This is a genomic window from Janthinobacterium agaricidamnosum (assembly GCF_003667705.1).
In the GTDB taxonomy this organism is placed as follows: Bacteria; Pseudomonadota; Gammaproteobacteria; order Burkholderiales; family Burkholderiaceae_D; genus Janthinobacterium.
On record NZ_CP033019.1, the window covers coordinates 4,180,041 to 4,295,383 of the forward strand.

A 115,343-nucleotide genomic window follows, 5' to 3' on the forward strand; every position below is an offset into this window, starting at 1 on the left:
CTGCTCGATCGGGTAACCACGGTACAGCAGCTCGCCCTTGTCGCCGTCGATGTAGGTGATCGACGAGTTGCAGGCGGCCGTCGACATAAAGCCTGGGTCGTAGGTGAACTTGCCGCTACCGGCGTACAGTTTGCGGATGTCGATGACATCCGGGCCAACCGTGCCTTTGTAGATTGGAAATTCAAGCGATGGGCTGCCATCGGAGAACGACAGGGTAGCTTTTGTGTCAGAGATATTCATGGGCTCTTCCTTCTCGGGAGTGAGTCGAAATTAAAATCAAAAATTCTGGCTGCAATTCGCACCGCATTCGGCAGTGCTACAGCGCGCCACTCGCACCGTTTGCAATATATCGCCCAGGCGTCTAGGCAATGCGCAGTCGTTGCAGCAGTGCGCGCACATGCGGCAGATCGACTTCGCCTTCCGGCTCTTTACGGGCCAGTACCAGATCCATTAACGCATTGTCCGATAAATCCAGCAAACGCGTCAGCGCGTCAACTTCTTCATCGGTCAATTCGGTTTCATACGCATCGAGAAAACGGGTCAGGATAATGTCGTTTTCCAGCAGGCCACGGCGTGAACGCCAGCGCAGGCGGGCGCGGTTGGCCGGGTCGGCCTGATGCGAGGACAAAATTGATTCTGTCATTTGGTTTACCACTTTACGTGTGCCTTGCGGCACGGTGCTGCTTTGCAGGCGCCGCCTGCAGGCAAGAGAGGATACCCTCTTCCGGCAAACGGCGCCCGGCGGACGCGATCAGGAGGATCAGATCGCGCGGCGGACCATCAATTCCTTGATCTTGCCGATCGCCTTGTTCGGGTTCAACCCTTTCGGGCAGACGTCGACGCAGTTCATGATCGAATGGCAGCGGAACAGGCGGTACGGGTCTTCCAGGTTGTCCAGACGCGCACCCGTGGCTTCGTCGCGCGAATCGGCGATGAAGCGGTAGGCTTGCAGCAGGCCGGCAGGACCGACGAACTTGTCCGGATTCCACCAGAACGACGGGCACGACGTGGAGCAGCATGCGCACAGGATGCACTCGTACAGGCCATCGAGTTCTTCGCGCTGTTCCGGCGATTGCAGGCGCTCTTTTTCAGGCGGGATCGAATCGTTGATCAGGAAAGGCTTGATCGAATCGTACTGCTTGAAAAATTGCGTCATGTCGACGATCAGGTCGCGGATGACCGGCAAGCCTGGCAACGGACGCAGCACGATAGGCTCCGACAGTTCGTTCAGGTTGGTGGTGCATGCCAGGCCGTTCTTGCCGTTGATGTTCATCGCGTCCGAACCGCACACGCCCTCGCGGCACGAGCGGCGCAGGGCCAGCGAGTCATCGACGTCCGCCTTGATGCGCTGCAGTGCGTCGAGCAGCATCTTGTCGGTGTCTTTCAGTTCGACCGTCAGGTCTTGCATGTACGGCTTGGCATCCTGGTCAGGATCGTAGCGGTAGATTTTGAATTTAAGAGTGCGTGCCATGGTATAGCCTTAGAAAGTACGTGGTTTCGGTTTGAAGGTATCAACCGTCAGCGGCTTGGTCACGACCGGCTTGTATTCCAGTCGGTTGCCTTCCGAATACCACAGAGTGTGCTTCATCCAGTTCTCGTCGTCGCGTTGCGGATGGTCGTCCTGGGCGTGCGCGCCGCGCGATTCCTTGCGGGCCGCTGCCGAAACGATGGTCGCTTTCGCCGTTTCGATCAGGTTGTCCAGCTCCAGCGCTTCCACGCGGGCCGTGTTGAAGACCATCGATTTATCCTTGAAGGAGACGTGCTTGCGGCGCTCGTCGAGCTTCATGATTTCTTCGACGCCCTTGCTCAGCATCTCGTCGGTACGGAACACGCCGCAGTACTTCTGCATCGTTGCGCGGATGTCGTTGGCCACGCCCTGCACGGTTTCCGTGCCGGTCGAGTTTTCCAGGCGCGCCAGGCGGCCCATGGCGAAATCGGCAGCGTCGGCTGGCAAAGGCTTGTTTTCCTTGGCTTTCAGGCCGCTGTTGACGATGTGGTTGCCGGCCGCGCGACCGAAGACCACCAGGTCGAGCAGCGAGTTCGTGCCCAGGCGGTTGGCGCCGTGCACGGAAACGCAGGCGCATTCGCCGATCGCGTACAGACCGTTGACGACCTTGGCCGAATTATCCGGACCGGTCGGGGTGACGACCTGGCCGTGGATGTTCGTCGGGATGCCGCCCATCTGGTAGTGAATCGTCGGCACGACAGGAATCGGTTCCTTGGTGGCGTCGACGTTGGCGAACTTGTGGCCGATTTCCAGGATCGACGGCAGGCGCTTGGCGATGGTGTCGGCGCCGATATGGCGCAGGTCCAGCATCACGTGGTCCTTGTTCGGACCGCAGCCGCGGCCTTCCTTGATTTCCTGGTCCATCGAACGCGAGACGAAGTCGCGCGGCGCCAGATCTTTCAGGGTCGGTGCATAGCGCTCCATGAAGCGTTCGCCTTCGCTATTGATCAGGATGCCGCCTTCGCCGCGCACGCCTTCGGTGATCAATACGCCCGCACCGGCCACGCCGGTCGGGTGGAACTGCCAGAATTCCATGTCCTGCAGCGGCAGGCCGGCGCGTGCCGCCATGCCCATGCCGTCGCCGGTATTAATGAACGCATTCGTCGACGCGGCGAAGATGCGGCCTGCGCCGCCCGTTGCCATGACCGTCGTCTTTGCTTCCAGGATCATGCATTCGCCGGTTTCCATTTCCAGCGCGACAACACCGATCACGTCGCCTTCGGCGTCACGGATCAGGTCAAGTGCCATCCATTCGACGAAGAAGTGCGTACGGGCACGCACGTTGCGCTGGTACAGCGTGTGCAACAGGGCGTGGCCGGTACGGTCGGCTGCCGCGCAAGCGCGCTGCACCGGCTTTTCGCCGAAGTGGGCCGTGTGGCCGCCGAACGGACGCTGATAGATGGTGCCGTCAGGGTTGCGGTCGAATGGCATGCCGAAGTGTTCCAGTTCGTACACGACCTTCGGTGCTTCGCGGCACATGAATTCGATGGCATCCTGGTCGCCCAGATAGTCGCCGCCCTTGACGGTGTCGAACATGTGCCAGAACCAGTTGTCTTCGGCCATGTTGCCGAGCGACGCGCCGATACCGCCCTGCGCTGCCACGGTGTGCGAGCGGGTCGGGAAGACTTTCGACAGAACTGCGACGTTCAGGCCGGCTTCAGCCAGCTGCAACGACGCGCGCATGCCGGAACCGCCGGCGCCAACGATGACCGCATCAAAGCGGCGGGTAGGGATTGCAGATTTATATGCTGCCACGATTACACACTCCAGAGTATCTGTACCGTCCAGCCGGCACAAGCGATCAACCACAGCATGGTGGCAATTTGCAGGGTCAGACGGAGGCCAGCGCTTTTCACGTAGTCCATCCAGATGTCGCGTACGCCGACCCATGCGTGGTAGAACAGGGCGACGAAGGTCACCAGGCTGAACAATTTAAACCACTGCTGTGCGAACAGACCAGCCCAGCCTTCATAGCTGAAGTTGCTGCCAGTCAAGAAAGAAATAAGCAGGATGGCAACATACGCCACCATGACGATGGCGGTGACGCGCTGCGCCAGCCAGTCGCGCAAGCCGTAATGGGCACCGACGACGAGGCGTTTCGGTCCGATATTATTGTCTGCCATGTTTAAAATACTCCAAACAGTTTCAAAGCGACCAAAGCCGTCAACACCAGGCTCACGACCAGCACGGACGACGCGGTCTTGCGGGCCGAATCTTTTTCGATGGCAACGTGCACATCCATGAACAGGTGACGGATACCGGCGCAGAAGTGGTGCAGGAAGGCCCAGACCAGACCCAGGGTGATCAGCTTGACGAACCAGTGCGAGGCGATGCCCTGGAAGTAGGCATAGGACATTTCGGAACGCAGGCTCAGTTCCAGCATGTACAGTATGCATGGCAGCAAGGCGAAAATGATGAAACCGCTGATGCGATGCAGGATCGAGACGATGGCGCCGACAGCCATGCGGTAGTTCGACAATTCGGTAACATGAATGTTACGGAATTGCGGCCGTTCTTTTTTTGGTACTTCTCTTACGGCTTCAGACATAACAAAAACCTCCCCTTTGAATTTCAACTAAATATTGAAGCCGCGATTTTCGCCGATTTTCGCAACCCATACCAATATCTATTGTTACATATAACCAAAATGGTTTTTTACTACAAAATACCGCGCTACTTTCCGTAGTTCACGTAATTTAATTACAGAATCGCTGGCAAAACACGGCCCGCCGGGGGCGGGCCATGTTGTCGCTGCGCTTTCCGTTGTCTCCGTAGCCCGCCTTGCGACAGGCATCTTGCAAGCGATGCACTTCAGCCTTGCCGCTTGTGCGGACACCCGCAGGCGCCCCGCAGCTTCAGCTGAGTTCATTCTGATAATGGTGGCGACTGGTCAGGTACAAGCCCCGGCGCAGTTCGACCGGCTTGTCGCCGTAGGTAAACGACACGCGCTCGGAACTGAGCAAGGGCGTGCCGAGGTCGATATTCAACAGTTGCGCGGCGCCCGCGTCGGCGCACACGGCGCGGATCTGCTCGGACGCGCGTATCATGCGCGTGCCGAATTCCGTTTCGAACAGGCCGTACATGGGCCCCTTGTATTCCACCAGGCGCTCGGCCGTCAGACCCTTGAAGATCAGGCCGGGCAGCCACAGCTCTTCGACGATGGTCGGCACGCCGTCGAAATACTGGACGCGCTTGATGAAGATGACGGCGTCGCCGGACTTCAGGTCCATCAGGCGCGCCACGTCGGCCGGCGCGCGCACGCGCTTGACTTCGATGAATTTGCTTTCGGGATAATGCGGCACGCCTTCGTCCGGCACCAGGCGCAGGAAGCGGAAATGCGCGCGCGCCTCATGGTGGGTGGAAACGAAAGTGCCCTTGCCCTGGCGGCGCATGACGAGATTCTCGGCGGCCAGCTCATCGATGGCCTTGCGCACCGTGCCCTGGCTGACCTTGAAGCGGCCGGCCAGCTCGACCTCGCTGGGAATGAGCTCGCCCGGTTTCCATTCGCCCGATTGCAGGCTTTGCGTGATGAGCGCCTTGATCTGCTGGTACAGGGGACTGAAGGTGGGCGAAGCAGTGACTGCAGGCACGGCGGACGCAGTGGTATTGCTGGCGGCCGTCACGGTGACTGGCGTACTGGCCGCCGCGGGGACGGGCGTGGCCGGGGTGCCCGCGGTCGGACTGACCGCCCCGCTTGCAGCAGTGGCATTGTTGGTCAGATTGGACGAGGCGGAATTCATAGTCCGACATTTCAACACAAATCACTGCCCGCGTCCAGTAAAACACACGCGGTTATCTGTCTTATATAAGACATAAGATATGATTGACAGATAGGGATCGGAGGCCTAAACTGCCCTCGATAAAACATGTGAGCCCGCGTTTTATGTTGTCGGCCAGCCACTCTGGCTTCGTGCAGCACGAGCGTGACGGCAGCGTACACCAGCAATTCGGTGGCGCGGGCCGGTTTTGGTATCATTATAGTTTTTCCGGATAAGCGTAAGCCCAGCTTCAAGCCCGTTTTCTTTCCCATTTTTGGAGATTCATCATGGCTAAAACCCCAATGCGTGTTGCAGTGACCGGCGCCGCCGGCCAGATCGGCTACGCCCTGTTGTTCCGCATCGCCAATGGCGACATGCTCGGCAAAGACCAGCCTGTCATCTTGCAACTGCTTGAAATCCCGGACGAAAAAGCCCAGAAGGCGCTCAAGGGCGTGATGATGGAAATCGACGACTGCGCCTTCCCGCTGCTGGCCGAGATGACCGCCCACTCCGATCCGCTGACCGCCTTCAAGGATGTCGACGTGGCCGTACTGGTTGGCGCGCGTCCACGCGGCCCAGGCATGGAACGCAAGGACCTGCTGGAAGCGAACGCGCAGATCTTCACGGTGCAAGGCAAGGCGCTCGACGCCGTCGCTTCGCGCAACGTCAAAGTGCTGGTGGTCGGCAACCCTGCCAACACCAACGCCTACATCGCCATGAAATCGGCGCCATCGCTGCCGGCGAAAAACTTCACCGCCATGCTGCGCCTGGACCACAACCGCGCGCTGTCGCAAGTCGCTGCCAAGACCGGCACCGCCGTGAAAGACATCGAAAAGCTGACCGTGTGGGGCAACCACTCGCCAACGATGTACGCCGACTACCGCTTCGCCACCGTCAACGGCAAGGCTGTGAAAGACCTGATCAACGACCAGGAATGGAACGCCAACGTGTTCCTGCCAACCGTCGGCAAGCGCGGCGCTGCCATCATCGAAGCGCGCGGCCTGTCGTCGGCAGCGTCGGCAGCGAACGCCGCCATCGACCACATCCATGACTGGATGCTGGGCACGAACGGCAAGTGGACCACCATGGGCGTTCCTTCGGATGGCTCGTATGGCATCCCGGAAGGCACCGTGTTCGGCTTCCCGGTCACCACCGACAACGGTGAGTACACGATCGTTCAAGGTCTGGAAATCGATGCATTCTCGCAAGAGCGCATCAACCTGACCCTGAAAGAACTGACCGAAGAGCGCGAAGGCGTGAAACACCTGCTGGCCTAAGTCCAGTTCTGGCGGCGCGGCGCAAACGTGCCGCCCGCCACGAAGGCCGCCCCGCGAGATTCGCGGCGCGGCTGTTTTATCAAGTAGTCTTTACCTGCAGAAATGCCTTAAGCATGCACCCTTCCGAGGTTTTATTCCAAGGCAAACGCCAGCCGCTGTTGCTCGCCGCTTGCGACCACTACGCCGGCTCTGAAAAGCTGATGCGTAAATCGATTGCTTTGCAACAAGAGCTTGGTCCCCTGTTCGACATCACGTTCGACTGCGAAGACGGCGCCAGCGCCGGCAATGAAGAATCCCACGCCCTGATGATCGCCGGCCTGCTGGCCAGCGACGACAACCAGTTCAACCGCATCGGCGTGCGCGTGCACGACGTCGACAGCGCGTTTTTCGCGCGCGACGTGGAAATCATCTGCACGGCCGCATCCCGCCTGGCCTACATCGCCGTGCCCAAGGTGGCCGGCGTGCAGGACGCCATGCTGGCCATCGACCTGATCAACCTGCACGCGCGCCGCGCCGGCCGCGACAACCTGCCCGTGCACATCCTGATCGAAACGCACGGCGCGCTGCGCGACGCCTATGCGATCGCCGCCCTGCCCCAGGTCGAATGCCTGTCCTTCGGCATCATGGATTTCGTCTCGGCCCATTACGGCGCCATTCCCGCCGCCGCCATGCGCACGCCGGGCCAGTTCACGCACCCGCTGGTGGTGCGCGCCAAGCTCGAAGTGGCGGCCGCCTGCCACGCGCACGGCAAGGTGGCGTCGCATAACGTGACGACGGACGTGCGCGATTCGGCCGTGGTGGCCAACGATGCCCAGCGCGCGACAGCCGAGTTCGGCTACACGCGCATGTGGAGCATCCACCCGGACCAGATCAAGCCCATCATCAAGGCCTTTACGCCGCGCCTGTCCGAAGTCAACGAGGCCAGCAACATCCTCAACGAAGCGCTGCGCGCCAACTGGGGGCCGATTGCGCAAAATGGCCGCTTGCACGACCGCGCCAGCTACCGATATTATTGGACCGTTTTGCAACGCGCCAAACTGGCGGGCCTCGGCCTGCCCGAGGCGGCTGCTGCATTACTCAACACCCCCTCTTCCAGCACCACTGAAAACTGACAGGAATTACACGATGTCCCTCTCCAAATTAGCAATTGCCTGCAGCGTCGCGCTGGGCGCCATGACCCTCACGCTGGCGCCAGCCAGCTTCGCCGCCACGGCAGAGGCAAATCCCAAGGCCGTCAAGGCCAAGCCAAAGGCCAAGGCCGCCAAGGCAAAAGCTGCCGCCAAGGAAGCCCATCCGCTGGCCATGTCGGTCGCCGACAAGGAAGAAGCCGATGAACCGAACACGGCAGGCTCGGCCTCCACCGATTTCAATTGTGAACTTGGTAATAAAATTACCATCTACACCAATGCTACTGACGACAAACACATCGCCCTGCGCTGGAAGAAGCGCCTGCACCGCCTGAGCCGCGTTGGCACCACCACCGGCGCCAACCGCTTCGAGAACCGTCTGTATGGTCTCGTGTGGATCGGCATCCCGGCCAAAGGCATGCTGCTCGACTCCAAGCAGGGCCGCCAGCTGGCCAATGAATGCAAGGATGCGGAGCAAGCCAAGCCGGCGGCAGTGGTGGAAGCCGCGCCATCGCTGGGCGTGCTGCCGGCGACCGGCGGCTGATGTGCGTAGCAAGGGCCTCTTCGGGGGCTCAGTCATGTTTTGTAATTTGAATAATCAATAAGACGATACCCAACAAGGAGAGGTCATGTCCCGCAACACTCTGAACACGCTCAAGGACTTTAATATTTCGGACAGCAAGAAGGGCAAGCTGTATTCCCTGCCTGCGCTGGAAAAAAGCCTGGGCATCAATGTCTCCCGCCTGCCAGTGTCGATTCGTATCGTGCTCGAATCGGTATTGCGCAACTGCGACGGCAAAAAAGTCACCGAAGAACACGTCAAGCAATTGGCGAGCTGGGGCCCGACCGCCGAGCGCACCGACGAGATCCCGTTCGTAGTGGCGCGCGTCGTGCTGCAAGACTTCACCGGCGTACCGCTGCTGGCCGACCTGGCAGCGATGCGCAACGTGGCCGCCAAGATGGGCATCAACGCCAAGAAGATCGAACCGCTGGTACCGGTCGATCTGGTGGTCGACCACTCGGTGACCATCGATCACTACCGCGAAAAGAAAGCGCTGGACCTGAACATGAAACTGGAATTCTCGCGTAACAACGAGCGTTACCAGTTCATGAAATGGGGCATGCAGGCATTCGACACCTTCGGCGTCGTGCCGCCGGGCTTCGGCATCGTCCACCAGGTCAACCTGGAATACCTGGCGCGCGGCGTGCACCACGCAGGCAAGAAAGCCGGCGACGTGTACTACCCTGACACCCTGGTCGGCACCGACTCGCACACCACCATGATCAACGGCATCGGCGTGGTCGGCTGGGGCGTGGGCGGCATCGAGGCGGAAGCCGGCATGCTGGGCCAGCCGGTCTACTTCCTGACGCCGGACGTCATCGGCGTCAACCTGTCGGGCGCATTGCGCGAAGGCTGCACCGCCACCGATCTGGTACTGACGATTACCGAATTGCTGCGCAAAGAGAAAGTCGTCGGCAAGTTCGTCGAATTCTTCGGCGAAGGCACTGAGTCCTTGACCCTGACGGACCGCGCGACGATCGCCAACATGGCACCGGAATACGGCGCGACCATGGGCTTCTTCCCGGTCGACGAAGCGACCATCGACTACTTCAAGGGCACCGGCCGCAGCAAGGCTGAAATCGCCGCGTTCGAAGGCTACTTCAAGGCGCAGAACCTGTTCGGCGTGCCAAAAGCCGGCGACATCGACTACACCCGCGTGGTGGAACTGGACCTGGCATCGGTCGCTCCGTCGCTGGCCGGCCCGAAACGCCCGCAAGACCGTATCGAAATCGGCAACGTCAAGGCCAACTTCGCCGAGCTGTTCGCCAAGCCGACGACCGAAAACGGCTTCAACAAGAATCCGGCCGACCTGGCTGCCGTGTACGAAACGACGAACGGCGTGAAAGTGTCGAACGGCGACGTGCTGATCGCCGCGATCACCTCGTGCACCAACACCTCGAACCCGAGCGTGATGCTGGCTGCCGGCCTGCTGGCCAAGAAAGCCGTGGAAGCCGGCCTGAAGGTCGCTCCGCACATCAAGACCTCGCTGGCTCCCGGCTCGCGCGTCGTGACCGAATACCTGACCGCCGCCGGCCTGCTGCCCTACCTGGAAAAACTGGGCTTCGGCGTGACCGCCTACGGCTGCACCACCTGTATCGGCAATGCGGGCGACCTGACGCCCGAGCTGAATGCAGCGATTGCCACGCACGACATCGTCGCGTCGGCCGTGCTGTCGGGCAACCGCAACTTCGAAGCGCGTATCCACCCGAACATCCGCTCGAACTTCCTCGCTTCGCCACCGCTGGTCGTCGCCTACGCCATCGCCGGCAACATGACGCGCGACCTGATGACGGAACCTGTCGGCAAGGGCAAGGGCGGCAAGGACGTCTACCTGGGCGACATCTGGCCGACCTCGGCTGAAGTCTCGGCCATGATGAAGTTCGCCATGAACGCCAAGGTATTCAAGGACAACTACGCCGACGTCAAGGGCGCGCCAGGCAAGCTGTGGGAAAAAGTCACGACCGTGTCCGGTCAAGTCTACAACTGGCCGAAATCGACCTACATCGCGGAACCGCCGTTCTTCGACAACTTCTCGATGACGCCAGCGGCAGTGGCCACCGGCATCGAAGGCGCGCGCGCACTGGGCGTGTTCGGCGATTCCATCACCACCGACCACATCTCGCCAGCCGGCTCGATCCAGGAAAACGGTCCTGCAGGCAAATGGCTGAAGGAAAACGGCGTCCTGAAAGCGGACTTCAACTCCTACGGCTCGCGTCGCGGCAACCATGAAATCATGATGCGCGGCACGTTCGCCAACGTGCGTATCAAAAACCGCATGATCCCTGCGAAAGCGGACGGTTCGGCGGTCGAAGGCGGCATCACGATCCACCAGCCTTCCGGCGAGCAAATGTCGATCTACGACGCAGCGATGAAATATGTTGCTGAAGGCACGCCAACCATGGTCTTCGGCGGCGAAGAGTACGGTACGGGTTCGTCGCGCGACTGGGCAGCCAAGGGCACCCAGCTGCTGGGCGTGAAAGCCGTGATCACCCGTTCGTTCGAGCGCATCCACCGCTCGAACCTGGTGGGCATGGGCGTGCTGCCGCTGCAATTCATCGGCGACGACAGCGTGCAGACGCTGGGCATCACCGGTAATGAAACCTTCGACCTGAAAGGCCTCGAAGGCGAAATCAAGCCACAGCAACTGGCTACCCTGGTGATCCACCGCGCCGACGGCAGCAGCCAGGAAGTCAAAGTCCTGCTGCGCATCGATACGCCGATCGAAGTCGATTACTACAAGCATGGCGGTATCCTGCCATTCGTGCTGCGTCAACTGCTGGCCGAGTAATCAGCCCAGCTGTGAGGTAAGATCAAAGCGCCGGTTCCGACCGGCGCTTTTTTTCGTCCCTGCGCCCCGTTCCGACTTGAAATTTCGACTATTGGCATGATCTAAGGACAGCTTACGTATTGCGTGCGGCTGAATCCTCTACAATACGGTTATAAGGGTTTATCATTGTTTGACTGATCCATTTTTTTCACTTTCCGAGACTCTTATCCCGCTATGCGTCGTCCTTCCAAAGATTCATCCCATAAACTGACTGCCGACAGCCAGCGCCTGGTCACCTTTGCCCAGGCGATCGTACAGGCAGCCAGCCGTCTCGAAGAGCGGTCCTGGGAACACAGCCTGGATACGCAGCTCCAGAAATTACTCAAAACCGGCCACCAGGACACCATCGACAACACCCTGGGCAGCCTGTTCAAGGAAGACTTGAACGCCTACGACGTGCTGATGGACTGCGTTGAAGCCATCAGCGAATCGACCGTCGTCACACATGAAGACGTGCGCTACGACGCCCTGCTCGTCGCCGTGCCCATCCTCGCGTGGACGCGCTTTTCCATCGCCTCCGGCCCCATGGCCGGCGACGCGCACGGCGTGCTGTCCGCGCATTTCGCCGCCCACCTGCTGGCCGACGGCACGAAGATGGCCATGGCGCCCACCCTGTATTCGATCGACCAGCTGCCGCGCAGCCACGTCGAGACCTATGCCAAGACGCAAAAGCTGGCCCTGGCCGCCCTGAAGGGCACGGCCGTCAAGCCCTCCAGCAAAGAAGCGGAAACGGCACCCTTCCTGGCCGATACGCGCTACCTGCTGGTGGCCGTGGTGGCGCCTGCCGGCGCACCGCTGTTCCGCTGGCAGACGCCTTCGAGCCAGCTCGACTTCATCGCCGAGCGCAGCGCCGCCCTGGAACAATGGCGCACGCAGGCGACGCCGACCATCGCCCGCCTGCTGCCCGGCTGCGGCCTGGAATTGCTGCTGCCGGAAGCGTACTACGTGGCCTGCCGCGAAGCGGACAAGCTGATACGTCCCGTGTCCGTGCGCGCCGCCGTGCACTACCTGACGCACACGCTGGCCATCGAACCGTCGGAACTGCGCGCCGTGATCGCCGGCTTCGGCGAAGAGGCGGCCGACGGCCAGGTCGACGAGTACCGCATCGCCTTCACCCTGCGCCAGGCGCCGGACGTCATCTACGGCATCGTCTGGCCCCTGTACGGCCAGGAAGACGAGGATGGCACGCCGATCGAAGGCCTGATCCAGGTCGGCATCGCCGCGCTGGACAAGCAAAAGACGCCCGTCGATGAAATCATCGAACACCTGAACGCCGCCGGCGTGACGCAGATCAAGCGCCACGCGGAACGTTTTGTCGGAGAGTATTGCGACGACTGCGGCGCCCCCCTGTTTGCCGACCCGGTCGGCGAACTCGCGCATGCGGAAATGCCGGAAGATACGCCGCAGGGCACCGAGCATTTCCATTGATGCGGGCTTGTCGGAGTACGCGCGCAGCGCTAATCCGACCTACGATGCCGGCATAGGCCGTAGGCCATATTAGCCGGAACGGCGTAATCCGACTACGGTTTGAAGAGGTGTCGATGCAATAGGTGTCGATATAATGGTTGAAAGGCAGGCCGTAGGTCGGATTAGCCGGAACGGCGTAATCCGACAACAGCGTTGGCGCATAAAAAAGGCGGAACCCCGGTTCCGCCTTTTTTATTTCAACGTCATTTAAAACACTATCACCACTGCGAGAACGGGTGGCGGATCAGGTTGGCATTGTAGTAGCGCGCATCGCCCGACACTTCCGCGCCTATCCATTCCGGCTTCTCGAAGGGCTGGTCTTCCGAGGCCAGTTCGATCTCGGCCACGAGCAAGCCCGCATTGACGCCCAGGAACTCATCGACTTCCCATACCATGCCCGCGTGTTCGATGCGGTGGCGGTACTTTTCGATCAGCGGCTGTTCGCACAGGCCGTCGAGCAGTTCGACGGCGTCGGCCAGCGGGATCGGATACTCCCACTCGCCACGCGTCGCCCCCACATTGGCGCCCTTGATGGTCAGCATCGCCTGTTCGCCCTCGATGCGCACCCGCACCACGCGCTCGCGCGCGGACGACAGGTAGCCCTGGCGCAGCAGTACTGTCTGCCCCAGGCCGCGCCAGGCATCGCCTTGCAGCAGGAATTTACGCTCGATCTCGACGCCCATGATCAACGCCGCTCAATCCAGCGACAGCAGGATAGGCTGCAGCATGGCCGCACCCAGGGCCGCGCTGCGCGCGCCGTTCCAGCCCACGGCCGGATCCGGCAAGTCGGCATTTTCCTTGAACGGCATTTCCAGCGTCAGCGCCAGGCAGCCGAAGTGGTGGCCGATGTATTTCGACGCCAGGGTCAGCATGTCCGACTTGTACTTGCTGGCCGCATAGCCGAACTTGTCCTGGAAGTCGGGGCTGGCCTGCTTGTAGCGCTCGATGAAGGCTTTCTGGTGCGCCGCTTGCGCCGGTGTGAAGTTTTCCAGCATTTCGTTGCCGGCCACAAAGTTGTACGGCAGCGCCTCATCGCCGTGGATATCGAAGAACATGTCGACGCCCGTTTCGTGGATCTTGTTTTTCACGCACAGCACTTCCGGGCTGGATTCCAGCGATGGCGTCATCCATTCGCGGTTCAGGTTGGCGCCAGCCGCATTCGTGCGCAGGTTGCCGCGAATCGAGCCGTCCGGGTTCATGTTCGGCACGATGTGGAACACGGCGCGCTGCAAGAGTTTGCGTGCGATCGGGTTGGCGTCGTCGAGCAGCGAGTCGATCAAGCCTTCGACGAACCATTCGGCCATCGATTCGCCCGGATGCTGGCGCGCGATGACCCAGATTTTCTTTTGCGCCTGCGGATTGCCGATGGTAACCATGTTCATGTCGCGGCCATCGACCGTGCTGCCCAGGTCCGATACGCGCGCCAGCGGATGCTCGGCCACTTCGCCCAGCAGGCGCAAATGGCGTTCCCACGAGTACGGTTCGAAGTAGGCGTAGTACACGCTGTCAAGTTCCGGCGTGTGCGAGATCGTCATGACCTGGCCGTCGAACGTCGTCGGCACGCGGAACCAGTTTTCGCTGTCGTAGCTGGCCACGGCCTGGTAGTCTTCATAGCCGGCCGGATAGGTGGCCTGGCCCGCGTTCAGGAAGCGCATCGTGCATGCCTGGCCGCGCGCGCCCTGCAGGCGGAAGTGGAACCACTGGTGGATGTCGGCGTGGCTATCCTTGCGCAAGTTCAGGTCGATAGCGCCGGCGCTGGTGGCGCTCACCACGTCGATGGCGCCCGAGTCGAAGTTCTGGCTGATTTTAATGGTCATGTAATGATCCCGTCCGAATGTAAGTGTGCCGGCGTCGCCTCGCGGGCGGCCGCCGTTGCGCTAAACGCAGTGTAAGCTATCCCTCTATTTTCCGCCCTTTGTCCCCGTTCGCAAAGCCTGGCCGGCCGATTCGTGCACCATTCCGGGGCATCGATGGAAAAGCGGGGGTCAAAAGCGCGAAAAATCGGTCTACTGTCGCATCCACCGGACAAAAAACTGAATTGTAACAATGCCAGACACATTAGCGGGCCATCGCGCCCCTATAATTCCTGCTTTCATAGAGTCGCCAGGAAAGAGTCGTGGACAAGAAGTTGACCAATATTCAGGAAAGAAAGTTGCGCGAGGCGCAGGCGCGGCGCGAACACATCATCGACGTCGTCAAAGACCTCATCAAAAAGGGTGGCGCGCGCGCCGTCTCCATCCGCAAGGTGGCCGAGGCGGCAGGATTTTCCACCACCGTCGTGTACGCCCTGTTCCGCGACAAGGCCACCCTGATCGCCCAGGCCATGGACAAGGATTTGCTGGAACTGGTACGCGCCATGCGCACCGCCTGCGCCAACAGCATGGACCCATGGGAACGCATCAGCCTGGTCGGCCGCGCCTACATCGAGTACGGCTTCCAGCATCCGGACGAGTATTCGCTGATCTTCATGGAGCTGCGTCCGCACGCGGAAGTCGACGCCGTCGAAGTGGAACACGGCAATATCGAGCAAGACCCGTATGCCTACGCGCTGCACCTGTTCGGCGAACTGGCGCAAACGGGTCAGGTACGCCAGGACGAGCCGGCGCTGCACACGATGACGCAAATCTTTTGGCAGTCTCTGCACGGCCTCGTTTCCCTGCGCATCGTCATGGATGCGGGCGACCCATGGACGCCGCACCTGGAAATGAACGCACATATCGACGACCTGCTCGCTGTCGTCACGGCAGGCATCCGCCTGCGCTTTGCACCGTCCTCGTGACGTTTGACCCAGCGCAAACCGCCCGGACGGAAAAGGCGGACAGTGGGGTGACGCCGCCTGCGCTGGTGCAGCGCGGCTCGCGCGAAGGAGTGCGAGATGAACGAAGCCTATGCCACGGACCGGCTTGACAAACAGCAAAGCGCGAACAATGCTGTACGCATGGAAGCGCGCCTGACAAAACTGGAAACGGACCGGGAACATGACCGGCTATGGTTCAAGACCCTGGAACAGCGTCTTGGCGAAGGCCTGGACAACGTGCGTGCGGAATTGCGCGACGAGTCGCAGCTGCTGCGGGCCGACCTGACGCAATTTCGCGGCGACCTGCGCGGCGACTGCCACGCCTTGCGCACGGAACTGGGCGACATCCGCAAACACATGCACACTCACTTCCTGTGGTTCATGGGCATCCAGGCCACCACCACGTTTGCCCTGCTGGGCCTGGGCGCCAAGGCGCTGCATATGTATTGAATTGTGAAAAAGGCAGGCGCGGTGCCGCACCGCCCTGCCCTGTGTTTACGCTGACGCAAACTACTGCGCTGCCAGCATGCTCTGCGTTTCCTGATAGCGCGTATGCCACGACAGCGCCTGTTCCAGGATGTGCGGCGTATGGCCACCGCGCTGGCATGCCGCGTCGTAATACGCGCGCAATTGATCGCGGTAAGCGGGATGCGTGCAGCGCTCGATGATCAAGGGCGCCCGTTCGCGCGGCGCCAGGCCGCGCAAGTCCGCATAGCCCCACTCCGTCACCAGCACGTCGACGTCATGCTCCGTATGGTCGACATGCGAGACCATCGGCACGACGCTGGAAATGCGCCCGCCCTTGGCCGCCGATTTCGACACAAACATCGACACTTGCCCGTTGCGCGCGAAGTCGCCCGAGCCGCCGATGCCGTTCATCATGTGCGTGCCGCACACGTGCGTGGAATTGACGTTGCCATAGATATCGAACTCCAGCGCCGTATTCAGGGCGATGATGCCCAGGCGGCGCACGATTTCCGGATGGTTGCTGATCTCTTGCGGGCGCAGCACGATTTTCGAGCGGTAATGGTCGATATTGTCCATCAACTTCTGGTGCACGGCGGCCGACAGGGTGATCGACGAAGCCGAGGCGAACGCCAGCTGGCCCGAATCGAGCAGTTCGATGGCGCTGTCCTGCAGCACTTCCGAATACATCGTCATGTTCTGGAAGGGCGAACCGATCAGGCCGTGCAGCACGGCGTTGGCGATGGTGCCGATACCCGCCTGCAGCGGCAGCAATTCCGGCCCCATGCGCCCGGCCGCCACTTCGCCTTCGAGGAAGGCAATCACATGGCCGGCGATCGCCTGCGTTTCCGCGTCGGGCGGCAAGGCGTTCGACGGGCTGTCGGGGCTGTCCGTGATGACGATGGCGGCGATGCGGGCCGGGTCGATGGCGATGGCTGTGCTGCCCAGGCGCTGGTCGACACGCGTGAGGGGAATCGGTTCCCGGCCCGGCAAGGTATGCGGAATATAGATGTCGTGCAAGCCTTCCAGCGCCAGCGGCGTGGACAGGTTGATTTCGATGATGACTTGCTTCGCCTGCTGGGCGAAGGCGGCGGAGTTGCCCACCGACATGGTCGGGATGATGGCGCCGGCCGCCGTGATGGCCGTCGCTTCGATGACGGCGATGTCGACGGCAGCCAGGTTGCCCGAGCGCAGCTGCTCAGCCGTTTCCGACAGATGCTGGTCGATGAACATGACTTCGCCCTTGTTGATCTTGCCGCGCAAGACCGGGTCGACCTGGAACGGCATGCGGCGCGCCAGCACGCCCGCTTCGGCCATCAGGCCGTCGCTGCCATTGCCCAGCGAAGCGCCCGTGATCAGGGTCAGGCTCAAGGGGTCTTGCAGGGCACGCTCGGCCAGGGCGCGCGGCAAGGCCTTGGCGTCGCCGGCACGGGTAAAGCCGCTCATGCCTACACGCATGCCGCTGTGGAACAATTTGGCTGCCTCATCGGCGCTCATGATTTTGCTGAGCAAGCCTGGGTGGCGGATACGGTCCTCGTACATCGTGATGCTCCTGATATTCTTAATATTCTCAAACTGGATGGCTGTCATACACCAACCCCATAAGTGGTTTCAGTATAAAATCCCGCTTACATGCATGGCATGAATTAATTTCGCCACATCCAGTCGATATTTTCATGTCGCGCCACTGCCGAGCACCCTCTTGGATATCCGTTCCCTGCGCTATTTCGTCGAAACCGTGCGCCTGTCGAGCTTTACGCAGGCGGCCGAATCGCTGCACCTGACCCAGTCGACCATCAGCAAGATGGTGCGCCAGCTGGAAGATGAAGTGGGCGCGCAGCTGCTGGTGCGCGACGGGCGCAAGCTGACCCTGACGGACACGGGCCGCATCGTCTACCAGCACGGCCAGGAAATGCTGGCAAACATGCGCCAGCTGACCCTGGAAGTGCGCGACACGCAGGCCTTGCAGCGCGGCAGCCTGACGGTGGGCATCCCGCCCATGATCAATGTGCTGTTTACCCCTGTATTAAAAGCCTTCCGCGCGCGCCATCCGCACATCAGCCTGACCCTGCAGGAAGACACGGGCCAGCAGATCGAGCGCAAGGTGGCGGCCGGCGAGCTGGAAATCGGCATGACGGTGCTGCCGGCCGACCCGGAGCTCGACCTCGTGGCCGTGGAAGTGGCCAGCTACCCGATCTGGGCCCTGGCCGAGCCGGGCACGTTCCAGAAAAACCGCACGACGCTGCCCTTCAAGGCGCTGGCAGACTTACCGCTGGTGTTATTGAAAGATGATTTCGCCCTGACGCGCAGCCTGCGCCAGCATTTCGCGCAGGCGGGCTTCGCGCCGACCATCGCCGCGCAGAGCGGCCAGTGGGACTGGCTGGTGGCGATGGCGTCGGCCGGCCTGGGCGTGGCCCTGCTGCCCGAGCCGTTCATCCACCGCCTGGCCGGCGAACCGTTGGAGGCGGTGCGCCTCGTCGAGCCGGAAGTGGCGTGGCAGGTGGCGCACGTCTGGAGCGGGCGCTATCTGTCGCACGCGGCGCGCGCCTGGCTCGAGGTGTGCCAGGACGTGCTGGGCACGCAATTCGCGCACTGACGTAAAAAAGGGTGGCCGAGGCCACCCTTTATATTGATAACGCTACCTTGTTTACTTGGCGTCGTCGCTGTACATGCTCGCGTACTTCCAGCCGAAGTACAAAATAAACGTGTAGCACAGGGCCGGCACGAGGAACGACAGTTGCAGGTTGATGTGGTCGGCCAGGAAGCCCTGGATGAACGGCACGATGGCGCCGCCGACGATGGCCATGCACAGGATGCCCGAACCTTGCCCCGTTTGCGCGCCCAGCTTGTTCAAGGCCATGCTGAAGATCGTCGGGAACATGATGGAGTTGAACAGGCCGACGGCGATCAATGCCCACATGGCCGTGTGACCGCTGGAGAACACGGCGACGAGGATCAGCGCGATGACGACGGCGGCGTTGAAGGCCAGGGTCTTGCCCGGGCTGACATAGCGCATCACGGCAAAGCCGACGAAGCGGCCCAGCATGGCGCCGCCCCAGTAATAGCTGACGAAATAGGCGGCGTCGGCGTGGCTGAGGCCCGCGATGTGGCTCTCGCCCAGGAAGTTGATCAGGAAGCTGCCGATGCTCACTTCACCGCCCACGTACAGGAAGATGGCCAGCGCGCCCAGCACCAGGTGGCGGTGCGACCAGATCGAGACCTTGTTGCCGTCCTGCGCCAGGGCGGCCGCATCGTCGGCATGCGAAATCTTCGGCAGTTTGGCCAGCGCGAACAGCACGGCCAGGATCACCAAGGTGGCGGCCAGTACCAGGTACGGGCCTTGCACGGAAGCGGCTTCCTTGGCGCGGTAGGCCAGTTGCTCGGCCGCCGGCAGCAGGTCGAACTGCTGCACCGTCAGCACGGTGCCGGACAAAATCAGCATGCCGCCCAGCGCAGGCGCCACGGTGGTGCCCAGCGCATTGAACGCCTGCGTCAGGGTCAATCGGCTCGACGCCGTCTGCGGGTCGCCCAGTTCCGTCACGTACGGGTTGGCGGCCACCTGCAGCACGGTGATGCCGGCCGCCAGGATGAAGAAGGACAACAGGAACAGCGCATAGCTGCCGGTCGAGGCCGGGTAGAACATGGCGCAGCCGGCGGCGGCGATCAGCAGGCCGGCGACGACGCCGCGCTGGTAGCCGATTTTCTTGATCAGCATGCCGGCGGGCAGCGAAACGATGGCGTAGGCGCCAAAGAAGCAGAACTGCACCAGCATCGCCTGGACATAGGTCAAGGTGTAGATCGAGCGCAGATGGGGAATCAGCACATCATTAAGCGAGGTCAGCAGTCCCCACATGAAAAACAGGACCGTGACAATGATCAGGGCGCCTGTATTGTTTTGCGTGCCGGCCTGCGCGGACTGGACGCCCTGGCCTTGCTTTACGTATTCCATACCTTCTCCATTTTTCAATTCCAAGTTGATCTTGCCAGGCATGGAAGCGTTTCCACCCGGGCAGCACCAGGACGCGCAAGCGCCACGCAGATATCAGCGTGGGCCATGACTGCCATCAACGAAATGGGGCAGGCTTGGCGCTTCTTGCGCGCGGCAGGCGCACGGCCGACCGTTTCTCGCCAGAATGATGTCTTGTGGGCGCGGCACGCCTGCGGGCTGCGTCTGAAAACAACATTCGGGGCAAAACAGTCTTGTAGTAAAACTACGATACTGCGCCCGCATTATGCCTTAAAGCCCCGTATTGCGCAGCTTTCCCGCCTGTTATTTCAAAATTGAATAGCTGACATTTGAAATCAAAAGTAGCCTTATAACTTGGAATCGCTATACTTATATTGCAGTGCAGCACAACGCGGCACGCCACATAAGGAGTCTGCCATGTCTACCGCATTTACCTACCACACCACGCAAAACAGCAATATCGTCGCCACCCTGGTCCACGCCGCAAAACGCGTCGGTGCCTGGCTGAACCAAAGCAGCGACCGCCGCGAGCGCGCTTACGAAGAAGCCTACCTGGCCGAATCGACCGACCGTTACGATCTGGAATACCGCATGCGCGAACTGGCCCGTGCCAACCCGCAGCCAAGCTGGATGAGCGGCCTGAGCCGTTAAGAGTGCAGTAGTACCCAGCCACTCATCACAGCCCGTCATCGGCTGTTGCAACATCGATAGCGCCATCCTGCTCGCCTTGCGCTTGAGCACAGGATGGGCTATACAGGCGGGATGCAAACGTCCATTACCATCCTCGCCATCGCCGGCAGCCTGCGCGCCGCCTCGCTGAACACCGCCCTGCTGCGCGCCATTGCCCGGCTTGCTCCGCCGTCATTCGACGTCCGCATCCATCCGGGACTCGGTGAACTGCCGCTGTTCAATCCCGACCTCGACGCCGACAGCCTGCCCGCCGTGACGGGTCTGCGCGACGCCATCCTGGCGGCCGACGTGCTGATGCTGGCCAGCCCCGAGTATGCGCACGGCGTGAGCGGGCCCATGAAGAATGCGCTGGACTGGATGGTGGGAAATGAATCGTTCATCGACAAGCCGCTGGTGCTGCTGAACGCCTCGCCGCGCGCCACGCACGCGCAGGCGGCACTGCGCGAAACGGTGCGCACCATGTCGGCGCGCGTGATCGACGAGGCCTGCATCAGCCTGCCCCTGCTGGGGTCGGGACTCGATGCGGACGGCATCGCCGCAGACCCGGCATTGCGCCGGACCATCCTCGACATGTTGCAGCGCATCAGGTCATTTTCATGACCGTCTGCACGTTTTACTATCAATTCATCTAGTTTTACTACGTACTTCTACGGACCGCTCAATGCGGGATCATGCCGGTGAACACGTACGCTTGCAGCATGGTGATGATGCCGATGATCACGGCAAACAACAGGCTGTGCTTCAAGGTAAAGCGGAACAGGTCCGATTCCTTGCCCACCAGGCCCGTTGCCGCGCAGGCGACGGCGATCGACTGGGGCGAGATCATCTTCGCCGTCACGCCGCCCGTCGTATTGGCCGCCACCATCAAGGTGTCGGACACGCCGATCTGGTGCGCCGTCGTGTTTTGCAGTGAGCAGAACAAGGCGTTCGACGACGTGTCGGAGCCCGTCAGGAAGACGCCCAGCCAGCCCAGGAACGGCGAAAAGAACGGGAAGGCGGCGCCGCTGCCGGCCAGCAGCAGGGCCAGCGTGGACGACATGCCTGAGTAATTGGCAACGAAGGCAAACGCCAGCACCAGGCCGATCGACAGCACGGGACGGCGCAATTCCACCACGGTTTCCACGAACGCCTTGACGCCATCGCGCGGCTTCATGCGCAGCATCAGCATCGACAATACGGCCGTCAGCAAGATCGCCGTGCCCACGGCCGACAGCAGATCGAGCTTAAACACGGCGTCATACGCTTTCGGTTCCGCCACGATGGGCATGGTCTTCATCACCAGTTTATCGAGATAGGGCACGTGGATCTTGATGACCAGGCCAGACAGCGCGCCGCCGGCGGCAAACAGGGCCTTGAAGCCGGGCAGGCTCCACACGGTGACGATGGCCGTCAACAGGCCGAACGGCGCCCAGGCACGCATGGTCTGCGCCGTCGTGTAAGGGGAAGCGGCGCGGTTGCCGCCGCCGCGCAGGTCCGCAGCACCGCCCGCGCCGCCAAAACCGGACAGCGCAGCCGTGCCGCCGCCGACGGCATGCGCCACTTTCGCGTTCTTCGGCTGCCACACCTTCAGGAACAGGGTCAGCGAGACCAGGCTGACGAGGGCCGAGGTGATGTCCGGCAGTTCAGGGCCGATATGGTTCGACGTGAAATACTGGGTCACGGCAAAGCTCAAACCCGTCACCAGGGCGGCCGGCCACACTTCGCGCACGCCGCGCAAACCATCCATCATGAAGACCAGCCAGAACGGCACCAGCAGCGACAGCAGCGGCAACTGGCGGCCCGCCATGGCGCCGATGAGGAAGGGGTCGATGCCCGTCACCTGGCCCGCCACGATGATGGGAATGCCCATGGCGCCGAAGGCCACAGGCGCCGTATTGGCGATCAGGCACAGGCCCGCCGCGTACAGCGGGTTGAAGCCCAGGCCCACCAGCAAGGCCGAAGTGATGGCCACGGGCGCGCCGAAACCGGCCGCCCCTTCCAGGAAGGCGCCGAAGGCAAAGCCGATCAAGAGCACCTGCAGGCGCTGGTCGTCCGTCACCGACAGCACGGAGGCGCGGATGATCTCGATCTGCCCCGTCTTCACGACGATTTTATACAGGAAGACAGCCGTGACGATGATCCAGGCGATGGGCCACAAGCCATACGCAAAACCGTAACCGGCCGCAGCCAGCGCCTGCGGCACGGGCATGCCGTACGCGAAGATGGCCACCGCCAGCGCCAGCGCCAGGGTGACGGCGGCCGCCACGTGGCCCTTGATGCGCAGCGCCGCCAGGGCGATGAAGAAGAAAATAATGGGCACGGCTGCCGCCAGCGACGACAGCCACAAGCTGCCGAGCGGTGTATAAAGTTGGGTCCAGGTTTGCATGTCGGGTCTCCTCCGGTGGATGCGGGTTGAATGAAAAAACGGCTTTTGATGTAATTGTGTGCAGCGTGTTTTTTGCGGTATGGCGGGGCGTCGCTATTCTTCCTGCCCCCGTGCGTTGAGCAGGTCGGCCAGGCTGCGCGGCGCCGGTTGTAAAGGCTTGCGGTGCTGCGTCCAGCCCAGCTGCGCGCGCGGCGTCAGCATCCGCAGCCGAGTGGCGGCCCAGCGGAACAGGCGGTAGCTGGCGGGACGCGCGAAGGCGCCGCTCCAGAAGCGCCAGATCAGGCTTTCGCCGCGGCTGAACTTGGCCCCCTGCCCGCGCAGCGGATGGCTGACTTCCTCGTTCGGATTGCGGTTCGCCTCCGTGCGCAGGCGCACCAGCAGCTGCGGAATCGGGATGCGCACGGGGCACACTTCACCGCAGGCGCCGCACAGGCTCGACGCGGTGGCCAGGTCCGCCGTCGCGGCGAGTCCCAGCAAGTGGGGCGAGATGATCTTGCCGATCGGCCCCGGATACGTGGTGCCGTAGGCGTGACCGCCGATGCGCGTGTAAACGGGACAGTGGTTCATGCAGGCGCCGCAGCGTATGCATTGCAGGGTGGCGCGCAGCTGCTCGTCGGCATAGGCCTGGCTGCGACCGTTATCGAGCAGCACCAGGTGCACTTCGCGCGGACCATCCTGCTCACCAGCGCGGCGCGGGCCGGAAATCAGGTTGAAATACGTGGTGATGGCCTGCCCCGTGGCCGAGCGCGTCAAAAGGCTCGCCAGCGGCACGATGTGTTCGAGCTTGGCGACCACCTTTTCCATGCCCATGATGGCGATGTGGATCTCCGGCACGGACGTCGTCAGCCGGCCATTGCCCTCGTTTTCCACCAGCCACAGGGTGCCCGTGTCGGCCGCCGCGAAGTTCACGCCCGACAGGCCGATGTCCGCCTCGACGAAAGCCTGGCGCAGGGCGCGCCGCCCCGTCTGAATCAGGCTGTCGACGTCTTCCGTGTAGGGCGCATCGGGAATGTGCTCGGCGAACAGGCCGGCGATGTCGGCCTTGGTCTTGTGGATGGCCGGCATGACGATGTGCGACGGCTTTTCGCCTGCCAGCTGGACGATGTACTCGCCCATGTCCGACTCCAGGCAGCGCATGCCGCGCGCTTCCAGGTAGTGATTGAGCTCGATTTCCTCGCTGGCCATCGACTTGCCCTTGATGAAGCGCGTCGCCTGATTGCGCTGTGCGATGGCGTGGATGATGGCGTTGGCCTGCTCGCCATCCTCGGCCCAGTGCACCTGCACGCCGGCCGCTGTCAGCCGCTCCTCCAGCTGCACCAGCAAATCGGGCAGGCGCGCCAGCGCGTGCCGGCGCACGGCTTCGCCGATGTCGCGCAGGCGTTCCAGCTCGTCGCCGTCGGGAAATTGGGCGCTGCGCTTGTCCTGTAAAAAATCCATGGCGCCGCGAAAGCTCTGGCGCAGTTTCGGGTCGTCCAGCGCGGCGCGGGCGCGCGCATGAAAGTCCGCCGGCTTGACGAATTGCAGGGGCTTGGCGTTCATGGCTGGCCTCCTTCGTGGGTGGACAAATCATCGATGATCAATACCCACAGCCAGCGCGGGCCATGCGCGCCATACGCGAGGGTTTGCTGGATATCCGACGTTTTCGAGGGCCCCGACACCAGCACCAGGTTGGCCGGCATGCCGTCCGCCCAGCGTTCGGCGCGCGCCGCCGCGTGCAAGTCCACGTGCAGGCTGCTCGCATACACGAGGCAGATGTGCAAGGGCGGCGCCAAGGACACCGTGCGCGGCGTGGCCGCATCGGGCGCGATGACCAGGGTGCCCGTGGCGGCGATGCCGGAGCGCGCGACGGTCAACCCCGCGTCGACGGTGTCGAACAGCTCTCCCTTCCACTGCGCCAGCGGACGGTCAAAAGACAGCGCTGCCACGCCCTGCGGCAAGGCGGCGTGCAAGGCCTGCCCTTCGGCGCTGCCGGTATCGAGCAGCAAACGGCGCACGCCGTGTTCACCGAGGCGCTGCGCCAGCAGGGCCGGCCAGGCATCCGCGCTCACGCAGTCGACGTCCGCGTGCGCAGCGCGCAAGGCTGCCTGCATGGCGGCTATCCTGTGCCGTGCCGGCAGCGGCGCGGCAGCGCGACGGGCCTGGTAGTGATTGTCGATGGCCGTATCGATGGTATCCACCGCTTCGGGCGCCGAGGGCGCGGCGGCGCGCAAACGCCCCAGCATGCGTTCGCGGGCGGTCAATGCCGTACTCATGGCGCGCCTCCCGTGCGGCGCCACAAAAAGCTGGCCAGGTGCTCGACGGGCAGCGGCGCGCCCTGGTGCTGGGCGGCGTGGCCGATATTGAGCAGGCAGCCGCAGTCGGCCGAGACGAGCCGGTCGCAGCCCGTGGCGCAGGCCGAGGCGATCTTGTCGCTGACCATGGCGCCGGAAATGTCCGGATGTTTTAGTGAAAACGTGCCGCCGAAACCGCAGCATTCCGATTCGCGCTGGTGCTCGGTGCGCGTCACGCCGGGCAAGGCGTCGAGCAGCGCCACGCCGTGGGTGCGCGTACCCATTTCGCGGCGCGCCCCGCACGAGGTATGCAGCACCACGTTTTCATCGGCCTGCGCGGCGCCGGCCAGGGCCAGGCCCGCCAGGTCAAGCTGCAGCACGCAGACGAGAAACTCGCTCAGTTCGTACACGCGCTCGGCCAGTTCCAGCGCCTTGGGACCGGCCACCGGGTCGTCCTGGAACAGCTGCGGCCAGTGGTGACGCATCATGCCGGCACAGGAACCGGACGGCACGATCACGGGCCAGGGCTGCGCAAACAGGTCGAGCTGGGCGCGCGCCACGGCACGCGCCTGTTCCGGATTGCCGCTGCTGTAGGCGGGCTGGCCGCAACAGCTCTGGCCGCGCGGATAGTGCACCAGCAAGCCTTCCCGTTCCAGCAGGCGCACCGCGTCGAGCCCCGCCTGCGGCACGAACAGGTCGACCAGGCAGGTGACGAACAGGTACACCTCGTGTGGTGATGGCGGATAGTGGCGCGGCTGGCGCGGGTCTGGCTGCATGAGTGTGTCTCCCCGGCGCTCTGTGTGTTGCTGCGGCGCCGCTGTGTGTTGTTAAGAATGACCGGTTCACGCATAATTCCAGCTTCCGCAAGCCACTTCAAATTGCTCGGACCACTTTAAAACAACACCGGAAGACATCGATGGCGACAGGCATGCAAACGCGGGGCAGGGTCGAGATGGTGATGCGCAGGCTGGAGACAGCCCTGCTGGACGGCAGCTTGTCGGCGGGCGCGCAATTGCCGGCCGAGCGCCTGCTGGCGCTGCAATATGGGGTCTCGCGCAACACCGTGCGCGAAGCGGTGCAGCGGCTGGCGGCGCGCGGCCTCGTGCGCAGCCGGCGCGGGGCCGGCGTGTTCGTGACGGATCAATTGCGCAACGGCATGGCGTCACCGTGGAGCCAGCTGGTGGCCGACCACCCCGCCCTGCGCGACGACATCCTGGAATTTCGCCGCGTGCTGGAAGGGGCGACGGCCTACTTTGCGGCGCAGCGGGCCAACGGCGACGAGCGCGCGCAGATCATGGCGCTGCTGGCCGAACTGGAGCAGGCACGCGCCAGCGACGACAAGCACGGCGAGGCGCAGGCCGACGCGCGCCTGCATGAAGTCATCGCGCAGGCGTCGCACAACACCATGTTCCTGCACTTGCACACCAGCATCATCGGCATGCTGCGCGAACACATCACCATCAATGGCACGGGCTTGCGCCAGCAGGACGACGCGACCTCGCTGCAGCTGCTGTCACAGCACCGCACGCTGTGCGAGGCCATCTGCGCCAGCCAGCCCGAGGAAGCGCGCACGGCCATGCAAAGCCACATCGATTTCGTGCGCACGCGCGTCACCAGCGATGACGATTGAACCTACTGGTAGGACCAGTGCATGCGCACAGCGGCGGCGAAAGCTGCTAACATCGCGCGCCGCCATTGACTTCCTCCTGCCATGACCGTCCTCGTCCACACCCACCCGCTGGTGCTCCAGCTGGAAAACGACTTGCTGCCCCTGTTCCGCGCCGCCCTGCCCGCACTCGCGGCGGCGGCCCCACAGGCGCTCGCCTCCGTATTCGCCTTTTCCAGCGGCACGGCCAGCGCCTTCCAGGATTATCATTTCGGCATTTCCTGCCTGCTCGAGGACGTGCCCGACAATGCCCCGGAAGAAGTCGCCCTGCTGGTCAGCGTCACGGGACTCGAGTCGGGCGCCCGGCTCAGCGCACAGGTCGTCTGGGGCCAGCCTTCGGGCCGGGTGGAAACGCAGGCCGACCTGTCGGCGGGCGACCTGTCTGCCTTGCACGCGGCCCTGCCCGGCTTGCTGGCCAGCCTGCAGGAGGCAGCCAGCCGTGGCGGGCCGCGAATGTAACAAGCGCATGTGACAGGCACATGAAAAAGTGCCGGGAAACAACAACTTACGTTTTCCGTAGCGCAACTTTGTTGACTTCCACTAGTCCCACCCCCTATCCTTTCAGTTAAGTTTGGCGAGAATATCTGCCCGTTCATGCGAGCCTGCAGGCAGGGTCCGCCTTGCCTCCACAAAAGTCCATTCCGCATTTTTATTGCAACCATCAGGGCAACGTGCCTGGACGGCCGCTGCCAGCAAATACGGAGCTGACTGCCATGCCATCGCACCACTATTTTCCTGGAACATCCTTGCTCGGCTGCCTCTTCCTGCTGGCCGCCCTGCCCGTGCAGGCGCAAAGCACGGACAGCCCTGCCGCCACCTTCAGCGCCAATGCCAGCCTCACGTCCCAGTACATTTCGCGCGGCTTTCGCCAGACCTGGGGCAAGCCGGCGCTGCAGGCGGGGGCCGACTACGCGCACCCGAGCGGCTGGTCGCTCGGCACCTGGGCTTCCACCGTCAGCGACCGCTACATTCAGGATGCGACCGTCGAATGGGATCTGTACGGCGGCTACAGCGGCACGGTGGGTGAACTGGGCTACAGCGTGCTCGCGTATTACTACAAGTATCCGGGCGCCGTTTACCGCGCCACAGGCGTCAAGTATGACTATGGCGAACTGTCGCTGGGCCTCAGCTACAAGATGCTGTACGCCAAGTACAACCATACGGTCACGCCGGACTTCTTCGGCATCACGCATGCGCGCGGCACGGGCTACCTGGACGTGGGCGCGAATGTCGACCTGGGCAATGCCTGGACCTTGAACCTGCACGCCGGCAATGGGCGGGTGGCGGGCACGGGCAATGCCATCTGGAACTGGCGCGACGCCAAGGTGGGCGTCACCCGGGCCTTCGACGGCGGCTGGAGCGCCAGCGCGGCCGTGACGCGCGCCTGGGGCGCCACCGACGCCTACGACCATTACACCTTGGGCATTCCGAATGCGGCCGGCCAGTTCGACACGTCGAACCCGGCCGCGGCCACGCTGGTCGTGGCCATCAGCAAGACATTCTAGGCGCGCCACCCGCGACGCCCATGGCACCGATACCCCTTCCCATCAAGGAACAGCATCATGCAACTCTCACTAAACAGTAAAATCTGCGTCGCCGCCACCGCGCTCGCCGTCCTCAGCCTCGGCGTCACGGCGGCGGTGATCGGCTACAAGAGCAGCGCCAGCGCGGAAGCGGCCGCGCTGGACCTGGCGCGCACGTCGGCGCGCGAAGTGGCCGGCGCGCTGCAGGCGCGCATCGCCAGCAACCTGTCCAGCGTTTCCAGCCTGGCCGGCGCCATGCGCGGCACCAAGAGCGCCAGCCTGCCCCTGCAGCGCGAGCAGATCAATGAACTGACCAAGGCCACCCTGACCAGCTCGGAAGACTTGCTGGGCGCGGCCGTGACGTGGGAGCCGAACGCGCTCGACGGCAAGGATGCGGATTTCGCCAACCAGAAGCCGTACTACGACGCCAGCGGCCGCTTCATGCCCTACTGGACGCGGGGCGCCGGCGGCAAGCTGCAAGTCGAACCCATCGTCTTCGACCCGAAACCGGGCGCCAACGACTGGTATGACGTGCCCAAGCGCACGGGCAAGACTTACTTTACGGAACCGTACATCTACCCCGTCGACGGCAAGAATGTGCTGATGGCCTCGCTGGTGGCCCCCATCATGATCGACGGCGGCTTCAAGGGCGTGGCCAGCGCCGACTTCATGCTCACGCGCCTGGCGAAAATCCTGGCCGACCTGAAAGTGATCGAGGGCGGCAAGCTGGCCCTGATCTCGAACGGCGGCCTGTACGCGAGCCATCCCGTGCCTGAGCGGCTGGGCAAGAAGGCCGACGACGTGCCTGCGGCCGGCCTGGAAAAAGTGCGCCAGGGCCAGCCGTACGAATATGAAGACGGCCAGGGCTATATCCATTTGCTGCAGCCGCTGCAGATCCACCCCGATATCGCGCCCTGGAGCGTGGAACTGAACTTCCCGAAAAGCGTGGCCATCGCCTCGGCGCGCGACCTGATGATCTACACCCTGATCGTCGCCCTGCTGTGCGCGGCGGCCACGGCCGGTATTTTGATCCTCGTCGTCAACCAGCTGACGCGCCCCCTGCGCACCCTGGGCCGCACCATGACGGACCTGTCGAGCGGCGACGCCGACCTGCGCGTCAAGCTGGAAGTCAAGGGGACCGACGAGCTGGCCGTCATCGGCAAGGGTTTCAACGCCTTCGTGGAAAAGATCCACGCCGTGCTGCTGCAAGTGCAAGCCAGCGCCGACAACGTGGCCCGCGCCAGCGCGGAAATTGCGCAAGGCAATAACGACCTGTCGGCCCGCACGGAGCAGCAAGCCAGTTCGCTCGAAGAAACGGCCGCTTCGGTGGAAGAACTGACGGGCACCGTCAAGGAAAACGCCGACCATGCGCGCCAGGCGAATCAACTGGCCGCTTCCGCATCGAGCGTGGCGCAGAAGAGCGGTGAGGTGGTCGGCAAGGTCATCGAAACGATGACCTCGATCAACGACTCGTCGAACAAGATCGTCGATATCATCAGCGTGATCGACGGCATCGCCTTCCAGACGAATATCCTGGCCCTGAATGCGGCCGTGGAAGCGGCGCGCGCGGGCGAACAGGGCCGCGGTTTCGCCGTCGTCGCCACGGAAGTGCGCAACCTGGCGCAACGCTCGGCGGCGGCGGCCAAGGAAATCAAGCTGCTGATCGACGATTCGGTGGGCAAGGTCGCGGCCGGCAGCAAGCTCGTCGATGAGGCGGGCGCCACCATGGAACAGGTGGTCGACAGCGTGCGCAAGGTGACCGCCATCATGGCCGACATCAGCGTCGCCACCAACGAACAAAGCGACGGCATCGCCCAGGTCAACCAGGCGCTGGCGCAGATGGATGGCGTGACGCAGCAGAACGCGGCCCTGGTCGAGGAAGCGGCGGCGGCAGCCGAAAGCCTGCAAGACCAGGCCAGCCATCTGGCCGAGGTGGTCAGCGTGTTCAAGCTGGGCGAGCAGGTGCGCCAGACGGCGCCGGCAGCAACACCGGCGGCAGCCGTGGCAACACCGCGCGCCGCGCCGCCAAAGACAGCATCACCGGCCAAGCGCCTGGCCGTTGCCAAGCCGCCAGCGGCACAGCACGCGCCGGCCAAGGCACCGGCAGGAGATGACTGGGAAGAGTTTTAAGCCTGCCTTGCCTGGTCATTGCACGCTATCCTTGATGTAAATCAAGTGGCAAATACATTCGGTGAGAATTGCCCCTGAGCCATCCTTTTATACTGTTGCCGCGTCTACGGCACGCATGTTTGCCGGCATAAAAGGATGGGCATGAAAAAAATCGTAGCAGTATTATTGACATCAAGTACCGCACTGCTGGCTGGCTGCGGCGGTGGCGGCGGCGGCAGCAGTGATGCAGGCAATGTCAATGCCGGCTCGACGCTGGCGCCCTACGTCGGCACCTGGCAAGCGCCATGCGACGAGCATGAACGCCAGACCATGGTCGTCGCAGCCAAAGCCGACGGCAGCGGCGCGATGGAACTGACCTCCACCACCGAAACCTATCTCAAGACCGGCTGCAGCGGTACCTTGCTGGGCACGGAAACCATGACCGCGAAAATCACGGCGACACCGGATGGCGTGGCTGACGTTCTCGTCAAACTGACGGAGAATGGGGCCGCGAGCAACGTGCGCATCGACAAACTGAACCTGTCCATCCCCGCCTATAGCTTCAACGTCACGGGGCCCGGCGTGCAATACGTGAAGAAAGATGGCAAACAGCAATGGTGCATCGAATATGAAGGCGGCTCCACTTGCCTGCTCGACGAAGGCACGCTCCCCGCGCAAACCATCAAAGGCGGCATCGTCTTGCGTGACAACACCCTCTACACCTTCTCGCACAACGGCAGCAGTTACGTGCCCGACATGCTGTATGTAAAAAAATAGGCTCAGTCATCGGCAAGTAGGGGAAATGACGGAATCTTCCCTTGGCGGTGCTGTCTGACTCTGCATATTCACCATGCGACTGGCTGCGGCCGTTTCACGGCGTGGCCACGCGCTACCTGCCGAACTACCTGGGCTGGCGCTGGATACCCGACGCCAGGCGCATCCGCTCACCGGCAACGTTATTGAAGGCGGCGCTGGGAGCATTCCCACACTTGACGGTGACATAGCCAAAAATAAACGCACGAGTAGCCGTGGGGCCGCCCGGCCCCGCAGCTTGGCGCGACGGCGCCATCTCGCCCACCGCCTCGTAGACTCGAGTCCGTTAGCGAGCGTATGTGTAGAATCGAACATACTTTGCGTAAATAGAAAGCTATTCTGTTGAAAAACAGGAGCTTGCCATGTCGTCCCACGCTTTCCCCCTGCCGTCCCACGCTGCACTGAGCGCCCTGCTGCAGCAGCAGGACAGCGCCTTTCTCCCCATCGAAGGCTTGCGGCGCCTGCGCGATGCGGGCTTGGACCAGCTGCCCCTGCCCGGCCACGGCGCCACCCTGCTGCGCTGGCAAATGCTGGCCGCCATCGCCGCCATCGACCTGTCCCTGCTCAAGCTGTATGAGGGCCATACCGATGCGCTGGCCATCCTGGCTGAAATCGACGGCCCCGGCGTGCCGGCCGGCAGCAGCTGGGGCGTATGGTGCGCGGAAATGCCGGGCGCGCGCGTGCAATTACAGCAGGCGGCCGATGGCCGCTATGTGCTCGATGGACGCAAGGCCTGGTGCTCCGGTGCGCATGGCCTCAGCCATGCCTTGGTCAGCTGCTGGAATGAGGACGGCCAGGCTTGCCTGGCCTCGATAGCCCTGTCGCAGCCGGGCGTGCACGTCACGGACCAGGGCTGGCAAGCCGTCGGCATGGCCGCCTGCGCCAGCGTCGAGGTGACCTTTTCCGCCGCGCGCGCCTTTCCCGTGGGCGCGCCGGGCGCATATCTGGCCCGTCCCGGCTTCTGGCATGGCGGCGCCGGCATCGCGGCCGCCTGGTACGGCGCCGCCTGCGCCATCGCCAGCCACCTGCACGCACGCGCGCAGCACGCCGCCCCCGATGCCGTGCGCCTGGCGCAGCTGGGCCAGATCGACTGTGCGCTGCGCGCCGCTGGCGCCCTGCTGCGCGAAGGCGCGGCGGAAATCGACGCCCATCCGCAGCGCGACGCCATGGGAATGGCCCTGCGCCTGCGACTGGCCGTGGAAGATGCCGCCACGCTGGCCCTGCTGCTGACCACGCGCGCGCTGGGCGCCGGGCCCCTGTGCCGCGACGCCCGTTTCGCGCGATTGGCGGCCGACCTGCCCGTGTTCCTGCGCCAGAGCCATGCCGAGCGCGATCAGGCCGTGCTCGGCGGTATCGTCGCCGGCGCCGAAGACCATCCGTGGGCGCTATGACATGCTGACCCTTGCCGATACGCATACGCGCCGCATCGAAGGTTGCGGCACGCCGGACCAGGTGTGGCAATCCTGGCCGGGGCTCAACGAGCTACCCGCAATCAGCGCCCACGCCCTGGTGCCGCCGGGGGCGCGTGCCGTCATCGTCGCGCCCCATCCCGACGATGAAGTCCTCGCCTGTGGCGGCTTGCTGCAACTGCTGGCGGCGCAGGGCAGCGAACTGCTGTTCGTCGCCGTCACCGACGGCGACGCCAGCCACCCGGGCTCGCCACTCTGGCCGCAGGAACGCCTGCGCCAGGTGCGTCCGCAGGAATCGGCGCTAGCGCTGCAGGCACTGGGACTGGCGCTGCCCGCGTGGCTGCGCCTGCACCTGCCCGATGGCGGCGTGGCCGGCAGGACGCCGCAGCTGAGCGCCACATTGGCAGCGCAGCTGCGGCCCGGCGACATCGTCTTCACCACCTGGCGCCTGGATGGCCACCCGGACCATGAAGCGTGCGGCTGGGCCTGCGCTTCGGCCTGCTCGGCCAGCGGCGCCACCCTGGTGGAAATGCCCGTCTGGGGCTGGCACTGGGCCGTGCCGGGCGACGCGCGCGTACCCTGGCACCGCGCGCGCCGGCTGCCATTGCCGGCCCCCCTCCTGCAGCGCAAACGCGCCGCCCTGCGTTGCTTCGCCAGCCAGATGCAGGATGACCCGTCGACGGGCAGCCCCGCCATCGTGGCAGGCGACGCCTTGCAGCGCCTGTTGCACGCGTGGGAGGTGTATTTTCTATGAGCGCCATTTCCACGCCCGACGACCAGCGCCGCAGCTATTTCGAACAACTGTATCGCCAGGATGCCGACCCGTGGCTGGTGCGCCAGCGCTGGTACGAGGAGCGCAAGCGCGCCCTGTTGCTGGCCAGCCTGCCGCAGCAACGCTACCGCCACGCATATGAACCGGGATGCGGCAATGGCGAGCTGACACTGGCGCTGGCACGGCGCTGCGAGCGCCTGCTGGCGGCCGACCTTTCGGCCGAAGCGCTGGGGCTCACGCAGCAGCGGCTGCTCGACGCCGGAGACGGCGGCAACGTCAGCCTCGCGCAGCACCGGCTGCCGCAGGACTGGCCGCGCATCGTGCCCGGCGCCGACAAGTTTGACTTGATCGTCCTCAGCGAGATCGCCTATTACCTGTCGCCGGAAGAGCTGGCGCGCGTGGTCGAACACTGCATCGCCAGCCTGGCGCCGGGCGGCAGCATCGCCCTGTGCCACTGGCGCGCGCCATTCGCGCAACGCATCATCTCGACCGTGCGCGTGCATGCGGCGTTCGAGGATGCGCCCGGCCTGCACCGCGTGCTGCGCCACGAAGAGACCGACTTCCTGCTGGGGATCTGGTCGAACGATGCGCGCTCGGTGGCGCAGCGCGAGGGCTTTGCATGATCGGCGTCGTGGTGCCCGTACATGACGAGGAAGCGTGCCTGGATGCCTGCCTGGAGGCATTGCGCCTTGCCGTCACCTGCCCCCGACTGTCCGGAGAAGCGGTGTGCATCGTCATCGTGCTCGACGCCTGCAGCGACCAGTCGCAACGCATCGTGCTGACGCACGCCATGCAGACGGACCTGCGCTGGCGCCTCGACTGTATCGCCGTCAATGTGCGTAACGTGGGCAGCGCGCGCGCCGCGGGCGCGCAGGAACTGCTGCAACGCGGTGCCCGCTGGCTGGCCTTCACGGATGCGGATACGCGCGTCTCGCCATCGTGGCTGAGTACACAGCTGGGCCTGAATGCCGATGCCGTCTGCGGCACGGTGGCCGTGGACGACTGGTCGCCGCACGGCGACAACGCCGGGGCGCTGCTTGCCCACTTCAGCCGCACCTATACCGATGCCGACGGCCACCGCCACATCCATGGCGCCAACTTCGGCGTGTGCGCCAGCGCCTACCTGCGCGCCGGCGGCTTCGCGCCACTGGCTTGCAGCGAAGACGTGGCCATGGTGGCCGCGCTGCAAGCGTGCGGCGCGCACATCGCCTGGAGCGCCGCGCCGCGCGTCACCACCAGCGCCCGCCGCCATGCCAGGGCACGGGGCGGCTTTGGCGATACCTTGCAGCAGGTGGTGGCGGAGATGGAAGCGTCACCACACCTGACTTAGAACCTGTCCCAGCGGATGCATACATCCCCTGGGACAGGCTCTTAGCGCATCGCCTCCTGCAAGCCCGGCGCAAACTCGGCGCCATGCTTGACCTGCGCGGTGGATGCCTTCAGGGTGGCCCCGATCGGCTCGGCGCGGCCCGCCAGGCATTGCCCCAGGAAGTTTTCCGTCACGGCATTGAAGGCGATGTTGTTGACGGGCCGGGCAAAGCCATGGCCCTCATCGGGGAACAGCACATAGGTGACGGGAATATTCTTCGCCGCCATGGCCGCCACGATCTGGTCCGATTCAGCCACGTTGACTCTCGGGTCGTTCGCTCCCTGGCCGATCAGCAGCGGGCGCTGGATATTCTGCGCAAAGTTCAGCGGCGAGCGTTCCTTGAGCAGCGCCTTGCCCTCTTCCGTGGTCGGGTCGCCCATGCGTTTGTAGAACTGCTGCTTGCCCGCTTCCCAGTACGGCGGGATGGTTTGCAGCAAGGTAAACAGGTTCGACGGGCCGACGATGTCGACGCCGCAGGCAAACGTCGTCGGCGTGAACGCCATGCCGGCCAGGGTGGCGTAGCCGCCGTAGGAGCCGCCCATGATGGCCACCTTGTCGGCGCTGGTCACGCCGCTTTTCACCGCCCATTGCACCGCATCGAGCAAATCGTCATGCATCTTGCGGCCCCACTGCAAGTCGCCGGCCGAGATGAATTGCTTGCCGAAGCCCGTCGAGCCGCGGAAGTTCACCGACAGCACGGCATAGCCGCGGTTGGCCAGCCACTGATGGTAACCGTTATAGCCATAGGTGTCGCGCGCCCACGGTCCGCCGTGCACCAGCAGCACCATCGGCACCGCCTGCGTGGCCTTGCCGCCGGCGCCCGCCTTCGACGCCTGCGGCAGGGTCAGGTAAGACACGAGGTTCAGGCCGTCGCGCGCCTTGATTTGCTGCGGATACATGGGCACCAGCGGCGCGCCTTCCAGTTCCGGACGCGTCACGTACAGCCGCGTGAGCTTTTTGGTCTTGCGCTCGTATAGCCAGCTCGATGGGGGCGCCGTGACGGCATCGACATTCACCAGCCATTTATCGTCGGCATCCGTGCGCGAGGTCACCGTGAACTGGCCCTGGGTATTTTTCTTCAGGAAGTCCAGGTCGGCTTTCAGGTCGTCCGCCAACGGCAGATATTCCTGCTGCAGATAATTGACCGCATAGGCCTGCACCCGGCCCGTGCGCGTGTCGTACAGCGCATCGGCGATGTCGGCGCGCGGGTCTTGCGCCATGACCGTGGTCTTGCCGCTGGCCACGTCCTGCGCCAGCAGCGCCGAGGTATTGCGGCCGCGCGAATCGGTCCAGTACAAGGTCTTGCCGTCGACCGTAAACGCCAGCGGCGCCGTCGTCTGCGAGTCTTCCAGACCGACTTCGGTCAGCGGCGTGCTCTCGACCTTGCCGTCCGTCAGGCGAAAATACTGCATGCCGCCATCGGCGCGCGCCTTGCTGGCCATACGCAGATTGAGCAATTCATCGGCCAGGTAGCCGCCATAGCCATCGTTCTGCTGCACCAGGGTCAGCTTGCCGCTGGCCAGGTCCAGGCTGTACACGTCGTGCCAGCGCGCATCGCGGTTATTGATGCCGACGAGAATCCGGTCCTTGACCTTGCTGCTGATCTGGACGATGCGCACGCGCGTCTTCTCGAACGGCGTGTAATTGACCTGCTTGCCGGTCGCCACGTTCACGCCGTACAGCAGGAAATTCTCGTCGCCGCCCTTGTCCTGGATGAACAGCAGGGTTGTCGAATCGGGCGACCAGAAGCTGCCGCGGATGGGACGCACCTTTTCTTCCGTCAACGGCCGCGCCTGCGCCAGGTCGCCGGCCGGCGCCACCCACACATTGAGCACGCCATCGCGCGGCGCGATCCACGACAGCCAACGTCCATCGGGGCTGAGCTTGCCGCCGGACTTGCTGGGATTGCCGAACAGCTTGGTGCGCTCGATCAGCGGCGTTTCCTTGACAGGGGCTTGGGCATGCGCCGGCAGGGCGCTGGCGAACAACAGGGCAGGCAGGACATAGCGAATCATGGACACCTCATGGTTGTGGGATGAAGGAAAACATAATCATGGTGCATGTGCCAGCAAATCATAGGTCAAAGCCGTGCTGCCAGGTTGATGACAGCGACAGGGGACGAAAATCGGGGCACAGGAAGGTGGAAAGGAGGGATGAACTGCATAGCAGATGATGCATGCCCGCATGGCGACGGCGGACAGTTCGGATGTGGCTTGCGTTCAACCGTGCAGCACCGGGGCAGCGGTCGCACCGTGCTGCGGCAGTTCCACGCGAACTTTTAAAGCGATAACGAGAGCGGCGAACAGCATCACAACGCCAGCAATAATGAAAACGCCTGTCACTCCACCAAAGCCGAACATAATGCCACCCAATGCAGCGCCGGCAGCTATTGAAGATTGCACCGCAGCGACGACCATGCCGCCTGCTGTCTCCGCTTGATCCGGGACAGCACGGGCTACCCAGTTGGACCAGGCGACAGGTACGCCGCCGAACGCCAGGCCCCACAGAGCGACCAAAAACATCAGGCCTGTTCCCTGGACTGGCAGCAGGATCATGCCGAATGCCGCCAAGCCCACCAGCGCAGGCATGAGCACTAAAGTGGCACGCAGGCTACGCTCCATTAGCCAGCCGGCCAGCAGCGTGCCAACGAAGTTGGCGACACCAAAACCCAGGAGCATCAGAGACAAACCATTTACATCTATATGGACAACGCTTTCAAGAGCGGGGCGAATATAGGTGAACAATGCATATTGCCCGGTATGGGCCAGTACGCAGCCCAACATCCCGATCCCGATCCCCGGGCGACGGAGCAATCGCAGCACCGATGTGGTACGCGTCATCGTGCGCGGCGCCATACGGGGCAGCGTGAACAATTGAAACAAAAGTGTCAGCCCTCCGACAGCCGCGGCTGCTATAAATGCACTGCGCCAGCCATATATGCCCCCTAAGTAGCTGCCCAACGGTACGGAAACGACCGTCCCGATGGCGATGCCGCTGAATATGATGGATAGCGCTCGCGGCACCAGCTTTGCCGGCACCAGTCGCATGGCCACGGCTGCCGTCATGCTCCAGAAGCCTCCTAACGCGACGCCCAGAAGAATGCGCATCACCAATAATACTGTCAAGCTTGAGGACAACGCCACCAGCAAGTTGGAGGCGATCATCAGCACCGTGAAAGCCAACAAGACGACACGCCGGTCAAAATTACGCGTTAGAACTGGCACCGACAGCCCGGCGAACATGGCCACTACGGCCGTCACCGTCACTGCCTGACCAGCTAGTGCCTCCGATACGCCAAGATCGAAGGCCATCGGGGTCAGCAGACTGGCTGGCAGGTACTCCGCCGTCAGTAAACCGAAAACCCCCATGGCCAGTGAAAACACTGCCATCCATGCCGCTGTCGCTGGCTCTGGAACAGACACATCGTTCGCGTTGGGCGTTTGCTCGGTAGCAAAAACATCGTTGTTCATCTCTAAAATCCCTAAAACAATCGGAGTCGAAAGTCTAGAGGTAAAATGCAGGATGATCTATGATGGCAAGTCCGGATGTTTTGATCGAAACACCTAAAATGAGCAAGCAAAATCAAATTTTTCCATTATCTAATCTCGTCAATGAACTATTGACAGGCATGCGCCTGCGTGGAGTCCAGTACCGGCGTATTCAGACCGGTCCAGCTTTCGGCATAGGCTTTGAAGACAGGCCAGGCCACGCCTACTTCCACTTCCTCGCTGTTGGCACTGCCTTCCTGTGTACCGATGATGGTGAGTTGCATAAGCTGTCCGCCGGTAGCGCGGTGTTCATGCCTCACGGCAGGAGACATCAGCTTCTATCGGATGCGGGTATTGCATTTCAGGACATCGAAAAGTTCGATGTCGCGCCCCTGGGTGAATCCGTTAGCGGAGTAGACACATGTCCCAGTACGCACCCCGTGCCCAGTGCCGTTATTTTTTACGGCTGCATGGAATTCGATCTCGGCGGGATGCAAGGGATCGGCAAGCTGATGCCAACTGTCATGGTGGCCGACACGCAAGCGCAAGGCTATCCCGGGTTGCTGCCTGTTCTTGATTCAATGAAGCGTGAAATCTGTGCCGGCCGTATTGGCTTTGCAGGCATTCTGGCTCGCCTGGCGGAGGTCGCGGCAGCAATGATCGTGCGCGGCTGGATTGAATGCGGTTGTGAAAACGCTTCCGGTCTCCTCGCCGCCTTGCGTGATCCGCGCCTTGCTCGCGCCATATTGGCGCTGCACCGCCAGCCTGGTCGTGAATGGACAGTTGCGCAGTTGGCTGCGGAGTGCCATATCTCTCGCTCTGTTTTCGCCCAACGCTTTGAAACCACCATCGGAGTGCCGCCCTTGCGCTATGCCACGGAATTGAGAATGCGCCTTGCGAGACAATTGCTCACTCACGAAAGCGTGTCCATCGACGTCGTCGCCCGACGCCTTGGCTATACATCGCAAGCCGCGTTCAGTCGTGCTTTTAAGCGCGTCATCGGCACGCCGCCGGGTGCCTGTCGGCAAATGCTTTGAGGAGAATAGCGGAGGGAAGCGCTGATCAATCCATTTTTCAGCGACATAACCGCACGGTGCGTTACGACTGGTTGGCCCATTATTTGTTTGAAACGCTCGAGGATATCGAGGATTTGGCAACCCGCTGGCTGTGGACTGGCAATCACGACCGGCCGAACACGGCACTTGACGCCATCACGCCAAAACAAAAGCTTGCCATGGCCGCTCAAGCGCTACTTTTAACGCGCTCTAAGAGGGATTACCATCCATGCCTGCGAAGGGAAATGGCCGAATAGACGGCACACCTCTTCGGGAATGAGGTCGTCGCCAAATAATCGTAGCGACGCTTCACATCTGTTGATGAAGCCCATCTGTCTCCCTGTTCACGACTGACCGCTTGTGGCCGGAGGCTGCTTAAAAGGCGTCACCTAAGCATAGCGGACGCGCAGCGTCTCACTTTACAAGCGCTCGTCGTTAGAACCATGGATCGAAGTACTCGGAAGCAGAAGCCTTGCCTCCCTCATTGGCGCACCAAACCGTAACACGGCGCCTGACGTTGACAGCACCAACACCAAGCCGCCCTTGATTGTTATTTGATCAAATGGATTGGATTGATCAGAAACAAACGTCCAAACAGGTTCATGATTTTGCAGCGATTCCAAAACGACTACGCCGATTGAGCCGTGTTCCGCAGCCTCTCCGCACTTAACCATGTACTGTCCACCATACAACTCTTCTTGCGCCAGAATCGCGACATTGAGCCAACCGCCAAGTTCCTGTTTTTCACGTACCCTGGCCATTCTGGTTGCGTGCACGTCGTAGAGATCACCATTGCTGCACAGAAGGCCATTGCAGCTTCGCACCTCCTGGTTCTTCCACTTTGTTGCCATCACCGTCATTGATTCCATACTTAGAAATGGGCAACTGCATGCCCGGAATTAAACAAGCTCTATTCTATCGGGCGGCTGCTCTTGCAGTCGTTAGCGTCGCTGAAAGTAGCCGGGGAAAATTCGACGCAGAATCGACTTGCGTTCAGAATCGTTGAAGACGCTTGTGTTCTTGCGCGTAAAGGCAGGCAAGCAGCAGCGCATGCCTGTTCAACGTCCGCTCCCGGCCCAACAGCAGCTTTCCAATATCTTTTTCTGCGCACTTAATCAATGCCCATTTCATCCAGCCAAGATTCAAGTCCGAGCTCTTTTGCGGTTTGGATAAGGCATTTCTTTTCCTCGACGGAAGTTTTTTTCAACTCCGCTGAAATCTCTTCGAGTACCGCGACATCGTCGTCCAAGGCGTCGCCGGCTCGACTATTTATATATTGTGTGGCGAAAATTATGGCGCGTGCAAGTGTTTTGATATGACTCTCCGTGAATCGAAAAATATGCTCATCGGCGTCCGTCTTTGGCCGCTAGCGGCCCATGAGCATAACGACTTAGCAAGCGAGAAAAGTCACGTATTGTCACGTCAACGCGAATGACTGTTCCTGGCCGATGTCAGCCCTACGGCGTACGGCAACTGTCGCCCCAGAGCAGAGGCAGAGCGCCACATGTTTAATCGTGCAAAACAATCTGAACTTCGATGCTTCGCGTTGTCGCCAGCGCGCGGAGAAAGGTGCGGAGCATTCGAATCTCATCGCCAATCGCGCCGCTAGCACTTGGCAGGCCACAGACTAACACCCGCGCAGGTAATGCACACTCGCTGGCATTACAGAGCATATCTTGAAGGAAGACCCAAGTTATTTCCCTATCGATTGGCACGCCAAAAGCGACCGCAACGGATTGACGAACGAACAAAGCATTCTTGGCGTAGGTAAGATCTATCGTTACTTGCTTGGTGCACATATTTGTCGAGTCAATCATGGCCTGGCGCAGCTCTAACGCAGCGTCCGCTTCTGTAAACGGAAAAACCCAGTACCGATATTATACAAACGTATAATAAACAGTACTGGGTTTCTATACAGCTTGCGCTGTAACTCCTTGAATCTAATGGTCGGGGCGAGAAGATTCGAACTTCCGACCCCATGCACCCCATGCATGTACGCTACCAGGCTGCGCTACGCCCCGACGAGGTGGGAATTATAGCAGACGCTTTTAGGTTTTTGCCATGCTTTTGCGCGCGATTCATGTCGATCTGCGCAAACTTTTTTGCATGTCCCGCTCAAGCGCCCTATTCGCTCAGCAGCAGCGCCGTCAGGACGATGCGAAAGCCCGCGATCAGCGGTTCGACCTTCACGTCCGGATGGTGAATGAAGCGCACGGGCAAGCCCTGATACAGCGCCACCAGGGCATCGAGGCGCCCCTGCAGCATTTCCTCGTCGGCCGGCAAGCCGCGCTTGATGCGCGCATCCCGGATGATGGAGAGAAATAACTGGCGCGAACGCCGGTCCGAGCATTGCAGCATTTCCGCGATCGCCGGATTGCGCGACGCTTCGGCAAAGATTTCCAGCGGCATCATCCACGTGGTCGGGTCCAGCGCTTCGAGCACATGCTCGCCCGCATTGTCGATCACGGCCTGCAGCGGGTCTTCGCGCTGCGCCAGGTCCTGCATCAAATTGGAGACGCGCTCCGTATTCTGCATGACGAAGGCGGCGATGATCGCATCCTTGCTGTCAAAATAATTATAGATGTGGCCCGCGCTCATGCCGGCCGCCTTCGATATCTCGGCCATGCTGGCGCCGTGGAAACCGCGGCGGCTGAAGCAGCTTTCGGCCGCATCGAGCACCTGCTTGCGCCGCGTGTTGGCGCGCTCGGGATCCGGATGCTTCTTTTCAACTTGGTTCATGACTTTTCCAGTAGCGCGCCGGCCCTGCCCTTGCGGGCAAGGCCGGCGTCGGCGTCCCCGTGATTATTGGGCGCCGCCAGCCGCCGCGACGGCTGCCTGCTCAGGCTGCCAACCGCCGCCCAGCACCTTGTACAAGGTGACCAGGTTGGTCGATTTGGCCAGGCGCGCCGTGATCAGGCTTTGCTGCGCCGTGTACAGCGCGCGCTGGGCCACCAGGGCGTTCAGGTAGGACTCGGCGCCCTGCTTGTAGCGCGCATCGTGGATGGTGTAGCTCTTCGTCGACGCCTCGACCAGCGAGACCTGCGACTGCAGGCGCTCGTCGATGGTGCCGCGCTGGGCCAGCGCATCGGACACTTCGCGGAAGGCGACCTGGATCGCCTTTTCGTATTGCGCCACGGAGATTTCACGCTGCACCTTGGCGATATCGAGGTTGGCGCGGTTCACGCCGCCATCGAAGATCGGCAAGCTGATCTGCGGCAGGAAACTCCACGTGCCGCTGCCCGCCTTGAACAGGCCCGACAGGTTGTCGCTGACCGAACCGGCCGTGGCCGTCAGCGAAATGCGCGGGAAGAAAGCCGCGCGCGCCGCGCCGATGTTGGCATTGGCGGCGCGCAAGGTGCGCTCCGCCGCCAGCACGTCGGGACGGCGTTGCAGCACGTCCGACGGCACGCCGGACGGAATGTCCGTCAGCGCCGTCACGGTGCCGAACTCGGCTGGCGGCAGCAGGTCGGCCGGCACGGGGCCGCCCACCAGCAAGACCAGCGCGTTCTGGTCCAGCGCCACCTGGCTCGTGTAGACAGCCACGTCGGAACGGGCCGACTCGACGCTGGTCTGGGCATCGTACTTGTCCAGGCCCGAGGTGGCGCCCGCGCTGAAGCGGCGCACGGCCAGGTCGTACGACGACTGCTGGCTCTTCAAGGTGTCCTGCGCCACGCGCAGACGCTGCTGGTCGGCCACCAGGTTCAGATAGGTGCTGGCCACTTCGGCCACCAGGCTGATCTGCTGCGCACGGCGTGCTTCTTCCGTGCCCAGGTATTGTTCCAGCGCACTGTCTGACAGGCTGCGCACGCGGCCGAAGAAGTCCAGCTCGTAGGCCGATACGCCCAGGTTCGCCGTGTACTGGCGGTTGATGGACGCTTCGCCCGTCGGGCTGGCGTTTTTCGAAATGCGCGTGGCCGATTGGCCGCCCGACGCCGACAGGGTCGGGATCAGGGCGGCGCGTTCGATGCCGTACGTGGCGCGCGCCTTCTCGATGTTCAGGATCGAGACGCGCAGGTCGCGGTTGTTGGCCAGCGCCAGTTCCAGTACCTGGCGCAGGCGCGCATCGGCAAAGAACTCGCGCCAGGCGATGTCCGCCACCGGCTTGGCGTCGGCGGCGGCCGTGTCGGCCTTGTAGGAAGGGCCCGTCGGCCACGCCGTGGGCGCCGGCGCTGCCGGACGCTCGTACGTGGGAGCCAGGCTGCAACCGGCCAGCAAGGCCAGCGCCGCCATGGAGAGTAGTGATTTTTTCATATTAATGTGCATCCTTGGAAAGCGTGACGGCTGGCGAACCAGGCGTCGCCGGCGTGGCGGGCGCGTCCGGCTTCGAGAAGAAGCCGCGCACCAGCACGAAGAACACCGGCACGAAGAAGATACCGAGGAACGTGGCCGTCAACATACCGCCCAGCACGCCGATACCGATGGCGTTCTGGCTGCCGGAACCGGCGCCGCTGGAAATGGCCAGCGGCAACACGCCCAGGCCGAAGGCAATCGAGGTCATCAGAATCGGACGCAGACGCAGACGCACCGCGTGCAAGGTCGCGTCCAGCAGCGACATGCCCGATTCCTGCATTTCCTTGGCAAATTCCACGATCAGAATGGCGTTCTTCGCCGACAGACCCACCACCGTGAGCAAGCCCACCTGGAAGTACACGTCGTTCGACAGGCCGAACAGCCACGTGCCGAGCACGGCGCCGATCACGCCCAGCGGCACGACCAGCAGCACCGAGAATGGAATCGACCAGCTTTCATACAGCGCAGCCAGGCACAGGAAGACGATCAGCAGCGACAGCGCGTACAGCTGCGGCGTCTGCGAACCGGATTCGCGCTCTTCCAGCGACACGCCGGTCCAGCTGAAGCCGATGCCAGGCGGCAGCTTGGCCACCATCTCTTCCATCGCGTTCATGGCGGCGCCCGTGCTCTGGCCCGGTGCCGGCGTACCGAGGATCTCTACCGACGGCAAGCCGTTGTAGCGTTCCAGGCGTGGCGACGCGTAAATCCACTTGCCGGTGGCAAAGGCGGAGAACGGCACCATCTGGCCAGCCGTGTTGCGCACGAACCACTTGTTCAAGTCTTCCGGCAGCATGCGCGATTCGGCATTGCCTTGCATGAACACTTTCTTCACGCGGCCACGGTCGAGGAAGTCGTTCACATACGAGCTACCCCAGCCCACGCTCAGCACGCGGTTGATTTCCGATATCTGCAAGCCCAGCGCGGTGGCTTTCTGCTGGTCGATGTCGATCTTGTACTGCGGCGTATCTTCCTGGCCGTTCGGGCGCACGCCCACCATGGCCGGGTTTTGCGACGCCATGCCCAGCAACTGGTTACGCGCCGCCATCAGGGCGTCATGGCCGACACCGCCGATATCCTGCAGCTGCATGTCGAAACCGGTGGCGTTACCCAGTTCCAGCACGGCAGGCGGGGCGAACGTAAATACCATCGCATCCTTGATCTGCAACAACTTGCCCATGGCGCGGCCGGCCACGGCCGGCGCTTTCTGCGCCACGTCCTTGCGCAGCGACCAGTCTTTCAGGCGCACGAAGGCGATACCCGTATTCTGGCCGTTACCGCCGAAGCTGAAACCGGCGACGGCAAACACGGAAGCGACGTTGTCCTTCTCGCTGTTCATGAAGTGGTCTTCAACCTGTTCGATCACCTTCAGGGTGCGCTCTTGCGTGGCGCCCGTCGGCAATTGAATCTGCGTAAACAGGATGCCCTGGTCTTCTTCCGGCAGGAAGGAGGTCGGCAGGCGCATGAAGATGAACACCAGGCCAGCCAGCAGCAGCACGTACAGCAGCATCGAGCGGAAACGGTGCGTGATCATGGCGCCGACCCAGCCCTGGTATTTATTGCTGCTGCGGTCGAAGCTGCGGTTGAACCAGCCGAAGAAACCCTTGTTCGTCGCGTGATGGCCCTTCTCTACCGGTTTCAACAGGGTGGCGCACAAGGCTGGCGTAAACACCAGCGCGACGACGACGGACAGCACCATCGACGAGACGATCGTGATCGAGAACTGACGGTAAATCACGCCCGTCGAACCGCCGAAGAAGGCCATCGGCACGAACACGGCCGACAGCACCATGGCGATACCGACCAGCGCGCCCGTGATCTGCGTCATGGACTTGCGCGTCGCTTCCAGCGGCGACAAGCCCTCTTCGCTCATCACGCGCTCGACGTTTTCCACCACCACGATCGCATCATCGACCAAGAGACCAATGGCCAGCACCATGGCGAACATGGTGAGCGTATTGATCGAATAGCCGAAGGCATTCAGGATGCCGAAGGTACCGAGCAGCACGACCGGCACGGCCATGGTCGGAATCAGGGTGGCGCGGAAGTTTTGCAGGAACAGGTACATCACGAGGAATACCAGGATGACGGCTTCGACCAGGGTCTTGACCACTTCCTCGATCGACAGTTTCACGAACGGGGTGGTGTCGAACGCCACCTGGTAGCTCATGCCTTCAGGGAATTGCTTGCTCAAGTTGCCCAGCATGGCTTTCGCCGCATTGGCCGTATCGAGCGCGTTGGCGCCCGTCGCCAGCTTGATCGCCACGCCGGTGGCCGCATGGCCGTTGTAGCGGGCCACGGTGTTGTAGTTCTCGCGGCCCAGTTCCATGCTGGCCACGTCCTTCAGGTACACCATGGCACCGTTGGTCGTGGTTTTCAGCAAGATGGCGCCGAACTGCTCCACCGTTTGCAAACGGCTTTGCGCCGACACGGTGGCGTTCAGCTGCTGACCCTTGACGGACGGCGTGCCGCCCAGTTCACCGGCCGACACTTCCGCATTCTGCGCCTGCACGGCCGTGATCACGTCCGCCGGGGTCAGGTTAAAACTTTGCAGCTTGGCCGGGTCGAGCCAGATACGCATGGCGTACTGCGAACCGAACAGGGTCACGTCGCCCACGCCGGCAACACGGCTCAGCGGATCGACGACGTTGGCGGCCACATAGTCGCTCAAGTCGGTCTGGTCCATCTTGCCGTTTTCGGAAATGAAGCCGAACACCATCAGGAAGTTCTTCGTGGCTTTCGACACGACAAGACCCTGTTGCGTGACAGCCGTCGGCAGCAGCGGCGTGGCCAGCTGCAGCTTGTTCTGTACCTGCACCTGGGCGATGTCGGGATTGGTGCCGCTGGTAAACGTCAAGGTGATGCTGATGCCGCCAGTCGCATCGCTCGACGAGGACATGTAGCGCAAGCCGTCGATACCCTTCATCTTTTGTTCGATGACCTGGGTGACCGCATCTTCCACGGTCTTGGCGGAGGCGCCAGGGTAGGAGCCGCTGATCGAAATCGACGGCGGAGCGATGCTCGGGTACTGCGCGATCGGCAGGCTGAGGATCGAAATCACGCCGGCAAGCATGATGACGATCGCGACCACCCAGGCAAAAATCGGGCGGTCAATGAAAAAACGGGCCATTAATATTCTCCTGAATTAGTGGGCGCTGGCAGCCGATGCGGCGGCAGAAGCGGCAGCGGCGGGCGCTGGCGCAGGAGCAGCTTCGGCCTTGGCCGGCACGGCAACGGCTGGCGCGCCTGGCTTGACTTTTTGCAAGCCTTCCACGATCACGCGGTCGCCTGCGGCCAGGCCGGACGTCACCAGCCAGTTGGTGCCGATGGTGCCGCTGGTGGTCAGCACGCGCTGCTCGACCTTGTTTTCCTTGTTCAGGATCAGGGCCGTGGCCTGGCCCTTCTGGTTGCGCGTCACGCCCACTTGCGGCACGGTAATGGCTTTCTCATCGACGCCCGTTTCCAGCTGCGCACGCACGTACATACCTGGCAGCAATTCGCCTTTCGGGTTCGGGAACAGCGCGCGCAAGATCACGTTGCCGGTGGTCGGATCGACCGTCACGCCGGCAAACTGCAGCTTGCCCGATGCGCCGTACTTGCTGCCGTCCGGCAGGATCAGGTCGACCTTGGCCTGGCCTTCGCCCACTTTCTTCAGTGAGCCGTCGGCCATCTGGCGTTTCAGGCGCAGCAGGTCGGTGCTCGACTGGGTCACGTCGACATAGATCGGATCGAGTTGCTGCACGGTGGTCAGCGCTTCGGCCTGGCCTGCCGTCACCAGCGCGCCGGCCGTCACGGTCGAGCGGCTGGTGCGGCCGCTGATCGGCGCCGTCACGGTGCTGTAGCGCAGGTTGATGTTCGCCGATTCCAGCGCCGCAGTGGCGGACTCGACGTCTGCCTTCGCTTGCTCGAACGCGGCGACGGCATCATCGTACTCCTGGCGGCTGACGCCTTCGATGGCCACCAGCTCCTTGTAGCGCGACGCTTTCGGACCGGCCGTCAGCAGGTTGGCCTTGGCTTTCGACAGGGCAGCCTTGGCCGAATTGGCGGCGGCTTGGTAAGTAGCGGAATCGATCTGATACAGGGCCGTGCCCGCTTTCACATCGCTACCCTCGACGAACAGGCGCTTCTGGATCAAGCCGCCCACTTGCGGGCGCACATCGGCGACCTGGTAGGCATTCGTGCGGCCGGGCAATTCGGCGCTCATCGGCAACGCGGCCGGATTAACAGTAAACACGACCACCTGCGGCGCTTGCTGCGCGTGAGGTGCTTCCTGTTTTTTACTGCAGCCGGCCATGATTACAGTGGCGCACAGAACGGCAATAGCGCCGCTCGTACGCGGCGACGTCAGGGAAAAGGTTGGTTGCATCTTGGACTTTCTGAAAAAGAAGCTGGCTAGTGTCGTTAGAAATGACTAAATTTATTAACGCAGATCAAAGAATGAACGATCATTCTAAAATCGTCAAGCAGCGTTACAATTGAAACAAAGTAACCTTTAAGCGTTTTTTGTTGCTAATGATGCAATTAAATGGCGACAACAACAGCAGGTGCGCACCAGCAGGATCCATCGGAAATTCAGGCCGGCGGCGGCAAAACGGCAAAGCGGGAGAGTTGGATTGAATCAATACTTTAGCAGGGTCAAGATTTCTTTGCTGAGCCTGACGACAAGTGTGCAACACTGCCGGCCCCGGCTTGCATGGCGCCCGTGATTATTTACCAATGGTATCGAAAAGACATGCCGCAGCGGACGCGCTAATATATTGACCACAGCGTGGCGAAGCGAGGACGCGATGACGACAGCACAGGCGCAAGGAACGGCGCAAGACGATGGCGCGGGCGGCCTGGACGCGCCGCCACTGCTGTCGACGGGCATTCCCGGTCTCGACACCATACTGACGGGCGGCCTGCTGCCCGAGCGCCTGTACCTGCTCGAAGGCGTGCCAGGCACAGGCAAGACCACGCTGGCGCTGCAGTTTCTGGCCGAAGGGGCGCGCAAGGGCACGCCCGTGCTGTATATCGCCCTGGCCGAATCGGAAATCGAGCTGCGCGCCGCGGCCCTGTCGCACGGCTGGGACCTGGCCGGCATCGCCATCGAAGAAGTGGCGCCCAGCGACGATATACTCGACCCCGAGCGCCAGTACACGATCTTCCACCCGTCGGAAATCGAACTGGCCTCGACCAACCAGCGCATCCTGGCCGCCATCGAAAAGCACCGTCCGGCCCGCCTCGTGCTCGATTCGCTGTCCGAACTGCAGCTGCTGGCGGAAAACCCCTTGCGCTACCGGCGCCAGGTCGTGGCGTTGAAACAATACCTGGCCAGCCGGCACTGCACCACCGTGCTGATCGACGACCGTTCCGCGCTGGACGACGGCTTGCAAGTGCGTAGCGTGGCCCATTGCGTGATCTCGCTGGAGCTGCAAAACCAGGACTATGGCAATGACCGGCGCCGCGTGCGGGTAGTGAAATACCGGGGCGTGGCGTTTCGCAGCGGCACGCACGACTACAAGATCGCCCGTGACGGCCTGGTCGTCTATCCCCGTCTGGTGGCGGCCGACACGCGCCGCGATGGCGGCCATCGGCGCCTGTCGAGCGGCGTGCCTGAACTCGACGCCATGATAGGCGGCGGCCTGGAAGAAGGCATGAGCACGCTCCTTTCCGGCCCCGCCGGCAGCGGCAAGTCCACCCTGGCGGCGCAATTCGTGCACGCGGCCACCGCGCGCGGCGAACCGTGCGCCATGTTCCTGTTCGAGGAAGCGCGCAGCAAGCTCGTAACCCGGGCCGACAGCGTGGGCATGCGCCTGCAGGAGGCGCTCGACACGGGTTTGCTGAGCGCACAGCAGATCGATCCGGCCGAGATGACACCGGGCGAATTCGCCCAGGCCGTGGTCGACGCGGCGCAGCGGGGCGCCAGGGTGATCGTCATCGATAGCCTGAACGGCTACATGCATGCGGTGCCCGATGAACGCTTCCAGAGCACCTACCTGCATGAACTGCTCAATTACCTGAGCCAGCACGGCGTGGCCACCCTGCTCGTCGGCGTGCAGCAAAACATGCTGGGCACCTCGATGACGACGGCGGCCGACGCCAGCTACCTGGCCGACAGCGTCATCATGCTGCGCTACTACGAAACGGAAGGCGAGGTGCGGCAAGCCATTTCCGTCTTCAAGAAACGCGACAGCGCGCACGAGCGCACCATCCGCCGTTTCGAGATCAGCCCGCAGGGCATCCGCATCGGCCCGGCCCTGGCCGGCTTTCACGGCATCTTGTCGGGCTTGCCCACCATCGGCGGCACGCCTTTCCCTTAGGAATAGCCATGGAGCAGCGCATCCTGATCTACGCGCCTGCCGGCCAGGATGCCGCCCTGGCCGGCACGGTATTGGCGGGCAGCGCCATCGCCAGCCACGCCTGCCGCTCGCCCGGCGAACTGGCCGAGCAGCTGGCGCTGGGCGCCGGCGGCGTGCTGACGGTGGAAGAGGCGCTGCATGCTGGCGTCTACACCGTGCTCGACGCTTATGCCCGGCAGCAGCCGGACTGGTCCGACTTGCCCATCATCCTGCTGACGCACGCGGGACTCGATTCCCTGCCCGTGCGGCAAGCTATTTCCACCCTGGGCAACCTGACCCTGCTGGAACGCCCCGTGCACATCCTGACCCTGATCACCTCGGCGCACGCCATGCTGCGCGCGCGCCAGCGCCAGTACCAGTTGCGCGAGACGCAGCGGCGCAAGGACGAATTCATTGCCAGCCTCGGCCATGAACTGCGCAATCCGCTGGCGCCCATCAAGTCGTCGGTAACCCTGCTCAAGCACCTGTTTCCGGCATCGGCGCAGGTCGGCAAGGTGAGCGACGTGATCGAACGCCAGGTGACGCACCTGACGCGGCTGGTGGACGACTTGCTCGACGTGGCGCGCATCAGCAGCGGCAAGGTCCTGCTGCAGCGCAAGGAGTTTGAGTTACAGCAAGTGCTCGAGCATGTCATCGAACTATGCCTGCCTGCGGCCAGCAGCCGGCACATCCGCATCACCGTCGATCTACCGCCGCATGCCGTGACATTGCACGCCGACTATGCCCGGGTGGTGCAGGTCTTTGCCAATATCGTCTCGAATGCCGTGAAATTCACGCCGGACGGCGGGCTCATCCACATTACGGCACGCCTGGCGCAGGGCCAGTTGCAGGTGATGATCGAAGACAATGGCATCGGCATCGACCCGGACGCCATCGCGCGCATCTTTTCCATGTTTGAACAGGGACGCACGGTGGCGGGCCAGATGACCAGCGGCCTGGGCATCGGCCTGAGCCTGGCGCGCCAATTTGCCGAAATGCATGGCGGCAGCATCGAGGCCTACAGCGACGGCCCCGGACGTGGCAGCCGCTTCATCGTCACCCTGCCGGCCAGCGCCGGCGGTCCCGCACCCGCCACGCCGTCCGCCGCCAGAAGCGGCACGCCCGCCGGCGCGGGCCAGCCCGTGCCAGTGCTGGTGGTGGACGACAACCGCGACGCGGCCGATTCCCTGCAAAGCCTGTTCCAGCTCGAGGGCTATGCGGCCCAGGTCGCGTATGGCGGCGCGCAGGCGCTGGCAGCCGTGGAGATGGCGTGGCCGCAACTGGTGGTGATGGATCTGGGCATGCCGGACATGGATGGCTACGAGGCGGCGCGCCAGATCCGCCAGCGCGCGCACGGGCGCGACGTGCTGATGATCGCCTTGACTGGCTGGGGCCAGGGCGAGGCGCGCGCGCGCACCGAGCAAGCCGGTTTCGACCATCACCTGACGAAACCCGTGGATTTCGACGCCATCACCGCCCTGCTGCGCGCCCACCTGGCGCGGCAGGAAGGGACGGCTACGCAAACGCCATAGCGCTTATTTCCACTTGCCGCGCAGTTCCTGCACCTTTTGCTGCAACAGTTCCGGCGTGGCGGCCTCGGGCGCCACGGGCATGCCCACGGCCAGCGACAGACGCGAGCGCAAGCCCGCCTTGAAGGCGCGCTCGAACAAATGGCCGTTGCGATGGCTCAACAGATGGCCCCACAAGCCGCGCAGCGCCAGCGGAATCACGGGTACCTTGCTGCGCTCGACGATCTTGGCGATGCCGCCCTTGAATTCGCTGATCTGGCCCGTGCGCGTCAACTTCCCTTCGGGGAAAATGCAGACGAGTTCGCCTTGATGCAGCGCTTGCGCGATATCGATGAAGGCCTTTTCCATCAGGAAAGGATCTTCCTTGGCCGGCGCGATGGGAATCGCCTTGGCCGTGCGGAAAATCCAGCCCATCAGCGGCATCTTGAAGATACGGTGGTCCATGACGAAGCGGATAGGACGGGGGCTGGCCGCCATGATGACGATGGCGTCCACGTAGCTGACGTGGTTGCAAACCAGCACGGCCGCGCCTTCCGCAGGGATGCGCTCGCCATCGACGACTTTGACCCGGTGCACGGTCTGGATGAGTATCCACGCCAGGAAGCGCATGAGGAATTCCGGCACCAGCGAGAAGATGTAGGCAGCCACCAGCGCATTCAGAATCGCCGTGACGAGGAACAGCTGGGGTATGGTGAAGCCTCGTCCCAGCAGCACGATGGCCACGCCGGCGGCCGCCACCATGAACAGGGCGTTCAGGATATTCATGCCGGCAATCGTGCGCGAAATGTGTTTGGGGTCGCAGCGCGTCTGTATCAGGGCGAACAGGGGCACGATGAAGAAGCCGCCGAACACGCCGATCATGACGATGTCGATCAGGATGCGCGGCACGCCCGCCTGGCCCACAAACGCCAGCGCGTCGACGATGTGCGTATTCGCATACGCATTGCTGGCGAAATACAGGTCGATGCCGAACAGCGACAGGCCGATGGAGCCGAACGGCACCAGGCCGATCTCGATCTTGTGGCCCGACAGCCGCTCGCACAGCAGGGAACCCGTGCCGATGCCGACGGAAAACACCGTCAGCAGCAGCACGAACACGCTGTGGTCGCCATGCAGGAAATCCTTCGAATACACGGGAAACTGGGCCAGGATCAGGGCGCCGTAAAACCAGAACCAGGAGTTGCCCAACATGGCCAGGAAGACGGGACGGTTCTTGCGCGAAAAATTCAGGTTGCGCAACGATTCGGCGACAAAATTCAGACTCACCTTCAAGTCCGGCTCGGGCGCGGGCGTGCGCGGCACGCGGTAGCTGGCGATCAGACCGAAGACAGCCACGGCGATGGTCGCGCCGGCCACCAGTTCCACGCCCAGCGGCTTGTGCACGATCAGCACGGCGCCGAGGATTTCACCCAACAAGATGCCGACAAAGGTGCCCATCTCGATCAGGCCATTGCCACCGACCAATTCCTCGGGTTTGAGCTGCTGCGGCAGATACGCATACTTGACGGGACCGAACAGGGTCGAATGCACGCCCATGCCCACGACGGCCGCCACCAGCAGCCACAGCGTGTGCGTCATCCAGCCGGCGGCGGCCACGGCCATGATGGCCAGTTCCATCCATTTCACGAAACGGGCCAGGCCCGCCTTTTCAAACTTGTCGGCCAGCTGGCCGGCCGTGGCCGAAAACACGACGTAGGGCAGGATGAACAGGCCGGGAATCAGATTCGTGATGGTGGACGGGTCGAGCGTGGTCCAGCTCAGCGCATCGTAGGCGAGGATCACCATCAGGGCCGTCTTGAACAGATTGTCGTTGAAGGCGCCAAAGAACTGGGTCCAGAAGAAGGGCCCGAAACGGCGCTGCGACAATAAGGAAAACTGGCTGCTTTGACTCATGGCATGGGGAACCGGCAATTAAGGAATTGCTAAAATACAGCACTATCTTGCGCGCGACAATCTGAATGTCGTCATATTGCTTGGCGTCAATACGAGAAACAGCCAGCCACGCCATGCTGGCATGTCTTCCTGATGCCGCCCCTGGTACTTGCCCTGACGCAACAGAAATCGCCAGTCTCTTGATAATAAGGTAATGTGCGCATACTTCGGGCGCCTTCGCCCTGCCCTTCCAGGAAAGCTACTCCATGTTTGGATTGATCACGCTGTTCATCCTAGGCTTGCTGATTACCGTCTTCGTGCTGGCATTGCAATACCGCAGAAAGGTGGCCGATCTGGAGCTGCTGACGGCGCGCCTGCGCAAGGAAGTCAACGGCATCCAGCAGCGCCTGCAAGCGCTGGAAAGCCAGGCCGACGCGCCAGTTGTCCCGCCCGCCGTAGAGAGTGTTGTGCCTGTGCCTGTGCCGGTGCCGGTGCCTGAGCCTGTGCCTGTTTCCGCGCCGACGCCGGTGCCGCAAGCGGCCATGACCGAGCCGGTCGAACTGGCAAAGGCGGCGCCGGCAGTGCCGGCGCCAGCCCCGCCCAAGCCTGCGCCGCCCGCCGCGCCGGCTCCCGCCAAACCTGTCCCCGCCGCCCCGAATACCCCGTCCTGGATCGCGCGCCCGGATGGCCAGTTTGCCAAGGCGAAGAACTGGCTGTTGACCGGCAACCTGGTCGCCAAGCTGGGCTTGCTGATCCTCTTCCTCGGCGTCAGCTTCCTGCTCAAATACGTGTCGGCGCAGGTCACGCTGCCCATCGAACTGCGCCTGGCCGGCATCGCGCTGGCCGACATCGCCCTGCTGGCCTGGGCCTGGCGCATCCGCGTCAAGCGTCCCGGCATCAGCTTGCCGCTGCAGGGCACGGCGCTGGCGATATTGATGCTGGTGACGTTTGGCGCCTTCCGCCTGTATGAACTGATCCCGGCCGGCCTGGCGTTTGCCGTGCTGTTCGTGCTGACGGCGTTCACGTGTTTGCTGGCCGTGCTGCAAAACGCCGTCTGGCTGGCCGTCTTCGGCATCGTCGGCGGCTTTGCCGTGCCCTTGCTCGTGTCGACGGGCAGCGGCAACCATATCGGCCTGTTCAGCTATTACGCGCTGCTCAATGCGGGCGTCTTCGCCATCGCCCTGAAACGCGCCTGGCGCGTGCTGAATGTGCTGAGCTTTGGATTTACCTTCGTCGTCGCCACCACCTGGGGCCTGCTGCGCTACACCCCGGACAACTACCTGTCGACGCAACTGTTTTTGATCCTGTTCGTGCTGTTCTATATCGGCATCGCGATCGCCTACTGCGCGCGCCAGGCGCCGCGCCTCAAGCATTACGTGGATGGCACGCTCGTGTTCGGCACGCCGCTGGCCGCCATGGGCCTGCAATACAGCCTGGTCTGGAATTTTAAATTTGGCCTGGCGTTTTCCGCCCTGGCCGCCGGTTTGACCTACACGGGGCTGGCCGTGGCCCTGTGGCGCAGGAACGGCTTCAAACTGCTGGCCGAAGCCTTCCTCGCGCTGGGCATCGTCTTCGGCACGCTGGCCATCCCGTTCGCCCTCGATGGCCGCTGGACGTCGGCCGCCTGGGCGCTGGAAGGCGCGGGCATCGTCTGGGTCGGCTTGCGCCAGCGCCAAACGCTGGCCTGGGCCTTCGGCCTGCTGGTGCAGGGGGCCGCGTGGATTGCCTTCCTCATCGCCATGCAGCAACTCAATACGGCATTGGCCCTGCAGGCCAACATCTGGCTCGGCTGCGCGCTGCTGGCCGCCGCCGCGCTGGTGATGGCCTACAATTTCCGCCGCCATGGCAGCCCCTTGCATCCTGAGTTCATGGCCAGCATGTCCGTGCTGTTCCTGACAGCCGCCACGGCCTGGCTGCTGGGCGGCATCTGGAGCGAAATCCTGCTGCGCACGGACGCCGCCACGCAACTGAACCTGCTGACGATCAGCGCGCTGGCAGTGGCGGCCCTGCTGGCGGCACTGGCGCGGCGCGAACAATGGCATGCGCCGCGCGCGCTGCTGCTGGCCGTGCAGGTACTGGCCGGCATGGTCATGCTCAGCCACGCCAGCTGGGCCTGGGACCAGCATCCGGCCAGCCTGTTCGGCGGTTCCTTCCTCAGCGCCCTGCTGCTGGGCGCCGCCGCCTTTGCCAGCGCCCGTTTCCTTGCGCTGCGCGCGCGCGGCGGCGACGAACTGCTGGCCCTGGTAGCGCGCCCCCTGCTGGTCTGGAGCGGCTTGCTGTGGTTTGCCGCCATCCTCGTGCCGCTCGTCAGCTGGCTGCTGCGCCTGATCGACGGCGACCTGACCATGCAGCCGCACGCGGGCGAACACTGGCTGGCGCTGTACCTGATCGCCGTATCCGTCACGACGCCCGTGTTCGCCATCCTGGCCCGGCGCCTGGACTGGCCGCAACTGCGCTGGTTGACCGTGGCCGCCTGGCTCGGCCTAGGCCTGTGGAGCGCCAACCTGCTGCTGGCGCTGTACCTGCGCGACTACCTGCCGACAGGCTTGAGCTGGCTGGCGCTGGCCTGCGCGCTGGCGGCCGGCGAATACCTGCTGCGGGCCTGGCCGCAAGCGGGCTGGCCACTCGACGTGCGGGCGCTGCGCCTGCTGCACACGCTGCGCACGGCCGCGCCATGGCTGATGCTGTGGCCCGTGGGCGCCATGCATGTCAGCACCTGGCTGGCACAGCATGAAGACAGCGTCAGCCCTGCCTGGGCCCGCTACTTGCCGGCCTGGGCCATGATGCTGGTACTGGCCTGGCTGATCCGCCGCTGCCGAGCAAACGCCTGGCCGGTGGCGCCGATTGCCGCGTGGTACCAGCGCACTCTGATACCGCTGGGCGCGCTGTGGTCGCTGCTGCTGATCGCCGCATGGAACGTCTTTGACGACGGCGCCATGGCACCGCTGCCCTACTTGCCGCTGCTCAATCCGCTGGACCTGAGCACGGGCTTTGCCGTGCTGCTGGCCATTGCCAGCTACCGTTTATTCCCGGCCGGACAGATCCCGCTGCCGCCCCTGTGGCAGGCGCGCTTGCCCGTCGTGGCCGCGTGCTTGCTGTATGGCTGGTTCAACCTGATGCTGCTGCGCACGGTCTCGCACTACCTCGGCGTGCCCTACACCTTTGACGCCATGCTGGCCTCGCAGTTCGTGCAAGCGATGCTGTCGCTCGTGTGGAGTGTCACGGCCCTGCTGCTGATGCGCCATGCGGCCCGCCAGCAGCGGCGCCAGCAATGGAGCATGGGCGCCGTGCTGCTGGGATTGGTTGTCTTGAAACTGTTCCTGATCGACCTGTCGAACGTGGGCGGCATCGAACGCATCATCTCTTTCGTGGGTGTCGGCTTGCTGATGGTCTTGATCGGCTACCTGGCACCTTTTCCCAAGGCTGCCGCGACAGCGCCGGCCGAACCGCATCCGGGAGCCGCATGAAACCCATATTGATCTGTTGCAGCCTGCTGCTGGCGGGCGCCGCGCTGGCCGCGCCTGGCCAGGACCGGCCGCATGACTATCGCTGGAGCATGCCCATCCAGTCGCCTGCCGGCGCGGGCATCGTGCAGCTATCGTTGCCCAGGGAAGTCTACCTGCACGCCAGCTCGGCCAGCCTGGCCGACCTGCGCCTGTTCGACGCCGACGGCAAGCGCCTGGCCTATGCCATCGGCGCGCCGCCCGCGCAATCGGCCACGCAGCGCACGAACATTCCAGCCCGTATCTTCCCCGTGACGGGCACGCCGGCAACTGGCGATGGCTTGCAAGGCATCGATATCCGCACGGCCGACGATGGCCGGCTGCTGTCGGTCAGCACGCGCGCCGGCACGGCAGCGGCGACGACGGCGCTGCAGGCGCTGATCCTCGACCTGGGCAAGCAAGCGCAAGACAAGCGCATCGCCGCCTTGCGCTTCACGCCGCCGGCCCGCACGGACAATTACAGCGCGCAAGTGCTGCTGGAAGTGAGTGATGACCTGAAGCAATGGGACGCCATCGGCACCACCACCCTGAATTGGCTCAGCAACAGCGATACGCAAACCCTGGCCAACGACAGCATCGCCTTTGCGCCGCGCGCGTTTCGCTATGCACGCCTGAGCTGGCAAGCGGGCGAACCGCTGGCCTTTGCCGCGATCACGGCGCAAGCCGTCAGCGAAACGGACATCGCCGCGCCGCGCGCCAGCGTCGTGCTGCAAGGCTTGCCCGGCAAGCAGGCGAATGAATGGCGCTATGCCACACCCCTCGCCATTCCCGCCGACAGCATCGCCCTGCAATTGACGCAGACCAATACGGTGCTGCCCGTGACCCTGGGCGTGTATCGTCAGAACAGCTATGTTCCCCGACACCGGCTGCACTTGCGCCAGCAGGCGCGTCCCGCGCAAGGCGCGTATTTCGATCCCCTGCTGAGCACGACGTTTTACCGCATCGGCCTCGATGGCAAGGAACGGATCTCGGGCGATCTGGCCATGCCCGTGACGCAGACTGGCGAATGGGTATTGCAGACCTCCACGGAACACCCGCTCGCTGACGGCAATGCACCCGCCTTGCGCCTGGGCTGGACACCAGCCACTGTCGTCTTCCTGGCCAGCGGCAAGCCGCCCTACCAGCTGGCATTCGGCAACAGCAACGCCGCCGCCGTCGCGCAGCCGCTGTCGCAGGTGGCGCCCGGCTTCAAGGCGGAAGAATTGCTGGCGCTCAAGACGGCCAGCACCGGCCCGCTCCAGACCAACGCCGGCGCTGAGGCCCCCCGCGCGTCAGCAAGGACGGGGCGCCGTGGCGCCTGGCCGCACTGTGGGCGGCACTGCTGCTGGGCGTGGCCGTACTGGGCTTTTTTGCGTGGCGCCTGCTGACGCAAATGAAAGAGGAACAAGGCAGTACGGACAAGCAGGAACATTAGCCGCTGAGCGCGGTACTCGCCGGCTCACTGCCGCAGCAGCGCCTTGAACGTCTGCGGCATCCAGGGACGTGCCGCCAGCATGAAGCTGATGGCCAGGCGCTCCTCGCCAGGCAGACGCGCGTCTTCCTGGTGCTGCTGCGAAAATTCCACCGCCACTTGCTTCAAGCGCTCCAGCAAGGCCGCCGTGGATTTCTTCGACAGCATCACGTTCACCAGGCGCAGCAGTTCCGTTTCGCCATCGAATTGCGAATTCAAATAGTCGCCATAGGCTTCCTTTTTGAAGTAGGTATGAATCGGGCCGTTCGGTATCCACGCAAACGTGCGCGCCACCAGCAGTTTGACCCGGTTATTCGGCAGCAGTTCCAGAAAACCGATCTTGTCGAGACGCAGCAGGTATTTCACGGCTTGCGCTTCGCTGATGTCGTAGATGGCGACGATCTGCTCCAGCGGCAGCAGGTTCAGGGCGGAGACGGCCACCACGAACAGCCGGGTGTCTTCGATGATTTCCTTTTCCTGCGCATACGTCAGGCCCGTGATCAGGGTGGGCGCGGCCTGGGCTGACTGCACGGCCAGCGCCAACTGCTGGAAATCGCTGCCGATGGCCACCAGGATCTGGTCCAGCCGCTGCAGGGTAAATTGCTTCTGCGAAAACATCCGCTTGACGCTGGCTTCGGACACGCCGATGCGCTGGGCCAGCTCGGCATACGTGACGGAACGCGCTTTCAACAAGCGTTTCAAGGCCTCGATCAGGGCGTGGGTTTGCGGCATGCACTTCCTTTATAAAAATAGCATTGATTCAGACGGCAAAAAAGTAGCGCAATACGCTACCTGCGGTATGCCTGCCCGCTACGAGTAGCGTTTTCATTGACCAATTGCCCACAGTCTACAATGATGGCGTTGCCACTTGGCACACTTGAAGGAGAAATACATGAAACGCCTGCTGCCCCTCTGCCTGTCCCTGTCGCTGCTGACGCTTTCCGTGGCCGCCCCCGGCCTGGTCCACGCCGCCGCCTCGGAGAACCTGTCGAATAGCTCGCAAAACCTCAGCCAGGGTTCCGCCATCGTCGTCGCCGGATCCATGTCGATGCTGGTCGCCTCCGGCCAGGTCGTCGTTGCCAGCGTGGAAACAGTGGGCGAAGGCATCGTCATCGTGCTGAAAGGCGCTTCCGAAGCAGGCGGCGCGTCCATCCAGATGAGCACGCAAGCGGCCAAGGGCCTGTCGCTGGCGGCCGGCACCGTGGTCAATGTGGTGGCGCTGTCCACCGGCCACATGCTGGTTCTTTCCGGCAAGGCCATCGCCTTCATCCCGAACGAATTGGGCAAGGCGCTGCTGCACCATTCCAAAGCGTAATACCGACAACAGGACCTCCATGAAACACATACTCGCCATGACCCTGCTGTGCGCCGCCACCATGGCGCCGCTGGCCCAGGCCAACTCCGATACCACCAACGCCTCCGACAACGCCAGCATGGCCTCGGCCATCGTGCTGGTCGGCTCCATGTCGGTGCTGGCCGCCGCCGGTGAAATCGTCATCGACAAGGTGGAAGACACGGCCGACGGCAGCGTGCTCGTGCTCAAAAGCGCGGCCACGGGCGCATCGTCCGCCGCCACGGCTTCCGTCAAGCTGAGCCAGAAAGCCATGCAAGGCCTGTCGCTGTCAGCCGGCACGGTGGTCAACATAGTGGCCGTCTCGACGGGCCATATGCTGATGCTGTCGGGCAAGGCCATCGCCTATGTGCCGAACGCGGCCGGCAACGCCATCCTCCACCATTCGAAAGCGTGAACCCCATGAAACGCCTGACCGTCATTGTTCTCAGCCTGGCCCTGGCCGGCACCGCCCATGCGGGGCGCTCGTGCGAGGAAAAGCAAACGGATGCGACCACCCTCGTGAAATCGATGGACCTGGCGCAAAAGACCCTGCAGGCGCTCGACGCCTCGGGCGCGCAGGTGGCGCTGGTGGCGCGTGCCGGCCAGGACCTGTCGAAGTACCATTTGCGCTATTCCCACATGGCGCTGGCCTGGCGCGACCACCCGAAAGGCCGCTGGCTGGTGGTACATGAACTCAATGAATGCGGCACGGCGCAGTCGTCGCTGTACAACGAAGGCTTGGGCAATTTCTTCATGGATGATGTGTTCATGTACGAAACGCTGATCCTGATTCCCGGCCAGGATACGCAGCAGCAACTGGTGCGCCTGCTGACCAGCAACACGCCCAAGCGCCTGCATGAGCCGCACTACAATATGCTGGCCTACCCGTTTTCCACCAAGTACCAGAACTCGAACCAGTGGGTGCTGGAAACCTTGGCCGCCGCCAGCAACGAGCCTGGCAAGATCGAAACGCGCGCCGAAGCGCAAGGCTGGCTGCGCAGCGCCAGCTACGCGCCGCAAACGCTGAGCATCCCCGCCGCCACGCGCCTGGGCGCGCGCATGTTCCGCGCGAATATCGCCTTCGACGATCACCCGTTCGAGCGCCGCATGATGCGCCAGATCGATGTCGTCACCGTCGACTCCATCGTGCGCTTCATGCGCCAGCGCGAACCGCAGGTGCAGGAAATCGTCGTGCGGAACTAAGGACGCTGCAGCAGGCGGAACAGCGGCCCCGTCAGCAATACCAGCACCACCATGCGCGCCACGTGAAACGCCGTGACGATGGGCACGCCCAACTGCAGGGTCTTGGCCGTCAGCGACATTTCCGCGATACCGCCGGGCGAAGTGGCCAGGATGGCCGTGCCCGGGTGGATGCCCAGCCAGTGCGCCAAGCCCAGCCCGAAAGCGGCCGCCAGCAGCAGCATCAGGACACTGCACAGGGCAACGCCGGCCAGGTAGCGGGGAGCGGCATGCAGGAAGGCGGGACTCAAGCGCGTGCCCAGGGCGATGCCGATGAACAGCTGGCCCGCGCGTATCATCCATTCTGGCAGGCGCGACAGATGGATGCCGCACGCCGTCAGCAGCAGCGCGGCCAGCAGCGGGCCGATGACCCAGGCATTGGGCAACTGGCCCCGTTTGAAGGCAAGGGCCGCCAGCACCGTGATGCCGACCAGCAGCGTCAGCCCGCCATAGTCGACCAGTGCGGCGCCCGGCACGAAGCTTTCATGCCCCGCGGCCAAACCATGGCTGCCCCAGTAGCGCACGCCGAAGGGAATGGTCGCCACCACCAGCATCATGCGCAAGCTGTGCGCGGCGGCGACCTTGCCCACATCGGCACCATGGCGCTCGCTCTGCACCGCCATCTCGGACGCGCCGCCGACAGCCATGGCAAAAAAGGCGGTGGCCTGGTCGACGCCGGAAAGGCGCCGCAGCAGCATGGCGCCAGACGCCCCCAGCGCCAGCGCGAACAGCACGGCGCCGGCGATCCACGGCATATAGAGAATGAGGACGGCCAGCACGGGCGCCGTGAAATACAGGCCCAGGGCCGTGCCGATGGCCCACTGGCCCGCCTCGCGCACGCGCACGGGGCAGGCCAGTTCGCGCCCTGCCAGGCGCAGTGCGGCCGTGGCAAACAGGGGGCCGATCATCCACGGCAGCGGCGTGTGCAGCCACAGGCAGATGGCGGCGCCCGCCAGCCCGGCGGCCAGCGCGGCAGCAAAGGCGCGCCAGCGCGGCCACCACGGCACCGTTAAAACACCCAGAGCTTATCGGCCGGCATGTGCAGCCAGTACTTGCCCGCGTCGAGCTTGTGGCGCGAATACGCGCGCAGGCTGATGTTCTCGGCGCCGCCGCGCTCGAACAGGCATTCCCAGCGGTCGCCCAGGTACATGCAGGTCAGGAGCGGCAGCTCGATGGCGTTGTCCACCTGCGTGGCGCTGATCTTCACCTCTTCGACGCGTATCATCGTCGTCACTTCCGTGCCCACGTTGGCGCCGCGCGCCACGCCCTGCATGGAGGCGCCGTCGACCAGCAGGCGCACGGCGCTGCCCTCGCGCTGCACCACCTTGCCGGGCAGGCGGTTGTTGCTGCCCATGAATTCGGCCGTAAACAGGGTGTCCGGCGTTTCATACATGCTTTGCGGCGTGCCCTGCTGCTCGATTTTGCCGTTATTGAGCAGCAGGATGCGGTCGGAAATGGCCATCGCTTCGCCCTGGTCATGCGTCACCATCAGCGCGGACAGGCCCAGGCGCACGATCAGTTCGCGCAGGAAGGCGCGCGCTTCTTCGCGCAGCTTGGCGTCCAGGTTCGACAGCGGTTCGTCGAGCAGGATCACGGGCGGGTTGTACACCAGCGCGCGGGCGATCGCCACGCGCTGCTGCTGGCCGCCGGACAGCTGATGCGGATAGCGTTCGCCCAAGTGCCCCAGGCCCAGCTGCGTCAGCACTTCCTTGATGCGCGCGGCGATCTCCGTGCTGCCCATCTTGCGCAATTTGAGGCCATAGGCGACGTTGTCGAACACGGTCTTGTGCGGCCACAGCGCGTACGACTGGAACACCAGGCCCAGGTTGCGGTGCTCGGCCGGCATCTCGAAATGCTGCGCGCCGTCGAAGACATTGCGCTCGCCGATCTGGATCGTGCCCGCCTTCGGGCTTTCCAGCCCCGCCACGGCGCGCAGCAAGGTGGTCTTGCCGCTGCCCGAAGGCCCCAGCAGGGCGACCACTTCGCCTTTTTGCAGGTGCATCGAGACACCCTTCAGTATCTGGTTGGCGGCAGCGCCCGTGCCATAGTCCAGGTGCAGTTCATTGACGGTCAATTCATTCATGATGTGGTCTCATTTTCTAATTAGTTATGCAACTTCACGCCGAAGCGCAGCGCGATGCCCAGGCCGATGGCCACCAGGGTGATATTGATGAAGGACAGCGCCGCCACCAGGTCGGTCGAGCCGCCTGCCCACAGCGATACCAGCATGGCGCCGATCACTTCCGTGCCCGGCGAGAGCAGGTACACGCCCGTCGAGTATTCGCGCTCGAAGATCAGGAACACCATCAGCCAGGCGCCCAGCAAGCCGTATTTGATCAGCGGCAGGGTCACGTCGCGCGTCACCTGGCCGCGGCTGGCGCCGACGGCGCGCGCCGCCTCTTCCAGCTCCGGCCCCACCTGCAGCAGCGCCGTGGAAATGAGGCGCATGCCGTAGGCCATCCACACCACCGAATACGCGAGCCACAGGGCGAAAATCGTCGAGCGCACTTCGCGCAGTACGGGGATCACATGGCCGCTCAGCCACAGGGCCACGCCGTTGTCCATGCCTTTCAAGATGCCGTCGAGCCAGGCCGGCACGAACAGGAAGACCCACAGGAACGACAGGCCGGCCAGCAGGCCCGGCACGGCGCGCGGCACCAGCACGCTGTAATCGAGCAGGCGCGTGATGCCGTCCTGCTTGCGGTGCATGGCCAGCGCGATGAAACTGTAGCAGCCGACGGCCAGCGCGCCGCCGACGACGCCGATCAGGATGGTGTTGACGATGCCGCGCACCAGCGACGGCTGGTCGAAAATGTCGCGGAAATGCTGCAAGGTCAAGACGTCGGCCAGGTGCACGCCCTCGCCCCAGTACTGCACGAAGGAGCGCAGCACGATACCCGTCAATGGCAGGATGATGGTGAAGATCAGCCAGCCGGCCAGCAAAGCGAACGCCAGCCACTTCCAGCGGCCCAGCGGCATGGCCTTGCTGCGCGCGCCCTTGCCCTTGATCGACACATACTTGTTGGCCGATTTCAGCAGCCAGCGCTGTATCATCACCAGCGGCATGGTCACCATCACCAGGCAGACGGCGACGGCGGCCATCAGGTGATACGACGGCGTACCGAGCTTGTTCGTCAGTTTGTACAGATAGGTCGGCAGCACCAGGTGGCCTTCCGGATCGCCGAGCACCAGCACCAGGCCGAACACCTCGAAGCCGAGGAAAAATACCAGCACGCCCGCATACGCCAGCGCCGGCATGATCATCGGCAGCGACACGTTGAGCATCACCTGGATCGGCGAGGCGCCGGCCACGCGGGCCGCTTCCTCGACGTCCGAACCCAGGCTTTTCAGGGCCGACGAAGCGTACAGGTAGACGTGCGGCACGTGCGTCAGGCCGGCGATGATGACGATGCTGGTGAAGGAATAAATATTCCACGGCACGAAGCCGAGCAGCTCCTTGGCCCAGATCGAATAGAAGCCCACGGGCCCCATCGAGACGACGTAGCCGAAGCCCATCACCATCGGCGACACAAAGATCGGCACCAGCAGCATCGGGGCCACCCAGCCGCGGCCAGGCAGGTCCGTGCGCACCATCAAAAAGGCCAGCATGCCGCCCAGCGGCACGGCGATCACGGTCAGACCGAAGGCCAGCATCAGGCCATTCTTGAAGGCCATGGCGAAATCGGGATCATCGAAGATGAAACGGTAGGAATCAAAGCCAAATTCGCGCACGGGCATGAAAAACGGCGCGTTCAAAAAGCTCTGGTAAAAAATCAGGAACAGCGGCAGGAAGATGGCGACCAGTGTGATCGCCACGACCACGCCGCGCGGCCAGTTCAGGCGCGACAAGGGAGAGCGCGACCGTGCAGGCAGCGGCAAGATAGCAGTTTGCATGATGAATCCAATGAATGAAGGGTGCGGCGTGCGCCCGCAAGCCAGGCTCGCGGGCGGCCAAGACGGCATTGGCTATTTTTACTTCTTGCCGGCGGTCTCTTTCCACTGCTTCAGGAACGCCATGCGCTTGGCAGGTCCCAGAAATTGCAGGATGATCGGGTGCACGGGAATCGGCTTGACGTTGGCCGCGCCGATTTCCTTGATCAGTTCCGCCGATGTCGTTTCGCCCGTGACGTCGGCGCGGATGGCGAACAGCTTGGCGCCGTTGGCGATGATGGTCTGGCCGCGGTGCGACAGGATGTAATCGAGCCACAGCTTGCTGGCGTTGACGTTCTTCGCATTCTTGTTGATGAACTGCACGCGCGACAGGATCAAGGTGTAATCCTTGGGCAGCACCACGCCGATCGACGGATCGGTCTTGGCGCGCACCAGGGCGTAGGAGCCGAGCACGTTGTAGCCGATCAGGTTTTCACCGGACGAGATGCGCTCCATCATGGTGCCCGTCGACGACTGCACGCGCACCTTGGCCGTGCCGAACGCGTTTTGCAGCGCCAGGAACTGCGGATATTCCTTCGCATCCTGCGCCATGAACATGAAGCCGACACCCGACTTTTCGATATCGTAGGTGGTGACCTTGTCCTTGAATTTCGGCGTGGCGATCAGCTTGACGAAGTCGTCGTGATTCTTCGGCACTTCCTTCGGATCGAGCAGGCGCTTGTTGTAGACGATGGCGGCCGGCTCGAACGTGGTGCCGTAGGCCTGGTCGTCCCACATGGCCCAGCCGGGGATCTTCGCCGCTTCGACCGACTTGTATTTCAGGGCGTAGCCGTCGGAGGCCAGGCGCATCTGCAAGTCCATCGCCGACGACCACATCACGTCGGCCGTATTGCCGCCGGCGGCCACTTCGGAAATGAAGCGGTTGTACACTTCCGTCGAATTCATGTCGTTGTATTCGACCGAGATGCCCGGATACAGCGCGCTGAAATCCTTGATCAGGGGCGCGGCGGCCTTGCTGTCGGTGGCGCTGTAGATCACCACCTTGCCTTCCTTCTTGGCCGCGTCGATGATCTTCTGGTAGTCGGCCGGATAACCTGCCGGCACCTGGGCGAAGGCGGCGCCGGTGGTACCCGCGAAAGCGGCTGCCAGGGCGATGGCGAGTATGGTCTTGGTTTGCATGGTTTGTCTCCGTCTGTGATTGTTGTATGGTTTGCTATTGGCTTCAGCGCATCAGGCCCAGTTCGGCGGCCTGCCTGGAATAGCGTTCGACCGCCTGGTTCACGTACTGCGTCAATTTGTCTCCCGTCAGCGCGAACGGATACATGCCCGCCTGCGTGCGCCACTGGGCAAACTGCGGCGTGGCCATGGCGCGTTCAAAACTGGCCACCCAGCGCTGGTAATCCGCTTCCGGCACCTGTGGCCCCATCCACACGCCGCGGATGATGGGCCACACCACATCGATGCCCTGCTCGCGCGCCGTCGGTACGCCGGCCAGCACGCCGGGCAGGCGCTTTTCCGACAGCACCGCCAGCACGCGCGCATGGCTGTCGCCCGCATTCAGGGTCGCTTCCGAGGTGTCGCCCGACATCACCTGCACGTAATCGGCCTGCATCGCCGTGAATATCTCGCCGCCGCCTTCCAGTGCCACGAAGCGCAGCACTTTCGGGTCGATGCCGGCCTTGCGCGCCACCAGCGCCATCTTCAGCCAGTCCTGGCTGCCGATGGTGCCGGACACGCCGATCAACACCTTGTCGGGGTGGCGCTTGAGCGCGGCGATCAGGTCGGCCAGGGTCTTGTAGGGCGAGTCGCTACGCACGGCGATCATGCCGTAGTCGGCGCCCAGCGCCGCCACCCAGCGCACGTCGCCCGTCTTGGCGTTGCCAAACTTGCCTTGCGCCAGGTTCAGCAGCGAGCCGCCCGAAAACACCACCAGGGTGTTGGCTTCGGCACGCCGGCGCTGCGAGCCCATCGAACGCCACGCCACCGCGCCGATGCCGCCGGGCAGATAGCTGATGCGCACCGAGGACGCGAACGGCGCTGCCGCCGCCGGATCGGGCTGCAGCAGCCCTTTCTGCGCCAGCTTGCAGGTCAGGTCCATGGCGCCGCCCGGTTTGGACGGCACCACGCAATCGACTTCAGGCGCGGCGGCTGTTGCCGGCGCGGGCAGCAGCGCCGACAACAGCAGCAGCGACAGGAACGCGGTGCGCGGCATCGTCATGCCTTAGAAGCGGTGCTGGATGCCGGCGATCAGGCCGCGCTGCGTGTCGCCGAAACCGGCATCGTCACGCGACAGGCTGACCAGCTGGTTGTGCTTGGCCTTGGCATAGGCGCCGGCCACGTACAGGTCCGTGCGCTTGGACAGGGCATAACGCACGCGCGCCACGTACATGATCGGATCGGCATTGAGGCTCGCCGCCACGTTTTTCACGTCCTGGTAGTAGACCACGCCCGTCAGGGTGATGACCGGCGTGGTCTTGTAGCTGACGCCGCCCCAGTACAGAGTGCCGCGCACGTCGGCCTTGCCGGCTGCTGCCGGATCGAGCTTGTAGTCGCGCGCCGCCGCCTGCACTTTCCACGGGCCGTCGTCGTACATAGCGCCCAGGTGGTACACGGTGGTCTTGTCGCGCGCGCCGCCGGCGATGGCATTGCCGTTCACCTGTTCATACGTGGCCAGCAGGCTGACGGGACCCGTCTTGTAGGTAACGGCCGTCGACAGCTTGGCGCTGTCCGAGCTGCCCGTCGACTGTTCGCCGAAGCCGTACGATGCGCCGTAGCTGAAGTCGCCCGTCTTGCCCGAGTACTTGACCATGTTGTCGAAGGCCGTCGTCATGCCATACTTGCTCGGACCCGTCGCGTTGGCCGAGGTGGCCCACGAATAGAACGGCGCATAGGCCATCGGATCGAATGGCAGCACGAAGTCGTACACGGTGGTGAACGAGCGTCCCAGCACGACGCGGCCAAATGCGCCTTCCAGGCCCACGTTGGCCTGGCGCTTGAACAGCGCGCCGTCGGCCGCGCCCGTGTCGACCAGGATGCCGCCTTCCAGATTGAAGACGGCTTTCAGGCCGCCGCCCAGATCTTCGCTGCCCAGGATGCCCCAGCGCGAGGTGTTCATGCCACCCGAACTGACTTGCGTCATCGAGCTTTTGTTCGGACCGGCGTTGCTGGTGTTGCTGATGCCGGCGTCCAGGCGGCCGTACAGGGTGACGTTCGACTGGGCGTGGGCGCTGCCAGCGGCGGCGAGTACCGCCATGGCGGCCAGCGAGAATGCAGTTTTCTTCATGTAGAGTGTCTCCCTTAGATATAGTTATTAGTGATATGCCTGATCAATTTCATGAATCAGGATCACACTATATGATCGTGATCCTTTCAATTCGCTTTCAGACTGACAGGTGTCGCCGGCCAGCCACAGGCAATACCAACAAATTCATTGCGGCCCCTGTCGGCGGCGTGCCGAGAGGCTTACACTGCACCAATTCAAACGAATGGCGGAGACCATGCGCATATTATTAGTGGAAGACCATCTGGAGCTGTCGCACTGGCTGGCAAAGGCCCTGCGCGACGCGCACCTGACGGTGGAGACCGCCCACAACGGCGCCGATGCCGACGCCCTGCTGCATACGCAGGAATATTCCCTGGTGCTGCTCGACCTTTCCCTGCCGAAGATGGATGGCCTGGACGTGCTGCGCCGCCTGCGCGCACGCGGCGGCACGCGCGGCAAGACTCCCGTCATGATACTCACGGCGCGCGGCGGCCTCGATGACAAGGTGCAGGGCCTGAACCTGGGCGCGGACGACTACATGGCCAAGCCGTTCGAACTGGCCGAACTGGAAGCGCGCGTGAAAGCCCTGCTGCGCCGCAGCCAGGGCAACGAAGCGCTCGTGCACACCTGCGGCGCCCTAAGTTTCGACACCGTCACGCGCATGTTCAGCTATGCCGGCGCCCCTTTTCCCCTGACGCCGCGCGAACACGCCGTGCTCGAAGCGCTGATCACGCGCTCGGGACGCGCCGTCTCGAAGGAAAAGCTGTTCGACGAAGTCTTCGCGCTGGCCGACGACGCCAACCTGGACGCCATCGAACTGTATATCCACCGCGTGCGCAAGAAACTGGAAAACGGCGTGGAAAGCGGTTCGCCCGACGGCGCCGTCATCACCACCCTGCGCGGCATCGGCTACCTGCTGCAGCCGCGCAGCGCGATGGCGCCCGCCGCCTCAAAATGACCGTGCGCGCCCCCAGCCGGCCCCTGTTCGAGCGCCTGCGCCGGCGCTGGGCGCAGGGCCGGCCGCTGGGCAGCCTGCGCAGCCAGCTGCTGCGCTGGCTGCTCATCCCGCTGGTCATGCTGGTGCTGCTCGATGCCGTTTTTGTCTACCGCAACGCGCTCGACGCGGCCGACATGGCCTACGACCGTTCCTTGCTGGCGTCGACGCGGGCGCTGGCCGAGCGCGTCTCCATCGTCAACGGCAAGGTCGTGGCCGAAGTGCCCTATGTGGCGCTCGACAGCTTCGAGACCGATACCCTGGGCCGCATCTACTACAAGGTCACGGGCATCAACGGCGAACTGGTGTCGGGCTACGGCGACTTGCCGCCCGTGCCGAAAAACGTGCCCCGTTCGCAGAATTATCCGGCACTGGTGCGCTTCTACCACGCCGACTACCACGGCAAGCCGATCCGCATCGCCGCCCTGCTGCAGCCCGTGTACGACGACTCGATGCGCGGCATCGCCCTGATCCAGGTGGCCGAAACGCTAGATGCGCGGCGCGGCCTGTCGAACCAGATCCTGTTCGACACCCTGATCTGGCAGGCGGCGATGGTGCTGGTGATGGGCGCCCTCGTGTGGTTTGCCGTGCGCCTGGTGCTGCGCCCGCTGATGCGCTTGAAAATGGAAGTCGAGACGCGCACCCTGTCCGACCTGTCCGACGTCGATCCCGCGCTGGTGCACAAGGAAATGCGTCCGCTGGTGAGCGCCATGAACGGTTCCATGTCGCGCCTGCAGCAGCTGATCGCCAGCCAGCGCCGCTTCATCGCCGACGCCTCGCACCAGCTGCGCACGCCGTTGACGGTGCTGAAAACCCAGGCCGAACTGGCCATGCGCGAGTGCGACCGCCAGGCGGGTGCGCCGCCGGACATCGCCGCCCTGCGCGACATCGTGCGCTCGATCGCCGTCACCACCGATTCGACCGTGCTGCTGGCCAACCGCCTCCTGACCCTGGCGCGCATCGAGCATGGCGGCGAAAACCTGGCGATGGACACCGTCGCGCTGCGCGATGTGGCGCAGCAGGTGGGACTGGAAATGGCCATGGCCGCCGTCGCCAAAAATATCGACCTGTCGCTGGAAGCGCCCGACGAAGCGCCCGTGCATGGCCAGGCGCTGCTGCTGCACGAACTGGTCGCCAACCTGGTCGACAACGCCCTGCGCTACACGCCACAGGGCGGCAGCGTGATCCTGCGCGTGCGCGCGGGCGGTCATGGAAACGAAACGGTGCTGGAAGTGGAAGACAGCGGCGCCGGCATCCCGCCGGCCGAGCGCGAACGCGTGTTCACGCCGTTTTACCGCGTCGGCGCGGCGCTCGAGAGCAACCCCGGCGGCGCGGGACTGGGCCTGGCCATCGTGCGCGACATCGCCGCCCTGCATGGCGCCAGGCTGGAACTGGCGACGGCGACCAATGGGCACGGCTTGAAAGTCAGCGTGCATTTCAGCGGCGCCGCATGAGGCGCCAGACAGATATGTCTTCGATATTGAATGTTGCATCAAAACAACAAGTACATTATTTGTAATATTTTTTAAATAATTGCCTTACATAAACATATTCATCCCTATACAATTCGGTTCCCATTAAGCGGCGAGACAGTCTCTCCGCATTAATTATCTAGGATTAATATGAAAAAGCAATTGTTTGCAGTAGTTGTTGGCGCCGCCCTGGCATTCCCATTGTTCGCCCAAGCTGAAGGCGCTTACGTCGGCGTTAACGTCGGCCGTTCCGAATTGAAAGCATCGGACGAATTTGATTCGATCAAAAAAAGCGACACCGGCTACAAAGCTTACGCTGGCTATGACTTTACGCAAAACTTCGGCGCGGAAGCTGGCTATGTCGACTTCGGCAAACTGACAGAGAAATTTGACGGCGGAAAAATGGAAGTGAAAAGCCATGCATTCTACGTCGCCGCCACCGGCACCCTGCCACTGAACGAACAGTTCTCGCTGTTCGCCAAGGCTGGCGTATCGCAGAACCGCACCAAAGCCACCGTCAGCGAACTCAATTTCAGCGAGAGCGTGTCGAAAAACAAAACTTCCGCCCTGTTTGGTATCGGTGCTGCTTACAACATCAATAAAAACCTGTCGGCTGTTGCGGAATACGAAAACTTCGGCAAAGTAGCAAACGAAGATGGCTCCAAAGTGAAAGCTGACCTGCTGTCGATCGGCCTGCGTTACAAGTTCTAATTCACGCTTGCGCGAATGAATCTCCTGCCGATGTAATGGCGGATAAGAAACCGGCTGCACAGCCGGTTTTTTTATGGGCGAATGGCGTGCAGGCGGCATGGATGCTAAGATCGCGCCCTGAGATTTTAAGAAGGCACCTTGCCATGATGACCAAAGACGACGTAACCGAACTGTTTGCCAATATCGCCGAGAACGCGCCGTGGGATTTGTCCCAGCCGCTGCTGTGGGGCTATTACTTCACCAACCCGACGTCCGAGCCGCTGGAACAGGCCGCCACCTTGCTGGCGCTGCAGGGCTACCGCCCCGTGGAACTGTACCAGCCGGAACTCGACGATCCGGCGGCACCGCCCGTGTGGGTGCTGCACGTGGAAAAGGCCGAAGTGCACGGCGTCGACAGCCTGCATGCGCGCAATGGCGAACTGATGGCATTTGCGCAGGACAACCAGCTGGCCAGCTATGACGGCATGGACGTGGGCCCCGTCGGTGCGGCGGCGTAATCCGACGACATTACGCATAAAAAAACGGCGCCCGCGGGCGCCGTTTTGCATGGATCGCTGAAAACGTTTAGCTGAGGTTTTCCAGGCGGATCTTGGTGACCGTGCCCACCACGCTGTTCAACGCTTCCATCTTCTCGATGGCGGCCGTGACGTTCTTTTCCTGCGTCTGGTGCGTCAGCATGATGATGTCCGTATGCGTCTCGCCCTCGGCCGGCTCTTTTTGCAGCATGGCGTCGATCGAGATGCCGCGTTCGGCCAGGATGCGCGTCAGGTCGGCCAGCACTCCCGGCTGGTCGGCCACATGCATGCGCAGGTAGTAGCTGGTGGTGATTTCCGACATCGGCAGGATTTCGATGTTGGTCATCGCGTTCGGCTGGAACGCCAGGTGCGGCACGCGGTGTTCCGGGTCGGCCGTGGCCAGGCGCGTGATGTCGACCAGGTCGGCGATCACCGACGAGGCGGTCGGCTCGGCACCGGCGCCGCGGCCCGAATACAGGCTGGCGCCGACGGCGTCGCCATGCACCAGCACCGCGTTCATCGCGCCTTCCACGTTGGCGATCAGGCGCTTGGCCGGAATCAGGGTCGGATGCACGCGCAGCTCGATGCCTTCCACGCCATTGACGGTGGCGCGCTTGGTGATGCCCAGCAGCTTGATGCGGTAGCCCAGCTGCTCGGCGTAGCGGATGTCGACGGCATTGAGGTTGCTGATGCCTTCCACGTAGGCCTTGTCGAACTGCACCGGAATGCCGAAAGCGATGGCCGACATGATGGTGGCCTTGTGCGCGGCGTCGACGCCTTCGATGTCGAAGGTGGGGTCGGCTTCCGCGTAACCGAGTTCCTGCGCCTGTTTCAGCACGGTGGCGAAATCGAGGCCCTTGTCGCGCATCTCGGACAGGATGAAATTGGTGGTGCCGTTGATGATGCCGGCGATCCATTCGATGCGGTTGGCCGTCAAGCCTTCGCGCAGCGCCTTGATGATGGGGATGCCGCCGGCGACGGCCGCCTCGAAGGCCACCATCACGCCCTTGTCCTGGGCGGCGGCGAAGATTTCGTTGCCGTGCACGGCCAGCAGCGCCTTGTTGGCCGTCACCACGTGCTTGCCGTTGGCGATGGCCTGCATCACCAGGGTTTTCGACAGGTCGTAGCCGCCGATCAGTTCGACGACGATGTCGATCTCGGGATCGTTGACGATCAGGTAAGGGTCATTGACGACCTTGCAGCCGCCGGCGACGAGCGCTTCGGCGCGCGCCACGTCGCGCACGGCGACGGCGACGACGTCAATGCCGCGGCCCGCGCGGCGCTTGATTTCTTCCTGGTTGCGTTTCAGGACGCTGAACGTGCCGTAACCGACGTTGCCCAGGCCCAGCAGGCCGATCTTGATGGATTTCATAGTTGTGCTTGACTGCTCATAAGTGGCGCCCCCTTGGGCGGCGCCAGGTTGATCGAGATTGCTGCTGCTGGCTTTCAGCCCCGGCCGTGACGCTTGCGATAGCCTTCGAGGAAGCGCGCAATGCGCCCCATGGCCTCGGTCAGGTCATCGGAGTTGGGCAGGAAGACGACGCGGAAATGGTCGGGCGCGATCCAGTTGAAGCCCGTGCCCTGCACGATCAGGACCTTGGCTTCGGCCAGTAATTCATAGGCAAACTGCTGGTCGTCGGCGATCGGGTAGATCTCCGGGTCCAGGCGCGGGAACATGTACAGCGCGGCCTTCGGCTTGACACAGGTGACGCCCGGAATATCGGTCAGCAGCTTGTGCGCCAGGTCGCGCTGTTTCAACAGGCGCCCGCCGGGCCCCACCAGGTCTTGTATGCTCTGGTAGCCGCCTAGCGCCGTCTGGATGGCAAACTGCCCCGGCGCATTGGCGCATAGCCGCATCGAGGCCAGCATGTTGAGGCCCTCGATGTAATCTTTGGCGTGGCGCTTTTCGCCCGAGACCACCATCCAGCCGGAACGGTAGCCGCAGGAGCGGTAATTCTTCGACAGGCCGTTCATGGTAATGAACAGCACGTCGTCGGCCAGCGAGGCGATCGACACGTGCTCGGCTTCGTCGTACAGCACCTTGTCGTAGATCTCGTCGGCGAAAATGATCAGTTGGTGCTGGCGCGCCAGTTCGACGATCTGCAGCAGCACGGAAACCGGGTACAGCGCGCCGGTGGGATTGTTCGGGTTGATGACGACGATCGCCTTGGTCTGCGGCGTGATCTTGCGGCGCATGTCCTCGATGTCGGGATACCACTCGTTCTGCTCGTCGCACACATAATGCACGGGATTGCCGCCCGACAGGCTGACGGCGGCCGTCCACAGCGGATAATCGGGCGCCGGCACCAGCACTTCGTCGCCACTGTTGAGCAGGGCGTTCATCGACATGACGATCAGTTCGGAAGCTCCATTGCCCAGGTAAATGTCATCGATGGTCACGCCGGCGATATTCTTGCCCTGCGTGTAGTGCATGACGGCCTTGCGCGGCGCGAACATGCCTTTCGAATCCGTATAGCCGGCCGCGTTCTGCAGATTGAGCATCATGTCGCGCACGATCTCGTCGGGCGGATCGAAGCCGAATACGGCCAGATTGCCGATATTGAGCTTGGTGATCTTGTGGCCTTCTTCTTCCATTTGCCTGGATTTTTCCAGGACCGGGCCGCGGATGTCGTAGCAGACGTCCGCCAATTTATTCGATTTCTGAATCGGTCGCAAAATAAATCCCTGTCGTGATGCGGCGCGGAGACTTGAGCTTGCAGCGTGGCCGCCGCGCCAGAACTATGAACCCGTGAAACTGCGATGCGAAAGACTGCAAGGCGAAAACAACCATTCTCGCCGAAAACAGGCCATTTTATCAAATTAAACATGGCGAACTGCAGCATTTGACGCCGATTCTGCCACGCCGGCGCAGCCGGACGACTATCGGGCGGGCGCCATCTTCATCTTCCCTTAATCTTGCAGCATTACCATGGCGCCAGCATGCAGCGCCACTGTGGCGCCGAACATTGCAAATTGGAAAGGATGTTGCTTTTCAGTCGCTCTTTTCTGTCATTTATGGCATGCTTACGCCCTTGGCCGCGGCACCCAGTTTGGCCGCGCGCGTACCGATCAACCGACACGACCAGCCCCGATATCGCCATGAAACTCCACGCCAGCAGCACCCAACAATACCAGACTGTCACCGGCTATGACGAAAACGGCGTCGAGATCAATGCCCAGCCGTACAACTACAGCCTGATCGTCATGCCGGAAACGCCGCCGCGCGCGTGGGAAGTGGACAGTTTCGAACAATTGAACGAGGCGCATTTCGCGCAAATCCTGGCCGATGCGCCCGACGTGGTCATCCTCGGCACGGGCGAGCGCCAGCGCTTCGTGCACCCGAAGCTGACGGCCGCGCTGACCATGCGCCGCATCGGCGTCGAATGCATGGATAGCCAGGCTGCCTGCCGCACCTACAACATCCTCATGGGCGAGGGCCGCAAAGTCACCCTGGCACTGATCCTGGCCCCGGCCGCAGGCAAGGCTGCATGAAAATCAATGTCAACGAACTGCACTCGTCGCGGGTGCTGATGTGGTCCCTGCTGGGCATCTTCATCGTCGTCACCCTGTATGCGCTGGGCGTGCGCACCCTGGTGCCGCCCGACGAGGGCCGCTACGCCGAGATGGCGCGCGAGATGTTCGTCACGGGCGACTGGATCACCACACGCCTGAACGGCATCAAGTACTTTGAAAAACCGCCGCTGCAAACGTGGATGAATGCGCTGACCTTCGCCGCCTTCGGCCTGGGCGAGTGGCAGGCGCGCCTGTGGACTGGCCTGTGCGGCATCATCGGCGTGTGCATGACGGCGTACGCGGGCAAGAAGGTCTTCGGCCCGCGCGTGGGCCTGTATGCGGGCCTGGTGCTGGCGTCGAGCCTGTTCTGGCTCGCTTCCGGCCAGATCAATTCGCTGGACATGGGCCTGTCGGGCATGATGACCCTGACCCTGGGCAGCCTGCTGATCGCCCAGCGCGACGACGCCACGGCGACGGAGCGGCGCAACTGGATGCTGGCCTGCTGGGCCGCCATGGCGCTGGCCGTGCTGGCCAAGGGCCTGATCGGCATCGTCCTGCCGGGCGCCGTGCTGGTGCTGTATTCGCTGTGTGCGCGCGACTGGCGCATCTGGACGCGTCTGCACCTGGTCAAGGGCTTGCTGGTGTTCTTTGCCATCGCCACGCCGTGGTTCGTGCTGGTCGCCCTGCGCAATCCGGAGCAGCCGCATTTCTTCTTCATCCACGAGCATTTCCAGCGCTTCCTGATGAAGGGCCACAAGCGCGAAGGCGCCTGGTATTACTTCCTCGTGCTGCTCATTCCCGGCATCCTGCCATGGATAGGCCTGCTGCCGCAAAGCCTGGCCGCCGCCTTCCAGCGTCAGGAAGGCGCCTTCCAGCCCCGTTTGATGCTGCTGGTCTGGGCCGTCTTCATTTTCTTCTTCTTCAGCTATTCGACCTCGAAGCTGCCCGGCTATATCGTGCCCATCTTCCCGGCGCTGGCCTTGCTGGTGGCGCTGTACCTGGAATCGGCGTCGCGCCGCCAGCGCCTGTTCGCCGCCGGCCTGCTGTGCGTGCTGGGCGCTGCCATCCTGATCGGCGGACCGATCGCCTTCGGCAAGGCCAGCGCGCGCGATCCGGCAGCATTGATTGCATTGAAAGGCTACCAGCCATGGCTGATGGCGGCCGGCTTCTTCGCCCTGGCCGGCGGCGCCCTGGCCTTGCTGCATGCGCGCCAGCTGCGCCGCGACATGACGGTGCTGACGATCGCCGGCGCCGGCTTCCTGGCCACGCACTGCATCCTGGCCGGCTCCGAACTGTATGGCCAGAACCGCGCAGGCACCGACATGCTGCCGCAGATCCAGGCCGAACTGACGGCCGATACCAAGCTCTATTCGGTCGGCATCTACGAACAGTCGTTGACCTATTATCTGCAGCGGCCCGTGATCCTCGTCGATTACTGGGATGAATTCACGTTTGGCCTGAAACAGCAGCCGGAACTGTCGATCCCGAACATCGAGCCTTTCATCACGCAATGGACGAACGATGCCAACGCCGGCGTGCGCGACATGGCCATTATCAGCCTGGACCGCTACAAGGAATTGCAACAACGTGGCGTGCCCATGCGTGTCATTGCCGAGGACGCGCGCCGCATGGTCATTGCCAACAAATAATGTTTAACTGGGGCGCGAGGCAGCACGGATCGCGCCCCCGGCCAGCTTGCCCCGCCCCCGCATCGGCATGATTTTTTCACCGCTGAACCGGCTGCGCCGCCATACTGACGATATAAAATAGCCATGCCTGCCGGCCGCTTTTCACCATACGGCAGCCTCGGCAACACAGATACCCTGACACCATACCGACTCAAGAACCGCGCCCCATGACCTCTACCCTGCCCTTTTTGCCTTTTTCCAAACCCACCATCGATGAGGCGACCATCGCCGCCGTCGGCGAGGTGCTGCGCTCGGGCTGGATCACCAGCGGCCCGAAAGTGCAGGCATTCGAAGCCCAGCTGTCCGAGTATTTCGGCGGGCGTCCCGTGCGCACCTTCAATTCGGGCACGTGCACCATGGAAATCGCGCTGCGCATCGCCGGTATTGGCCCCGGCGACGAAGTCATCACCACGCCCGTGTCGTGGGTCGCGACGGCCAACGTCATCATCGAAGTGGGCGCCACGCCCGTGTTCGCCGATATCGATCCCGTCACCCGGAATATCGACCTCGACAAGCTGGAAGCGGCCATCACTCCGCGTACGAAAGCCATCATCCCCGTCTACCTGTCCGGCCTGCCCGTTGACATGGACCGCCTGTACGCGATTGCTGAAAAATACAATTTAAGGGTCGTGGAAGACGCGGCGCAGGCGTTCGGCTCCACCTGGAAAGGCAAGCGCATCGGCGCGTTTGGCGACTTCGTCTCGTTCAGCTTCCAGGCCAACAAGAACATCACCACGGGCGAAGGCGGCTGCCTCGTCCTGAACAACCTGGAAGAAGCGAAGCTGGCCGAGAAATATCGGCTGCAGGGTGTCACCCGCAGCGGCGTGGACGGCATCGACGTCGACGTGCTGGGCGGCAAATACAACATGAGCGACATCATGGCCGCCATCGGCCTGGGCCAGTTCGCCAATATCGACGCCATCACGGCCCACCGCCGCGCGCTGGCGCGCCACTATTTCGCGCAGTTCGGCAGCGACTTTGAAGCGGCCAGCGGCGCCCGGCTGCCCGTGCAGGACTTTGAAAACAGCAACTGGCATCTGTTCCAGATCATCCTGCCCGACAACGGCCCCGGCACGCGCGCCGCGTTCATGCACGCCATGGCGCAGCAAAACGTGGGAACGGGCTATCATTACGCACCGATCCACCTGTTTACCATGTACCGCGAACGCGGCTTTACCGAGGGCATGTTCCCCGTCTCGGAACAGATCGGCCGCCTGACCGTGACCTTGCCGATGTTCTACGCCATGACGACACAGGACGTGGAACGCGCCGTCGCCACCGTCAAATCCATTCTCATCAAATGAGCAGCGCGCCGATGAAACCTGAACTGTCCGTAATCATTCCGATCTACAACGAGCAGGATGGCCTGGCCAGCCTGTTCGCCCGCCTGTATCCGGCCCTCGACGCCTTGCAGACGAGCTACGAGATCATCTTCATCAATGATGGCAGCCGCGACAACTCGGTGGCCATTCTGGCGGAACAGTTCCGCCAGCGCCCCGACGTCACACGCGTGATCTTATTCAACGGCAATTATGGCCAGCACATGGCCATCCTGGCCGGTTTTGAAGCCTCGCGCGGGCAGATCATGGTCACGCTCGACGCCGACCTGCAGAACCCGCCCGAAGAAATCGGCAACCTGGTGGCGAAGATGCGCGAAGGTTACGATTACGTGGGCTCGATCCGGCGCAAGCGGCAAGATTCCGCCTGGCGCACCCTGGCCTCGAAGATGATGAACCGCCTGCGCGAACGCATCACCAACATCAAGATCACGGACCAGGGCAACATGCTGCGGGCGTATGGCCGCAATGTGATCGACCTGGTCAACCAGTGCGCCGAAGTGAACACCTTCGTGCCCGCCCTCGCCTACACGTTCGCCCGCAAGCCCACGGAAATCACCGTCGAGCACGAGGAAAGGGCCGCCGGCGAGTCGAAATATTCGCTGTACAGCCTGATCCGCCTCAATTTTGACCTCGTCACGGGTTTTTCGCTGATTCCCCTGCAAATCTTTTCCATGCTGGGCATGGCGATGTCGCTGGGCTCGGCGCTGCTGGTGGTCTTCCTGCTGGTACGCCGCTTCCTGCTGGGCGCGGAGGCCGAAGGCGTGTTCACCCTGTTCGCCATCGCCTTCTTCTTCATGGGCGTGATCCTGTTCGGCATCGGCCTGGTGGGCGAATACGTGGGACGCATCTTCCAGCAAGTGCGTGCCCGGCCCCGCTATGTGGTGCAAACCATCTTGCAGGATGGCATGGTCCAGGCGGAAGCCGAGGCGCCATCGTACGTGCGCCTGGAAAAGCGCCAGGTGAGCCGCTGATGGGCGCCCCGCGCGCCGTCGTCTTCGGCTACCACAATGTGGGCGTGCGCTGCATCAAGGTGCTGCTGGCCGGCGGCGTCGATATCGCCCTCGTCGTCACGCACGAAGACAGCCCCACGGAAAACCTGTGGTTCGAATCCGTCGCCAGCCTGTGCCAGGCCGAAGGCATCCCGTACATCACGCCTGCGGACGCGCGCGCGCCCGAGCTGCTGGCGCAGGTGCAGGCGGCCAGGCCGGACATGCTGTTCAGCTTTTACTACCGCCACATGCTGCCGGCCAGCATCCTGGAAGTCGCGCCCGCCTACAATATGCACGGCTCGCTGCTGCCGCAGTTCCGCGGCCGCGCGCCCGTCAACTGGGCCGTGCTGCATGGCGCCCCGCAAACGGGCGCCACCCTGCATGAAATGACGGTCAAGCCCGATGCCGGCGCCATCGTCGCGCAAACGGCCGTACCCATCCTGCCCGACGACACGGCGTTCGAAGTGTTCGGCAAGGTCACGGTGGCGGCGGAGCAAACCTTGTGGAACGTGCTGCCAGCCTTGCTGGACGGCACGGCGCCGCGCCAGCTCAACGATCTGCGCCAGGGCGGCTACTTTGGCGGCCGCACGCCGGAAGACGGCCGCATCGACTGGAAGTTACCCGCGCAGCAGGTGTACAACCTGCACCGGGCCGTCGCGCCCCCCTATCCCGGCGCGTTCACCGAAGTCAACAATGTTATTTACACCATCGAAAAAGCCCGTTTAAGCAAGCATTCAGCAGGAAGTTTGCCACCAGGCTTGGCGGTAGTGGATAATTGCATCTTTGGCGTCTGCGGAGACGGCCGCATGCTGGCCATTTCCGCGCTGAGGGCTGCCGGGGAGCCGATTTCGGCTCAGCAATTGCAAGCAAGTCTGACCGCCCGCGTCAGCACACACTGATATCACTCAAGAGAATCTCATATGAAAAAAGTCCTCATCTTAGGCGTCAACGGCTTCATCGGCCACCACCTGTCCAAGCGCATCCTGGAAACCACCGACTGGCATGTCTACGGCATGGACATGAACACGGACCGCATCACGGAATTGCTGGAAGATGACAACTACAAGTCGCGCATGCACTTCTTCGAAGGCGACATCACGATCAACAAGGAATGGGTCGAGTACCACGTCAAGAAATGCGACGTGATCCTGCCGCTGGTGGCCATCGCCACGCCGTCGACCTACGTCAAGCAGCCGTTGCGCGTGTTCGAACTGGACTTCGAAGCCAACCTGCCTATCGTGCGCTCGGCCGCCAAGTACGGCAAGCACCTGGTCTTCCCGTCGACCTCGGAAGTGTATGGCATGTGCCATGACGAGGAATTCGATCCGGAAAACTCGGAACTGATCTGCGGCCCGATCAACAAGCCGCGCTGGATCTATTCGAACGCCAAGCAGCTGATGGACCGCGTGATCTGGGGCTACGGCATGGAAGGCTTGAACTTCACCCTGTTCCGTCCATTCAACTGGATCGGCGCGGGCCTGGACTCGATCCACACGCCGAAAGAAGGTTCCTCGCGCGTGGTGACGCAATTCTTCGGCCACATCGTGCGCGGCGAAAACATCTCGCTGGTCGACGGCGGCGCGCAGAAACGCGCGTTCACCTATATCGACGACGGCATCGATGCGCTGATCCGCATCATCGCCAACAAGAACGGCATCGCCAGCGGCAAGATCTACAACATTGGCAATCCGACCAATAACTATTCGATCCGCGACCTGGCCGGCATGATGCTGACCCTGGCCGCCGAGTACCCGGAATACGCCGAAGGCGCGAAACACGTGAACATCGTGGAAACGACTTCGGGTGCCTACTACGGCGCCGGCTACCAGGACGTGCAGAACCGCGTGCCGAAAATCACGAATACCTGCGAAGAGCTGGGCTGGGCGCCGACCACCACCATGGCCGATTCCCTGCGCAATATTTTCGACGCCTACCGCAGCCAGGTAGCCCAAGCCAAAGCCTTGATGGATTAATGTTGAGCAAGCCGTTCCTGACCCTGAAAATCGACGTCGATACCTATCGCGGCACCCGTGAAGGCATGGGCAATCTGGTGCGCATGCTGGCCGCGCACCAGGCCAAGGCCACCTTTCTGTTCTCGCTGGGCCCCGACCACACGGGCTGGGCCCTGCGGCGCGCCTTGCGGCCCGGCTTTTTCAGCAAGGTGTCGCGCACGTCGGTGGTCGAGCACTACGGCTTGAAAACATTGATGTACGGCACCTTGCTGCCGGGACCCGATATCGGCAAGCAGTGCGCGGCGCAATTGCGCGCCGTGCGCGATGCCGGTTTCGAGTGCGGCATCCACACCTGGGATCACACCCTGTGGCAAGACAATGTGGCCAAGCGCAACGCCGCCTGGACCATTACCATGATGCGCAAGGCCGCCAACCGCTACGAACAGGTGTTCGGCAGCAAGCCGCACACGCACGGCGCGGCCGGCTGGCAAATGAATGTCAGCGCCTTTGTCGAGCACGACACGGCCGGCTACCGCTTTGCCTCCGATGGCCGCGCCATGCTCGACGCGCGCGGCGCAATGGTGCATCCGGGCAATGGCCCGCACCGCGTGCGCAATGGCAACACCATCCTGCGCTGCGTGCAATTGCCCACCACCCTGCCCACCCTGGACGAACTGCTGGGCTGCGAAATCGACGGCAAGCTGATCACCACCGGCAATGTTGCCGCGCATATCCTGTCACTGACGGCGGACAACCCGCGCGATCATGTGTATACCTTGCATGCGGAACTTGAAGGACAGAAACTCGCCCCCATTTTCGAACAACTGCTGACTGGCTGGAAAGCCCAGGGCTACCAGTTTGCGGCGATGGGCGATTATTATGAAAAGATAAAAGATGCGGACTTGCCAATTTGCCCCATCACCTGGGATGAGTTGCCCGGGCGTTCGGGACGCCTGATTGTGCAGGGCAAAGCGGCCTGAATGCTGTATTGTTGCACCTGGATGCGTTGCCAGATTAAAAACCAGCGCTGATGATCACCGTTCAGGAGAGAACCTGTGGCTGATAGCCAATCCCTCGTTAGCATACCCGACTTTAGTGCCGCCATGACCAGCGGCAAGACCTTTCAGTTGCTGGGCCGCCCGGCCAAGGCCACGGTACTGTTTTTCTATCCGAAGGACAACACCCCTGGCTGCACCACTGAAAACATCGCCTTCCGTGACGCGTATCCGCAATTTGTCGCCGCCGGCGTGGAAATCTACGGCATCAGCCGCGATTCCCTGCGCTCGCACGAAAGCTTCAAAGCCAAGCTGGAGCTGCCGTTCGAGCTCATTTCCGACCCGGACGAAGCCGTTTGCCTGCTGTTTAACGTCATGAAGATGAAACAGATGTACGGCAAGACCGTACGCGGCGTCGAGCGCAGTACGTTTGTGATTGACGCCCAGGGCCGATTGGTGAAAGAATGGAGAGGCGTGAAGGTCGCAACTCACGTGGAAGAAGTGCTGGAATTCGTAGCGCATCTGAATTGATCGTTCATTTTGATCCAATGCGCGTTGTCGGCTTCCAGCAAGTCTGGTTCAACCGCAGTTCAGTTCACGGTACCTATCGCCATTTTGAGTCAACGAAGCGCCTCCATCCACTCCGCCAGACGGGCCTGCAGCCCGCCGATGGCGTCCATGACCGGCCATGCTGCCGGCCTCCCGGCAGTTATTCGTCCTGTAGCATTGTTGTTCCCCCGCATCCACCCCATGAGAAGTGCCGCCAGAAGCTGGCTGCCCATGGGCGATTCATTCCAGAAATTTTTTGATTGAGATCCTGATGCCACTGCCAAAATTACCGAGCAAGCCAGCCACCATCCTGGCCACCCAAGATTACCCAACCGCAGGCGCAGCGCGCCCGGCCACCAAAACCCCGGCAGCCAAGAAAGTGGCTGCACCGATCATTGAAGCGGCGATCGCCGAAGTTGCCAAACCGGTCCGCAATGCGGCCACGAAGATCAAGCAAGTGGCGGCCCTGATGGTCGCCAAGCCAGTGCCAGCCCCGGCGCCGGTTGCGGCCGCGCCTGCCGCCGTTGCCGCGCCTGCAGCGAAAGCCAAGCCGGCGGCAAAAGGCAAGGTCACGCCAATCAAGCCCGTCAAGCAGGCAGAGCAGCCGCATCCGGCCAAGCACAAGCCTGTGGAAGTGCAGCTCAAGTCGTCCGCCAGCCGCGCCGCCGATCAGCGCGGCATCAGCAAGCTGTTCGTGCTCGACACGAACGTGCTGATGCACGATCCATCGTCGCTGTTCCGCTTCGAGGAACACGATGTGTACCTGCCGATGATGACCCTGGAAGAGCTGGACAACCACAAAAAGGGCATGACGGAAGTGGCCCGCAATGCGCGCCAGGTGTCGCGCACGCTCGATGCCCTGATCAGCAACACGGATGACGACGCCATCGAACACGGCATCCTGCTGTCCAAGCTGGGCAACAAGGACGCCAAGGGCCGTCTGTTCTTCCAGACGCGTTTGCAAAGCGCCGACCTGCCGGTAGGCTTGCCAGTGGGCAAGGCCGACAACCAGATCCTGGCCGTCGTGCGTTCGCTCGAGTCGGAACAGGAAGGCCGCCCCGTCGTGCTGGTGTCGAAAGACATCAACATGCGCATCAAGGCGCGCGCCCTGGGCTTGCCGGCCGAAGATTACTTCAACGACCATGTGCTGGAAGACACGGACTTGCTGTACTCGGGCATCGTGCAATTGCCGGACGACTTCTGGAACAAGCACGGCAAGGACATGGAATCGTGGCAGGAAAGCAAGAACGGCTACAGCTCCACCTTCTACCGCGTGACGGGCCCGTTCATTCCATCGTTGCTGGTCAACCAGTTCATCTACCTGGAACCGAAAAACGGCGAAACGCCGTTCTACGGCCAGGTGAAGCAGATCAACGGCAAGACGGCAGTGCTGCAAACCCTGCGCGACTTCAGCCACACGAAGAACAATGTGTGGGGCGTGACGGCGCGCAACCGCGAGCAGAACTTCGCGCTGAACCTGCTGATGAATCCGGAATGCGATTTCGTCACCCTGCTGGGTCAGGCCGGTACCGGCAAGACCCTGCTGGCCCTGGCCGCCGGCCTGGCGCAAGTGCTGGAAACCAAGCTCTACAATGAAATCATCGTCACCCGCGTGACGGTGCCCGTCGGCGAAGACATCGGTTTCCTGCCAGGCACGGAAGAAGAAAAGATGTCGCCATGGATGGGCGCCTTCGACGACAACCTGGAAGTGCTGAACAAGTCCGACTCCGATGGCGGCGAATGGGGCCGCGCGGCAACGCAAGACCTGATCCGCTCGCGCATCAAGATCAAGTCGCTCAACTTCATGCGCGGCCGCACGTTCGTCAACAAGTTCCTCATCATCGATGAAGCGCAAAACTTGACGCCAAAACAGGTCAAGACCCTGGTCACGCGCGCCGGTCCCGGCACGAAGATCCTGTGCCTGGGCAACATCGCCCAGATCGACACGCCGTACCTGACGGAAGGCTCGAGCGGCCTGACCTACGTGGTCGACCGCTTCAAGGGCTGGACCCACAGCGGCCACGTCACCCTGGCCCGCGGCGAGCGTTCGCGCCTGGCCGACCACGCCAGCGAAGTGCTGTAAATTGTAGCGGGCGGCGTCAGCTGCCCCAGTCATGCAAAAGCCCCGGCTGCAGCGATGCAGACGGGGCTTTTTTCATGTGCGCGACTTTTTCCTGCGGCATGTTCTAATACCGCTCCTTTCTTCCTGGACAACCCGCCCCATGCCTCCCGCCCTGCAGTTGCTGCTCTGCTTCATCGTTTTCATGCTCATCCACATTTCCGTCATGGCGGCCTGCGCCAGGCTGTTCGGCATCACGGTGCGCAGCATCAGCTACGGCGTCGGTCCCACCCTGCTGACCTGGGGCAAAGTGCGCGTCAAGCTGCTGCCGCTGGCCGGCAATCTGGTGCTGAAAGATACGCGTGAGGAAACTTTGTATGACGACGATCCCTGCCTTGACGCCTACAACTTCCAGCCGCTGTGGAAGCAGGTCCTGCTGCCATTGAGCGGCGTGGCCGTGCTGCTGGCCTTGTCACTGGGCATCATGGGAGCCTCGGGCTGGGAGCGCTTTATCGCCGCCTTCGGGCACATCGTCGCTGGCGCGCTGGCGCCGTTGTCGAGGGCGCAGGAATTGCTGGGTGAAGGGGAAACATTTGCCCGCACGCATGGTTTTGCACTGGTGTTCGCCCTGTTCTCGCTGAAACTGTGCGCCTTTAATCTGCTGCCGTTTGCCGGTCTGAATGGGGGCCAGGCGCTGCTGTCCATCGCGCGCGGCGGCAAGCCGTATGTGACGTGGGAAGAGACGGCAGCAAAATGGCTGTTGCTGCCGGGGCTGGCGATCTTGCTGGCGTGGGCAGCGGCGTTCGGCTGGTATGGCTGGCAGGCGCTGGGGGCGTAAGGAAACGCCCCCAAGGTCGCCCGGTCAGCCGACCAGCACCAGCTTGCGGTTGACGAATTCCATGATGCCCAGGTCGGACAATTCGCGGCCGTAACCCGAATGTTTCACGCCGCCAAATGGCAGTTCAGGCGCCGTGACGGCGGGCGAGTTGATGAATACCATGCCCGTGTCGATGCGGCTGGCCAGGCGTTTGCCGCGCGCGACGTCTGCCGTGATGATGGTGCCACCGAGGCCGAAGGGAGAATCGTTGGCCAGGGCGATCGCCGCGTCGTCATCCTTGACGCGGAAAATCATGGCGACGGGGGCAAAGAATTCCTGGTAGTAGACGGGATTGCCAGGCGTGACTTCGGTGAGGATGGTCGGTGCCATGAAGTAGCCGGCACGCTCAATGCGCTTGCCGCCCAGCAGCACTTTCGCGCCGCCTTCCACGGCCTGGCCGACTTGCTTGACGGCCAGCTCCAGCGCCGATTTGCTCGACAGCGGCGCCAGGGTCGTGGCGGGATCCATCGGGTCGCCTGGCTGCAGCTTGGCCAGTTCGGCCTGGAAGCGCTCGACAAAGGTATCGGCAATGCTGTCGAGCAGGATAAAGCGTTTCGAGCCGTCGCACACCTGGCCCGCATTCTGGATGCGGCCGATGACGGCCAGCTTGACGGCCAGGTCCATGTCGGCGTCGTCCAGGACGATGAAGGCGTCGCTGCCGCCCAGTTCCATCGTGGTTTTCTTCAGGGCCTTGCCGGCCGTGGCCGCCACGGAGGCGCCGGCACGCTCGCTGCCCGTCAGCGCCACGCCCTGCACGCGCGGGTCGGCAATGGCGGTGGCCACTTGCTCGCTGGACAAGAATGCGTTGCTGTAGGCGCCTGCCGGCGCGCCCGCGTCAAGGAACAGTTTTTCAAAGGCCAGTGCGCACTGGGGCACGTTGGACGCGTGTTTCACTACCAGGGTATTGCCCGCCATCAAATTCGGACCCGCGACCCTGGCCAGCTGGTAATACGGGAAATTCCACGGCTCGACGCAGAAGATCACGCCCAGCGGCGCGATTTCCACGCGGGCCTCGCCGCGCTTGACGTCTAGTTGTTTGGGAGCGAGAAATTGCTCAGCATTATCCGCGTAGTAGTCGAGGATTTTCACGCACAGCGACACTTCCTGCTGCGCTTCCTTGAACAGCTTGCCCATTTCCACGGTGATCAGCTTGGCGAAGGCATCGCCTTGTTCCTTCAGCAGCATGGCCGCTTTCTTGACGACTGCCTTGCGCTCGGCAAAGCTGCGCTGGCGCCAGTCGCTCTCGAAAGCAGTGGCTGCCTGGGCCAGTATATTGTCCATTTGCGCATCGCTATGCGATGTGAAGGTCTGCTCGATCTGTTCGCTGTAGGGATTCGTGGTCTGATAGCTCATCTGGTTTCCTTGGTCTTGGCACCCCGGGACTGCGTGGGGTAGCTGGGCAGTATGCTGGCGGACGCGCCGCGCGACAGTACGCACGCGAACATAGCGGCGAATGGCCGCAGGCGGCATGGCGAGCACGGCAGGCACCGGCCTCTCTCTCTCTCTCTCTCTTTGCCACGTGTCCCATGCATGCGGGCTTGCCGCTATTCTTTTTTGCAGACCTGTCGTATGCTCGAGTCAGTGCCGCAAGGCAAACGGCAAAGGAAGCAATATTTTCACCTTCGACACCTGCGGCAAGCACCTGGTCCTGTGGGCGATCCGCGTCTACCAGCGCCATCTATCTCCCTGGAAAGGATTTCGCTGCGCCTACCGCGTGCTGACGGGGCGCGACAGCTGCTCCGCCTATGGCTACAAGGTCATCGCGCGTCACGGCTTGCGCGCCGGACTGGCGCTGCTGCAACGGCGTCTGCGCGCCTGCGGCGAACACCATCGCCGATACCTGGCGCTGCATCCGCAGACGCGGCGCAGTGCGCGCCGCCAGGCCCAGGCGGGATTTTGCGACTGCGACGTACCTCTGCTGGACTGCGCTTGCGACTGCGCCGACGTGGCCAGCCTGGCTGATTGCTCCCGGCCGGGCCGCGGCAAGAACCCGGCGTGGTTCCGCAACGGCTATACGGCCAGTGCCGCACTGAAACGGCAGCAGGAAGAACACCGCAAGAAGATCAGGCAGCGACAGGAATCGGATAGCTAAATTCACACAATAACTTACAAATGAAATATTCATTCATGAAATGAATAATACCCATTATCACTGTGAATTGGCTGGAAACGGATCGGCGGCCTATACTTAAACCGTCTCCCCTACACTGCTTCCCATGCACACCCTGCTCAGCCCGCATACATCGCGGGCTTTTTGTTCCCGGCCATTGCCACTGCATCTTTCCTCTTTTACCGATTACCGGGCCCGCCCTTCCCCGCCAGCCCAGCCCCCAGCAAGGAGCGCAGCATGATCGTGCGCGAGCGCCCTTCGGCGCTAAGGCTGTTCCTCGTGGTGCGCGGCTCCGTCCTGCCGCGCATCCGCACCACGCTCATCGTCAATACCCTGATCGCCACCCTCGTCACCTGGTGCCACGGTACCTTGTTCGACCACAAGGTGATCTTGACCACCATCCCGTTTACGCTGATCGGCTTGCCGCTGGCCATCTTCCTGGGCTTTCGCAACACGGCCGCCTATGACCGCTACTGGGAAGCGCGCAAGCTGTGGGGCGAACTGGTCTTGCGCAGCCGTAATTTCTCGCGCCAGTGCCAGACCATGATACGCGGCGACACGCCGGCCCACGCGAGGCTGGGCCTGGAAGATGTGCGCGTGCGCATGATTTACCGCACCATCGCCTTTTGCCACGCCCTGCGCCACCAGCTGCGCGACACGCGCGGACCGGCCGACTTGCAGCCGCTGCTGCGCCCGGCCGAATGGGAAGCGGCTTGCCAGGCATCGAATCCATCGGACTACCTGATGCTGCAGATGGGCCACGACCTGGCCGACTGTGTCCGGCAAGGCCGCATCGACAGCATCCTCACCGCACAGATCGATAACACGGTTTCGGCCATGGTAGCGGCGGGCGCGTCGTGCGAACGCATCCGCAGCACGCCGATTCCGTTTTCGTATTCGCTGTTGCTGCACCGCACAGCCTATCTGTACTGCTTCCTGCTGCCGTTCGGCCTCGTCGATTCGCTAGGCTTCATGACGCCCTTCGTCGTCGCCATCGTTGCCTACACTTTCTTTGGCCTCGATGCCCTGGGCGACGAGATCGAGGAGCCGTTCGGCGAAGACGCCAACGACCTGCCGCTGTCGGCCATGTGCCGCGCCATCGAAATCAGCTTGCGTGAATCCGTGCAGGACGAGAACGTGCCGCCGCCCATGCAAGCGGACGATTTCCTGCTGAATTAATGCGCACGCCAGCTTCCCCTTGACCTTCCCACCGGGGCAAGGATTACAGTGAACGTACCTAATCATTCAAGGAGTGCTTGCCATGTATCAGTTACAAGTTGAAAACATGAGCTGCGGCCATTGCGTCGGCTCGGTCACGAAAGCGGTGCAGGCCATCGATCCGCAAGCCCAGGTGCAGATCGACCTGGCCAGCAAGCGCGTCACGGTGGAATCACCCGCCGAACTGGGCGCCATCAGCGCCGCCATCGTGGAGGCGGGCTACCCCGTTACCAGCGCGCAGTAACAGCCACAACAGCATTACGACAGCCGGCCTTTGCGCCGGCTGTTTTTTTATCCGTCCAGCTCGGGATAGTGGCGGAAGATGCCTTCCTCATTGAATGCAATTCTGCGCTTCGACTGCAGGTAGCGGGCGATGTTCGGCCGCGCCGCCACCATATCGTGCAGCTCGGACAGGAACGGATATTCGGGTGCCAGGCGCGCCATGGCTTGCGGAAACGCATAACGCAAGCCGGCCAGCATCTGGAACAGCGACAGGTCGCCATACGTGAGCTTTGCGCCCACCAGATACTGGCCCCGGCTGCGATTATTCAGCAGGACCTGGGTAAAATAATCGAGGAATTTCGGCAGCCGTGTTTCGCGGAAATCCGCGCTGCGCAGCATGGCCGCCTGTTTCTGTTCCTCATAATATTGATTCATCGACAGCGGATGGTGCGTGTCGTGCACTTCCGTCAGCCAGTCGGCCATGGTCAGTTGCAGCTGGTTCAGCCATAAACGGCCGCTTTCCGCGCGCGGCGCCAAGCCCAGGCGCCGGCCCAGATACAAGAGGATATTCGTCGTCTGGCCGATCAGCATGTCGCCGTCGCGCAGCACGGGCGGTGCGTAGGCGGCCTGTGGCGTAGCACCGCCATCGAGGCAGGCCAGCATGGCGGGAACGCCTTGCCCCTTGCGTTCAGGCAAACGGGCGATGTCGCGGTAGTCGGCGCCCGCCTCTTCCAGGGCCAGGCGGATGAATTCGCCGCGTCCCTGTATCGTGGGCCAGTAATACAGTTCATACGCCATACGCACCTCCGTTGATTTAACTCAATGGCAGCAAGCCTTCGCTTCCGTTTCACCGGCCAGCCCCAGGCTTTGCAGGATGGGGCAATCGGGCTTGTCATCGCCATGGCACGACTGCGCCAGGTGAGCCAGCGTGTCGCGCATTTCCGTCAGTTCGGCGATGCGCTTGTCGAGCTCGGCGACGTGGGCCAGGGCGATGCCTTTCACGTCCGCGCTGGCGCGCTGGTCGTTTTGCCACAACGACAGCAGCTCGCGGATCTGTTCCAGCGAAAAACCCAGTCCCCGCCCGCGCTTGATGAAGCGCAAGGCGTGCAAGTCGTTCGGCGTGTAGATGCGGTAGCCGGCGTCGCTGCGCGCGCTGGGTTTTAACAATGAAATACTCTCGTAGTAGCGTATCATTTTTGCCGATACGCCCGTTTCACTGGCTGCCTGGCCGATATTCATCCTATGACTCCTTGGTATGCGCGCTGCCTGCATGACTGCGGGCTTTCCAGCGGCGCAGCAACAGGGCATTGCTGATCACGCTGACGGAACTGAAGGCCATCGCCGCGCCCGCCACCATGGGGTTGAGCAAGCCGAAGGCGGCCAGCGGAATGCCGATCAGGTTGTAAATGAAGGCCCAGAACAGATTCTGCCGTATCTTGCTGTAGGTGCGGCGCGAGATATCGATGGCGTCCGCCACCAGGGCCGGATCGCCGCGCATCAGCGTGATGCCGGCCGCATGCATGGCCACGTCCGTGCCCGTCGACATGGCGATGCCCACGTCGGCAGCGGCCAGCGCGGGCGCATCGTTGATGCCGTCGCCCACCATGGCCACCTTCGCGCCCTCGCCTTTCAGCGCAACAATTTTAGCGGTTTTATCGGCCGGCAGCATTTTCGCCGCCACCGTGTCGATGCCCAGCAGCTTGCCGACGGCGTCGGCGCTGCCCTGGTTATCCCCGGTCAACATCACCGTGCGGATGCCCAGGCTGTGCAAATGGGCAATAGCCGCCTGCGCATTCGGCTTGACCTGGTCGCTGAAGGCGAACAGGCCCAGCAGCTCCGATTCCGAAGCCAGCCACGAGATCGTATTACCCGTGTTTTCCAGCGACAAGGCCTGTGCCGCCAGCGGCGCCATGTCCACGTTTAACTCCTGCATCAGGCGCGTGCTGCCCAGTTTCAGGTCCAGGCCGTCGACATGCGCCGCCAGGCCACGGCCCGGCAAGGCCGCCAGGGCCGTGGCCGGCAAGGGCTCGACGTGGCGCGCGGCCGCCGCATCCAGCACGGCCGTAGCCAGGCTGTGCTCGCTGCCACGCTGGATGCTGGCCGCCAGCTGCAGCAGCCGGGCATCGTCGATGCCGTGCGCATGCAGGGCCGCCAGGGCGGGCTTGCCGATAGTCAAGGTGCCCGTCTTGTCGAACACGACGGTATTGACGGCGTGCGCCACTTCCAGCGCTTCCGCATCCTTGATCAGGATGCCGTAACGGGCAGCCACGCCCGTGCCGGCCATGATGGCCGTCGGCGTGGCCAGGCCCAGTGCGCACGGGCAGGCGATGACCAGCACGGCCACGGCATTGATGATGGCGTTCTCCAGTTCGCCGGTAGCGAACCACCAGCCCAGCATGGTCAGCAGCGCCAGCAACAGCACCACGGGCACGAAGATCGCACTGACCTTGTCGACCAGGTGCTGGATCGGCGCCTTGGCCGCCTGCGCATCTTCCACCAGGCGGATGATGCGCGACAAGGTCGTCTCGCCGCCCACGGCTTGCGTGCGCACCAGCAACAAACCATCGGCATTGATGGCGCCGCCCGTCACCTTGTCGCCCGGATGCTTATCGACCGGCAAGCTTTCGCCCGTGATCAGCGACTCGTTGACCTGGCTGGCGCCTTCCACCACCACGCCATCGACGGCCACCCGTTCACCGGGGCGGATAACCACCAGGTCGCCCACTTTCACCTGTTCCACGGGCAAATCGAGCTCGACGCCGTCGCGGCGCACGCGGGCCGCCTCCGGGCGCAAGACTTGCAGCGCGCGGATGGCCGAAGCCGTCTGGCGCTTGGCGCGGCTTTCCAGCCATTTGCCCAGCAACACCAGCGTGATGACGACGGCCGACGCTTCAAAGTACAGGTGCGGCAGCATCTCGCCCGCCGTCAGCCATTGATAGACGGACAAGCCATACGCGGCGCTCGTGCCCAGCGCCACCAGCAAATCCATATTGCCGCTGCCGGCGCGCGCCGCCTTCCAGCCCGCCTTGTAGAAACGCGCACCAAAGTAAAACTGCACGGGCGTGGCCAGCGCGAATTGCAGCCAGCCGGGCAGCATCAAATGGATGCCGGCCCACTCGAGCAGCATGGGCAGCATCAATGGGAAAGCCAGCACGGCCGCGAACGCCACTTTCATGCCGTCGCGGTTGGGCGCCGCCGCGGGCGCGCTGGCGTGGCTGGCGGCGGGCACCGTGGCGGCATAGCCGGCCTGGTCGATGGCGGCGATCAGGACGCCCGCATCGGCGTCGCCCGTCACCTTGATGCGCGCGCTTTCCGTGGCCAGGTTGACGCTGGCGGCCAGCACGCCGGGCACCTTCAGCAAGGCTTTTTCCACCCGGCCCACGCACGAGGCGCACGTCATGCCGGCGATGTTCAGGTCGATCTCGCGCTGCGCCACCGCATAGCCGGCCTTGTCCACCGCCGCCTGCAAGGTGGCCAGCGGAACGTTCTGGCTGGACGCCACCCTGGCCGTATCGGTGGCCAGGTTGATGCTGGCGCTGGTCACGCCCGGCACGGCCGCCAGCGCCTTTTCAACGCGGGCGGCGCACGAGGCGCAGGTCATGCCTTCGACCGTGAACGATTGCAAATAAGGGGAAGCTGGCTGCATGGCGCGGATCCTGTAGATAAGAGGTGATGTCTACAGGATCGTCCCTACCATGATGGGAAGGTCAAGCGAAACTTAGCGTACTTCGCAGTCGACGTTGTTCGACTTGCCGGGCGTGGTACTGCTGGCGGTCGGGGGCATGCTGGAATTGAACACGGGCGGCGGCGCAAACTTTATGCCCGGATTGGCCGGCAGCACCACCGGCGGCTGCCGGAAATTCGGCGTATAGCCGAACTGGCCGGCGCTGAAATTGAGTGTGTCGGCAGGATTGGTCAAATTGATCAGGCCATCGAGCACTTGCACATACAGGCCGGGAGCCCGAGGCATCGACGATGCAGGCGCCGACAGCACAGGCGTCAACAGTGCAGGCGTCGACGGGCCAATATACTCGGCAATAAATGTCGTGCCGCGAATGCCGATGGTGGCGGCCGGCGTCTTCATCTCGAAGCGCTCCTTGTTGCGCTTGCCCAGCAGCCCCGTGACGGAACGCAAGCCCCCTTGAGCAGGCTGAAGATGGCGTGGTCGCCATCGGGCTCCTCGGCCGTATAGCTGAATTGCTCGATCACAAAACTGGTATTCGGTTTCAAGGTGATTTCGCTATTGTCGATCAGCTTGATCAAGGCATAGGTCTCCTTTTCCGTCAGCAAGGTGTCGCCCTGCTCGACTTCCGACTTGATGGCCAGGATCTTCACCTTGCCATCGGCCTTCTTCGCCATCAGCGGACCACTCAATTGCATGACGGTACCGGCCACCTGGCCGGCCCAGGCATGCGCGCCCACGCACATCAAGGCCAGCCACAAGAAAGCCTTAATTGCAGTACATTTTTTTAACAGATTCATTTTTTGTAAGTCCTGTTGAGTCACCTGCGGAGGCGGTAACATCCTTGTCGTCCGGTACCTTGTCAGCAGGCTTGGCCGGCAGTTTGGAAACGAGCGGGACGTTGGCATAGTCGGCCTGCTTGATGACGTTCAATGTGTTATTGATGATGACGTTGATGATGACGGGCTGTTCGACGGTCGTGACGGGCAGGAAAATGGCATCCGCCATGCTGACCGTGCCATTCGGCGCCTGCAAGCCGACGCTGGTGCGCTGGCGATTGATGCGCACGCCCTGCGTGCCCGTGATGCTGCCCGTTTTCGCCAGCACGCTCATGCTGGCAGCGGCCGGCAAAGTGAAACTTGCCGTGTCCGCAAACAGCACATTGCCTTCTGCGCTGGCGGTAAAATTGCCGCCGCTGGCTACGCGGGAGTTGCCCTTGATACTGATGTCGCGTCCCGCCGCCAGGCTGATGTCGCGCGCCGCTACCAGTTGCGCGCCATCGCCCAGCAGTACGTCCGTGCCGGCATTGAGCGCGATGTCATTGCCCGCGATCCTGCCGTTGACGGCAACGGGGCTGTGCGCCGTCACGCTGACGTTGCCGCCATTGGCATCGATATTGCCAGCCGTGACGCCGCCCGTGTTGTCGATGGCGATATTGCCCGCGCCAGTGGTCAGCGTTCCCAAGGCCAAGGTGCCCGGCGCCGAGGTATTGTTCAGCGCAATGCCGCCCCCGGCACGATTGTTGGCGCTAAAACTGCTGACCTGATTGCCCGCATTACTCAGCACGATGCCGTCGCGCGCCTGCACGGTCAGGCTGCTGGCGAGCAGCGCACCGTCCTGGCCGATGGCGCCGTTCAAGGCGCTCAGCTGCACATCGTTGGCCGCCAGGCTGGCGAAGCGCAAGTCGCCAGCCGCTTGCGTGATGGCCAGCTGGCCTGCCAGCCGGATGGCGCCGGCAGTCTGATTAAAGCTGTTGGCGACGAGCAAGTTGCCATTGCCGCTCAACACGCCGCCGCCTTGCACGTAACGGTCCGCCGACAGGCTGCCGTTCAGCAACAGGTTGCCGCCGTTGATTTCCAGGCTGGCCAGCAGGGAACTATCCGGCGCCTTGTCACCGAGGGTCAGGCTGCCGCCCGTCAGCAGTAAGCCTGCGGACGCCGTCAGGTTTTTCAGGATGGTGTTGCCGGCCGCCGCGCTGTAGGTCACGATGCCCTTGCTGTTGCTAAAGTCGACAGCCAGTACGTTCGCGCCTTCCGGCACCACGCCGCCGTCCCAGTTGGCCGCATCGCTCCACAAGCCGCTGCCGCTGCCTACCCAGGTCGACAATTGTTTTTGCGCAATCGTCGCCTGCGTCGTGCCGCCCGTCGAGGTCAGCAGGTAATTACCCGCATCGGCGCCGCCCAGGCTCAGGTTCGTCACGAATACCGTCTTGCCCGCGCCCGCATTCTTGTCGCTGAAGCTGGCCAGGGCCGACAGGTTCAGGCGGTCACCGGCAACCCGGTCATCGCCAAAACCCAGCGCGGCGCCCGTCGTGCCGTCATAGACCTTGTTGACGCCGTTAAATTGCACGTTGAGGGTGCGCGGCGTGATGGCGAAAGTCGTCGTGCCGCCCATGGTGATGTCGTACTTGGTCGACCACAGGCCCGTCGCTGCATAGCTGCCCACGTTGCGCGCGTTGCTGCCGTAGCCGAGGCTGCCATTCACGCCCGTGTCGCCGTCGATCAATCCCACATAGGCGATCGAACCGAGGAAGGCGGCCAGCTGGCCATCGTAGACCTTGCCCGTGGCATTGCCCGAGAGGTTCACTTGCAGCGGCTTGAGGAAAGCCTTCAGCATCGGCGTCGTGTAGCCTTCGTAAATGCGCCACACGCTGCTGAAATTGTAGTCGCTGAAGCTGCCCTGCTGCCGCATCTGCGCCGTGCTGCGGCCGCTGGAGCCGCCGCCACCGGTCTGCACCAGCGATGTTTCATAATTGAAAAAGCCATAGCTGAACGGGGAACCGGCGGACACGCGGCCGGCCACCGCGCCCACGGACGCGTAGCCGTCGCCGCTCACGGCGCCGCTGCTGAAGACATGGCTGACGCTGCCCGTGCTTTCACCGACCAGCCCGCCCATGTTTTCCATGGACAGGATGGGATCGGCAGTAACGGCCCGGCCCACGGCGCCGCTGGCATATGCATCGTCGATGCTGCCGCCGTTCAAGCCCACCAGGCCGCCGATGCTGCGCGCGCCGCTGACATTGCCGGTGGCATAAGACTGGCTCAGCGCGCCCTGGTTATTGCCGACCAGGCCGCCGATCATCTCGCGCGCGCCCGTCACCACGCCGGTGGCGTACGAAGTCGCGATGCTGGCGCCGGACGCATTCGATCCCGCCAGGCCGCCGATGGCGCCGCCGTTGTCGGCATTGACGCCGGTGACGGCGCCGCTGCTGGCCGACAGCGTGATGGCGCCGCCGTTGCTGCCCACCAGGCCGCCCACATTGCGCTGGCCGCTGACGGCGACGCTGCTGTTCACGCCGGATATAGTGCCGCTGACGACCTCGCCAGCCAGCGCGCCCACGTTCGCCCTGCCGGTGACGCTGCCGCCGCTCAGGGTCAGGTTGCGCAAGGTGCCGCCCTGCACGGTGCCAAACAGGCCTGCCGCCGGTCCTGGCACCAGGCTGCGGTCGATTTTCAAATTGCTGAGCGTAAATCCGCCGCCATCGAACACGCCGGAAAAACCGCTGCCGCTGCCGGCGATCGGCACAAAGCCCTGGCCATCGTTCCAGTTCGCCGTGCCGCTGGCGTCGATATTGCCGGCCAGGCGATAGCTGTTGCCCAGACCGAGGCTGGCGATGCCTTGCAAGCCATAGATATCGGCGAGCAGATAAGGTGTGGCGGCACCGTCGCCGCCGGCCACGCGCAGGAAACTGGCGCCGCTGCCGATGGTGAAGTTTCTGGCGCTAAATCCTGGCAGGGCCGCCGCGTTTTGCACCCAGGCGCCGCCGTCGAGCACAAAGCTGCCGCCCACCGTCACGGCGCCCGTGGCCGTGATGGCGGAACCGGAATTGAGGTGCAGATCGCCGCTCCTGGCAAGCGCATCTGATATCCGCAAGCCGCCCGTGTTCGTGCCGTCGCCGATGGTCAGCGACGCGGCCGAGATGCCGGCCAGCTCAACCGCGTTCAAACTGAGGGCCGTACCCGATTTGGTGCCCAGGTCGATGCTGCGCGCACTGCTCAGGGGCTTGATGATGACATTTGCGCCGCCCGCCGTGCCGCCGACGTCGATGCCGCCGGCAACGGTAATATTGTCGGCCTGCAGGGTCACCGTCTGGCCGGCGATGCCGTTGCCAGCAAGCTGGCCGGCGCCGCCCGACAGATTGATGCCGCCCAGCGCGTCATTCGCGCGCAAGCTCAGATTGCCGTTGCCGACATGGACCGCGGCGGCGCCCTCGATGCTGGCGCCCGATAGCGAAATGTTGCCGCCGTTGCTGGTAATGGCCGCGTTCAGATTGACGTTCGATCCCGGGCCATAGTTGCCGCTGGTGCTAGCAGGGTCATTCGCCGACAGGGTCACATTGCCGCCGTTGGTGGTGATGGCGGCGTAGACATTGATGGTTTCGCCCGCCTGCGCGGTCAGGCTGACGCCGGAATTGAGCATGTTCACCGAACTGCTGAAATTGATGCGATGCAGGGCTTGCAAGGTAACGTCGCTGGTGGCGCCGGAGATCGTATCGGCGCCGATGCTGGTGCTGCCGGTCGACGGCATATCGCTGAACTGATCGACATTGGCAAGGTTGCCGCCCGGTCCCTGCACCACGTCGATATCATACGGATCGAGCAGCCAGTTTCCGCGCTTGCCGCGCGCCGCGCTGGTATTGACGCGGATGCCGTCGACGGCCAGGTAATGGCCGGACGTTTCCACGAAGCCGCCGTCGCCGCCTTGCGCACCGCCGCGCGCGGAAATGCTGCCGTGCACCTGGGCCGATTCATTGCCCCAGGCGATGACCTTGCCGCCGTTGCCGCTGACAATCGCATCGGCATTGACGCTGGCATCCTTGCCGACGAGTACTTGCCGCGCATTGTGCACGGCCGCGTTCTTGCCCTGGTAATCACCGCCCAGCAAGACCGTGCCGCCGCCAGTCGCGCCGCTGGCGTCGACCTTTGCATTGCCCAGCAAACCCACTTGCTCGCCCAGCACTTGAATCTGGCCGCCCGTGCCGGCCGCGCCCGCGGCGCTGGTGACGCTGCCCGCTTCGAGCAGCGCCTTGCCGCTGGCCTTGAGCACGATCCTGCCGTTCTCGCCGACGACGGCGCTGTTGGCGTTGAGCACGCCGCGCTGGCTGACCAGCGCGCCGGCCATGCCGATGCTGCCGCCCTGGGCGATGATCTGGCCCAGGTTCAGCGCCTGGTCGGCCGGCGCAGAGACCAGTACGCGCAATTGCGGATTGCCGGGGTCGGCCAGCTGCACGCTGCGCCCGGCCGCCAGGATCACTTCGCCATTGGGCGCCGTGATGATGCCCGTGTTTTCCACGTTCGGCGCGATCAGCAGCACTTGCCCGCCCTTGCCCGCGTTAATCATGCCCGCATTGCTGACGCCGCCGGCCACGCCGCCGGCCGTGAACTGGCGCTTGCCGGCCAGGAAATCCTCATTCGTCATGCCCAGGCTGGAGGCGACCAGCCCGTTCACGTCCACTTTCGCCCCCTGGCCGAAAACGATGCCGTTCGGGTTGATCAGGAAGACCTTGCCGTTCGATTCGAGCGCGCCCAGGATCTTGCTGGGGTCTTGTCCCGTAATGCGGTTCAGTACGGCGCTATTGCCGCTTTGCTGGATGAAGCGCGTGATTTCGCCCGCATGGATGGAAAAACTCTGCCAGTTGATGATGGTGTTGGGCGTGTTCGTGATCGAAAAGATGTTGCCCTGCTGGCTGAACGTGGCCTGTCCGTTGACCACCTGCGGCAAGGCGGGGTTGGCCTGCGCGGCGCCGAAACAGCCGGCCAGCAGCAGTGCCAGCGCCGTGCGGCGCAGGGGCGGCGCAAGCGGGAATGAAAAGGCGGGCGTCAGGATGAAAGCGGAGGCGTGCTGGACGTGGTTGTGCATGGTGTTCATCCTGATGCTAGTAGGCTAAGGCGAGGCGGAAATGCAGGCGGTTGGCGCCCCGCTGTCCCGTGTCGCCGCCATTGACGACATGGGCGTAATCGAGTTGCAGATTGGCGTAGCGGCTCAGCAGCAAACGCAGGCCGAGGCCGCCGCTGCTGATGCCTTGCGACGCGCTTTCGCCGGGCAGCGCATGGTTGCGGCGCAGCCAGGCCGTGTCATAGAACGCCAGCGCGCGGCACTGGTAAGCGAGCACCTGGCCGCACCAGTTCGGCGTGTACAGCTCCAGGTTCAGGTTGACGCCCGAATCGTTCGATACCTCGCGCTCGGCAAAGCCGCGCACGGACGCGGCGCCGCCGGCGCCGAACTGCTCGCCCGGCACCAGCGCATCGGGCGTGATCTGCGCGTTGGCGAGCGCGCGCCATTGCCAGTCGCCGGCCAGCACGCGTCCCGCACTGGCGCTCAGGCGCACCGTGTTGTAGGCCGCCTTGGCGTGCGCGCGCACGCGGTCGAAATCGGCTTGCGCGCCGTGCTTGCCGCCAGGGATATTGTGCGCGAAGGTGACCGCCACGCTGGTCTCGCCCGTGGGCAAGGTCCAGTTGCCGATATAGCTGACGCTGAGCGGATGCACGGTGACGTCGGCGCCCAGTTCCATGCCGAACAGCTGCACGCTGTTGCGGTAAGCCTTGTAGTCGATGCCGTACACGAGCTTGGGTTCGAAATCGCCGCTGCGGGCAAAGTTCTGGTTGTAGCGGATGCCGGCCATGCTGCCCTGGCCGCTGACGGCCAGGTCGAAAATGCCGGCCGAGACGCTGCCCGAATCGACGTTCGAATAGCTGGCAAAAAAATCCATCGAGTCGCCCAGCGCATACAGCGGCAAGTGGTAGCCGGCGCCATACACGCCCACCTTGTCCGGCTTTTCCAGGCTGCTCGTGTATTGCAGGCTGGCGACATGATCGAGGCCGAACAGATTCGCATGCTGCAGCACCACGCCCACGTGCGTCTTGCCCGTTTGCGCGTTGCCCGTATTGTCCACGTTGAGCATGGCTTTCCAGGGCTTTTCGTCGGCCACCGTGACGATGGCGTCGATGGCGCCCGCCGGTTCATCGGCTTGCAGCCGCACTTCGATCTTGCGCGCCGGGTTTTCATTGGCCAGCCTCAGGCTTTGCGACAGGGCCGGCAAGTTCGGCGTCTCGCCTTCGCGAAGAGACGGCAAGGCGCGCCGCACGTTGGCTTCGTCCACATGCGTATTGCCGCCGATGGCAAGCTTGCCCAGCGGCGTTTGCAGCACGCTCAGGCGCACCACGCCGCGCTCCAGTTCCTGCTCGGGCAGTTGCACCTGCACGGCGCTGTAACCGCGCTCGCGGTAAGCCCCCTCCAGCGCCTCGACGGCGCGCGCGATGTCGGAAAAATCGCGCTGCGCTCCCGTGTAGGGCGCCAGCAGGGCCTGCACTTGCGCGGGCGTGAGCAGGGTATTGCCCTGGACGTCGAAGCGGCGGATCTCGAAGCGCGGCACGCCGTCGCCCTGCGTGGCAGGCGCGGCGTCATCCATGGAAACAGCGGCGCCGGCGGCGCCGACGGCGAACAGCAGCGCGGAACCCGCAAGCAGGTGCACCAAACGATATGTCATGTGAAGGATTTCTTGTGTAACCGGACAAGCGCGCGGCCCGCAGGCGCCAGCATGTCCGGCAATGGATTGAAGACAAATTTTAGACGGCTTTTAGTTTCCAGTCAGAAATTTCTAACATTTCCCCCTGTTTTTTATCGCAATGCAACAAACAATGCGCACGCCATGGTAAAAAATGCCGCAATCGCTTGCCTTTTCCGGCGAATGGCGGGCTATTTGCTGTGCAATGCTGTCACGCCATCCCAGTCCCATGGCGGTGGCGCGTTGCGGTACTGCTCCAGGCGCGCCGCGTACAGCCGGTACAGGCCATCGCCGGGAAAGTCCGCCTGCAAGCGGGCCAGCTGCGCACCTGCCTGCGCCCAGTCGCGCGCGCGCAGCCGGGCCAGCACCGCGTGCCAGCGCTCGAGCTGCGCCAGTTCGGCCGCCGCGGCGCCGGCCAGCAGGCAGCGCGGCTCGAAGATCGCCACCGCTTCCTGCTTGCCCAGCACCCTGATCCTGTCGAGCTCGCGGTACAGGAAATCCGGGGCGGCCGCGCGCGTGGCCTCGCCCACCACGATGCCCACGCCATACAGCTTGCTGGCGCCTTCCAGGCGCGCGGCCAGGTTGACGCTGTCGCCCATCACGGTATAGGCGCGGCGGATGCGCGAGCCCATGTCGCCCACATGCATGGGCCCCGTATTGATGCCGATGCCGATGCGCAGCGCCGGCCAGCCGCGCGCGCAAAATTGCTGGTTCAGCCGCGCCGCGCTGGCCTGCATCAGCAGGGCGCTGGCCACGGCCCGGCTGGCGTGATCGCCAAAGGCGACGGGCGCGCCCCAGAACGCCATCACGGCGTCGCCGATGTATTTGTCCAGGGTGCCGCCATGGCTGTCGCGGATATCTTCCGACATGGCCGTCAGGTATGCGTTGATGTATTCGCGCAGCGCGGCCGGCGCCAGCTGCTCGGAAATGGCCGTGAAACCGCGCACGTCGGCAAACAGCACCGTCAGTTCGCGGTTCTCGCCCTCCATCGTGTAGCGGCGCGGATCGTCGGCCATCTCGGCCACCAGCTCGGGCGCCACGTATTCGCCGAAACGGGCCACCAGCGCGCGTCCCTTGCGCACCTCGAAAAAGTAACCCCACGCCAGGTTGGCGATGAACAGCGCAAGGATCAGCAGCAACAGCACGGCACCGCCCAGCACCAGATCGTGCACGGCGTACAGGTACAGGTTGATGCCGATGGCGGCGGCCAGCGCGGCCACGGTGGCCAGCATCACGCCGGCCGGCGGCAGCACGGCCAGGGCGCCCGCCAGCAGCAGGCCAAACAGCACGATCTGCACCAGTTCCAACGCCAGCGCGTAGTCGGGCCGCGCCTTGAAACGCCCGTCGAGCATGGACTTGATCAGGTTGGCGTGCACCTCCACCCCCGAATATTCGGCATTCACGGGCGTGGCGCGGATATCGTTCAAACCGGGCGCCGTGGTGCCCACCAGCACGATGGTGCCCTTGAGCAGCGCGGCCGGCACCGTGCCGGCCAGCACGTCGGCGGCCGACACGTAGCGGAAGGCGCCGCCATCGGGGCCGCCCGCGCCGCGGTACTGCACCGTGGTCGTCAAGGCTTCGCCGACAGGAATCGCCATCGCGCCGCGCGGCGTGAACAGCATGATGTGTTCGAGGCCGCCATTGGCCAGTTCGCGCGCCGACAGGGTATCGGCCGTGCCCGTGAAACGGGGGGCGATGGCGCGCGCCTGCAGGTAGACGGCGACGGTGGCCAGAGACAGCGAAGGATAATAGCCGTCACCGATGCGCTGCAACAGGGTCGAGGAACGCACGACGCCGTCGGCATCGGTCAGCGCCGTGAAGATGCCGGCGCCCTGCGCGGCCGCCTGCAGGGGTGCGATATTGGCTTCGTAGCCGCGCGCCACGTAGGCCGTGACCGTGCGCCCGTTCAAATCGGCGACGGTAAAGGCGGGCCTGGGCAGCACGCCCTTCCTTTGCTGCTCCGAGACGCTGTAGCCGAGCACCACGGGCTGGCCGCGCATGGCCTCGGCAAACAGGCCGTCGTAATCCATGGCCGGGCGCAGCTTTTCCAGCTGCGCCGGCAAGCCGGCCACGCCCGCCAGTTCGCCGCGCGCCAGGCCTTGCAGCACGGCGTAGCCGGAACTGGTGTCCGCTTCGGGAAACGCAATATCGAAGCCCAGCGCGGCCACGCCGTAATGGCCGGTGAGCTGGCGCACCAGGCGCGCCTGCACGTCGCGGCTCCAGGGAAAACGGCCCACGCGGGCCAGGCTTTGCTCGTCGATGTCGACGATGACGATGCGGCGGTCGAGCTGCGGCGCATCAAAGCGCATGCGCCAGTCGCCCAGCATGGCGTCAAGCCGCGCGATCGTGTCGTTGCCGGCCAGGCACAGCACGGCGGCCGCCACGCTGAGGAGCACGCCCAGCGCGAAACGCGCGCCATGCTTGCGCCAGGCCAGCGGCAGCATCACGGGGTATAGCCCGGAATGGCCGCCTCGTCGACGGCATCGATCTGGCTCGGATGCATGTGCTTTTCAGCGAAGGTCAGATAGACCTTGCTGCGGATGAAAACGTCGAACAGCTCCGGGTCGATATGGCCGTTCAGGCTGAAGTTACCGAGGATGCGCAGCGATTCGGACAGCGACTTGCCCTTTTTGTAGGGCCGGTCGCGCGCCGTCAGCGCCTCGAAAATGTCGGCAATCGCCATCAGCCGCGCCGGCACCGACATCTGCTCTTTCGTCAGCCCGCGCGGATAACCCTTGCCATCCATGCGCTCATGGTGGCCGCCCGCATATTCGGGCACCTTTTGCAGGTGCTTGGGCCACGGCAGCGCTTCGAGCATGCGGATCGACACGCTGATATGGTTGTTGACGATGGCCCGCTCGGCCGCCGTCAGGGTGCCGGCGCGGATGGTCAGGTTTTCCGTCTCGTCGGCATCGAGAAAATCGCGCAGTTCGCCGTCGGCCGCGCGCCAGCGGCGCCGGGCGATCTGCCGCACCCTTTCCTGGTCGGCCTGCGCCATGCTCTCGCCGCCGATGTTGACCGTGCGGATGAAATCGCGCTCTTCGCGCAGCGCCGCCTTCTCCTGCTCCAGCGCGCGGGCAATGGCGTCCTTCTGCTGCGGCTGCGCGGCCTGCAGGCGCAGGGCCTCGATCTCGGCGTCGCGCAGCAGCACTTCGTAGCGCGTGTCGATCAGGGCGATGCGGTCGAAAATGGTTTCCAGCTTGGTGGCCTTGTCGACCACGTGCACGGGCGTGGTGATCTTGCCGCAATCGTGCAGCAGGCCGGCCAGCCACAGCTGCTTGCGCTCGTTGTCGCTGAGCCGGAAATCGGCCAGCGGCCCCGTTTGCGTCGCATGCGCGGCGTCGGCCAGCAACATCGTCAGCTCGGGCACGAACTGGCAATGCCGTCCCGTGTACGGCGACTTTTCATCGATGCCGATATTGATCAGGGTAACGAGCGACTCGAGCAGCTCTTCCAGCTGAGAGATGAGCAGCTGATTAGTCAGCGCCACGCCCGCCTGCGCGGCCAGCGCCTCGATGAAGCGCTGGTCGGTGGAGGAAAAGGCGCGCACCTGGCCCGTCTCGCCATCCTTGGCATTGACCAGCTGCAGCACGCCGATCAAGTCGCCCTCGTGATCGCTCATGGGCACCGTCAGGATCGATTGCGTGTGGTAGCCATGGTGGCGGTCAAACTCGCGCATGCCGGAAAAATTGAAGACCTCGTCGCGGTAGACGTCGGCGATATTCACGCTGCGGCGCATGTTCGCCGCATACGCGGCCACCGACGCCAGGTTGGGCTGGCCGGCGCCATCGAACAGGGGTACGCCCGGCAAACCCATGTCCGCCCCCTGCGCGATGCCCAGGCTGTCGTTGACGCTGATGTCGAACGCCAACTGGCGCCCCTCAAGCGCGGGCCGGTACAAGGTGGCGCCGTCGGCGCCGCTCATGCTTTTCGCCAGCAGCACGATGCGCTGCAGCAGCGCGCCAATGTCGCGCCCCTCACCGCCCAGGCCGTGGCCGAGCGCGACGCTGAGTTCGGTCAATTGCTCCAGTCTGTGGGCGATTTTCTCAGGGTGCAGCTGAGGCATATTGGTGGCAATCAGGTAATGGGCAAGCAAAAAAGGGGAAGTCGGCAAGCGCCAGTGTAACGGCGACCCTGCGCACTGTACATTACTTAGTCACAACAAAATGAAATTACTTTCCGTAACGCAACACGCATAAATGTTGCCGCCAATCTCATTAATTAGAATAGAATCAACAATAATTACACTGTAACAAGGTACTGAATGAAATTCACGTTCAGGGGCGTGCGCGGCTCCATCCCCTCCCCCGGCCCGCGCACGGCGCGCTATGGCGGCAACACCACGTGCATCGAAGTGCGCACGGACAACGACAGCCTGATCATTCTCGATGCCGGCAGCGGCATCTTCGCGCTGGCGCAGCAACTGCCGCCGGGCCAGCCCGTCGACGCGCACGTCTTCATCACGCACAGCCACTGGGACCACATCCACGGCTTGCCCATGTTCTCGCCCCTGTTCGTGGCCGGCAACCGCATGCGCCTGCATGGCGCCCTGGACGGCAACAGCGGGCGCGGCATCGAGCACGTGATGGCGGTGCAGCTGCAGGGCAGTTATTTTCCCGTCAGCGAAGCGGCCATGGCGGCCTGCATCGAGTACCGCACCCTGGCGCCCGGCGAAGCCGTCGACGTGGGCGGCGCGCGCGTGCGCGGCGCGGAAATGAACCATCCGGTGGTCAACCTCGGCTACCGCATCGACTGCGGCGGCGCCTCGCTGTTTTTCAGCGGCGACCATGAACCGTTCTACAACCTGCATCCGCCCGGCCACGCCGAGCATGCGGCCTGCGCGGCGCGCAATGCGCAGCGCCAGGCCGGCATCGATGCGCTGGTCGCCGGCGTCGATGCGCTGATCATGGATTGCTCGTACACGCGCGAGGAATACCCGGGCAAGCAGGGCTGGGGCCACGGCACCTTCGACGCCGCCTTCGACCTGGCCCTGCGCTGCGGCGCGCGGCACCTGTACTGCACCCACCACGAACCGACGCGCAGCGACGAGCAGCTCGAGGCCGTGTTTGCCGACGTGATGGGCCGCTATGCGAGCCGCCTGGCCGGCCTGCAGGTGTTCCTCGCCAGCGAGGGGCTGACGGTGGAACTGGCCGGCGCATAAAAAAAGGAACCTTACGGTTCCTTTTTTATACATGCGCCCAGTTGGCCCAAGGCCCTCTGAAAACCGTAGCGAGCAAGCCCGATATCGGATTGAGTAGCGGAGCTGTACTTTAGTACAGTGAGCAACGGAGATTCGATAGTGGGCTGCGCAGTAGGTTTGCAGAGGTGCCTTACATGATGTGGTGGCCAATCCACCAGGCCACTGCCGCCACGAACGCGGAAGCGGGAATCGTGAAGATCCAGGCCCAGACGATATTGCCGGCAACACCCCAGCGCACGGCCGACATTTTTTGCGCCGAGCCGACGCCGACGATGGCGCCCGTGATCGTGTGCGTGGTCGACACGGGAATGCCCAGCGCCGTCGAGACGAACAGGGTGATGGCGCCGCCCGTTTCGGCGCAGAAGCCGCCGACGGGTTTCAACTTGGTGATCTTCTGGCCCATGGTCTTGACGATGCGCCAGCCGCCGAACAGGGTGCCGAAGCTGATGGCCGTGTAGCACGAGATGATGACCCACATCGGCGGCATCTGGTCGTTCACGTTCGAGTAGCCGGCCGCGATCAGCAGCATCCAGATGATGCCGATGGTTTTTTGCGCATCGTTGCCGCCGTGGCCCAGGCTGTAGGCGGCTGCCGATGCCAGTTGCAAACGGCGGAACCACTTGTCGACCTTGCGCGGCGTCGAACGGACAAAAATCCACGACACGATCAGCATCATGATGGAGCCGAACACGAAGCCCAGCACGGGTGCGATGACGATAAAGGCCACGGTTTTCCACAGGCCGGCCGCGACCAGCGCGCCCGTGCCGGACTTGGCGACAGCGGCGCCCACCAGGCCGCCGATCAGGGCGTGCGAGGACGACGAGGGAATGCCGTAGTACCAGGTAAACAAATTCCAGAAGATGGCGCCCATCAGCGCGCCGAAGATCACGTACTGGTCGATCACGGCCGGGTCGATGGTGCCCTTGCCCACCGTGGCGGCCACGGTCAGCTGGTGGAACACGAAGATGGCGACGAAGTTGAACGTGGCGGCCATGGCAACCGCGGTCTGCGGTTTCAATACGCCCGTCGAGACCACCGTGGCAATCGCGTTGGCGGCATCGTGGAAGCCGTTCATGAAGTCAAACAGCAGCGCGAGGACGATCAACAGGCCTAGCACGTAGATGCTGATTTGTATGGTCATTATAGTTTCTTTTCTGATTCTGGTTCAGGACAGGCCCAACGCTTACGCGTTTTCGACGATGATGCCTTCGATAATATTGGACACATCTTCGCAACGGTCGGTCACGGTTTCCAGAATTTCGTAGATCGCTTTCAGCTTGATCAGGTTGCGCACGTCCGGCTCGTCGCGGAACAGCTTGGACATGGCGGCGCGCATCACGTGGTCGGCGTCCGATTCCAGGCGGTCGATTTCTTCGCAGATGGCGACGATCTTGCGCGAGTTGTCCATATTGTGCAGCATGGCGACGGCGTCGCGCACTTTCTCGGTACAGGCCAGCACCAGTTCGGCCAGGCGCTTGGCTTCCGGCGTGACGGCTTTCAGGTCGTACAGCGAAACGGTCTGCGCTGCGTCTTCCAGCAGGTCGAGGATGTCGTCCTGGCGCGTGATCAGCTGATGGATGTCGTCGCGGTCGATCGGCGTGATGAAGGTCTTGTGCAGCATTTCCACGGTGGCGTAGGTGACTTTGTCCGCCTGTTTCTCGATGCTTTCGATCGCATGCACGCGGTTTTCCAGGTCGTCGAAATTGGTCATCAGGCCGAGCATCTCTTTCGCGCCCTTGACGCACAGTTCGGCGTGCTGGTTAAACAATTCAAAAAACTTGCCCTCAGTGGGCATCAAGCGTCCAAACATGTCATTCTCCGTTAAGCATTGAGTCGTGTTATTTACTACAGAAAGCCGCCCCGTATGAGGGGGCGGCCAATGGAATATCAGTGCTGCTGAGTCTTAGTCGCCTTGGTAAAGCGCCAGGCCACCACTGTAATTGCCAAATTTGGTGTACTGCCCCATGAAGGTGAGGCGGATGCTGCCGATTGGACCGTTACGTTGTTTGCCGATGATGATTTCGGCCGTCCCCTTGTCTGGCGAGTCGGGGTTATACACCTCGTCGCGGTAAATGAACAGGATCACGTCGGCATCCTGCTCAATAGCGCCCGATTCGCGCAAGTCGGACATCACGGGACGCTTGTTCGGGCGTTGTTCCAGCGAGCGGTTCAACTGTGACAGCGCGATCACGGGGCAACCGAGTTCTTTCGCCAGGCCTTTCAAGCCACGCGAAATCTCGGAAATCTCCGTGGCGCGGTTGTCGCCCGGCGTATTGGCCGACATCAGTTGCAAGTAATCGACGATGATCAGGCCCAGCTTGCCGCACTGGCGCGACAAACGGCGCGAACGGGCGCGCAATTCGATGGAATTGAGCGCCGGCGTTTCATCGATGTACAACTGCGCGTCGTTCATCTTCTGGATTGCATTCGTCAGGCGCGGCCAGTCTTCGTCGTTCAGGCGGCCCGTGCGCAGGCGGTGCTGGTCCAGCTGTCCGACGGAGCCGAGCATACGCATGGCCAGCTGGGCGCCGCCCATCTCCATCGAGAACACGGCCACGGGCAAGCCGCTGTCGATGGCCACGTTTTCGCCGATGTTGACGGAAAACGCCGTCTTGCCCATCGACGGACGGCCCGCCACGATCACCAGGTCGCCCGGCTGCAGACCCGAGGTCATGCGGTCGAGGTCGATGAAACCGGTGGGCACGCCCGTGATTTCACTCTGGTTGTCGCGGCTGTACAGTTCGTCGATGCGCTCGACCACCTGCGTCAGCAGGGGCTGGATGGCGGTCCAGCCCTGGGCGCCGCGCGCGCCTTCTTCGGCGATGGCGAAAATCTTCGATTCGGCCTCGTCAAGCATCTGCTTGACTTCCTTGCCTTGCGGGCTGAAGGCCGTGCCGGAGATATCGTCGGCGACGGTAATGAGCTTGCGCAGCACGCCGCGGTCGCGCACGATCTCGGCATAGCGCCGGATGTTCGCGGCCGATGGCGTGTTTTGCGCCATGGCGTTCAGGTAAGCGAGTCCGCCCACGTCATCGGCCTTGCCGAGCTGGGTCAGGGTTTCAAAAACAGTAATGACATCGGCTGGCTTGGAAGCGTTAACCATCTTGACGATTTGCTCGAAGATGATGCGATGGTCATAGCGATAGAAATCCTCCGCATGCATGAAGTCGGCGATGCGGTCATAGGCGGCATTGTCGCGCAGCAGACCACCGATAACGGATTGTTCTGCTTCGATCGAATGCGGCGGAATACGGAGGGAATCCAGTTGCGGATCAGAGGGGGCGTTCATGGCGCGAATTATACCCGCTTCGGCGTGCCGGCAAAAATAAAGGGCTGAAAATGAGCGAAAAAAAGGCCACAAAAAAGCCGGGCGAACCCGGCTTTTCATAGTGCGGCAGCGCTTGCGGGCCAGGCCCGCAGACGATTACGCGTTCGCGTCTGGAACGACAGCGATAACAACTTCCACGACCACGTCGGTGTGCAGAGCAACCGAAACGTTGTGCTCGCCAACGATCTTCAGCGGGCCGGTAGGCATGCGGATTTGTGCTTTTTCAACAGCAAAACCTTGCTTGGTCAGCGCTTCAGCGATGTCGAAGTTGGTGACGGAACCGAACAGACGGCCATCGACGCCAGCTTTTTGAGCAACTTGAACGGTCAGGCCGCTCAGTTTTTCGCCCTGGGCTTGCGATGCGGCCAGTTTGGCGGCAGCAGCTTTTTCCAGTTCGGCGCGCTTGACTTCGAATTCAGCCACAGCGGTTGCCGTAGCACGACGTGCCAGGCGTTGCGGGATCAGGAAGTTACGTGCGTAACCGTCTTTGACTTTGACGACTTCGCCGAGGTTACCGACGTTTACAACTTTTTCTAACAGAATGATTTGCATAGTTCTTCTCCAGGAATATCTGACCGATTAAGCGTGGTGCAGATCGGTGTATGGCAGCAGCGCGAGGAAGCGAGCGCGCTTGATTGCGGTGTCGACTTGGCGCTGGTAGTGCGCTTTGGTACCGGTCAGGCGTGCTGGCATGATCTTGCCGTTTTCCTGGACGAAGTCTTTCAGCGTGTCGACGTCTTTGTAGTCGACTTGCTCAACGTGCGCTGCCGTGAAGCGGCAGAACTTCTTACGTTTGAACAAAGGGTTTTGCTGTTTGCGTTTTTCTTTAAGCTTGAGCTTATTTTTGTCGAACTTTTTACCGAATGCCATGTCAGGCTCCTGTATCTAAAATGCGCTAGTCAGAATTGACTGCACTAAAATCAATGATGTGAAACACCAAACTCTTGCTGTTGCGGCTCTTCCTGGCCAGGAAACCCGTGAACTGATACACCCCGCCCAAGCTTGCCTGACTGAACCGGCCTGAAATTTCGCCAGCGGCTAGCGCGGCAACATCAAACTCGGTCAAACGGGCAATCCCTGCTTCCATCTGCTGCGAACTGTGTTGCAATACTGCATTCACAATCGGCAGTCCTGCCGGGGTGTAGCGCAATATTTCGCGCTCGGCAATGATGGCGGTGACTTGTAGCTGGTTCAGCGCACGATCCTGGTCAAGAATTAAGCTGCTGCTGCGGCTGGAGCGGCTGCTGGTGCTTCGGTGCGGTGGCTTTTGGCCGCGTCTTCGCGTTGTACCGATTTCATCATCGGCGAAGGAGCTGTTTCAGCTTTCTTCATTTTAACGGTCAGGTGACGCAACACGGCATCATTGAATTTGAATGCTGTTTCCAACTCGACCAGGGTCTCGTTGTCGCATTCGATGTTCAGGCAGATGTAGTGTGCTTTAGGCAGCTTTTGGATCGAGTAAGCCATTTGACGGCGGCCCCAATCTTCCACGCGGTGAACCGAACCGCCGCGGGTGGTTACGCTGGCTTTGTAGCGTTCGATCATCGCGGGCACTTGCTCGCTTTGGTCCGGATGGACGATAAAGACTATTTCATAATGACGCATGCAAACTCCTTCAGGTCGGATTGATAATCGCCCACCCCGGCGTCAAGACGGGTGTGGGAAGGTCAGCCGAAGATTATAACCGCCTTTTGCAAACGTTTCAATCATTGCTTGCGCCAGCACCCGAAAAGCCCGCGGACCACCGTGCTTTTCGACCGGGAACAAGTATTTCTTGCGAAATTCGCCGAAAACACGGAAATCCCCTTGCATAGTGGGCGATACTGTACAAAAATACAGACTGTTCATATAGACAGCATTTTAGTATGCACCCACCGCTCATGATCAAGCTGACAGCACGACAAGAACAAATCCTGAACCTGATCAAGGACGCGATTGAAAACACGGGCTTTCCTCCCACCCGTGCCGAAATTGCCAATGAACTGGGTTTCAAATCGGCCAATGCGGCCGAGGAGCATTTGCAGGCCCTGGCCCGCAAGGGCGCGATCGAGATTTCGCCCGGCACCTCGCGCGGCATCCGCCTGATCGGCGCGGCAGCCGAAGCGCCGCCATCGAAAGTGCCGGCGGCACTGCTGATGTCGCTGCCCCTGATCGGCAGGGTGGCCGCCGGTTCGCCCATCCTTGCCCAGGAAAACCTGGAAGCGAGCTACAACGTGGACCCCGCCCTGTTTTCGGCCAAGCCCGACTTCCTGCTGAAGGTACGCGGCTGGTCCATGCGCGACGCCGGCATCATGGATGGCGATTTACTGGCCGTCAAAAAGGTCGACAGCGCCAAGAATGGCCAGATCGTCGTGGCCCGCATCGGCGACGAAGTCACGGTCAAGCGCTACAAGAAGACGGGTTCCGTCATCGAATTGCTGCCGGAAAACCCCGATTTCAAGGTCATCACCGTGTCGCCGGAAGATGAATTTGCCCTGGAAGGCTTGGCAGTCGGCTTGATGCGCAGCTGGCACTGATTGAGCGCGCCCTCATAAACCTACTGCGCAGCCCACTCTCGGGCATCCGTTGCTCGCTAGCTGGGCGCCCCCGTACAATGTACAGCTCCGCTACTCAACCCGATATTGGACTTGCTCGCTACGGTTTCTGAAGGCACGAAGACATTACCATTGAACGGCGAAAAACAAAGGGCCGCAACAGCATGACTGTTGCGGCCCTTTTCATTTGTCCGGCGACTTATACATCGAGTGCTTGGCGGAAATCCTCAAGCAGATCCACCTCATCCTCGATACCGACGGAGACGCGGATCAGCGATTCGGCGATGCCCATGCTGGCGCGGCGCTCGGCGCCCATCTCATAGAAGATCGTGTGGGCGACGGGAATGACGAGGGTACGCGTGTCGCCCAGGTTGCTCGCGGGAATAGCCAGATTCAAACGATTGAGGAAATCGAAGCAATCGATGCCATCCTTCAATTCAAAGCTGAACAGCGAACCATAGCTGCGGAACAGGTCGCTCGCCAAGGCGTGCTGCGGGTGCGACGGCAAGCCCGGGTAGTGCACGGCCGCCACTCTCGGGTCGGCCTGCAACATGGTGGCCAGCGCCAGGGCGTTCGAGCAGGTGCGGTCCATGCGCAAGGCCATGGTTTCCGCGCCGACGGCGATATGATGCGCAGCTTCCGGACCCAGCGAGGCGCCGAAGTCGCGCAAGGCCTTGGCACGGATCTGCGCGATGCCCCACTGCGCGGGCGCCGCCTTCTTGTAATTCTCGAAAATATTCGGATACTGCGTCCAGTCGAACACGCCCGTGTCCGTCAAGCTGCCGCCCAGCGCATTGCCGTGGCCGCCGATGGATTTCGTCAAGGCATTGACCACGAGGCCCGCGCCCACGGCTTTCGGGCGGAACAAATACGGCGTCGTCATCGTGTTGTCGACGATGTACAAGATGCCCTTTTCGCGGCACAGGTCACCGATTTTTTTCAGGTCGGCGATCTGCGTGCGCGGATTGGCGATGGTTTCCACGAACACGATGCGCGTGGCAGGCGTGATGGCGGCCGCCACGTTGGCCACCTCGGTGGCGTCGACGAAGGATACGGCGATGCCCTGCCCCGTCACCGTTTGCCACAGGCTGTTGGTGTTGCCAAACAAAAAGGCCGACGAGACGACATGGTCGCCCGCGCGCAGCAGCGACTGCACCACGGCGCCGATGGCGCCCATGCCGGTGGCGAAGCACAAGGTCGCCACGCCGTCTTCCATCTTGTTGACCTTGTCTTCCAGCGCGGACACGGTGGGGTTGCCCTGGCGGCCATAGCGGAAACCGGGTTCCTTGCCCTGGAATACGGAAGCGAGCTGGCGCGCATCGCCGTAGCCGAAGGCGACGGAGGTGTGCACGGGCTTGTGCAGCGAACCATGCTCGATGCCCTTGCGGCGGTCGTTATGCAGGATGGTGGTGGTAAAGCCGTAGTTTTTTTTATCGTTCATGATCGCGGAGCAAAAAAAGCCCGGCGCTAGCCGGGCAAGATAATTACGCTTCTGTCGTTGCCAGGTTCAGGTTCAGCTGGGAACGCGGCGTATCTTCGGGCGCTGCCGCCTTCGGATGGTGGCGCGCATATTCCAGGCGGTCCAGGTATTCCTGCGACACGTCGCCCGTCACGTAGACGCCGTCGAAGCACGAGGCCTCGAAGTTGGTCAGGGCCGGGTTGACGTCGGCGATCGCCTGCTTGAGCGCGCCGATATCCTGGTAGACCAGGTAATCGGCCGTGATTTCGCGGCACACTTCTTCCGTCGTGCGGCCGTAGGCGATCAGCTCGTCGCGCGTCGGCATGTCGATGCCGTACACGTTCGGATAGATGACCGGCGGCGCGGCCGAGGCGAAGATGACTTTTGTCGCGCCCGCTTCACGCGCCATCTGCACGATTTCACGGCTGGTGGTGCCGCGCACGATGGAATCGTCGACGAGCAAGACCACTTTATCCTTGAATTCGGACGGGATCGCGTTGAGCTTCTGGCGCACGGATTTCTTGCGCGCCGCCTGGCCCGGCATGATAAAAGTGCGGCCGATGTAGCGGTTCTTGATGAAGCCTTCGCGGTATTCGATGTTCAGCGCCATGGCCAGCTGGATGGCGGCCGGACGCGAGGAATCGGGAATCGGCATGACCACGTCGATATGCACGCCTGGCAATTCGGCGCGGATCTTCTCGGCCAGGTATTCGCCCATTTTCAGGCGCGTGGCGTACACGGAGGCGCCGTCGATGACGGAGTCGGGACGGGCCAGGTAGACGAATTCGAACACGCAGGGGTTCAGGCTGGCATTGTCGGCGCACTGGGCGCTGTGCAATTTCTTGTCGGCATCGATGAAGACGGCTTCGCCGGGACCGATGTCGCGCACGAAGCGGAAGCCCATGCCTTCCAGGGCCACGGATTCGGAAGCGATCAGGTATTCGGGACCCTGCTCCGTTTCATTGATGCCCAGGCACAGCGGGCGGATGCCGTGCGGGTCGCGGAAGGCCAGCAAGCCCACGCCGGCGATTTGCGCGACGGCGGCATAGCCGCCCTTGACGCGACGGTTCAGCACGGTCACGGCCTTGAAGATGGCTTCCGGGTCCAGGTTCAGGCCCGTCGTCGCTTCCTGGATTTCATGCGCCAGCACGTTGAGCAGCACTTCCGAATCGGAATCGGTATTGATGTGGCGGCGGTCGTTCTTGAACATTTCCAGCTTCAACTGTTCCCAGTTGGTCAGGTTGCCATTGTGCGCCAGGGTGATGCCGAACGGCGCATTCACATAGAACGGCTGTGCTTCCTCTTCGCTCGACGAACCGGCCGTCGGGTAGCGGCAATGGCCGATGCCCGTCGTGCCTTGCAGCGAACGCATGTTGCGCGTGCGGAAGACGTCTCGCACGAGGCCGTTGGCCTTGTGCATGGAAAACATACTGCTGTGATTGGTCGCAATCCCTGCCGCGTCCTGACCGCGATGTTGCAGGAGCAACAATGCATCATAGAGCAATTGATTGACAGGTTGATGGGAAACGACGCCGACGATGCCACACATGGTGTGCTCCTAAACTGTGCTACTGATTTTAAAAAAATTCAAAATTTCACATGCTGCGCGTAAGCGGCAGGCAGATAAGGCTTGATGGCGCGCGCGCCCTGTTCCGCGAGCGGACTGAGCAGCGCTTTTTTCCAGAATGGCTGCTGCGGTATGGAAGTCATGCCACACAAGATGACGGCGGTCAGCACGATCACAAGGCCCCGCGCCACGCCGAACAGGCTGCCCAGGGTGCGGTCGGCCAGACTCAGGCCCGTCACCTTGACGAGCGCGTCAACCGTCATGGACAGCAATCCCATCAAAATGCGCACGCCGATGAACAGCACCACGAAAGCCAGCAATAAACGGATTGCTTCGCCCGGCACGGCTTCCGGCAGAAATTTCGCCAGGGTGGCGCCATAGGCATTGGCAATGACGAACGCCACGATCCAGCTGACCAGGGACAGTATTTCCTTGACCAGGCCGCGCATCATGCTGATCAGCACGGAAGTCACCAGCACGAACAGCACCAGGTAATCGAAGATCGTCACGCGCATTCAGCCTTGCAACATCACGCCGGCACCAGCGAGCCGCCCAGGCCCAGCTTTTGCAACTTGGCGCGCGTCTTTTCCGCGTCTTCGCGGCTGCCGAACGGTCCCACGCGCACGCGGATGCGCTCGCCCGCCGGACTGGAGACTTTCTGCGTGTACGACTTGATGCCCGCATCGCGCAGCTTGTCCTGCAATTCATCGACCTTGTCCTGCGTCGCCAGCGCCGCCACCTGCACCACGAACTTGCCGCTGCCGGCGTCGTGGGCCTTGTCTTGCGCTTTTTCTTGCGGCTTGTCTTGCGGCTTGCCTTCCAGGATGGCCAGCGCGCGCGCGGCATCGTCGGCCGATTGCGCCGGCTTGGCAGGCTTGGCCTCAGGCTTGGCTTCG

General features: G+C 62.9%; 103 protein-coding genes, 1 tRNA gene and 2 pseudogenes (2 of these 106 cut by a window edge). 49 read left to right on the plus strand and 57 right to left on the minus strand.

Annotated features, from left to right (window positions below; genetic code table 11):
- From gltA to D9M09_RS18975, 7 genes are all read right to left on the minus strand, one after another.
- Positions 1-240: the beginning of a citrate synthase gene (gene gltA / locus D9M09_RS18945; RefSeq protein ID WP_034752071.1), read on the minus strand. 1,062 nt of this gene lie to the left of the window's left edge; only the first 240 of its 1,302 coding nucleotides appear in the window; its start codon is at positions 238-240; the stop codon falls past the left edge of the window.
- 121 nt (positions 241-361) lie between these two features.
- Positions 362-643 (minus strand): succinate dehydrogenase assembly factor 2, encoded by a 282-nt coding sequence (locus tag D9M09_RS18950; protein WP_034752073.1) that lies wholly within the window; start codon positions 641-643, stop codon positions 362-364.
- 117 nt (positions 644-760) lie between these two features.
- Positions 761-1,471, minus strand: coding sequence for a succinate dehydrogenase iron-sulfur subunit (locus D9M09_RS18955; protein ID WP_034752075.1), 711 nt, complete (start codon positions 1,469-1,471; stop codon positions 761-763).
- 9 nt (positions 1,472-1,480) lie between these two features.
- Entirely contained in the window at positions 1,481-3,262 is a 1,782-nt protein-coding gene (sdhA, locus tag D9M09_RS18960) for a succinate dehydrogenase flavoprotein subunit (protein ID WP_121670131.1), read from the minus strand.
- A 2-nt stretch (positions 3,263-3,264) separates the two neighbouring features.
- On the minus strand, positions 3,265-3,630 hold the full coding sequence (gene sdhD, locus D9M09_RS18965; RefSeq protein WP_034752078.1) for a succinate dehydrogenase, hydrophobic membrane anchor protein: 366 nt from the start codon (positions 3,628-3,630) through the stop codon (positions 3,265-3,267).
- Positions 3,631-3,632: 2 nt separating this feature from the next.
- Positions 3,633-4,055 carry a succinate dehydrogenase, cytochrome b556 subunit gene (sdhC, locus tag D9M09_RS18970; protein WP_034752080.1) on the minus strand — a complete coding sequence of 141 codons (423 nt, stop codon included), beginning with the start codon at positions 4,053-4,055 and terminating at the stop codon, positions 3,633-3,635.
- 307 nt (positions 4,056-4,362) lie between these two features.
- On the minus strand, positions 4,363-5,247 hold the full coding sequence (locus D9M09_RS18975) for a GntR family transcriptional regulator (protein WP_083286946.1): 885 nt from the start codon (positions 5,245-5,247) through the stop codon (positions 4,363-4,365).
- A 305-nt stretch (positions 5,248-5,552) separates the two neighbouring features.
- On the opposite strand from D9M09_RS18975, the gene D9M09_RS18980 reads away from it, so the two are divergent.
- The 5 genes from D9M09_RS18980 (at position 5,553) to D9M09_RS19000 (ending at position 12,486) form a co-directional block, all read left to right on the plus strand.
- Positions 5,553-6,542, plus strand: a complete 990-nt coding sequence (locus tag D9M09_RS18980) for a malate dehydrogenase (protein WP_121670132.1) — start codon at positions 5,553-5,555, stop codon at positions 6,540-6,542.
- A 113-nt stretch (positions 6,543-6,655) separates the two neighbouring features.
- Positions 6,656-7,654 carry an HpcH/HpaI aldolase/citrate lyase family protein gene (locus tag D9M09_RS18985; protein ID WP_070219189.1) on the plus strand — a complete coding sequence of 333 codons (999 nt, stop codon included), beginning with the start codon at positions 6,656-6,658 and terminating at the stop codon, positions 7,652-7,654.
- A gap of 13 nt (positions 7,655-7,667) precedes the next feature.
- Positions 7,668-8,213, plus strand: a complete 546-nt coding sequence (locus D9M09_RS18990) for a hypothetical protein (RefSeq protein WP_070219188.1) — start codon at positions 7,668-7,670, stop codon at positions 8,211-8,213.
- 85 nt (positions 8,214-8,298) lie between these two features.
- Positions 8,299-11,019: an aconitate hydratase AcnA gene (gene acnA / locus D9M09_RS18995; RefSeq protein WP_121670133.1), complete on the plus strand. Its 2,721-nt coding sequence runs from the start codon at positions 8,299-8,301 to the stop codon at positions 11,017-11,019.
- A 213-nt stretch (positions 11,020-11,232) separates the two neighbouring features.
- A complete protein-coding gene (locus tag D9M09_RS19000) occupies positions 11,233-12,486 on the plus strand; it encodes a DUF2863 family protein (RefSeq protein ID WP_070219186.1) in 1,254 nt (417 codons plus the stop codon).
- 257 nt (positions 12,487-12,743) lie between these two features.
- Here the strand turns inward: D9M09_RS19000 and D9M09_RS19005 are convergent, their stop codons facing one another.
- Positions 12,744-13,208 (minus strand): CYTH domain-containing protein, encoded by a 465-nt coding sequence (locus D9M09_RS19005; RefSeq protein WP_070219211.1) that lies wholly within the window; start codon positions 13,206-13,208, stop codon positions 12,744-12,746.
- Positions 13,209-13,220: 12 nt separating this feature from the next.
- Positions 13,221-14,342 carry a M14 family metallopeptidase gene (locus D9M09_RS19010; RefSeq protein ID WP_121670134.1) on the minus strand — a complete coding sequence of 374 codons (1,122 nt, stop codon included), beginning with the start codon at positions 14,340-14,342 and terminating at the stop codon, positions 13,221-13,223.
- A 299-nt stretch (positions 14,343-14,641) separates the two neighbouring features.
- On the opposite strand from D9M09_RS19010, the gene D9M09_RS19015 reads away from it, so the two are divergent.
- Positions 14,642-15,304 carry a TetR/AcrR family transcriptional regulator gene (locus D9M09_RS19015; RefSeq protein WP_121670135.1) on the plus strand — a complete coding sequence of 221 codons (663 nt, stop codon included), beginning with the start codon at positions 14,642-14,644 and terminating at the stop codon, positions 15,302-15,304.
- A gap of 96 nt (positions 15,305-15,400) precedes the next feature.
- A complete protein-coding gene (locus D9M09_RS19020) occupies positions 15,401-15,772 on the plus strand; it encodes a hypothetical protein (RefSeq protein WP_070219183.1) in 372 nt (123 codons plus the stop codon).
- A gap of 60 nt (positions 15,773-15,832) precedes the next feature.
- On the opposite strand, the gene D9M09_RS19025 is transcribed toward D9M09_RS19020, so the two are convergent.
- Entirely contained in the window at positions 15,833-17,329 is a 1,497-nt protein-coding gene (locus D9M09_RS19025; protein ID WP_070219210.1) for a succinate CoA transferase, read from the minus strand.
- Between the two features lie 160 nt (positions 17,330-17,489).
- On the opposite strand from D9M09_RS19025, the gene D9M09_RS19030 reads away from it, so the two are divergent.
- Positions 17,490-18,383, plus strand: a complete 894-nt coding sequence (locus tag D9M09_RS19030; protein ID WP_070310298.1) for a LysR substrate-binding domain-containing protein — start codon at positions 17,490-17,492, stop codon at positions 18,381-18,383.
- A 51-nt stretch (positions 18,384-18,434) separates the two neighbouring features.
- Here D9M09_RS19030 and fucP read toward each other — a convergent pair whose 3' ends face one another.
- Complete coding sequence (gene fucP / locus D9M09_RS19035) at positions 18,435-19,736, minus strand: L-fucose:H+ symporter permease (RefSeq protein ID WP_070290605.1); 1,302 nt, start codon at positions 19,734-19,736, stop codon at positions 18,435-18,437.
- A gap of 105 nt (positions 19,737-19,841) precedes the next feature.
- Here fucP and D9M09_RS29150 point away from each other — a divergent pair, with 105 nt between their 5' ends.
- The 3 genes from D9M09_RS29150 (at position 19,842) to D9M09_RS19045 (ending at position 21,044) form a co-directional block, all read left to right on the plus strand.
- Positions 19,842-20,072: a hypothetical protein gene (locus D9M09_RS29150; protein ID WP_139143068.1), complete on the plus strand. Its 231-nt coding sequence runs from the start codon at positions 19,842-19,844 to the stop codon at positions 20,070-20,072.
- Between the two features lie 99 nt (positions 20,073-20,171).
- On the plus strand, positions 20,172-20,405 hold the full coding sequence (locus D9M09_RS19040) for a DUF3563 family protein (protein ID WP_080698581.1): 234 nt from the start codon (positions 20,172-20,174) through the stop codon (positions 20,403-20,405).
- A gap of 111 nt (positions 20,406-20,516) precedes the next feature.
- The gene (locus D9M09_RS19045; RefSeq protein ID WP_121670136.1) at positions 20,517-21,044 is read left to right on the plus strand and encodes an NADPH-dependent FMN reductase; all 528 of its coding nucleotides are present in this window, start codon (positions 20,517-20,519) and stop codon (positions 21,042-21,044) included.
- 58 nt (positions 21,045-21,102) lie between these two features.
- Here D9M09_RS19045 and D9M09_RS19050 read toward each other — a convergent pair whose 3' ends face one another.
- The 4 genes from D9M09_RS19050 to D9M09_RS19065 form a co-directional block, all read right to left on the minus strand.
- A complete protein-coding gene (locus tag D9M09_RS19050) occupies positions 21,103-22,809 on the minus strand; it encodes a lactate permease LctP family transporter (RefSeq protein WP_121670137.1) in 1,707 nt (568 codons plus the stop codon).
- Positions 22,810-22,902: 93 nt separating this feature from the next.
- Positions 22,903-24,348 carry a LutB/LldF family L-lactate oxidation iron-sulfur protein gene (locus D9M09_RS19055; protein ID WP_121670138.1) on the minus strand — a complete coding sequence of 482 codons (1,446 nt, stop codon included), beginning with the start codon at positions 24,346-24,348 and terminating at the stop codon, positions 22,903-22,905.
- Positions 24,345-25,061, minus strand: a complete 717-nt coding sequence (locus D9M09_RS19060; protein ID WP_121670139.1) for a LutC/YkgG family protein — start codon at positions 25,059-25,061, stop codon at positions 24,345-24,347. The genes D9M09_RS19055 and D9M09_RS19060 overlap by 4 nt, the downstream gene beginning before the upstream one ends.
- Positions 25,058-25,855 carry a (Fe-S)-binding protein gene (locus tag D9M09_RS19065; RefSeq protein WP_121670140.1) on the minus strand — a complete coding sequence of 266 codons (798 nt, stop codon included), beginning with the start codon at positions 25,853-25,855 and terminating at the stop codon, positions 25,058-25,060. Before D9M09_RS19065 ends, D9M09_RS19060 begins: the two co-directional genes overlap by 4 nt.
- A 140-nt stretch (positions 25,856-25,995) precedes the next feature.
- On the opposite strand from D9M09_RS19065, the gene D9M09_RS19070 reads away from it, so the two are divergent.
- From D9M09_RS19070 to D9M09_RS19115, 10 genes and pseudogenes are all read left to right on the plus strand, one after another.
- Positions 25,996-26,709, plus strand: coding sequence for a FadR/GntR family transcriptional regulator (locus D9M09_RS19070; RefSeq protein ID WP_240453422.1), 714 nt, complete (start codon positions 25,996-25,998; stop codon positions 26,707-26,709).
- Between the two features lie 81 nt (positions 26,710-26,790).
- Entirely contained in the window at positions 26,791-27,204 is a 414-nt protein-coding gene (locus tag D9M09_RS19075) for a hypothetical protein (protein WP_070310293.1), read from the plus strand.
- Positions 27,205-27,491: 287 nt separating this feature from the next.
- On the plus strand, positions 27,492-28,250 hold the full coding sequence (locus tag D9M09_RS19080; protein WP_083293424.1) for a TorF family putative porin: 759 nt from the start codon (positions 27,492-27,494) through the stop codon (positions 28,248-28,250).
- A gap of 57 nt (positions 28,251-28,307) precedes the next feature.
- Complete coding sequence (locus tag D9M09_RS19085; protein ID WP_070310291.1) at positions 28,308-30,398, plus strand: methyl-accepting chemotaxis protein; 2,091 nt, start codon at positions 28,308-28,310, stop codon at positions 30,396-30,398.
- A gap of 141 nt (positions 30,399-30,539) precedes the next feature.
- On the plus strand, positions 30,540-31,154 hold the full coding sequence (locus D9M09_RS19090; RefSeq protein WP_121670141.1) for a hypothetical protein: 615 nt from the start codon (positions 30,540-30,542) through the stop codon (positions 31,152-31,154).
- Between the two features lie 80 nt (positions 31,155-31,234).
- Positions 31,235-31,381: pseudogene (locus D9M09_RS19095) on the plus strand (IS1595 family transposase); the annotation flags it as partial.
- Positions 31,382-31,552: 171 nt separating this feature from the next.
- Positions 31,553-32,581: an acyl-CoA dehydrogenase gene (locus tag D9M09_RS19100; RefSeq protein WP_070310289.1), complete on the plus strand. Its 1,029-nt coding sequence runs from the start codon at positions 31,553-31,555 to the stop codon at positions 32,579-32,581.
- Between the two features lies 1 nt (position 32,582).
- Positions 32,583-33,353, plus strand: coding sequence for a PIG-L deacetylase family protein (locus tag D9M09_RS19105; RefSeq protein WP_121670142.1), 771 nt, complete (start codon positions 32,583-32,585; stop codon positions 33,351-33,353).
- Positions 33,350-33,994: a class I SAM-dependent DNA methyltransferase gene (locus D9M09_RS19110; protein WP_121670143.1), complete on the plus strand. Its 645-nt coding sequence runs from the start codon at positions 33,350-33,352 to the stop codon at positions 33,992-33,994. The genes D9M09_RS19105 and D9M09_RS19110 overlap by 4 nt, the downstream gene beginning before the upstream one ends.
- The gene (locus D9M09_RS19115; protein ID WP_070219169.1) at positions 33,991-34,701 is read left to right on the plus strand and encodes a glycosyltransferase; all 711 of its coding nucleotides are present in this window, start codon (positions 33,991-33,993) and stop codon (positions 34,699-34,701) included. Before D9M09_RS19110 ends, D9M09_RS19115 begins: the two co-directional genes overlap by 4 nt.
- A gap of 41 nt (positions 34,702-34,742) precedes the next feature.
- Here the strand turns inward: D9M09_RS19115 and D9M09_RS19120 are convergent, their stop codons facing one another.
- Together D9M09_RS19120 and D9M09_RS19125 are read right to left on the minus strand one after the other, a co-directional pair.
- Complete coding sequence (locus D9M09_RS19120) at positions 34,743-36,755, minus strand: S9 family peptidase (RefSeq protein WP_121670144.1); 2,013 nt, start codon at positions 36,753-36,755, stop codon at positions 34,743-34,745.
- A 204-nt stretch (positions 36,756-36,959) separates the two neighbouring features.
- Entirely contained in the window at positions 36,960-38,210 is a 1,251-nt protein-coding gene (locus tag D9M09_RS19125) for an MFS transporter (RefSeq protein ID WP_121670145.1), read from the minus strand.
- A 59-nt stretch (positions 38,211-38,269) separates the two neighbouring features.
- Between D9M09_RS19125 and D9M09_RS19130 the strand changes: the two genes are divergently transcribed.
- The gene (locus tag D9M09_RS19130; RefSeq protein WP_121670146.1) at positions 38,270-39,265 is read left to right on the plus strand and encodes an AraC family transcriptional regulator; all 996 of its coding nucleotides are present in this window, start codon (positions 38,270-38,272) and stop codon (positions 39,263-39,265) included.
- Positions 39,247-39,471 (plus strand): annotated as a pseudogene (locus tag D9M09_RS29755) (integrase core domain-containing protein); the annotation flags it as partial. The gene D9M09_RS19130 and the pseudogene D9M09_RS29755, both read left to right, overlap by 19 nt.
- 231 nt (positions 39,472-39,702) lie before the next feature.
- Here D9M09_RS29755 and D9M09_RS19140 read toward each other — a convergent pair.
- From D9M09_RS19140 to D9M09_RS19170, 8 genes are all read right to left on the minus strand, one after another.
- Positions 39,703-40,143, minus strand: coding sequence for a hypothetical protein (locus D9M09_RS19140; protein WP_070310282.1), 441 nt, complete (start codon positions 40,141-40,143; stop codon positions 39,703-39,705).
- Between the two features lie 251 nt (positions 40,144-40,394).
- Positions 40,395-40,532: a hypothetical protein gene (locus tag D9M09_RS29155; protein WP_162995750.1), complete on the minus strand. Its 138-nt coding sequence runs from the start codon at positions 40,530-40,532 to the stop codon at positions 40,395-40,397.
- 259 nt (positions 40,533-40,791) lie between these two features.
- On the minus strand, positions 40,792-41,100 hold the full coding sequence (locus D9M09_RS19145; RefSeq protein ID WP_162995751.1) for a hypothetical protein: 309 nt from the start codon (positions 41,098-41,100) through the stop codon (positions 40,792-40,794).
- Between the two features lie 127 nt (positions 41,101-41,227).
- Positions 41,228-41,304, minus strand: a tRNA-Pro gene (locus D9M09_RS19150).
- Positions 41,305-41,407: 103 nt separating this feature from the next.
- Positions 41,408-42,022 carry a TetR/AcrR family transcriptional regulator gene (locus D9M09_RS19155; protein ID WP_070219162.1) on the minus strand — a complete coding sequence of 205 codons (615 nt, stop codon included), beginning with the start codon at positions 42,020-42,022 and terminating at the stop codon, positions 41,408-41,410.
- Positions 42,023-42,085: 63 nt separating this feature from the next.
- On the minus strand, positions 42,086-43,534 hold the full coding sequence (gene adeC, locus D9M09_RS19160) for an AdeC/AdeK/OprM family multidrug efflux complex outer membrane factor (protein ID WP_121670149.1): 1,449 nt from the start codon (positions 43,532-43,534) through the stop codon (positions 42,086-42,088).
- 1 nt (position 43,535) lies between these two features.
- On the minus strand, positions 43,536-46,700 hold the full coding sequence (locus tag D9M09_RS19165) for an efflux RND transporter permease subunit (protein WP_070219160.1): 3,165 nt from the start codon (positions 46,698-46,700) through the stop codon (positions 43,536-43,538).
- Between the two features lie 15 nt (positions 46,701-46,715).
- Positions 46,716-47,936: an efflux RND transporter periplasmic adaptor subunit gene (locus D9M09_RS19170; RefSeq protein ID WP_121670150.1), complete on the minus strand. Its 1,221-nt coding sequence runs from the start codon at positions 47,934-47,936 to the stop codon at positions 46,716-46,718.
- Positions 47,937-48,357: 421 nt separating this feature from the next.
- Here D9M09_RS19170 and D9M09_RS19175 point away from each other — a divergent pair, with 421 nt between their 5' ends.
- Positions 48,358-49,872, plus strand: coding sequence for an ATPase domain-containing protein (locus D9M09_RS19175; protein ID WP_121670151.1), 1,515 nt, complete (start codon positions 48,358-48,360; stop codon positions 49,870-49,872).
- An 8-nt stretch (positions 49,873-49,880) separates the two neighbouring features.
- Positions 49,881-51,422: a hybrid sensor histidine kinase/response regulator gene (locus tag D9M09_RS19180; RefSeq protein ID WP_121670152.1), complete on the plus strand. Its 1,542-nt coding sequence runs from the start codon at positions 49,881-49,883 to the stop codon at positions 51,420-51,422.
- A gap of 3 nt (positions 51,423-51,425) precedes the next feature.
- On the opposite strand, the gene D9M09_RS19185 is transcribed toward D9M09_RS19180, so the two are convergent.
- Entirely contained in the window at positions 51,426-53,312 is a 1,887-nt protein-coding gene (locus D9M09_RS19185; RefSeq protein WP_121670153.1) for an MFS transporter, read from the minus strand.
- A gap of 245 nt (positions 53,313-53,557) precedes the next feature.
- Between D9M09_RS19185 and D9M09_RS19190 the strand changes: the two genes are divergently transcribed.
- Together D9M09_RS19190 and D9M09_RS19195 are read left to right on the plus strand one after the other, a co-directional pair.
- On the plus strand, positions 53,558-56,758 hold the full coding sequence (locus D9M09_RS19190) for a DUF2339 domain-containing protein (protein WP_121670154.1): 3,201 nt from the start codon (positions 53,558-53,560) through the stop codon (positions 56,756-56,758).
- The gene (locus D9M09_RS19195; RefSeq protein WP_121670155.1) at positions 56,755-58,161 is read left to right on the plus strand and encodes a DUF3999 family protein; all 1,407 of its coding nucleotides are present in this window, start codon (positions 56,755-56,757) and stop codon (positions 58,159-58,161) included. The genes D9M09_RS19190 and D9M09_RS19195 overlap by 4 nt, the downstream gene beginning before the upstream one ends.
- 71 nt (positions 58,162-58,232) lie before the next feature.
- Here D9M09_RS19195 and D9M09_RS19200 read toward each other — a convergent pair whose 3' ends face one another.
- The gene (locus tag D9M09_RS19200) at positions 58,233-58,976 is read right to left on the minus strand and encodes a helix-turn-helix domain-containing protein (protein ID WP_034785491.1); all 744 of its coding nucleotides are present in this window, start codon (positions 58,974-58,976) and stop codon (positions 58,233-58,235) included.
- A 160-nt stretch (positions 58,977-59,136) separates the two neighbouring features.
- Between D9M09_RS19200 and D9M09_RS19205 the strand changes: the two genes are divergently transcribed.
- The 3 genes from D9M09_RS19205 to D9M09_RS19215 are packed head-to-tail and all read left to right on the plus strand — an operon-like array spanning position 59,137 to position 60,780.
- The gene (locus tag D9M09_RS19205) at positions 59,137-59,559 is read left to right on the plus strand and encodes a hypothetical protein (RefSeq protein WP_121670156.1); all 423 of its coding nucleotides are present in this window, start codon (positions 59,137-59,139) and stop codon (positions 59,557-59,559) included.
- 19 nt (positions 59,560-59,578) lie between these two features.
- On the plus strand, positions 59,579-59,992 hold the full coding sequence (locus D9M09_RS19210; protein ID WP_162995752.1) for a hypothetical protein: 414 nt from the start codon (positions 59,579-59,581) through the stop codon (positions 59,990-59,992).
- Between the two features lie 5 nt (positions 59,993-59,997).
- On the plus strand, positions 59,998-60,780 hold the full coding sequence (locus tag D9M09_RS19215; RefSeq protein WP_121670158.1) for a DUF2145 domain-containing protein: 783 nt from the start codon (positions 59,998-60,000) through the stop codon (positions 60,778-60,780).
- Here D9M09_RS19215 and D9M09_RS19220 read toward each other — a convergent pair.
- From D9M09_RS19220 to D9M09_RS19245, 6 genes are all read right to left on the minus strand, one after another.
- Positions 60,777-61,823: an AbrB family transcriptional regulator gene (locus D9M09_RS19220; RefSeq protein WP_070290559.1), complete on the minus strand. Its 1,047-nt coding sequence runs from the start codon at positions 61,821-61,823 to the stop codon at positions 60,777-60,779. The genes D9M09_RS19215 and D9M09_RS19220 overlap by 4 nt on opposite strands.
- 2 nt (positions 61,824-61,825) lie before the next feature.
- Positions 61,826-62,899, minus strand: coding sequence for an ABC transporter ATP-binding protein (locus tag D9M09_RS19225; RefSeq protein WP_070311109.1), 1,074 nt, complete (start codon positions 62,897-62,899; stop codon positions 61,826-61,828).
- A 20-nt stretch (positions 62,900-62,919) separates the two neighbouring features.
- Entirely contained in the window at positions 62,920-64,710 is a 1,791-nt protein-coding gene (locus tag D9M09_RS19230; RefSeq protein WP_070219148.1) for an ABC transporter permease, read from the minus strand.
- Positions 64,711-64,788: 78 nt separating this feature from the next.
- Entirely contained in the window at positions 64,789-65,886 is a 1,098-nt protein-coding gene (locus D9M09_RS19235; RefSeq protein WP_070219147.1) for an ABC transporter substrate-binding protein, read from the minus strand.
- Positions 65,887-65,929: 43 nt separating this feature from the next.
- A complete protein-coding gene (locus tag D9M09_RS19240) occupies positions 65,930-66,925 on the minus strand; it encodes a Bug family tripartite tricarboxylate transporter substrate binding protein (protein WP_070219146.1) in 996 nt (331 codons plus the stop codon).
- Between the two features lie 3 nt (positions 66,926-66,928).
- Positions 66,929-67,990, minus strand: coding sequence for a porin (locus tag D9M09_RS19245; protein WP_121670159.1), 1,062 nt, complete (start codon positions 67,988-67,990; stop codon positions 66,929-66,931).
- 214 nt (positions 67,991-68,204) lie between these two features.
- On the opposite strand from D9M09_RS19245, the gene D9M09_RS19250 reads away from it, so the two are divergent.
- From D9M09_RS19250 to D9M09_RS19265, 4 genes are all read left to right on the plus strand, one after another.
- Positions 68,205-68,927 carry a response regulator gene (locus D9M09_RS19250; protein ID WP_070219206.1) on the plus strand — a complete coding sequence of 241 codons (723 nt, stop codon included), beginning with the start codon at positions 68,205-68,207 and terminating at the stop codon, positions 68,925-68,927.
- The gene (locus tag D9M09_RS19255) at positions 68,924-70,417 is read left to right on the plus strand and encodes a sensor histidine kinase (protein ID WP_240453423.1); all 1,494 of its coding nucleotides are present in this window, start codon (positions 68,924-68,926) and stop codon (positions 70,415-70,417) included. Before D9M09_RS19250 ends, D9M09_RS19255 begins: the two co-directional genes overlap by 4 nt.
- 168 nt (positions 70,418-70,585) lie before the next feature.
- Positions 70,586-71,146: an outer membrane beta-barrel protein gene (locus tag D9M09_RS19260; RefSeq protein WP_070290554.1), complete on the plus strand. Its 561-nt coding sequence runs from the start codon at positions 70,586-70,588 to the stop codon at positions 71,144-71,146.
- Between the two features lie 143 nt (positions 71,147-71,289).
- Positions 71,290-71,643: a ribonuclease E inhibitor RraB gene (locus D9M09_RS19265; protein WP_121670160.1), complete on the plus strand. Its 354-nt coding sequence runs from the start codon at positions 71,290-71,292 to the stop codon at positions 71,641-71,643.
- A 67-nt stretch (positions 71,644-71,710) separates the two neighbouring features.
- Here D9M09_RS19265 and D9M09_RS19270 read toward each other — a convergent pair whose 3' ends face one another.
- Together D9M09_RS19270 and D9M09_RS19275 are read right to left on the minus strand one after the other, a co-directional pair.
- Complete coding sequence (locus D9M09_RS19270) at positions 71,711-73,033, minus strand: homoserine dehydrogenase (protein ID WP_070311119.1); 1,323 nt, start codon at positions 73,031-73,033, stop codon at positions 71,711-71,713.
- Positions 73,034-73,107: 74 nt separating this feature from the next.
- Positions 73,108-74,337, minus strand: coding sequence for a pyridoxal phosphate-dependent aminotransferase (locus D9M09_RS19275; protein ID WP_034750427.1), 1,230 nt, complete (start codon positions 74,335-74,337; stop codon positions 73,108-73,110).
- Positions 74,338-74,760: 423 nt separating this feature from the next.
- Here D9M09_RS19275 and D9M09_RS19280 point away from each other — a divergent pair, with 423 nt between their 5' ends.
- The 10 genes from D9M09_RS19280 to D9M09_RS19325 all read left to right on the plus strand — a co-directional run bounded on the left by D9M09_RS19280 (position 74,761) and on the right by D9M09_RS19325 (position 85,584).
- The gene (locus D9M09_RS19280) at positions 74,761-75,153 is read left to right on the plus strand and encodes an Mth938-like domain-containing protein (protein ID WP_070311121.1); all 393 of its coding nucleotides are present in this window, start codon (positions 74,761-74,763) and stop codon (positions 75,151-75,153) included.
- The gene (locus tag D9M09_RS19285) at positions 75,150-76,823 is read left to right on the plus strand and encodes a glycosyltransferase family 39 protein (RefSeq protein ID WP_070311123.1); all 1,674 of its coding nucleotides are present in this window, start codon (positions 75,150-75,152) and stop codon (positions 76,821-76,823) included. The genes D9M09_RS19280 and D9M09_RS19285 overlap by 4 nt, the downstream gene beginning before the upstream one ends.
- Positions 76,824-77,029: 206 nt before the next feature.
- On the plus strand, positions 77,030-78,166 hold the full coding sequence (locus D9M09_RS19290) for a DegT/DnrJ/EryC1/StrS family aminotransferase (RefSeq protein ID WP_121670161.1): 1,137 nt from the start codon (positions 77,030-77,032) through the stop codon (positions 78,164-78,166).
- 11 nt (positions 78,167-78,177) lie between these two features.
- Complete coding sequence (locus tag D9M09_RS19295) at positions 78,178-79,173, plus strand: glycosyltransferase (protein WP_070219204.1); 996 nt, start codon at positions 78,178-78,180, stop codon at positions 79,171-79,173.
- A complete protein-coding gene (locus tag D9M09_RS19300; RefSeq protein WP_070219137.1) occupies positions 79,173-80,090 on the plus strand; it encodes a formyltransferase in 918 nt (305 codons plus the stop codon). The genes D9M09_RS19295 and D9M09_RS19300 overlap by 1 nt, the downstream gene beginning before the upstream one ends.
- Positions 80,091-80,111: 21 nt before the next feature.
- On the plus strand, positions 80,112-81,164 hold the full coding sequence (locus D9M09_RS19305; RefSeq protein WP_070219136.1) for a bifunctional UDP-4-keto-pentose/UDP-xylose synthase: 1,053 nt from the start codon (positions 80,112-80,114) through the stop codon (positions 81,162-81,164).
- Positions 81,164-82,123 carry a polysaccharide deacetylase family protein gene (locus D9M09_RS19310; RefSeq protein ID WP_070219135.1) on the plus strand — a complete coding sequence of 320 codons (960 nt, stop codon included), beginning with the start codon at positions 81,164-81,166 and terminating at the stop codon, positions 82,121-82,123. Before D9M09_RS19305 ends, D9M09_RS19310 begins: the two co-directional genes overlap by 1 nt.
- A gap of 75 nt (positions 82,124-82,198) precedes the next feature.
- Positions 82,199-82,669, plus strand: a complete 471-nt coding sequence (locus D9M09_RS19315) for a peroxiredoxin (protein ID WP_034750445.1) — start codon at positions 82,199-82,201, stop codon at positions 82,667-82,669.
- Between the two features lie 289 nt (positions 82,670-82,958).
- Positions 82,959-84,770: a PhoH family protein gene (locus D9M09_RS19320; protein ID WP_121670162.1), complete on the plus strand. Its 1,812-nt coding sequence runs from the start codon at positions 82,959-82,961 to the stop codon at positions 84,768-84,770.
- Positions 84,771-84,909: 139 nt separating this feature from the next.
- A complete protein-coding gene (locus D9M09_RS19325; RefSeq protein ID WP_121670163.1) occupies positions 84,910-85,584 on the plus strand; it encodes a site-2 protease family protein in 675 nt (224 codons plus the stop codon).
- A gap of 24 nt (positions 85,585-85,608) precedes the next feature.
- On the opposite strand, the gene D9M09_RS19330 is transcribed toward D9M09_RS19325, so the two are convergent.
- Positions 85,609-86,976 (minus strand): NAD-dependent succinate-semialdehyde dehydrogenase, encoded by a 1,368-nt coding sequence (locus D9M09_RS19330; RefSeq protein WP_121670164.1) that lies wholly within the window; start codon positions 86,974-86,976, stop codon positions 85,609-85,611.
- A 115-nt stretch (positions 86,977-87,091) separates the two neighbouring features.
- Between D9M09_RS19330 and yidD the strand changes: the two genes are divergently transcribed.
- The 3 genes from yidD to D9M09_RS19345 all read left to right on the plus strand — a co-directional run bounded on the left by yidD (position 87,092) and on the right by D9M09_RS19345 (position 89,195).
- Complete coding sequence (yidD, locus tag D9M09_RS19335; RefSeq protein WP_121671155.1) at positions 87,092-87,715, plus strand: membrane protein insertion efficiency factor YidD; 624 nt, start codon at positions 87,092-87,094, stop codon at positions 87,713-87,715.
- 255 nt (positions 87,716-87,970) lie between these two features.
- Complete coding sequence (locus tag D9M09_RS19340) at positions 87,971-88,912, plus strand: bestrophin family protein (protein ID WP_070311131.1); 942 nt, start codon at positions 87,971-87,973, stop codon at positions 88,910-88,912.
- Between the two features lie 82 nt (positions 88,913-88,994).
- Positions 88,995-89,195: a heavy-metal-associated domain-containing protein gene (locus tag D9M09_RS19345; protein WP_070219128.1), complete on the plus strand. Its 201-nt coding sequence runs from the start codon at positions 88,995-88,997 to the stop codon at positions 89,193-89,195.
- Between the two features lie 47 nt (positions 89,196-89,242).
- Here the strand turns inward: D9M09_RS19345 and D9M09_RS19350 are convergent, their stop codons facing one another.
- The 9 genes from D9M09_RS19350 to D9M09_RS19385 all read right to left on the minus strand — a co-directional run bounded on the left by D9M09_RS19350 (position 89,243) and on the right by D9M09_RS19385 (position 104,425).
- Positions 89,243-89,971, minus strand: coding sequence for a glutathione S-transferase (locus tag D9M09_RS19350; protein WP_205602270.1), 729 nt, complete (start codon positions 89,969-89,971; stop codon positions 89,243-89,245).
- A 21-nt stretch (positions 89,972-89,992) separates the two neighbouring features.
- Positions 89,993-90,412 carry a Cu(I)-responsive transcriptional regulator gene (gene cueR / locus D9M09_RS19355; RefSeq protein WP_070290544.1) on the minus strand — a complete coding sequence of 140 codons (420 nt, stop codon included), beginning with the start codon at positions 90,410-90,412 and terminating at the stop codon, positions 89,993-89,995.
- Position 90,413: 1 nt separating this feature from the next.
- Positions 90,414-92,819, minus strand: a complete 2,406-nt coding sequence (locus D9M09_RS19360) for a heavy metal translocating P-type ATPase (RefSeq protein ID WP_121670166.1) — start codon at positions 92,817-92,819, stop codon at positions 90,414-90,416.
- Between the two features lie 72 nt (positions 92,820-92,891).
- On the minus strand, positions 92,892-93,308 hold the full coding sequence (locus tag D9M09_RS30065) for a hypothetical protein (protein WP_346428559.1): 417 nt from the start codon (positions 93,306-93,308) through the stop codon (positions 92,892-92,894).
- Positions 93,254-93,616 carry a hypothetical protein gene (locus D9M09_RS30070; protein ID WP_346428560.1) on the minus strand — a complete coding sequence of 121 codons (363 nt, stop codon included), beginning with the start codon at positions 93,614-93,616 and terminating at the stop codon, positions 93,254-93,256. Before D9M09_RS30070 ends, D9M09_RS30065 begins: the two co-directional genes overlap by 55 nt.
- 7 nt (positions 93,617-93,623) lie before the next feature.
- On the minus strand, positions 93,624-98,714 hold the full coding sequence (locus tag D9M09_RS19370) for a beta strand repeat-containing protein (protein ID WP_121671156.1): 5,091 nt from the start codon (positions 98,712-98,714) through the stop codon (positions 93,624-93,626).
- A gap of 16 nt (positions 98,715-98,730) precedes the next feature.
- Complete coding sequence (locus D9M09_RS19375) at positions 98,731-100,341, minus strand: ShlB/FhaC/HecB family hemolysin secretion/activation protein (protein WP_121670167.1); 1,611 nt, start codon at positions 100,339-100,341, stop codon at positions 98,731-98,733.
- 209 nt (positions 100,342-100,550) lie between these two features.
- Positions 100,551-102,803 (minus strand): CHASE2 domain-containing protein, encoded by a 2,253-nt coding sequence (locus D9M09_RS19380; RefSeq protein WP_121670168.1) that lies wholly within the window; start codon positions 102,801-102,803, stop codon positions 100,551-100,553.
- On the minus strand, positions 102,803-104,425 hold the full coding sequence (locus D9M09_RS19385) for a GAF and HD-GYP domain-containing protein (protein WP_070311148.1): 1,623 nt from the start codon (positions 104,423-104,425) through the stop codon (positions 102,803-102,805). The genes D9M09_RS19380 and D9M09_RS19385 overlap by 1 nt, the downstream gene beginning before the upstream one ends.
- A 198-nt stretch (positions 104,426-104,623) precedes the next feature.
- Here D9M09_RS19385 and D9M09_RS19390 point away from each other — a divergent pair, with 198 nt between their 5' ends.
- On the plus strand, positions 104,624-105,520 hold the full coding sequence (locus D9M09_RS19390) for an MBL fold metallo-hydrolase (protein ID WP_070221143.1): 897 nt from the start codon (positions 104,624-104,626) through the stop codon (positions 105,518-105,520).
- A 169-nt stretch (positions 105,521-105,689) separates the two neighbouring features.
- On the opposite strand, the gene D9M09_RS19395 is transcribed toward D9M09_RS19390, so the two are convergent.
- From D9M09_RS19395 to D9M09_RS29160, 8 genes are all read right to left on the minus strand, one after another.
- Complete coding sequence (locus D9M09_RS19395) at positions 105,690-106,703, minus strand: inorganic phosphate transporter (RefSeq protein WP_070221141.1); 1,014 nt, start codon at positions 106,701-106,703, stop codon at positions 105,690-105,692.
- 39 nt (positions 106,704-106,742) lie between these two features.
- The gene (locus D9M09_RS19400; RefSeq protein WP_010400015.1) at positions 106,743-107,369 is read right to left on the minus strand and encodes a DUF47 domain-containing protein; all 627 of its coding nucleotides are present in this window, start codon (positions 107,367-107,369) and stop codon (positions 106,743-106,745) included.
- Positions 107,370-107,462: 93 nt separating this feature from the next.
- Positions 107,463-108,848, minus strand: coding sequence for a replicative DNA helicase (locus tag D9M09_RS19405; protein WP_034750488.1), 1,386 nt, complete (start codon positions 108,846-108,848; stop codon positions 107,463-107,465).
- Between the two features lie 135 nt (positions 108,849-108,983).
- Positions 108,984-109,439 carry a 50S ribosomal protein L9 gene (gene rplI, locus D9M09_RS19410; protein ID WP_034783456.1) on the minus strand — a complete coding sequence of 152 codons (456 nt, stop codon included), beginning with the start codon at positions 109,437-109,439 and terminating at the stop codon, positions 108,984-108,986.
- Between the two features lie 27 nt (positions 109,440-109,466).
- The gene (rpsR, locus tag D9M09_RS19415) at positions 109,467-109,757 is read right to left on the minus strand and encodes a 30S ribosomal protein S18 (protein ID WP_010400024.1); all 291 of its coding nucleotides are present in this window, start codon (positions 109,755-109,757) and stop codon (positions 109,467-109,469) included.
- A 25-nt stretch (positions 109,758-109,782) separates the two neighbouring features.
- Complete coding sequence (gene priB / locus D9M09_RS19420; RefSeq protein ID WP_034783455.1) at positions 109,783-110,082, minus strand: primosomal replication protein N; 300 nt, start codon at positions 110,080-110,082, stop codon at positions 109,783-109,785.
- A 20-nt stretch (positions 110,083-110,102) separates the two neighbouring features.
- A complete protein-coding gene (rpsF, locus tag D9M09_RS19425; protein WP_034750499.1) occupies positions 110,103-110,492 on the minus strand; it encodes a 30S ribosomal protein S6 in 390 nt (129 codons plus the stop codon).
- A 42-nt stretch (positions 110,493-110,534) separates the two neighbouring features.
- Positions 110,535-110,735: a hypothetical protein gene (locus tag D9M09_RS29160; protein WP_139143063.1), complete on the minus strand. Its 201-nt coding sequence runs from the start codon at positions 110,733-110,735 to the stop codon at positions 110,535-110,537.
- Between the two features lie 32 nt (positions 110,736-110,767).
- Between D9M09_RS29160 and lexA the strand changes: the two genes are divergently transcribed.
- Complete coding sequence (lexA, locus tag D9M09_RS19430; RefSeq protein ID WP_034750502.1) at positions 110,768-111,403, plus strand: transcriptional repressor LexA; 636 nt, start codon at positions 110,768-110,770, stop codon at positions 111,401-111,403.
- A 217-nt stretch (positions 111,404-111,620) separates the two neighbouring features.
- Here lexA and D9M09_RS19435 read toward each other — a convergent pair whose 3' ends face one another.
- The 4 genes in view from D9M09_RS19435 to D9M09_RS19450 are tightly spaced (at most 43 nt apart) and all read right to left on the minus strand, a layout consistent with a single transcriptional unit that may run on beyond the window.
- On the minus strand, positions 111,621-112,862 hold the full coding sequence (locus D9M09_RS19435; protein WP_070290538.1) for a cystathionine gamma-synthase family protein: 1,242 nt from the start codon (positions 112,860-112,862) through the stop codon (positions 111,621-111,623).
- Positions 112,863-112,905: 43 nt separating this feature from the next.
- Entirely contained in the window at positions 112,906-114,429 is a 1,524-nt protein-coding gene (gene purF, locus D9M09_RS19440; RefSeq protein ID WP_034750508.1) for an amidophosphoribosyltransferase, read from the minus strand.
- A gap of 38 nt (positions 114,430-114,467) precedes the next feature.
- On the minus strand, positions 114,468-114,956 hold the full coding sequence (locus D9M09_RS19445; RefSeq protein WP_121671157.1) for a CvpA family protein: 489 nt from the start codon (positions 114,954-114,956) through the stop codon (positions 114,468-114,470).
- Between the two features lie 20 nt (positions 114,957-114,976).
- Positions 114,977-115,343, minus strand: the 3' end of a protein-coding gene (locus tag D9M09_RS19450) for an SPOR domain-containing protein (RefSeq protein ID WP_121670169.1). Its footprint extends 620 nt past the window's final position; the window shows 367 of its 987 coding nt (coding positions 621-987); its start codon lies beyond the right edge, outside the window; its stop codon occupies positions 114,977-114,979.

Coding starts and splice junctions, on each gene's coding strand:
- D9M09_RS18950 (WP_034752073.1), bottom strand. CDS start 643: ATGACAGAATCAATTTTGTCCTCGCATCAGGCCGACCCGGCCAACCGC.
- D9M09_RS18955 (WP_034752075.1), bottom strand. CDS start 1,471: ATGGCACGCACTCTTAAATTCAAAATCTACCGCTACGATCCTGACCAG.
- sdhD (WP_034752078.1), bottom strand. CDS start 3,630: ATGGCAGACAATAATATCGGACCGAAACGCCTCGTCGTCGGTGCCCAT.
- sdhC (WP_034752080.1), bottom strand. CDS start 4,055: ATGTCTGAAGCCGTAAGAGAAGTACCAAAAAAAGAACGGCCGCAATTC.
- D9M09_RS18975 (WP_083286946.1), bottom strand. CDS start 5,247: ATGAATTCCGCCTCGTCCAATCTGACCAACAATGCCACTGCTGCAAGC.
- D9M09_RS18980 (WP_121670132.1), top strand. CDS start 5,553: ATGGCTAAAACCCCAATGCGTGTTGCAGTGACCGGCGCCGCCGGCCAG.
- D9M09_RS18985 (WP_070219189.1), top strand. CDS start 6,656: ATGCACCCTTCCGAGGTTTTATTCCAAGGCAAACGCCAGCCGCTGTTG.
- D9M09_RS18990 (WP_070219188.1), top strand. CDS start 7,668: ATGTCCCTCTCCAAATTAGCAATTGCCTGCAGCGTCGCGCTGGGCGCC.
- acnA (WP_121670133.1), top strand. CDS start 8,299: ATGTCCCGCAACACTCTGAACACGCTCAAGGACTTTAATATTTCGGAC.
- D9M09_RS19000 (WP_070219186.1), top strand. CDS start 11,233: ATGCGTCGTCCTTCCAAAGATTCATCCCATAAACTGACTGCCGACAGC.
- D9M09_RS19005 (WP_070219211.1), bottom strand. CDS start 13,208: ATGGGCGTCGAGATCGAGCGTAAATTCCTGCTGCAAGGCGATGCCTGG.
- D9M09_RS19010 (WP_121670134.1), bottom strand. CDS start 14,342: ATGACCATTAAAATCAGCCAGAACTTCGACTCGGGCGCCATCGACGTG.
- D9M09_RS19020 (WP_070219183.1), top strand. CDS start 15,401: ATGAACGAAGCCTATGCCACGGACCGGCTTGACAAACAGCAAAGCGCG.
- D9M09_RS19025 (WP_070219210.1), bottom strand. CDS start 17,329: ATGTACGAGGACCGTATCCGCCACCCAGGCTTGCTCAGCAAAATCATG.
- fucP (WP_070290605.1), bottom strand. CDS start 19,736: ATGGAATACGTAAAGCAAGGCCAGGGCGTCCAGTCCGCGCAGGCCGGC.
- D9M09_RS29150 (WP_139143068.1), top strand. CDS start 19,842: ATGACTGCCATCAACGAAATGGGGCAGGCTTGGCGCTTCTTGCGCGCG.
- D9M09_RS19040 (WP_080698581.1), top strand. CDS start 20,172: ATGTCTACCGCATTTACCTACCACACCACGCAAAACAGCAATATCGTC.
- D9M09_RS19045 (WP_121670136.1), top strand. CDS start 20,517: ATGCAAACGTCCATTACCATCCTCGCCATCGCCGGCAGCCTGCGCGCC.
- D9M09_RS19050 (WP_121670137.1), bottom strand. CDS start 22,809: ATGCAAACCTGGACCCAACTTTATACACCGCTCGGCAGCTTGTGGCTG.
- D9M09_RS19055 (WP_121670138.1), bottom strand. CDS start 24,348: ATGAACGCCAAGCCCCTGCAATTCGTCAAGCCGGCGGACTTTCATGCG.
- D9M09_RS19060 (WP_121670139.1), bottom strand. CDS start 25,061: ATGAGTACGGCATTGACCGCCCGCGAACGCATGCTGGGGCGTTTGCGC.
- D9M09_RS19065 (WP_121670140.1), bottom strand. CDS start 25,855: ATGCAGCCAGACCCGCGCCAGCCGCGCCACTATCCGCCATCACCACAC.
- D9M09_RS19070 (WP_240453422.1), top strand. CDS start 25,996: ATGGCGACAGGCATGCAAACGCGGGGCAGGGTCGAGATGGTGATGCGC.
- D9M09_RS19075 (WP_070310293.1), top strand. CDS start 26,791: ATGACCGTCCTCGTCCACACCCACCCGCTGGTGCTCCAGCTGGAAAAC.
- D9M09_RS19085 (WP_070310291.1), top strand. CDS start 28,308: ATGCAACTCTCACTAAACAGTAAAATCTGCGTCGCCGCCACCGCGCTC.
- D9M09_RS19090 (WP_121670141.1), top strand. CDS start 30,540: ATGAAAAAAATCGTAGCAGTATTATTGACATCAAGTACCGCACTGCTG.
- D9M09_RS19100 (WP_070310289.1), top strand. CDS start 31,553: ATGTCGTCCCACGCTTTCCCCCTGCCGTCCCACGCTGCACTGAGCGCC.
- D9M09_RS19105 (WP_121670142.1), top strand. CDS start 32,583: ATGCTGACCCTTGCCGATACGCATACGCGCCGCATCGAAGGTTGCGGC.
- D9M09_RS19110 (WP_121670143.1), top strand. CDS start 33,350: ATGAGCGCCATTTCCACGCCCGACGACCAGCGCCGCAGCTATTTCGAA.
- D9M09_RS19115 (WP_070219169.1), top strand. CDS start 33,991: ATGATCGGCGTCGTGGTGCCCGTACATGACGAGGAAGCGTGCCTGGAT.
- D9M09_RS19120 (WP_121670144.1), bottom strand. CDS start 36,755: ATGATTCGCTATGTCCTGCCTGCCCTGTTGTTCGCCAGCGCCCTGCCG.
- D9M09_RS19125 (WP_121670145.1), bottom strand. CDS start 38,210: ATGAACAACGATGTTTTTGCTACCGAGCAAACGCCCAACGCGAACGAT.
- D9M09_RS19130 (WP_121670146.1), top strand. CDS start 38,270: ATGATGGCAAGTCCGGATGTTTTGATCGAAACACCTAAAATGAGCAAG.
- D9M09_RS19140 (WP_070310282.1), bottom strand. CDS start 40,143: ATGACGGTGATGGCAACAAAGTGGAAGAACCAGGAGGTGCGAAGCTGC.
- D9M09_RS19145 (WP_162995751.1), bottom strand. CDS start 41,100: ATGATTGACTCGACAAATATGTGCACCAAGCAAGTAACGATAGATCTT.
- D9M09_RS19155 (WP_070219162.1), bottom strand. CDS start 42,022: ATGAACCAAGTTGAAAAGAAGCATCCGGATCCCGAGCGCGCCAACACG.
- adeC (WP_121670149.1), bottom strand. CDS start 43,534: ATGAAAAAATCACTACTCTCCATGGCGGCGCTGGCCTTGCTGGCCGGT.
- D9M09_RS19165 (WP_070219160.1), bottom strand. CDS start 46,700: ATGGCCCGTTTTTTCATTGACCGCCCGATTTTTGCCTGGGTGGTCGCG.
- D9M09_RS19170 (WP_121670150.1), bottom strand. CDS start 47,936: ATGCAACCAACCTTTTCCCTGACGTCGCCGCGTACGAGCGGCGCTATT.
- D9M09_RS19175 (WP_121670151.1), top strand. CDS start 48,358: ATGACGACAGCACAGGCGCAAGGAACGGCGCAAGACGATGGCGCGGGC.
- D9M09_RS19180 (WP_121670152.1), top strand. CDS start 49,881: ATGGAGCAGCGCATCCTGATCTACGCGCCTGCCGGCCAGGATGCCGCC.
- D9M09_RS19185 (WP_121670153.1), bottom strand. CDS start 53,312: ATGAGTCAAAGCAGCCAGTTTTCCTTATTGTCGCAGCGCCGTTTCGGG.
- D9M09_RS19190 (WP_121670154.1), top strand. CDS start 53,558: ATGTTTGGATTGATCACGCTGTTCATCCTAGGCTTGCTGATTACCGTC.
- D9M09_RS19195 (WP_121670155.1), top strand. CDS start 56,755: ATGAAACCCATATTGATCTGTTGCAGCCTGCTGCTGGCGGGCGCCGCG.
- D9M09_RS19200 (WP_034785491.1), bottom strand. CDS start 58,976: ATGCCGCAAACCCACGCCCTGATCGAGGCCTTGAAACGCTTGTTGAAA.
- D9M09_RS19205 (WP_121670156.1), top strand. CDS start 59,137: ATGAAACGCCTGCTGCCCCTCTGCCTGTCCCTGTCGCTGCTGACGCTT.
- D9M09_RS19210 (WP_162995752.1), top strand. CDS start 59,579: ATGAAACACATACTCGCCATGACCCTGCTGTGCGCCGCCACCATGGCG.
- D9M09_RS19215 (WP_121670158.1), top strand. CDS start 59,998: ATGAAACGCCTGACCGTCATTGTTCTCAGCCTGGCCCTGGCCGGCACC.
- D9M09_RS19225 (WP_070311109.1), bottom strand. CDS start 62,899: ATGAATGAATTGACCGTCAATGAACTGCACCTGGACTATGGCACGGGC.
- D9M09_RS19230 (WP_070219148.1), bottom strand. CDS start 64,710: ATGCAAACTGCTATCTTGCCGCTGCCTGCACGGTCGCGCTCTCCCTTG.
- D9M09_RS19235 (WP_070219147.1), bottom strand. CDS start 65,886: ATGCAAACCAAGACCATACTCGCCATCGCCCTGGCAGCCGCTTTCGCG.
- D9M09_RS19240 (WP_070219146.1), bottom strand. CDS start 66,925: ATGACGATGCCGCGCACCGCGTTCCTGTCGCTGCTGCTGTTGTCGGCG.
- D9M09_RS19245 (WP_121670159.1), bottom strand. CDS start 67,990: ATGAAGAAAACTGCATTCTCGCTGGCCGCCATGGCGGTACTCGCCGCC.
- D9M09_RS19250 (WP_070219206.1), top strand. CDS start 68,205: ATGCGCATATTATTAGTGGAAGACCATCTGGAGCTGTCGCACTGGCTG.
- D9M09_RS19255 (WP_240453423.1), top strand. CDS start 68,924: ATGACCGTGCGCGCCCCCAGCCGGCCCCTGTTCGAGCGCCTGCGCCGG.
- D9M09_RS19260 (WP_070290554.1), top strand. CDS start 70,586: ATGAAAAAGCAATTGTTTGCAGTAGTTGTTGGCGCCGCCCTGGCATTC.
- D9M09_RS19265 (WP_121670160.1), top strand. CDS start 71,290: ATGATGACCAAAGACGACGTAACCGAACTGTTTGCCAATATCGCCGAG.
- D9M09_RS19270 (WP_070311119.1), bottom strand. CDS start 73,033: ATGAAATCCATCAAGATCGGCCTGCTGGGCCTGGGCAACGTCGGTTAC.
- D9M09_RS19280 (WP_070311121.1), top strand. CDS start 74,761: ATGAAACTCCACGCCAGCAGCACCCAACAATACCAGACTGTCACCGGC.
- D9M09_RS19285 (WP_070311123.1), top strand. CDS start 75,150: ATGAAAATCAATGTCAACGAACTGCACTCGTCGCGGGTGCTGATGTGG.
- D9M09_RS19290 (WP_121670161.1), top strand. CDS start 77,030: ATGACCTCTACCCTGCCCTTTTTGCCTTTTTCCAAACCCACCATCGAT.
- D9M09_RS19295 (WP_070219204.1), top strand. CDS start 78,178: ATGAAACCTGAACTGTCCGTAATCATTCCGATCTACAACGAGCAGGAT.
- D9M09_RS19300 (WP_070219137.1), top strand. CDS start 79,173: ATGGGCGCCCCGCGCGCCGTCGTCTTCGGCTACCACAATGTGGGCGTG.
- D9M09_RS19305 (WP_070219136.1), top strand. CDS start 80,112: ATGAAAAAAGTCCTCATCTTAGGCGTCAACGGCTTCATCGGCCACCAC.
- D9M09_RS19310 (WP_070219135.1), top strand. CDS start 81,164: ATGTTGAGCAAGCCGTTCCTGACCCTGAAAATCGACGTCGATACCTAT.
- D9M09_RS19320 (WP_121670162.1), top strand. CDS start 82,959: ATGCCACTGCCAAAATTACCGAGCAAGCCAGCCACCATCCTGGCCACC.
- D9M09_RS19325 (WP_121670163.1), top strand. CDS start 84,910: ATGCCTCCCGCCCTGCAGTTGCTGCTCTGCTTCATCGTTTTCATGCTC.
- D9M09_RS19330 (WP_121670164.1), bottom strand. CDS start 86,976: ATGAGCTATCAGACCACGAATCCCTACAGCGAACAGATCGAGCAGACC.
- yidD (WP_121671155.1), top strand. CDS start 87,092: ATGGCGAGCACGGCAGGCACCGGCCTCTCTCTCTCTCTCTCTCTTTGC.
- D9M09_RS19340 (WP_070311131.1), top strand. CDS start 87,971: ATGATCGTGCGCGAGCGCCCTTCGGCGCTAAGGCTGTTCCTCGTGGTG.
- D9M09_RS19345 (WP_070219128.1), top strand. CDS start 88,995: ATGTATCAGTTACAAGTTGAAAACATGAGCTGCGGCCATTGCGTCGGC.
- D9M09_RS19350 (WP_205602270.1), bottom strand. CDS start 89,971: ATGGCGTATGAACTGTATTACTGGCCCACGATACAGGGACGCGGCGAA.
- cueR (WP_070290544.1), bottom strand. CDS start 90,412: ATGAATATCGGCCAGGCAGCCAGTGAAACGGGCGTATCGGCAAAAATG.
- D9M09_RS19360 (WP_121670166.1), bottom strand. CDS start 92,819: ATGCAGCCAGCTTCCCCTTATTTGCAATCGTTCACGGTCGAAGGCATG.
- D9M09_RS19370 (WP_121671156.1), bottom strand. CDS start 98,714: ATGCACAACCACGTCCAGCACGCCTCCGCTTTCATCCTGACGCCCGCC.
- D9M09_RS19375 (WP_121670167.1), bottom strand. CDS start 100,341: ATGACATATCGTTTGGTGCACCTGCTTGCGGGTTCCGCGCTGCTGTTC.
- D9M09_RS19380 (WP_121670168.1), bottom strand. CDS start 102,803: ATGCTGCCGCTGGCCTGGCGCAAGCATGGCGCGCGTTTCGCGCTGGGC.
- D9M09_RS19385 (WP_070311148.1), bottom strand. CDS start 104,425: ATGCCTCAGCTGCACCCTGAGAAAATCGCCCACAGACTGGAGCAATTG.
- D9M09_RS19390 (WP_070221143.1), top strand. CDS start 104,624: ATGAAATTCACGTTCAGGGGCGTGCGCGGCTCCATCCCCTCCCCCGGC.
- D9M09_RS19400 (WP_010400015.1), bottom strand. CDS start 107,369: ATGTTTGGACGCTTGATGCCCACTGAGGGCAAGTTTTTTGAATTGTTT.
- D9M09_RS19405 (WP_034750488.1), bottom strand. CDS start 108,848: ATGAACGCCCCCTCTGATCCGCAACTGGATTCCCTCCGTATTCCGCCG.
- rplI (WP_034783456.1), bottom strand. CDS start 109,439: ATGCAAATCATTCTGTTAGAAAAAGTTGTAAACGTCGGTAACCTCGGC.
- rpsR (WP_010400024.1), bottom strand. CDS start 109,757: ATGGCATTCGGTAAAAAGTTCGACAAAAATAAGCTCAAGCTTAAAGAA.
- rpsF (WP_034750499.1), bottom strand. CDS start 110,492: ATGCGTCATTATGAAATAGTCTTTATCGTCCATCCGGACCAAAGCGAG.
- D9M09_RS29160 (WP_139143063.1), bottom strand. CDS start 110,735: ATGAACAGTCTGTATTTTTGTACAGTATCGCCCACTATGCAAGGGGAT.
- lexA (WP_034750502.1), top strand. CDS start 110,768: ATGATCAAGCTGACAGCACGACAAGAACAAATCCTGAACCTGATCAAG.
- D9M09_RS19435 (WP_070290538.1), bottom strand. CDS start 112,862: ATGAACGATAAAAAAAACTACGGCTTTACCACCACCATCCTGCATAAC.
- purF (WP_034750508.1), bottom strand. CDS start 114,429: ATGTGTGGCATCGTCGGCGTCGTTTCCCATCAACCTGTCAATCAATTG.